The sequence below is a fragment of the Streptomyces sp. SJL17-4 genome (genome assembly GCF_036826855.1).
GTDB lineage: Bacteria > Actinomycetota > Actinomycetes > Streptomycetales > Streptomycetaceae > Streptomyces.
In genome coordinates this window covers 403,701-519,043 of the sequence record NZ_CP104578.1, presented here as the reverse complement: position 1 = coordinate 519,043, position 115,343 = coordinate 403,701, and the positions used below count along the sequence as shown (strand labels likewise).

General features: G+C 72.4%; 82 protein-coding genes and 2 pseudogenes (2 of these 84 cut by a window edge). 39 read left to right on the top strand and 45 right to left on the bottom strand.

Annotated features, from left to right (window positions below; genetic code table 11):
• Positions 1-3,070, bottom strand: the 5' portion of a protein-coding gene (locus tag N5875_RS02160) for a bifunctional nitrate reductase/sulfite reductase flavoprotein subunit alpha (protein WP_338491502.1). 1,184 nt of this gene lie to the left of the window's left edge; the window shows 3,070 of its 4,254 coding nt (coding positions 1-3,070); it begins with the start codon at positions 3,068-3,070; the stop codon falls past the left edge of the window.
• Between the two features lie 220 nt (positions 3,071-3,290).
• On the opposite strand from N5875_RS02160, the gene N5875_RS02155 reads away from it, so the two are divergent.
• Positions 3,291-3,743 carry an SRPBCC family protein gene (locus N5875_RS02155; protein WP_318210504.1) on the top strand — a complete coding sequence of 151 codons (453 nt, stop codon included), beginning with the start codon at positions 3,291-3,293 and terminating at the stop codon, positions 3,741-3,743.
• 123 nt (positions 3,744-3,866) lie between these two features.
• Here the strand turns inward: N5875_RS02155 and N5875_RS02150 are convergent, their stop codons facing one another.
• A complete protein-coding gene (locus tag N5875_RS02150) occupies positions 3,867-5,111 on the bottom strand; it encodes a serine hydrolase domain-containing protein (RefSeq protein ID WP_338491499.1) in 1,245 nt (414 codons plus the stop codon).
• 167 nt (positions 5,112-5,278) lie between these two features.
• Positions 5,279-5,527, bottom strand: a pseudogene (locus N5875_RS02145) (agmatine deiminase family protein); the annotation flags it as partial.
• Positions 5,528-5,530: 3 nt separating this feature from the next.
• Here N5875_RS02145 and N5875_RS02140 point away from each other — a divergent pair.
• The 5 genes and pseudogenes from N5875_RS02140 to N5875_RS02120 form a co-directional block, all read left to right on the top strand.
• Positions 5,531-5,653 (top strand): annotated as a pseudogene (locus N5875_RS02140) (TetR family transcriptional regulator); the annotation flags it as partial.
• A gap of 212 nt (positions 5,654-5,865) precedes the next feature.
• Positions 5,866-6,354: a DUF1269 domain-containing protein gene (locus N5875_RS02135; RefSeq protein ID WP_318210502.1), complete on the top strand. Its 489-nt coding sequence runs from the start codon at positions 5,866-5,868 to the stop codon at positions 6,352-6,354.
• 54 nt (positions 6,355-6,408) lie between these two features.
• A complete protein-coding gene (locus N5875_RS02130; RefSeq protein WP_338491498.1) occupies positions 6,409-7,503 on the top strand; it encodes a chemotaxis protein in 1,095 nt (364 codons plus the stop codon).
• Between the two features lie 150 nt (positions 7,504-7,653).
• Entirely contained in the window at positions 7,654-8,295 is a 642-nt protein-coding gene (locus tag N5875_RS02125) for a hypothetical protein (RefSeq protein ID WP_318210500.1), read from the top strand.
• Positions 8,296-8,312: 17 nt separating this feature from the next.
• Positions 8,313-8,816: a DUF1269 domain-containing protein gene (locus tag N5875_RS02120; RefSeq protein WP_318210499.1), complete on the top strand. Its 504-nt coding sequence runs from the start codon at positions 8,313-8,315 to the stop codon at positions 8,814-8,816.
• A gap of 67 nt (positions 8,817-8,883) precedes the next feature.
• Here N5875_RS02120 and arcA read toward each other — a convergent pair whose 3' ends face one another.
• The gene (gene arcA, locus N5875_RS02115) at positions 8,884-10,146 is read right to left on the bottom strand and encodes an arginine deiminase (protein ID WP_318210498.1); all 1,263 of its coding nucleotides are present in this window, start codon (positions 10,144-10,146) and stop codon (positions 8,884-8,886) included.
• A gap of 58 nt (positions 10,147-10,204) precedes the next feature.
• Positions 10,205-11,665, bottom strand: coding sequence for a basic amino acid/polyamine antiporter (locus N5875_RS02110; RefSeq protein WP_338491497.1), 1,461 nt, complete (start codon positions 11,663-11,665; stop codon positions 10,205-10,207).
• A gap of 574 nt (positions 11,666-12,239) precedes the next feature.
• On the opposite strand from N5875_RS02110, the gene N5875_RS02105 reads away from it, so the two are divergent.
• The 3 genes from N5875_RS02105 to N5875_RS02095 all read left to right on the top strand — a co-directional run bounded on the left by N5875_RS02105 (position 12,240) and on the right by N5875_RS02095 (position 16,237).
• Complete coding sequence (locus tag N5875_RS02105) at positions 12,240-13,649, top strand: family 2B encapsulin nanocompartment shell protein (RefSeq protein ID WP_318210496.1); 1,410 nt, start codon at positions 12,240-12,242, stop codon at positions 13,647-13,649.
• Positions 13,650-13,928: 279 nt separating this feature from the next.
• On the top strand, positions 13,929-15,338 hold the full coding sequence (locus N5875_RS02100) for a family 2 encapsulin nanocompartment cargo protein terpene cyclase (RefSeq protein ID WP_338491496.1): 1,410 nt from the start codon (positions 13,929-13,931) through the stop codon (positions 15,336-15,338).
• A gap of 14 nt (positions 15,339-15,352) precedes the next feature.
• Positions 15,353-16,237 carry a geranyl diphosphate 2-C-methyltransferase gene (locus N5875_RS02095; RefSeq protein ID WP_318210494.1) on the top strand — a complete coding sequence of 295 codons (885 nt, stop codon included), beginning with the start codon at positions 15,353-15,355 and terminating at the stop codon, positions 16,235-16,237.
• An 89-nt stretch (positions 16,238-16,326) separates the two neighbouring features.
• On the opposite strand, the gene N5875_RS02090 is transcribed toward N5875_RS02095, so the two are convergent.
• Entirely contained in the window at positions 16,327-17,235 is a 909-nt protein-coding gene (locus N5875_RS02090) for an adenosine kinase (RefSeq protein ID WP_318210493.1), read from the bottom strand.
• Positions 17,236-17,482: 247 nt separating this feature from the next.
• On the opposite strand from N5875_RS02090, the gene N5875_RS02085 reads away from it, so the two are divergent.
• The 6 genes from N5875_RS02085 to N5875_RS02060 all read left to right on the top strand — a co-directional run bounded on the left by N5875_RS02085 (position 17,483) and on the right by N5875_RS02060 (position 23,007).
• The gene (locus N5875_RS02085; protein WP_318210492.1) at positions 17,483-18,634 is read left to right on the top strand and encodes a S1 family peptidase; all 1,152 of its coding nucleotides are present in this window, start codon (positions 17,483-17,485) and stop codon (positions 18,632-18,634) included.
• 125 nt (positions 18,635-18,759) lie between these two features.
• The gene (locus tag N5875_RS02080) at positions 18,760-19,827 is read left to right on the top strand and encodes a chitinase (protein WP_338491495.1); all 1,068 of its coding nucleotides are present in this window, start codon (positions 18,760-18,762) and stop codon (positions 19,825-19,827) included.
• Positions 19,828-20,156: 329 nt separating this feature from the next.
• On the top strand, positions 20,157-21,020 hold the full coding sequence (locus N5875_RS02075; RefSeq protein WP_338491493.1) for a DUF1684 domain-containing protein: 864 nt from the start codon (positions 20,157-20,159) through the stop codon (positions 21,018-21,020).
• A gap of 131 nt (positions 21,021-21,151) precedes the next feature.
• Positions 21,152-21,628, top strand: a complete 477-nt coding sequence (locus N5875_RS02070) for a hypothetical protein (RefSeq protein WP_338491491.1) — start codon at positions 21,152-21,154, stop codon at positions 21,626-21,628.
• 79 nt (positions 21,629-21,707) lie between these two features.
• Positions 21,708-22,289, top strand: coding sequence for an RNA polymerase sigma factor (locus N5875_RS02065; RefSeq protein WP_318210488.1), 582 nt, complete (start codon positions 21,708-21,710; stop codon positions 22,287-22,289).
• Between the two features lie 4 nt (positions 22,290-22,293).
• Positions 22,294-23,007, top strand: a complete 714-nt coding sequence (locus tag N5875_RS02060; protein ID WP_338491489.1) for a hypothetical protein — start codon at positions 22,294-22,296, stop codon at positions 23,005-23,007.
• A 72-nt stretch (positions 23,008-23,079) separates the two neighbouring features.
• Here N5875_RS02060 and N5875_RS02055 read toward each other — a convergent pair whose 3' ends face one another.
• Positions 23,080-23,262, bottom strand: a complete 183-nt coding sequence (locus tag N5875_RS02055) for a hypothetical protein (RefSeq protein ID WP_338491487.1) — start codon at positions 23,260-23,262, stop codon at positions 23,080-23,082.
• 272 nt (positions 23,263-23,534) lie between these two features.
• On the opposite strand from N5875_RS02055, the gene N5875_RS02050 reads away from it, so the two are divergent.
• Complete coding sequence (locus tag N5875_RS02050; protein WP_338491485.1) at positions 23,535-24,746, top strand: MFS transporter; 1,212 nt, start codon at positions 23,535-23,537, stop codon at positions 24,744-24,746.
• Between the two features lie 73 nt (positions 24,747-24,819).
• On the opposite strand, the gene N5875_RS02045 is transcribed toward N5875_RS02050, so the two are convergent.
• The 4 genes from N5875_RS02045 to N5875_RS02030 form a co-directional block, all read right to left on the bottom strand.
• Positions 24,820-25,212 carry a hypothetical protein gene (locus N5875_RS02045; RefSeq protein ID WP_338491483.1) on the bottom strand — a complete coding sequence of 131 codons (393 nt, stop codon included), beginning with the start codon at positions 25,210-25,212 and terminating at the stop codon, positions 24,820-24,822.
• 149 nt (positions 25,213-25,361) lie between these two features.
• The gene (locus N5875_RS02040; protein ID WP_338491482.1) at positions 25,362-26,855 is read right to left on the bottom strand and encodes a diacylglycerol kinase family protein; all 1,494 of its coding nucleotides are present in this window, start codon (positions 26,853-26,855) and stop codon (positions 25,362-25,364) included.
• Positions 26,856-26,954: 99 nt separating this feature from the next.
• Positions 26,955-27,518, bottom strand: a complete 564-nt coding sequence (locus tag N5875_RS02035; protein ID WP_338491480.1) for a hypothetical protein — start codon at positions 27,516-27,518, stop codon at positions 26,955-26,957.
• Positions 27,515-27,889, bottom strand: a complete 375-nt coding sequence (locus N5875_RS02030; RefSeq protein WP_318210481.1) for a PadR family transcriptional regulator — start codon at positions 27,887-27,889, stop codon at positions 27,515-27,517. The genes N5875_RS02035 and N5875_RS02030 overlap by 4 nt, the downstream gene beginning before the upstream one ends.
• Positions 27,890-28,024: 135 nt before the next feature.
• Here N5875_RS02030 and N5875_RS02025 point away from each other — a divergent pair, with 135 nt between their 5' ends.
• Positions 28,025-29,824, top strand: a complete 1,800-nt coding sequence (locus N5875_RS02025; protein WP_338491478.1) for a SpoIIE family protein phosphatase — start codon at positions 28,025-28,027, stop codon at positions 29,822-29,824.
• 54 nt (positions 29,825-29,878) lie between these two features.
• On the opposite strand, the gene N5875_RS02020 is transcribed toward N5875_RS02025, so the two are convergent.
• Together N5875_RS02020 and N5875_RS02015 are read right to left on the bottom strand one after the other, a co-directional pair.
• Positions 29,879-32,047 carry a family 16 glycoside hydrolase gene (locus N5875_RS02020; protein ID WP_318210600.1) on the bottom strand — a complete coding sequence of 723 codons (2,169 nt, stop codon included), beginning with the start codon at positions 32,045-32,047 and terminating at the stop codon, positions 29,879-29,881.
• 53 nt (positions 32,048-32,100) lie between these two features.
• Complete coding sequence (locus N5875_RS02015) at positions 32,101-34,596, bottom strand: ThuA domain-containing protein (protein WP_338491476.1); 2,496 nt, start codon at positions 34,594-34,596, stop codon at positions 32,101-32,103.
• A 218-nt stretch (positions 34,597-34,814) separates the two neighbouring features.
• On the opposite strand from N5875_RS02015, the gene N5875_RS02010 reads away from it, so the two are divergent.
• The 3 genes from N5875_RS02010 (at position 34,815) to N5875_RS02000 (ending at position 38,988) form a co-directional block, all read left to right on the top strand.
• Positions 34,815-35,858 carry a multicopper oxidase domain-containing protein gene (locus N5875_RS02010; RefSeq protein ID WP_338491474.1) on the top strand — a complete coding sequence of 348 codons (1,044 nt, stop codon included), beginning with the start codon at positions 34,815-34,817 and terminating at the stop codon, positions 35,856-35,858.
• A 162-nt stretch (positions 35,859-36,020) separates the two neighbouring features.
• Entirely contained in the window at positions 36,021-37,934 is a 1,914-nt protein-coding gene (locus tag N5875_RS02005; protein ID WP_338491472.1) for a CAP domain-containing protein, read from the top strand.
• A gap of 163 nt (positions 37,935-38,097) precedes the next feature.
• Entirely contained in the window at positions 38,098-38,988 is an 891-nt protein-coding gene (locus N5875_RS02000; RefSeq protein ID WP_318210476.1) for an endo alpha-1,4 polygalactosaminidase, read from the top strand.
• A 100-nt stretch (positions 38,989-39,088) separates the two neighbouring features.
• Here the strand turns inward: N5875_RS02000 and N5875_RS01995 are convergent, their stop codons facing one another.
• A complete protein-coding gene (locus N5875_RS01995; protein WP_338491470.1) occupies positions 39,089-39,673 on the bottom strand; it encodes a hypothetical protein in 585 nt (194 codons plus the stop codon).
• A gap of 201 nt (positions 39,674-39,874) precedes the next feature.
• Here N5875_RS01995 and N5875_RS01990 point away from each other — a divergent pair, with 201 nt between their 5' ends.
• From N5875_RS01990 to N5875_RS01980, 3 genes are all read left to right on the top strand, one after another.
• Complete coding sequence (locus N5875_RS01990; RefSeq protein ID WP_318210474.1) at positions 39,875-42,214, top strand: LPXTG cell wall anchor domain-containing protein; 2,340 nt, start codon at positions 39,875-39,877, stop codon at positions 42,212-42,214.
• Between the two features lie 169 nt (positions 42,215-42,383).
• A complete protein-coding gene (locus N5875_RS01985) occupies positions 42,384-43,760 on the top strand; it encodes a GH1 family beta-glucosidase (protein ID WP_318210473.1) in 1,377 nt (458 codons plus the stop codon).
• The gene (locus N5875_RS01980; protein WP_318210472.1) at positions 43,757-45,022 is read left to right on the top strand and encodes an MFS transporter; all 1,266 of its coding nucleotides are present in this window, start codon (positions 43,757-43,759) and stop codon (positions 45,020-45,022) included. Before N5875_RS01985 ends, N5875_RS01980 begins: the two co-directional genes overlap by 4 nt.
• Positions 45,023-45,264: 242 nt before the next feature.
• Here N5875_RS01980 and N5875_RS01975 read toward each other — a convergent pair whose 3' ends face one another.
• A complete protein-coding gene (locus tag N5875_RS01975; protein ID WP_338491467.1) occupies positions 45,265-46,077 on the bottom strand; it encodes a dienelactone hydrolase family protein in 813 nt (270 codons plus the stop codon).
• Between the two features lie 113 nt (positions 46,078-46,190).
• On the opposite strand from N5875_RS01975, the gene N5875_RS01970 reads away from it, so the two are divergent.
• Positions 46,191-47,273: a helix-turn-helix domain-containing protein gene (locus tag N5875_RS01970; RefSeq protein WP_338491465.1), complete on the top strand. Its 1,083-nt coding sequence runs from the start codon at positions 46,191-46,193 to the stop codon at positions 47,271-47,273.
• A gap of 36 nt (positions 47,274-47,309) precedes the next feature.
• Here the strand turns inward: N5875_RS01970 and N5875_RS01965 are convergent, their stop codons facing one another.
• Complete coding sequence (locus N5875_RS01965; protein WP_338491463.1) at positions 47,310-47,858, bottom strand: GNAT family N-acetyltransferase; 549 nt, start codon at positions 47,856-47,858, stop codon at positions 47,310-47,312.
• Between the two features lie 720 nt (positions 47,859-48,578).
• Between N5875_RS01965 and N5875_RS01960 the strand changes: the two genes are divergently transcribed.
• The 9 genes from N5875_RS01960 (at position 48,579) to N5875_RS01920 (ending at position 70,487) form a co-directional block, all read left to right on the top strand.
• Positions 48,579-56,717: an amino acid adenylation domain-containing protein gene (locus N5875_RS01960; RefSeq protein ID WP_338491461.1), complete on the top strand. Its 8,139-nt coding sequence runs from the start codon at positions 48,579-48,581 to the stop codon at positions 56,715-56,717.
• The gene (locus N5875_RS01955; protein WP_318210467.1) at positions 56,714-58,429 is read left to right on the top strand and encodes a thioester reductase domain-containing protein; all 1,716 of its coding nucleotides are present in this window, start codon (positions 56,714-56,716) and stop codon (positions 58,427-58,429) included. Before N5875_RS01960 ends, N5875_RS01955 begins: the two co-directional genes overlap by 4 nt.
• Positions 58,429-59,622: a cytochrome P450 gene (locus tag N5875_RS01950; RefSeq protein WP_318210466.1), complete on the top strand. Its 1,194-nt coding sequence runs from the start codon at positions 58,429-58,431 to the stop codon at positions 59,620-59,622. The genes N5875_RS01955 and N5875_RS01950 overlap by 1 nt, the downstream gene beginning before the upstream one ends.
• A gap of 56 nt (positions 59,623-59,678) precedes the next feature.
• Positions 59,679-61,235, top strand: a complete 1,557-nt coding sequence (locus N5875_RS01945; protein ID WP_338491460.1) for an acyltransferase domain-containing protein — start codon at positions 59,679-59,681, stop codon at positions 61,233-61,235.
• A 20-nt stretch (positions 61,236-61,255) separates the two neighbouring features.
• The gene (locus N5875_RS01940; RefSeq protein WP_338491459.1) at positions 61,256-66,676 is read left to right on the top strand and encodes an SDR family oxidoreductase; all 5,421 of its coding nucleotides are present in this window, start codon (positions 61,256-61,258) and stop codon (positions 66,674-66,676) included.
• A gap of 74 nt (positions 66,677-66,750) precedes the next feature.
• On the top strand, positions 66,751-68,352 hold the full coding sequence (locus N5875_RS01935) for an MFS transporter (protein ID WP_338491457.1): 1,602 nt from the start codon (positions 66,751-66,753) through the stop codon (positions 68,350-68,352).
• A 42-nt stretch (positions 68,353-68,394) separates the two neighbouring features.
• Positions 68,395-69,066, top strand: coding sequence for an NAD(P)H-dependent oxidoreductase (locus N5875_RS01930; protein ID WP_338491456.1), 672 nt, complete (start codon positions 68,395-68,397; stop codon positions 69,064-69,066).
• Between the two features lie 8 nt (positions 69,067-69,074).
• Complete coding sequence (locus N5875_RS01925) at positions 69,075-69,926, top strand: alpha/beta fold hydrolase (RefSeq protein WP_338491454.1); 852 nt, start codon at positions 69,075-69,077, stop codon at positions 69,924-69,926.
• Positions 69,927-69,944: 18 nt separating this feature from the next.
• Positions 69,945-70,487: an NADPH-dependent FMN reductase gene (locus N5875_RS01920; RefSeq protein WP_318210460.1), complete on the top strand. Its 543-nt coding sequence runs from the start codon at positions 69,945-69,947 to the stop codon at positions 70,485-70,487.
• A 101-nt stretch (positions 70,488-70,588) separates the two neighbouring features.
• Here the strand turns inward: N5875_RS01920 and N5875_RS01915 are convergent, their stop codons facing one another.
• Complete coding sequence (locus N5875_RS01915; RefSeq protein WP_338491453.1) at positions 70,589-71,452, bottom strand: hypothetical protein; 864 nt, start codon at positions 71,450-71,452, stop codon at positions 70,589-70,591.
• Between the two features lie 171 nt (positions 71,453-71,623).
• On the opposite strand from N5875_RS01915, the gene N5875_RS01910 reads away from it, so the two are divergent.
• Positions 71,624-72,298 (top strand): phosphatase PAP2 family protein, encoded by a 675-nt coding sequence (locus N5875_RS01910; protein ID WP_318210458.1) that lies wholly within the window; start codon positions 71,624-71,626, stop codon positions 72,296-72,298.
• A gap of 21 nt (positions 72,299-72,319) precedes the next feature.
• On the opposite strand, the gene N5875_RS01905 is transcribed toward N5875_RS01910, so the two are convergent.
• From N5875_RS01905 to N5875_RS01800, 22 genes are all read right to left on the bottom strand, one after another.
• Positions 72,320-73,645 carry a glutamate-1-semialdehyde 2,1-aminomutase gene (locus N5875_RS01905; protein WP_318210457.1) on the bottom strand — a complete coding sequence of 442 codons (1,326 nt, stop codon included), beginning with the start codon at positions 73,643-73,645 and terminating at the stop codon, positions 72,320-72,322.
• Positions 73,646-73,652: 7 nt separating this feature from the next.
• The gene (locus N5875_RS01900; RefSeq protein WP_318210456.1) at positions 73,653-74,204 is read right to left on the bottom strand and encodes a dTDP-4-dehydrorhamnose 3,5-epimerase family protein; all 552 of its coding nucleotides are present in this window, start codon (positions 74,202-74,204) and stop codon (positions 73,653-73,655) included.
• The gene (locus N5875_RS01895) at positions 74,201-75,445 is read right to left on the bottom strand and encodes a polysaccharide pyruvyl transferase family protein (protein ID WP_338491450.1); all 1,245 of its coding nucleotides are present in this window, start codon (positions 75,443-75,445) and stop codon (positions 74,201-74,203) included. The genes N5875_RS01900 and N5875_RS01895 overlap by 4 nt, the downstream gene beginning before the upstream one ends.
• A complete protein-coding gene (locus N5875_RS01890; RefSeq protein WP_318210454.1) occupies positions 75,442-76,389 on the bottom strand; it encodes a glycosyltransferase family 2 protein in 948 nt (315 codons plus the stop codon). The genes N5875_RS01895 and N5875_RS01890 overlap by 4 nt, the downstream gene beginning before the upstream one ends.
• A 7-nt stretch (positions 76,390-76,396) precedes the next feature.
• Positions 76,397-77,707: a hypothetical protein gene (locus N5875_RS01885; RefSeq protein ID WP_338491448.1), complete on the bottom strand. Its 1,311-nt coding sequence runs from the start codon at positions 77,705-77,707 to the stop codon at positions 76,397-76,399.
• A 5-nt stretch (positions 77,708-77,712) separates the two neighbouring features.
• Positions 77,713-78,966 (bottom strand): DUF4910 domain-containing protein, encoded by a 1,254-nt coding sequence (locus N5875_RS01880; RefSeq protein ID WP_338499057.1) that lies wholly within the window; start codon positions 78,964-78,966, stop codon positions 77,713-77,715.
• Between the two features lie 41 nt (positions 78,967-79,007).
• Entirely contained in the window at positions 79,008-80,033 is a 1,026-nt protein-coding gene (locus N5875_RS01875; RefSeq protein ID WP_318210452.1) for an SDR family oxidoreductase, read from the bottom strand.
• A gap of 3 nt (positions 80,034-80,036) precedes the next feature.
• Positions 80,037-80,684 (bottom strand): PIG-L family deacetylase, encoded by a 648-nt coding sequence (locus N5875_RS01870; RefSeq protein WP_318210451.1) that lies wholly within the window; start codon positions 80,682-80,684, stop codon positions 80,037-80,039.
• Positions 80,681-81,490, bottom strand: a complete 810-nt coding sequence (locus N5875_RS01865; protein ID WP_318210450.1) for a glucose-1-phosphate cytidylyltransferase — start codon at positions 81,488-81,490, stop codon at positions 80,681-80,683. Before N5875_RS01865 ends, N5875_RS01870 begins: the two co-directional genes overlap by 4 nt.
• The gene (locus N5875_RS01860) at positions 81,487-82,722 is read right to left on the bottom strand and encodes a class I SAM-dependent methyltransferase (RefSeq protein WP_338491444.1); all 1,236 of its coding nucleotides are present in this window, start codon (positions 82,720-82,722) and stop codon (positions 81,487-81,489) included. The genes N5875_RS01865 and N5875_RS01860 overlap by 4 nt, the downstream gene beginning before the upstream one ends.
• Positions 82,719-83,999, bottom strand: a complete 1,281-nt coding sequence (locus N5875_RS01855; protein ID WP_338491442.1) for a glycosyltransferase — start codon at positions 83,997-83,999, stop codon at positions 82,719-82,721. Before N5875_RS01855 ends, N5875_RS01860 begins: the two co-directional genes overlap by 4 nt.
• 7 nt (positions 84,000-84,006) lie before the next feature.
• Entirely contained in the window at positions 84,007-85,242 is a 1,236-nt protein-coding gene (locus N5875_RS01850; RefSeq protein ID WP_338491440.1) for an O-antigen ligase domain-containing protein, read from the bottom strand.
• 1 nt (position 85,243) lies between these two features.
• Positions 85,244-86,629, bottom strand: coding sequence for a right-handed parallel beta-helix repeat-containing protein (locus N5875_RS01845; RefSeq protein WP_338499056.1), 1,386 nt, complete (start codon positions 86,627-86,629; stop codon positions 85,244-85,246).
• A 260-nt stretch (positions 86,630-86,889) separates the two neighbouring features.
• Complete coding sequence (locus N5875_RS01840) at positions 86,890-88,860, bottom strand: alginate lyase family protein (protein WP_338491439.1); 1,971 nt, start codon at positions 88,858-88,860, stop codon at positions 86,890-86,892.
• Complete coding sequence (locus N5875_RS01835) at positions 88,857-91,037, bottom strand: bi-domain-containing oxidoreductase (RefSeq protein WP_318210445.1); 2,181 nt, start codon at positions 91,035-91,037, stop codon at positions 88,857-88,859. The genes N5875_RS01840 and N5875_RS01835 overlap by 4 nt, the downstream gene beginning before the upstream one ends.
• Before the next feature lie 27 nt (positions 91,038-91,064).
• Positions 91,065-92,990, bottom strand: coding sequence for an asparagine synthase (glutamine-hydrolyzing) (gene asnB / locus N5875_RS01830; protein ID WP_338491438.1), 1,926 nt, complete (start codon positions 92,988-92,990; stop codon positions 91,065-91,067).
• A 3-nt stretch (positions 92,991-92,993) separates the two neighbouring features.
• Complete coding sequence (locus N5875_RS01825; RefSeq protein WP_338491437.1) at positions 92,994-94,538, bottom strand: Wzz/FepE/Etk N-terminal domain-containing protein; 1,545 nt, start codon at positions 94,536-94,538, stop codon at positions 92,994-92,996.
• A complete protein-coding gene (locus tag N5875_RS01820) occupies positions 94,535-95,932 on the bottom strand; it encodes a polysaccharide biosynthesis protein (RefSeq protein ID WP_318210442.1) in 1,398 nt (465 codons plus the stop codon). Before N5875_RS01820 ends, N5875_RS01825 begins: the two co-directional genes overlap by 4 nt.
• Positions 95,929-97,209, bottom strand: a complete 1,281-nt coding sequence (locus N5875_RS01815; RefSeq protein ID WP_338491436.1) for a glycosyltransferase family 4 protein — start codon at positions 97,207-97,209, stop codon at positions 95,929-95,931. Before N5875_RS01815 ends, N5875_RS01820 begins: the two co-directional genes overlap by 4 nt.
• Entirely contained in the window at positions 97,199-98,515 is a 1,317-nt protein-coding gene (locus N5875_RS01810; protein WP_338491435.1) for a nucleotide sugar dehydrogenase, read from the bottom strand. Before N5875_RS01810 ends, N5875_RS01815 begins: the two co-directional genes overlap by 11 nt.
• Positions 98,516-98,588: 73 nt before the next feature.
• The gene (locus tag N5875_RS01805; protein WP_318210439.1) at positions 98,589-100,067 is read right to left on the bottom strand and encodes a sugar transferase; all 1,479 of its coding nucleotides are present in this window, start codon (positions 100,065-100,067) and stop codon (positions 98,589-98,591) included.
• Between the two features lie 522 nt (positions 100,068-100,589).
• Positions 100,590-103,031 (bottom strand): polysaccharide lyase 8 family protein, encoded by a 2,442-nt coding sequence (locus tag N5875_RS01800; RefSeq protein WP_338491434.1) that lies wholly within the window; start codon positions 103,029-103,031, stop codon positions 100,590-100,592.
• Positions 103,032-103,241: 210 nt separating this feature from the next.
• Between N5875_RS01800 and N5875_RS01795 the strand changes: the two genes are divergently transcribed.
• Positions 103,242-104,306 carry a substrate-binding domain-containing protein gene (locus N5875_RS01795; protein WP_338491433.1) on the top strand — a complete coding sequence of 355 codons (1,065 nt, stop codon included), beginning with the start codon at positions 103,242-103,244 and terminating at the stop codon, positions 104,304-104,306.
• A gap of 72 nt (positions 104,307-104,378) precedes the next feature.
• Here N5875_RS01795 and N5875_RS01790 read toward each other — a convergent pair whose 3' ends face one another.
• From N5875_RS01790 to N5875_RS01775, 4 genes are all read right to left on the bottom strand, one after another.
• Complete coding sequence (locus N5875_RS01790; protein ID WP_318210436.1) at positions 104,379-106,472, bottom strand: SpoIIE family protein phosphatase; 2,094 nt, start codon at positions 106,470-106,472, stop codon at positions 104,379-104,381.
• A 121-nt stretch (positions 106,473-106,593) separates the two neighbouring features.
• Positions 106,594-107,415 (bottom strand): TIGR01458 family HAD-type hydrolase, encoded by an 822-nt coding sequence (locus N5875_RS01785; protein ID WP_318210435.1) that lies wholly within the window; start codon positions 107,413-107,415, stop codon positions 106,594-106,596.
• Between the two features lie 60 nt (positions 107,416-107,475).
• A complete protein-coding gene (locus N5875_RS01780) occupies positions 107,476-109,053 on the bottom strand; it encodes a glycerol-3-phosphate dehydrogenase/oxidase (RefSeq protein ID WP_338491430.1) in 1,578 nt (525 codons plus the stop codon).
• Positions 109,050-109,649, bottom strand: coding sequence for a helix-turn-helix domain-containing protein (locus N5875_RS01775; protein ID WP_338491428.1), 600 nt, complete (start codon positions 109,647-109,649; stop codon positions 109,050-109,052). Before N5875_RS01775 ends, N5875_RS01780 begins: the two co-directional genes overlap by 4 nt.
• 75 nt (positions 109,650-109,724) lie before the next feature.
• On the opposite strand from N5875_RS01775, the gene N5875_RS01770 reads away from it, so the two are divergent.
• The 3 genes from N5875_RS01770 (at position 109,725) to N5875_RS01760 (ending at position 114,021) form a co-directional block, all read left to right on the top strand.
• Positions 109,725-111,320 carry an FAD-binding oxidoreductase gene (locus tag N5875_RS01770; RefSeq protein WP_338491426.1) on the top strand — a complete coding sequence of 532 codons (1,596 nt, stop codon included), beginning with the start codon at positions 109,725-109,727 and terminating at the stop codon, positions 111,318-111,320.
• A 32-nt stretch (positions 111,321-111,352) separates the two neighbouring features.
• Positions 111,353-112,240, top strand: coding sequence for a YegS/Rv2252/BmrU family lipid kinase (locus N5875_RS01765; protein WP_318210431.1), 888 nt, complete (start codon positions 111,353-111,355; stop codon positions 112,238-112,240).
• 182 nt (positions 112,241-112,422) lie between these two features.
• The gene (locus N5875_RS01760; RefSeq protein ID WP_338491424.1) at positions 112,423-114,021 is read left to right on the top strand and encodes an alpha/beta hydrolase; all 1,599 of its coding nucleotides are present in this window, start codon (positions 112,423-112,425) and stop codon (positions 114,019-114,021) included.
• A gap of 58 nt (positions 114,022-114,079) precedes the next feature.
• On the opposite strand, the gene N5875_RS01755 is transcribed toward N5875_RS01760, so the two are convergent.
• On the bottom strand, positions 114,080-114,439 hold the full coding sequence (locus N5875_RS01755; protein ID WP_318210429.1) for a MerR family transcriptional regulator: 360 nt from the start codon (positions 114,437-114,439) through the stop codon (positions 114,080-114,082).
• Positions 114,440-114,511: 72 nt separating this feature from the next.
• Between N5875_RS01755 and N5875_RS01750 the strand changes: the two genes are divergently transcribed.
• Positions 114,512-115,135 carry an NAD(P)H-dependent oxidoreductase gene (locus N5875_RS01750; RefSeq protein WP_338491422.1) on the top strand — a complete coding sequence of 208 codons (624 nt, stop codon included), beginning with the start codon at positions 114,512-114,514 and terminating at the stop codon, positions 115,133-115,135.
• 52 nt (positions 115,136-115,187) lie between these two features.
• Here the strand turns inward: N5875_RS01750 and N5875_RS01745 are convergent, their stop codons facing one another.
• Positions 115,188-115,343 carry the 3' portion of a helix-turn-helix transcriptional regulator gene (locus N5875_RS01745; RefSeq protein WP_338491420.1) on the bottom strand. 168 nt of this gene lie beyond the right edge of the window, so only the last 156 of its 324 coding nucleotides appear in the window; its start codon lies beyond the right edge, outside the window; the stop codon is at positions 115,188-115,190.

Below are 115,343 nucleotides of genomic sequence, written 5' to 3'. Positions count from 1 at the left end.
CGGGCGCCTGGGCGGGGCGGGCGGGCGTGGGGGACAGCGCCGTCGGCTCGTCGGACAGCCCGGCCAGGACCTGGTCGAGCCAGGCGAGAGCGGAGGTCTCGTAGTCGGGTTCGCAGTCGGTACGGGGCGCCAGGCGGACGCCCCCGAGTTCGTCCAGGCGATGGTCCAGGCGCCGCCCGTGCCCGCAGAAGTCGCCGTACGAGGAGTCCCCGAGGGCGAGTACGGCATAGCGGCGACCGTCGAGGCGCGGGGTGTCGGGCGCGGCAAGGGCGTCCCAGAACCCGGAGCCGTTGTCCGGCGCGTCCCCGTCCCCGAACGTACTGGTGATCAGCAGCAGGTCGGCGGCGGGCGGCAGCGCCGTGAGGTCGGTCTGGTCCATGCCCGTGAGCGCGGCCCGGTGGCCGGCCGACAGGAGCCGCTCGGCGGTGGCGGCCGCGAACTCCTCGGCGTTGCCGGTCTGCGAGGCCCACAGCACGACGACCTCGCGGCCCGCCGTGCCCGCGCCGACAGCGGGGGCGGTCTGCGGCGCGCGGGAGTACAGACCGGCCAGGACCCCGTTCACCCACTGGGCGTGGTCCTCGCGGAACGGCGCGCCGGGCGGCAGGACGGGCACCCCGGGCGCGCCCGACTCCAGCCCGGCGAGGAAGCCGACGAGATACTGCCGCTCCTCGGCGGAGAGTACGGGCGGCGGGGTGGGTGCGAGACCGAAGGCCGCCGTGGCACCCGGCGGTGGGCCGCCGCCCGGAATGACCGCCTGCGGGACCACAGGGACCACAGGGACCACAGGGACCACGGGGACCCCGGGAAACACCGGGGCCTGCGCGGCCGGCGCCGGGACCGTCGCGTTCGTCGGCGCCGAGACCTCGGCGTTCGTCCGCGCCGGGACCGCCGCCTTCGTCAGCGCCACCGCGCACACCTTCAGCTCGGGCTGGAAGGAGAGCGGATCGACGGCGTCGTTGGTGACGGCGTTGACACACAGGTCGTCGCCGAAGAGGTCGTTCCAGTGGAACGGCGCGAAGCAACTCCCCGGCGCCACCCGGTCGGTGACCACGGCGGGCAGCACGGCCTTCCCGCGCCGCGAGGCGATCTCCACGGGGTCGCCCTCCGCGAGGCCGAGCCGCGAGGCGTCCTCGGGGTGCAGTTCGACGAACGGCGCCGGGTTGAGCTTGTTGAGCCTGGGGACCTTTCCGGTCTTGGTGAGGGTGTGCCACTGGTGCTGCAGACGCCCGGTGTTGAGGACGAACGGAAAGGCGTCGTCGGGCATTTCGGCGGGGTCGATGTGCGGTCGGGCGTGGAAGACGGCCCGGCCGCTCGCCGTCGGGAAGACGGGACCCGTCCTCTGCCCGTCGCCGTCCCCCGCCACGTACCGGATCGGGTTCCGTGCCGGACCTCCGCTCGCGGCCGGCCACTGGACGGGGGTGTCGCGCAGTCGCTCGTACGACACTCCGCTCAGGTCGTAGCCGGTCTTCGGGTTCCCGGCGCGCCTGATCTCCTCGAAGACCTCCTCGGCGCTGTCGTACGAGAACGCCTTCTCGTACCCCATCGCGCACGCGATGCGGGCGATGATCCGCCAGTCGGCGAGCGCCTCCCCGGGCGGGTCGACGGCCGGCCGGGTGAGGGTGAGGCTGCGCTCGCTGTTGATCAGTACGCCCTCGGTCTCCGTCCACAGGGCGGCGGGCAGCATGACGTCCGCGTACGCGTTGGTCTCGGTGTCGGCGAACGCGTCCTGGGTGACGACGAGTTCGGCGGCCCGCAGGCCCTCGACGACGGTGGCGCGGTTGCCGACGGAGGCGACCGGGTTGGTGCAGATGATCCAGCACGCCTTGATCTCGCCGTCCGCCATGCGCCGGAAGAGGTCGACGGTGCCCTGTCCGGAGCCGTCCTCGCGGATCGTGCCGGGCGGGAGGTCCCAGAGTTCCTCGGTGAAGGCCCGGTCCTCGGCCACCAGGACCGACCGCTGGCCGGGGAGGCCGGGGCCCATGTAGCCCATCTCGCGGCCGCCCATCGCGTTGGGCTGGCCGGTGAGGGAGAAGGGGCCCGAGCCGGGGCGGCAGATCGCGCCGGTCGCCAGGTGCAGGTTGACCAGGGCGTTGGTGTTCCAGGTGCCGTGGGTGGACTGGTTGAGGCCCATGGTCCAGCAGCTGGTCCATTCGCCTGCCGTGCCGATCCACTCGGCGGCCGTACGGATGTCCGCCTCGGGTATGCCGGTGATACGGGCGACGGAGGCGGGCGGATAGTCGGCGAGGAACGCGGGCATCGCCTCCCAGCCCTCGGTGTGCGCGGCGACGAAGCCGGGATCGGTGTGACCGTTCTCGTGCAGCAGGTGCAGGAGCCCGTTGAGCAGCGCGAGGTCCGTGCCGGGCTTGATGCGAAGGAAGAGGCCGGCCTTGTCGGCGGTGGCGGTGCGCCGGGGGTCGACGACGATCAGCTTCGCCCCGGCCTTGACCCGCTCCATCATGCGGAGGAACAGGATGGGGTGGCAGTCGGCCATGTTGGAGCCGATGACGAGGAAGACGTCGGCCCGGTCGAGGTCGTCGTACGAGCCGGGCGGGCCGTCGGCGCCGAGGGACAGCTTGTAGCCGGTGCCGGCGCTCGCCATGCAGAGCCGCGAGTTGGACTCGATCCGGTTCGTGCCGATGAAGCCCTTGGCGAGCTTGTTGGCGAGGTACTGGGCCTCCAGGCTCATCTGGCCCGAGACGTAGAGCGCGAAGGCGTCGGGCCCGTGCTCGTCGACGATCGCGCGCAGCCGGCGGGCGGTCTCGGTGAGGGTCCGGTCGGTGTCGGCCGGGACGGGATCGGCCCCGCGCTCCTCCCGTACCAGCGCGGTGGTCATCCGTCCGGGGGCGGCGAGCAGATCGGCGGTGGTGGCGCCCTTGGTGCACAGACGTCCCCGGTTGGCGGGGTGGTCCTTGTCGCCCGTCGCCTTGAGGACGGTGCGGCGCCCGTCGGGCCCGGCGCCGACGTCGAGGAGCATGCCGCACCCCACACCGCAGTACGAGCAGACGGTCCGCACCTGGTCGGGCGTACCGGCCGTACCGGCCCGGGGGGTCGGCGTGTCCTGTCGGGTCACCGGGGCGCCTCTCTGTGGAACCGTTCGAGCCCCGACCGTACGGAATGCCCGTTACACCTGTGTCAACCCGGCGGATCTTGGTCCGTAACACCGGTCACACAGCGGCACCGGACGCGGTGTGAGAATCCGGTGGGCCCGTCTCCGGCAGTGGCGGTGGCCCGGCACCCATGGGACGATTTGTATGAAGCACCAAGCCCACGTGGGGGATGAAGAGGGCGCCATGCCTGCCATCAAGGAATCCATCGACATTTCCCGCCCGCCCGCGGATGTCTTCTCCTACGTGACCGACCCGACGCATCTGCCCCAGTGGCAGGAGAGCGCGGTCTCGGTCCGTAAGCTCGGGAGCGATCCCATCGCGGTCGGCTCGAAGGTCGCCGTCACACGGCGGCTCGGGCGGCGGGAGTTCACCTCGACCATGCAGGTCATCGAGCTCGATCCGCCGCGCCACTGGCACGTGCACGGGATCGACGGACCCGTACGCGGCGACATCCAGGGCACGATCGAGCCACTGGACGACGGCGAACGCTCCCGTGTGACGCTTGCCCTCGACTTCGAGGGGCACGGCATCGGGAAGGCACTCGTCCCGCTCGTCATCCGTCCGCATGTGCGCAAGGAGATACCGAAGGACGAACGGACCCTGAAGGGCATCCTGGAGAGCGGCGCCGCCGTCTGACCCGGCGGGAGCGGCCGTCGTGCGCGCAGGTCTGTGGCCTGCGCCGGGAGGTTCCCGCCGTGAGGTTCCTCCGACGGAACCTCACGGCGGCGGAACCTCTGCCCGGATCGCCCGGTCCGGGGATCAGCTGATCGCGAGCGGGTCCCCCGGAGCGAGCGCGGCCGCGATCCGCTCGGCGACCACCTCGGCCTGGTTGCCGTCGGGCGTGGTGGCCGTCTTGGTCGCCGAGACCGCGATGGCGAGACGCTTGGACGGAAGGTACGCCTGGATGGCCGCGTACCCCGAGAACGACGGGTTCTGCAGGATCCAGCCGTTGACCACGATGACGCCGAGACCGAAGTGCTTCGCCTCGGTCTGCTTCAGACAGATCGTGGCGGGACACGTGTGGGTCCCGCCGCCGAGACCGACCGTCCCCGGGTTGACCAGGGTGCGGTACGAGCGGGGCGAGAGGAGCTCGCCGCTGCCGATGCCCTGCGCCGAGCGGGCCAGGTCACAGATGTGCGTGGTGATGACCGCGCCGGGCGCGGTGGTCCACGACGGGTTCCAGAACGTGGACTCCTCGTACACCCCGCGGTCCGAGGTGAACGCGTGCAGGACGGGGCGCGGGATGTCGGGCGTGAAGTTGTTCCGTGTGTTCCGCAGCTGCAGCGGCCCCGTGACCTTCTCCTTCACCAGTCGGTCGATCCGGACCCCGGTGATCTTCTCGAGCGCCTCGACCAGGTAGACGTAATTGGCGTGGGAGTAGCTCCAGCTCTTGCCCGGCTCGTACCAGAAGGAGTGGCGGAGCGGATACGCGACGAGCTGCTCGGGGGTCCACGCCCGGAACGGGTGGGCTCCCAGCTCCTTGCCGAACTCCGGGTCGGTGACGTAGTCGTGGAGGCCCGTGGTGTTGCTCGCCAGCATGCGCAGGGTGATCCGGTCCGCCTTGGGCAGGTCGGGCAGCCAGCGCTCCACGGTGTCGTCGAGTCGGACCCGTCTCTCCTCGACCAGCCTGAGGAGGGCCGTCGCGATATGGGCGAAGGCCACGGAGCCGGCGCGGAAGTGCATGTCCGGCTCGGCCGGGACGCCGGTCATGGACTCGCCCAGCGCGTCCGTGAGGACCTCGCGCCCGTCGATCGTGACCCGCACCTGCACGGCGTTCAGCCGGAGGTCCTTCTTGGCCTTTCGGGTGATGTCCTGGACCTCGCGGGCTCTGTCGTCGAGGTGGCCCTGGGTCCGCACGCAGTCGGATCCGCCGCGGCCGCCGGGCCCCTCGGCGAGCGCGGGCGCCACGGCCGTCGTCTGGACGGTGAGGGCGAGGAGAGCGGCGCAGAGCAGAGCCCTGCGGGACCGCGCACGCGTGCGCGGGGAGTGGGGGGTGTGCGTCATGCCCCGCACTATGTCCGGGCGGGCGGGCGACCCGGGGTGAACACTCCGTAGGGCCCTGTGAGACCCGCCCGTGCGGGGCAGACGACAGCGCCGTCCGGACGCGTCACGGTCCGGACGACGAGGACCCCGCGGAACCGGCTCCCGGGGGAAAGGGAGAGGGGGCGAGGGGTGATGTCCTCGCCGCGGACACCCGCCGGCCGGACCACCTTCTCGACGCCGAGGGTCTCGATCAGTTCGTCCTCGATCCGGTCCCGGGTCTTCCCGCGGTTGCGGTTGTCGTTGACGATCGAGCTCTCGGTGACGAGGAGGGTGCCCTCGCCGTCGGTCTCGAAGGAGCCGCCCTCGGCGACGAGGGAGGCCACCTCGCGGGGGATGCCGTACGTGCGGAGGAGCAGTCGGCCCACCTGGGAGTCGTTGGGCTCACCGCCCTCCTGGAGGGCCTGAGCATGCGCTGGCTGAGCGGCGGCATCGCGATCGACCACGCGCGGGCGCTGTTGCGCGAAGCCGTCGACGTGGAGCTGATCTCGCTGAACAGGCCGTAGCCCGGACGGGGTCGCACGGACGGCGCTGCCCGGACGGGGTCGCACGGACGGTGCTGCGCGGACGGGGCTGCGCGGACGGAGGCCGGCCGCCTGGTCGCGCGAGTGCGCGCCCGGGTGGTACCCGTGCGTCCATCGAGGGGAACACCGAGTCGCGAGGGCGGACATATCGGGACACGATGACACCTCATGGCCCCTTCTCCCGGGAGGCGGGAATGGCTGAGCTCATCGTCATCGGATACGACGACCCCCAGGTGGCCGAGCAGGCGTACGGCACGGTGCAGGAGCTGCAACGCGACTACGTCGTGCATCTCAACGGTCTCGCGATCGTCTCCGTCGACGCCGACGGCAGCACCCACGTCGACACCGACAGCCGCGTCGTCGGTGTCTCCGCCGCCTCCGGAGCCATGTGGGGAGCCATCTTCGGTCTCCTCTTCCTGCTCCCCGGCGTGGGCCTCCTGACCGGAGCAGCCCTCGGCGGCCTCGTCGGGAAGATCAGCAAGTCCGGTGTCGACGACCGGTTCCGCCAGCAGGTGGAGGACCTTCTCAAGCCCGGTTCGGCCGCCGTCGTGATCATGGCCTCGAAGGTCACCGACGACAAGTTCACCGTGGCCATGCGGCCGCACGGCGGCACCGTCCTCAAGACCTCGCTCAGCGACGAGGACGAGAAGGAACTGGCCGAGCAGCTCGCCGGCCCCGAGTAGCCGGCCGCCCCTGCCCCGCCCCGCAGACCCGGAATTCGCCAGGAAGGCTTCCTCATGGACCCCGAGCTCAGCAGCGACGTACTCGCGAAGCTGCGACAGCCCCGCCCGTACCCCGCTGTCTCCCTCGTGATGCCCACGCACCGCCGCGAGCCGGACAACGCCCAGGACCCCGTACGCCTGCGCAACCTCGTGGCCGCGGCGGAGAAGGCGATCCAGGACGACCCGGGCGTGACCCGCGAGCGGCGCGCCGACGTCATGGACCAGCTGAACCGTGCGGTGGCCGAGACCGACCTCGCGCATGCCGAGGACGGCCTGGTCATCTTCGTGGCCCCGGGGGAGCACTACGTGTGGACGGTGGCCCGGACGGTCCCCGAGCGCGTCGTCCTCGCCGACACCTTCCTCACCCGGAACCTCGTCGCCGCCCAGGCCGCCGAGCAGCCCTCCTGGGCGCTCGCGGTCTCGGCCGACCGCGTCTCGCTGTGGAGCGGCAGCCCCGAGCGGGTCACCGAGCACACCGGGGACGGCTTCCCGCTCACCCGCAGCCTCGAAGACCCGGACGCGGAGCGGAAGGAACGCATCGGCGACCTGCCCAGCACCTTCCAGGACGAGGCCACCCGCCAGTTCCTGCGCGAGGCGCACACGGCCCTGCGCGCCGTCCTCGCCTCCACGCCGCGCCCGCTGTACGTGATCGGTGAACCGGCCGCCCTCGCCCTCTTGGAGGACACCGGACCGTTCCAGCAGGGCGCGGCACCCATCCACCAGGGAGGGCTCGCGAAGGGGCCGGCCACCGCGGTCCAGGAGGCCGTCGAGCCCGCCCGCGTCGCTCGCGAGTCCGCCGCGGCGACCACCGTCCTGGCCGAACTCGACGCCGCCCGGGGACGCCGTGAGTTCGCCGGCGGCATCGACGAGGTGTGGCAGGCGGTGAAGGAGGGCCGGATCCGGCTGCTCGCCGTCGAGGACCACTACCGGACCGTCGTACGCGACGAGGGCGGCCATCTGGAACCCGCCGAGCCCTCCGAGCCCGGGTCACGGGACGACATGGTCGACGAGATCGTCGAGCGGGCCCTCGACACCGGCGCCGAGGTCCAGTTCGTCCGCGACGACGCCCTGCTCGACATGGGCCGCATCGCCGCAGTCCTGCGCTACTGACGACGGCCGCACCAGGACCGCACACCGACCGCGCGGGGACCGTACCAGGACCGCACCGACCGCGCCGGGACCGCACCACGACCGCACACCGACCCATCCGGACCGCACACCGACCGTACGACGAACGCAGACGAGAAGAGGACGCATCCTGTGAACCCCACATCGGCGCGCGCGAGACGGGCCGTCCGCGCACGGGCGGTGAGCGCGGCCGCGGCCGTCGTCGTCACGGCCCTCGGCGCGGTCGGTCTCGTGTCCTGCGACACCGGGAACGACGACACCGGCGGCCCCGCCTTCAGCGAACGCCCCACGGCCCCCGACACGGCCGGCTTCACGGGGGAACTACCCTCCTCCGTCGCCTCGTCGGGGGCGGCGGCGGTCGAATCCGCCCGCGCGTCCGCCTCCTCCGCGGCGGCCTCGGCCTCCGCGCGGGAGGCCGAGCGCAAGGCGTCCATCGGCGCGGAGATCGAGCGCACGCGCCGGGAGGCCGAGGACGAACTGAAGGACGTGAAGGCCCCGGGCAACGCGCGGAACGAGGTCGCGATGACCGGCAAGCCGCGCGCGGACACCGGCGGCGTGCTGACCGTCGTCCTGAACATCACCAACAAGACGGACGAGGAAGCCTCCTACGCCGTCCAGGTCGACTTCCTCGACCCCTCGGGCAAGGTCGTCGAGACGCAGTTCGTCGGAGCCGAGGACCTCGAACCGGGCGAACGCCAACAGCCGTTGGTCATCAGCAGGCAACCCCCCGAGCCGGTGCTGACCCCGAGGCTCACCAAGACACAGCGGTACTGACACAGGAGGAGAGCCGCATGTCCGAACTCATCGTCCTCGGCTACGACGATCGTGCCGTCGCGAACAAGGCCTTCGCCGCGGTACAGAAGCTCGGGGACAGCCATGTGGTCGAGCTGACCGGACTCGCCGTCGTCTCGGTGGACGCGGACGGCAAGACCCATGTGGACACCCCGGCCAGGAGGAAGGGGGAGGTCGCCCTTTCGGCCACCGCCGGCGCCCTCTGGGGCATGGTCTTCGGCATGATCATCCTCACGCCGGGAATCGGCGTGGTGGGCGCCGCCGTCGGCGGACTCATCGGCAAGCTGAACCAGATGGGCGTCGACAACACGTTCCGAGACAAGGTCCAGTCGCTGCTGGCACCCGGCTCGTCCGCCGTCGTGGTCATGGCATCGAAGATCACCGAGGACAAGTTCGCCGCGGCGCTCGACCAGTTCGGCGGCACCGTGCTCAAGACCTCGTTGCCGGAGGAGAGCGAGCGGGAGCTCGCCGAGCAGCTGGCGGGTCCGGACTCGGCCGGCTGACCGACCCGTCCGGACCATGCCGAACCGGCCACCCCTTCCCCGGGGTGGCCGGTTCGTTCACACCTCGTCAGAACTCGACCGCGTCCCGGATCAGCGGGCACGTCATGCAGTGCCCGCCGCCGCGGCCCCGGCCGAGCTCGGCGCCCACGATGGTGATGACCTCGACGCCCGCCTTGCGCAGCAGCGTGTTGGTCTGGGTGTTGCGGTCGTACGTGAAGACGACGCCGGGTTCGAGGGCGACGGCGTTGTTGCCGCTGTCCCACTGCTGCCGCTCGGAGGCGTACACGTCGCCGCCGGTCTCGATGACCTGGAGCTTCGGCAGCCCCAGGCCCTTGGCCACCACGTCCACGAACGGGGTGCCGCCCTCGTCGGTGATCTCCACCCCGGGCGCCTTGTCGCCGGGCCGCAGCGTGAAGGTGTGGACCGAGTCCATGATCTTCGGGTAGAGCGTGACGACGTCCCGGTCGGCGAAGGTGAAGACGGTGTCCAGGTGCATCGCGGCGCGCAGTTTCGGCATGCCCGCGACGATGACCCGGTCGGCCGCGCCGTTCTCGAACAGCGAGGCGGCGACCTGGGTGATGGCCTGCCGGGAGGTGCGTTCGCTCATGCCCATGAGGACGACGCCGTTGCCGACGGGCATGATGTCGCCGCCCTCGAAGGTGGCCTGGCCCCAGTCCCGTTCGGGGTCGCCCCACCAGACGGCGGCGTCCTTGTAGTCGGGGTGGAAGGAGTAGACCGCCTTCATGAGCAGGGTCTCGCCGTGCCGCGCCGGCCAGTACAGCGGGTTGAGGGTCACGCCGCCGTACAGCCAGCACGTGGTGTCGCGGGTGTAGAGCGTGTTCGGCAGCGGCGGCATCAGGTACTCGCGTACGCCTGTGGCCTCGCGGGCCAGGGAGACGTATCCCGAGCGGAACGCGTCGGGCAGGTCGGCCGTCGACAGGCCGCCGATCAGGTACTCGGCCAGGTCGCGCGGTGCGACGGACTCCAGGAAGGCGCGGGTGTCGTCGATCAGGCCGAGGCCGACCTCGTTGGCGATGATCTTCCGGTCGAGGAGCCAGGCCCGTGCCTCGGGGATCGCCATCGTCTCGGTGAGCAGATTGTGCAGCTCCACGACCTCGACGCCCCGCTGGGTCAGCTTGTTGACGAAGTCGGCGTGGTCGCGCTGCGCGTTCTCCACCCACATCACGTCGTCGAACAGCAGATCGTCCGAGTTGGTCGGGGTCAGCCGGCGGTGGGCGAGCCCCGGGGAGCAGACAAGGACCTTGCGGAGCCGTCCGACCTCGGAGTACACGCCGAGCGCGGGCTTGGCGGAAGCGTCGTTGCTGGTCATGCGGGGCCTTTCGGGTGCGGGTGACGAAGGGACGGGTCGGAGGACGACGAGGGCGGGCTCAGAGGCTGATCCAGCCGGCCGAGAGGGCCACGACGCCGATGACGGCGCCGGCGATCGAGACGCCGAGGATCACCAGCTCGCGCGGGGAGAAGAGCTGTCTGCCCTGCTCGCGCCGGGCCTTGACGAACAGGAACGTCGCGGGCGCGTAGAGGATGAAGGAGACCAGGACGAACTTGAGCCCGGCCGCGAACAGCAGGAACGCCGTGTACACCGTGGCGAGGACGGCCACGAGCAACTCACCCCGGGTGCCATGTCCCGCCCCCTTCTCCCGCTCGGGCCTCACCGCGATCTTCACCGCGAACGCGGCGGCGAGCAGGAACGGGATCAGGGTGAGCGCGCTGGTCAGGTCGAGCGCGAAGTTGAACGCGTCGTCGGAGAACGCCGTGACGACGAGGACGACCTGGCTGAGGGCCGTGGACATCAGCAGGGCGGGCACGGGGACGTCGTCGCCGCTGGTGCGCCCCAGGAAGCGCGGCATGTCCTCGTCCTTGGCAGCCACGAAGAGCACCTCGGCGGCCATCAGGGTCCAGGCGAGATAGGCGCCGAGGACGGAGACGATGAGCCCGACGCTGACGAAGACCTTGCCCCAGGTGCCGACGGCCTCCTCCAGGACCCCCGCCATGGAGGGCTGGCGCAGCTCGGCGATCTCGCTCATCGGCATGATCCCGTACGACACGATGGTCACCGAGGCGAAGACGGCGAAGACGCTGAGGAAGCCCAGGATCGTCGCCCTGCCCACGTCCTCGCGGCGCTTGGCGTGCCGGGAGTACACGCTGGCGCCCTCGACCCCGAGGAAGACGAAGACGGTGGCGAGCATGGTGCCGCGGACCTGGTTGAACAGCGAGCCGGCGTAGTCGGCACCGCCCCAGTTGTCGGCGAAGACGGAGGTGTCGAAGTAGAACAGGACGAGGATGACGAAGACGATGATGGGCACGACCTTGGCCACCGTCACGATCCGGTTGATCGCGGCGGCCTCCTTCACCCCGCGCCGGATGAGCAGGAAGAACCCCCACAGCCCGGCCGAGGACAGGATGATCGCGAGGGCCGTGTCGCCGTCGCCGAGCGCCGGCCAGATCGCGCCGATCGTCGACATGATGAGCACCCAGTAGGTCACATTGCCGACGCAGGCGCTCGCCCAGTAGCCGAACGCCGAGAAGAAGCCCAGGTACTCGCCGAAACCGGCCTTCGCGTACGCGTAGACACCGGCGTCCAGGTCCGGGCGGCGCACCGCGAGCGCCTGGAAGACGAAGGCGAGCATCAGCATGCCGAAGCCGGCGATCGCCCAGGCGATCAGCGCGCCCGCGACACCCGTCTCCTGAGCGAACCGCCGGGGCAGCGAGAAGACTCCGGCGCCGACCATGGAGCCGACGACCATCGCGGTGAGCGTGATGAAGGTCAGTTTGGCCGTGGGCGGGGACCCGGCGGTGGTGGCGTCTGTTCCGGTATCAGCGTGCGACATGACCTACCTCGAGGACGACTCGGTGGGGTCCCACCAGCGCGACCAGCGTGGCGGGCAGGAAGACGTCCGCGAGCGACGGTTCCCGTGGGGTCCGTTCGTCTTCGGCGGGTTCGCCGGCCTTCATGCCCACCCCTTGACGCGACGAGAGATGACTGGAAGCCGAATCTAGCCGGAGAGGGGCGTTTTGTCTCAGTAGGCAACTATTTGCACCCCTCGTGTGTGTGTGTGGAGGCCCCGACGGGGACGGGCCGAACGTTGACGCGGCTCTCGAACCGGAAATGGACGAATCGGCGGTTCGACCCATGGGCTCTCGGCCACGTGGCCCGAATGCCGCAGATCACCGGGTTAAACCTCGAACGGAACAAGATCGCCGCTTCGAGGTAATGCCCCCGAATCGATGGGGTGCACCGGGGTCACCGGCCGTTACTGTTCCCCCGGATCTGGACGGATTCCCAGATCTTCATCCCCCTTTCTCCCCTTTCACTGTTTCACCGCTTTCACGTCTTTCTCCTCTTTCACTGACCGGGGCACCCGTGTGCCGGTCACCACCCCCCTGCGAAGGAGAGCCCGCCCCATGACCGTTGACACGAGCCCGGACGCACAGCAGGACACCCCGAAGCAGTCCAGCCTCAGTACCGCCGCTGCCCGGAACCTCGCCACCACGACCAAGTCCGCCCCGCAGATGCAGGAGATCAGCTCCCGCTGGCTGCTGCGGATGCTCCCCTGGGTCGAGACCAAGGGCGGTGCCTACCGGGTCAACCGCCGGCTGAGCTACACCGTCGGGGACGGGCGCATCGAGTTCGTCCAGGACGGAGCCCACGTCCGGGTGATCCCCCGCGAGCTCGGCGAACTCGCCCTGCTGCGCGGCTTCGAGGACGAGGAGGTGCTGAACGCGCTGGCCGCCCGGTGCGTCCAGCGCGACTTCGGCGCCGGCGAGGTACTGGTCACCCGCGGTACCCCCGCCGAGGAGATCCACCTCGTCGCCCACGGACGCATCAGCCAGACCTCCCTCGGCAAGTACGACGACGAGGTGGCCGTGGCGGTCCTCGCCGACGGCGACCGCTTCGGCGAGAACGCCCTTCTGGACGCCGACGCCCGATGGGACTACACCGCCACCGCCGAGACCTCCGGCACCCTGCTCACCCTCTCCCGCGCCGAGTTCGCCGCGGTGCTCGCCTCGTCGTCGGCCCTCCAGGCCCACATCGAGGAGTTCAGCTCGCTCCCGCTGCAGCGCCAGAACCGGCACGGCGAGGCCGAGATCGCGATGTCGGCCGGCCACACCGGCGAGGTCGCGCTGCCCGGCGCCTTCGTCGACTACGAGCTCAAGCCGCGCGAGTACGAACTCTCCGTCGCCCAGACGGTCCTGCGGGTCCACACCAGGGTCGCCGACCTCTACAACGGGCCGATGAACCAGACCGAGGAGCAGCTCAGGCTCACCATCGAGGCGCTGCGCGAGCGCCAGGAGCACGAGCTGATCAACAACCGGGAGTTCGGTCTGCTCCACAACGCCGACTTCAAGCAGCGGATCCAGACCCACTCCGGCCCGCCCACCCCGGACGACCTCGACGAGCTCCTCTGCCGCCGCCGCGGCACCAAGCTCTTCCTCGCCCACCCCCGGACGATCGCCGCGATCGGCCGCGAGTGGAACGCCCGCGGCCTCAACCCGGGCACCGTCGACCTCGACGGCCAGCAGGTCCTGAGCTGGCGGGGAGTCCCGCTGCTGCCCTGCAACAAGATCCCGATCACCAAGGAGAACACCAGCTCGATCCTCGCCATGCGCCTCGGCGAGGACAACCAGGGCGTGATCGGCCTCCGCCAGACCGGTCTTCCGGAGGAGTACGAGCCCGGCCTCTCCGTGCGCTTCATGGGCATCAGCGAGCAGGCGATCATGTCGTACCTCGTCACCACGTACTACTCCGCCGCCATCCTCGTGCCGAACGCGCTGGGCGTGCTGGAGAACGTGGAGATCGCCCGCAGGCACTAGGGCCTGTCTGACGATTCCCGCCGGGTCCGGCCCGCCCGGCACGCACGCTCGCCGCACGGCCGAAACACCCACGTAGCTCCGCTACGAGGGCGTCCCGGCCGGCCGCACGCCGATCGCACGCACCGAACGACCCGGCCTGATCCGACGCTAATTGTCAGACAGGCCCTGGAGGAGCTGTCCCGCGGCCGCCACGACGGCCGCGACGGTCCGGAGCGTCCCGGGCCGGCCGACCGTGCCCGGGACCCCGGACAGCCCACCACCCTCACCAAGGAGCCACGGATGCCCGAACCCGGGCCTTCCCCTCTGCAGTCGAGCCTGCCCACCGCCGCCGCCCACTTCGGGATCCATGTCCTCGGACGGGCGGCAGATCCGACCGACACGGCCGGGGCGGCCGCTCTCACGGCCGTTGCCGCTGCCGCGACCGCTGTCGCCACCGCGCCAGGGGGCGCTCCCGTGCCCGTGGCCGCCACCGCGTCCGTGGTCGCCCCCGCCGTCGTGGCCGCTCCCGCGCCGCCGAACGGAACCGCCGTGACCGCGCCGTCGGCCGGCACCACGCCGTCGGCCGGCACCGCCGTGACCGCGCCGCCGGTCCCCGAGCCGGGATTCGTCCTGCCCGGGCCCACCGGGCTCGGCACGGCGGGACTGTCCCTGGCCCGGCGCGAGGCGGCGCCCGAGCCGCCCGCGCCCCCGGTGCCCGCGGCACCGGTGGAGGGCCGGCCGATCCCGGGCCTCTACTTCCACCCCGTACCCGAACCCGACCCCGTACGGGTGGACGAGGTCAGCCGCAGGATCAAGTCCTGGGCGCTCGACGAGGTGCAGCTCTACCCCGAGGACTGGGAGGGCGAGTTCGACGGATTCTCCGTCGGGCGCTACATGGTCGCGTGCCACCCCGACGCCCCGACCGTCGAGCACCTGATGCTCGCCACGCGCCTGATGGTCGCCGAGAACGCCGTCGACGACTGCTACTGCGAGGACCACGGCGGCTCGCCCATCGGCCTCGGCGGACGACTCCTCCTCGCGCACACCGCCCTGGACCCCCTCCACACGACGACGGAGTACCAGCCGCTCTGGGCGGAGTCGCTCCACGAGGACGCCCCGCGGCGCGCCTACCGCTCCGCCATGGAGTACTTCGTCAACCGGTCGACCCCCTCCCAGGCCGACCGGTTCCGGCACGACATGGCCCGGCTGCACATGGGGTACCTCGCCGAGGCCGCCTGGGCCGAGACGGGCCACATGCCGGAGGTGTGGGAGTACCTGGCGATGCGGCAGTTCAACAACTTCCGCCCCTGCCCCACCATCACCGACACCGTCGGCGGCTACGAACTCCCGGCGGACCTGCACGCCCAGCCGGCCATGCAGCGCGTCCTCGCGCTCGCCGGGAACGCGACCACCATCGTGAACGACCTGTACTCGTACATGAAGGAACTCGACAGCCCCGGCACCCACCTGAACCTGCCCGTGGTGATCGCCGAACGCGAAGGCGTCTCCGACCGCGAGGGCTATCTGAAGGCCGTCGAGGTCCACAACGACCTCATGCGTGACTTCGAGGCCGAGGCCGCCGCCCTCGCCGCCGCCTGCCCCGTCCCGACCGTGCAGCGCTTCCTGCGGGGCGTGGCCGTGTGGGTCGACGGCAACCACTACTGGCACCAGACCAACACCTATCGCTACAGCCTGCCCGATTTCTGGTAAGAAATGGATTATTCGTGACCAGCACCGAGTACACCACCGTCAACGGCACCTCCGCGTTCGTCCCGTCCCCGGCGACGCCGTACCAGGGTGACATCGCCCGTTACTGGAACAGCGAGGCCAGGCCCGTCAACCTGCGCCTGGGCGACGTCGACGGGCTCTACCACCACCACTACGGCATCGGCGCCGTCGACCACGCCGCCCTCGGGGACACCGAGGACAGCGAGTACGAGAAGAAGCTGATCACCGAACTGCACCGGCTGGAGTCCGCGCAGGCCGAGGTCCTCCTGGACAACCTCGGAGCCATCGGGCGGGAGGACACCCTCGTGGACGCCGGCTGTGGCCGCGGCGGTTCGAGCGTCATGGCCCACCAGCGCTTCGGCTGCAAGGTCGAGGGCGTCACCCTTTCCTCCACGCAGGCCGATTTCGGCAACAAGCGCGCGAAGGAGCTCGGCATCGACGACCACGTCCATGCCCAGGTCTGCAACATGCTGGACACCCCGTTCGAGAAGGGCAGCATCGCCGCCTCGTGGAACAACGAGTCGAGCATGTACGTCGACCTCGACGACCTCTTCGCCGAGCACTCCCGCTTCCTCAAGGTCGGCGGCCGCTACGTGACCATCACCGGCTGCTGGAACCCGCGGTACGGCCAGCCCTCGAAGTGGGTCTCCCAGATCAACGCGCACTTCGAGTGCAACATCCACTCCCGCCGCGAGTACCTGCGCGCGATGGCCGACAACCGTCTCGTCCCGCAGGCCGTCATCGACCTGACGCCGGACACCCTGCCCTACTGGGAGCTGCGCGCCACGTCGTCCCTGGTCACCGGCATCGAGGAGGCGTTCATCAACTCCTACAAGGACGGCTCCTTCCAGTACGTCCTGATCGCGGCCGACCGGGTCTGAGCCGGCCGGCCCCGTGTGTACCGAAGGGCCCGGTCCGTCGCACGACGGACCGGGCCCTTCCGGGCGTTCCCGCGCCGCGGCGTTCCCGCTCAGCCCCGCGCCGCGGCGACCTCGTCGAGCAGCCCCGCGCGGTCGATGGCCTCGCCCACGGTGGCCGGCACGGTGCACGCGTACGCGCCCGCCACCGCGCCGTAGAGGGCGCACCGGTCGAGGTCCTCGCCGGTCAGCCGGCCGAAGAGGAAGCCGGCGGCGAAGGCGTCGCCCGCGCCGTTGGAGTCGACCACCGGTTCGCGGGGCGTGACGGCCGGCACGTGGACGAGCCCGTCGGCGGTCAGCAGGTACGCGCCCTCGGCGCCGGCGGTGGCGATCACGACCTCCGCCCGGCCGCGCTCCAGGATCCGGCGCATGGTCCGCTCCTTGTCCGTGAGGGCCGTGGTCGAGACGAAGACGATGTCCGCGCCGTAGGCGAAGGGCTCGTGATACGGGTTCTCGCCGTCCCAGTTGTGCAGATCGGTCGAGAGGGTGACGCCCGCCTCGCGCAGCTGCGGCAGGGCGAAGGCGCAGGGGTACGTGATCGAGACATGGGCGTGGCGGCTCGCCGAGGCCAGGGAGCGGACCAGCTCCTCGGGCAGCCGGTCGGACTCCCGGGAACGGCTGTCGTCGTAGAGCGAGAGGCGGCGGCCGTCGGGTCCGACGAGGTTGACGGCCCGCTTCGTCCCACCGGGCAGGGGCACTTCGGTGAACCCGATGCCCCGGTCGCGGTGGAACGCCCGGACGAGGTCGCCGGAGGGGTCGTCGCCGATCATGTCGATGTGGTGCGTCCGCAGGCCGAGTGAGCTCAGGCCGAGGGCCACGAAGTCGCCGGTCTGCCCGGCGCGCGTCTCGATGCCCGGCCGGATCATGTAGCTGTCGGCGTACGGGAGGGGGAGCTCGGGCACGTACACGATCGTGTCGACGCCCGACCCGCCCAGGACGAGGACGTCGTACTGACTGCTCATCAATGTTCCTCTCGTGCACGCGGGACGGCTCAACTGGCCGTGGCCGCTGGTGAGTCAAGCAGTCCGTGACACCGGTCGGCAAGATCTTGCAGGCCTTTGCGGAAATGGATTGCGGAGATTCGGCCCTCGTCGCCCTCCGGTCGAATGTCCGGTCCTGGTATGGACCTGACAAGCGAAACGTCGCTACGGTGGCTTCCGCACTCGCTTGAGAGCGCTCTCAGTGCCTGCTCCCCACCAGGAGGCTCCTGTGAAACGTACGTCCGCCCTGCGCGCCGCCGCCGCGGCACTCCTGCTCACCGTCGGACTCGGCGCCGCCCAAGCCGTCCCCGCGAGCGCCGTCCCCACCGACACCGCCACCACCGCCCCCACCGCCTCGGTGGGACTCCTCGACGCCATGCGCGCGGACCTCGGGCTCACCGCGCGGCAGGCCGAGGAGAGACTGGCCGCCGAACGCACGGCGGCCCGCGTCGAGTCCGAGGCGAAGAAGGCCGCCGGTGGCTCATACGGGGGTTCCTGGTTCGACGCGGGCACCGGGCGACTCGTCGTCGCCCTCACCGACCGTGTGGGGGAGGCCGAGGTCAAGGCGCTCGGCGCCGACACCCGCCTCGTCCGGCACAGCGCCGGAGCGCTCGACCGGGCCAAGGCCCGCCTCGACGCCCGCCCCGCCCCGAGCGGTGTCGCCGGCTGGCACGTCGACCCCCGCTCCAACAGTGTCGTCGTCACCGTCGTCCGCGCCGACCGGGACGCCCCCGCCGTCCGGGCCTTCGTCGAGCGGGCCCGCGAGACCGGACCCGTCACCGTCGCCGAAACGGCCACCGCGCCCCGTACGTACGCCGCCGGAACCGTCGGCGGCGACCCCTACTACACCGGCAACGTCCGCTGTTCCATCGGCTTCTCCGTGCACGGCGGCTTCGTCACCGCCGGACACTGCGGCGGGGCCGGAGCCGCGGTCCGGGGCTGGGACGGATCCGCGATGGGCACCTTCCAGGGCTCCTCGTTCCCCGGGAACGACTACGCGTACGTGAGCATCCACAGCGGCTGGTGGACGGTGCCCGTGGTGCTCGGCTGGGGCGCGATACCGGACCGGCTCGTCAAGGGGTCCGCCGAGGCGCCGGTCGGCGCGTCGATCTGCCGCTCCGGCTCCACGACCAAGTGGCACTGCGGCAGTGTCCTGGCCAAGAACGAGACCGTGAACTACAGCCAGGGCGCGGTGCACCAGATGACGAAGACCAGCGTGTGCGCGGAGGGCGGTGACTCCGGCGGCGCGTTCATCAGCGGGGACCAGGCCCAGGGCGTCACGTCCGGCGGCTGGGGCAACTGCTCGACCGGCGGTCAGACCTGGTTCCAGCCCGTGAACGAGATCCTCGGCCGCTACGGCCTCACGCTGCACACGGCGTGACGGACTGAGGGGGAGCCTGTAACTCCCTTGCTCGCGAGGGTGGTTGACGAATGGTCTGGACCAACCTACGGTCTGCTGGAGCGCGCGCCATACCTAGGACCACCCCCACGTCCCAAGGAGCACGCATGCCAGCACCCCGGATCGCTCGACTCCTCGGAGCAGGTCTCGCCACCTTGCTCGCAGCCGCCACCCTCGCGGCTCCCGCCGCCGTGGCCGCCCCGTCCGCCCCCGCCGCGGACACCTGTGCCCTCAAGCAGAAGCCCGCCGGCAAGGTGCTCCAGGGCTACTGGGAGAACTGGGACGGGGCGGCCAACGGCGTCCACCCGCCCTTCGGCTGGGCACCCATCGACGACCCGCGCTTCGCGGCCCACGGCTACAACGTCATCAACGCCGCCTTCCCCGTGATCCGTTCGGACGGAACGGTGCTGTGGGAGGACGGCATGGACAACACCGTCCGGGTCTCCACCCCGGCGCAGATGTGCAACGCCAAGGCGGCGGGGGCGACACTCCTCATGTCCATCGGCGGCGCCGCCGCGGGCATCGACCTCAACTCCCGTGCCGTCGCGGACCGGTTCATCGCGACCATCGTGCCCATCCTGAAGACGTACAACTTCGACGGGATCGACATCGACATCGAGACCGGTCTGGTCGGCAGCGGCAGCATCGGCACGCTGTCCGCCTCGCAGGCCAACCTGGTGCACATCATCGACGGCGTCCTCGCCCGCATGCCCGCCGGGTTCGGACTGACGATGGCGCCGGAGACCGCGTACGTCACCGGTGGCAGCGTCGCCTACGGGTCGATCTGGGGCGCGTACCTGCCGATCGTCAAGAAGTACGCCGACAACGGGCGCCTGTGGTGGCTCAACATGCAGTACTACAACGGCAGCATGTACGGCTGCTCGGGCGACTCCTACGCGGCGGGCACCGTCGCCGGGTTCGTCGCGCAGACCGACTGTCTGAACCGGGGCCTGGTGATCCAGGGCACCACCATCCGGGTGCCGTACGACAAGCAGGTCCCCGGCCTCCCCGCCCAGCCGGGCGCGGGCGGTGGCCACATGGCGCCGTCACTGGTGGCGCAGGCGTGGAACCACTACGGCGGGGCGCTCAAGGGCCTCATGACCTGGTCGGCGAACTGGGACGGGTCGAAGGGCTGGACGTTCGGCGACAACGTGAAGGCCCTCCAGGGCCGTTAGACCCGGCGCGCCGCGCCCCCGGACCGGGGATCCAGAACCTGGGAACACTGGTCCGGGGCGCGGCAGTTGTGCTTTGCTGGCCGTATGACCCTGCTCGTGACGCGCCGACACGTGGACTACGTGCGCGTCACGACCACGTCCTGTTCCGGCTGACCCCGAGGCCCTCGTCCCGGCAGTCGGCCGTCGCCCGCGACGCGACCACCGTGCCCCTGTCACATCCCCGAGCGTCACCCTCCGGCGGCCCCTCCGGCCCCGTCGGCACGGGCGGGCGCGAGCGGCCTCCCGGTACAAGCCCCGCACGCGATGCGCAGACGACACCAGGAGGACCCATGACCGCCCGCAACGTCCCCGTTCCCACAATCGATGTCGACACCGACTCCGACTCCGGTGTGAAGGCCTTCACCGCCGAGTGGGAGGAGTGGCACCGCGACAAGGACGCCCGGCTCGCCGCCGAGCACGGCTTCCTCGCCATCACCGGCCTGCACTGGCTCACCGACGAGCCGCAGCGTTTCCCCGACGCCCCCGGGGTCTGGTCGACCGGATCCGACGGCGTCACCGTCGAGCTCGACGAGGAGTCCGAACTCGTCGTCGACGGCACCGTCGTCCGGGGACGGTACGACTTCGGCGTCATCCCGGAGCGCGGCGGCGTCGACGCCGTCTGGGGAGACACCGTGATCGAGGTCGCCAAGCGCGGCGGCCACGACATCGTCCGGCCGAGGCATCCCGGCCACCCCCTGCGGGCCGCGTTCGCCGGAACACCCGCGTACGCCCCCGATCCCCGCTGGGTCGTCACCGGCCGCTACGTCCCCTTCGCCGAGCCGCGACCGACCACCGTCGGCGCCTCCGTCGAGGGCCTGCGGCACGTCTACGACGCCCCGGGCAGGATCACCTTCCGGCTCGACGGCCGGGAGCTGAGCCTGACCGCCTTCAACGGACACACCCCCGGCGGCTTCACGGTGCTCTTCACGGACGCGACCTCGGGCGTCACCACGTACGCGGCCAACCGCAACCTGCGGGTCGACGCGCCCGGACCCGACGGCGACGTCGTGCTCGACTTCAACCGCGCCACCAATCTCCCCTGCGCGTACACCGACTTCGCGACCTGCCCGCTGCCGCCGGCCGAGAACCGGCTGCCCGTCGCGGTGGAGGCCGGGGAGAAGATCCCGCGCGAGCGAGGCCCGGTCACCCCGTAGGAGCTCGGCCCGGAATCCCCGCCCGGCGTCGTGTGATCAGCGTCACGCGCTTCCTCCGTGATGTTTCCGGACCGGCTTCCGCTTGATCATCCGGCGAATCGCGCCGCTTCGAAGGGGAAGGGTGATCACGCATGGACCGCGAGAACCTGACGCTGTCCGCTGCCGACATGGGGCGTCACGCGGGCGAGTTCGTGGGGCGTGCCACCGCCAGGGCCCGGCTTCCGCTGGACTACACCGCGGCGAGCCTGCGCGTCGTCGACCGGCTCATCGACGGACTCCGGCAGGGCGGCGCCGGGCGGGAGGACGTGGCCGGGCCGCTGATCGGCATCGGCGCCTACGTCGGCGAGGTGCTGGTGCGCGAGGCGGGGGCGGTCTGGGTCGACATCCCACCGGAACACCTGCTCCGGTCCGTCTTCGCCCACCCCGTCGGGTCGCGCATGCCCGACGGCCGGGTGTGGAATCCGCTCGGGCGGACCGTGAACCGCTTCGAGATCGGACCGCGGGAATCGCTCCAGACGTACTTCCTCACCCTGCACGGGCGGCGGCCGCCGCGCAGCCGCAGACGGCCGGTCCGCGCCCCCGACGGCCGGGCGGCGGGCCTGCGCTGACGGTCTGACAGGATGACTGTATTCCGGTAGGCCGGGGCAACCGGAGGTTCGTGGACGTACGGGTCGTGAAGAGGATCGGGTGGACGAGGGGACGGGGCACGCGCCCACCACGGCACGCGATTCCGAACTCGGCGCGGCCGTCGCCCGGGCGCAGGAGGGCGACGAGGAGGCCTTCGCCTACGCGTACCGGACCGTCTGTCCGGGGCTGCTCGGCTACCTGAGGGGCATCGTCGGCGAGGACGCCGAGGACGTGGCCTCCGAGGCCTGGCTGGAGATCGCCCGCGACCTCGGCCGGTTCCGCGGCGACGGTGCGGGCTTCCGCGGCTGGACCGCGACCATAGCCCGGCATCGGGCACTCGACCATCTGCGGCGGGTACGGTCCCGTCCCCGGCCGACCCTGCTCGAACAGGACGTGCTCGAACTGCCCGCCGCCGCCGACACGGCGGGGGACGTCCTGGAGGCCCTCTCCACGGAGCAGGCCCTCGCGCTGGTCATGGGCCTGCCGCGGGAGCAGGCCGAAGCCGTGCTGCTCCGGGTCGTCGTCGGCCTCGACGGGCCGACGGCCGCCCGGGTCCTGGGCAAACGCCCGGGTGCGGTACGGTCCGCCGCACACCGGGGATTGAAGCGGCTGGCGCGTGAACTCAGGGGAACAGGGAGGTGATGGGATGCCCGACGAGCATCGGTACGACGGCCTGGAACAGTCTCTGCGGTCCGCGCTGTGCGGCGACCGGGAAGCGACGGACACGGCCACCACGAGCGCGGTCGTGACGGGCGGCGGGACGACCGGGGAAGCAGCTGGTGAGGCCGAGGCGAGGGCCCGCGCTGCCTTCCGGGCCGCACGTGACTCCGGCTTGCACGTCCACGGCCGGACGCGCCGGACGCGCCGCCGCGACGACTGGACTCCCGGCGCCGCGCGGCGGCTTCGCCGACGCACCCTGAGAACGGCCCTCGCCGCGGCCCTCGCCAGCGTGACGCTGGGCGGGGCGGCCCTCGCCGCCGTGGACCTGACCGGCCCCTTCGCCGACGAGCCGGCGCCCGCCCCGACGACCCCCGCCCCCACGCTCGGCGGGAGCACCGCCCCGGGGGCCGGCGGGACGACCCCGCCCGGCGCGGCGTCCGCGCCCCTGCCCCAGAGCCCGGCCACACGGCCGACGACGCACCCGGGCCGGGGAAAGGGCGGGGAGCACGGGGAGAAGAACGGGTCGGGGAACGGAGCGGAGAACGGGCTGGGGAACGGTCCGGAGAAGGGCCCCGAGAACGGCCCGGAGAACGGCCTGGAGAACGGGCAGAGGAACGGGCACGTGGACGGGCAGGCCAACGGACACGGGAGCTCACCGGAAAAGGGGCCGAGGAACGACCAGGGCCGCGACAAGCCCTGACGTCCCGACGGCCCTCGCCCGGATGCCCGATGCCCGTCCCGGTGGCCCTGCTTCCCGGATGCCCCGGACCGCTCACGCCTCGCGGACGCGGGTGCGGCGGCGGTGGTAGGCGATCGCGAGAGCGATGATCGCGGGTCCCCACACGGCGGTGGGAGTGACGCACACCGTCGCGAGCGTCCGCCACGCGTCGTGGGTGTGGTCGACCGAGTCGGCGAGGCCGAACACGGTGAGCCGGAGGCCGTCCCCGATCGGCACGGCCGTGAACAGCGCGGTGAGGATCAGGCCGCCGAGGACGGCGGGCGCGGCGGCCGCCGACGGGCGGATGCGTCTGCCTCCGACGACCGGGATCCAGGCGGAGACCCCCGTCCTCCCGCGAGCCGTGCCGCGCGCGGCCTCGTCGACCGGGTGACGTCCACGCGATTGCCGCAGTTCGTGCCCCTCGGTCGGCGGCGGACGGGGATACGGTCCGCTGCATGGAAGGCGACCGGGGCGTGGAACGCGATCATGGTGTGGCAGACGATCGTGGCATGGAGGCTGCCCGTGGCAGGGAAGGTGACCGCCGGGGCTGGCTGCAGTGCCTGCTCGCCGGGGCCGTGTTCGTCGTGTGCATGGCCGGCACCACGCTGCCGACCCCGCTCTACCCCCTCTACCAGGAGGAGTTCGGGTTCTCCGAACTGACGGTGACCGTCGTCTACGCCGTGTACGCCTTCGGGGTCATCGGCGTGCTCCTCCTGGCGGGCAATGCCTCCGACACGGTCGGCCGACGGCCGACCCTGCTCTGCGGCCTGGGATTCGCGGCAGCGAGCGCGGTGTGTTTCCTGCTCGCCGACTCCCTGGGCTGGCTGTACGCGGGTCGGCTCCTCTCCGGTCTGTCGGCCGGTCTCTTCACCGGCGCCGCCACCGCGTACGTCATGGAGCTCGCCCCGCCCGGTGGTGGGTCCCGGGCGACGCTCGTGGCCACGGCCGCCAATATGGGCGGGCTCGGCTGCGGGCCGCTGCTCGCCGGACTGCTCGCGGAGTACGCCCCCGATCCCCTGGTCCTGCCGTTCGCGGTGCACCTCGGCCTGGTGGCGGTCTCCGTCGGCGTCCTGCTGTGGCTCCCCGAGACCGTACGGGAACGGCGTGGACCGGCCGCGGTACGGCCGCAGCGGCCCGCGCTGCCACCGCAGGTGCGGGCGGTGTTCGTGCCGGCGGCGATCGCTTCGTTCGTGGGGTTCGCCCTCTTCGGGGTGTTCACCTCGGTGAGCCCCGCGTTCCTCGCCCGCTACCTGCACGTCGACAATCACGCCGTGAGCGGCCTGGTGGTGGCACTCGCCTTCTTCGCCTCCACCGCCGGGCAACTCGCCGTCGACCGCGTCGGGGTGGCGCGCTCGCTGCCGCTGGGCTGCGTGGTGCTCTTCGCAGGTCTCGTCCTCCTCGGGGCGGCGCTGTACACGGACGTCCTGGCGCTGGTCGTCCTGTCCGCGGTGGTCGGCGGGGTGGGACAGGGCCTCGCCTTCCGTGCCGCCCTGGCATCCGTCGCCGCCGCGGCGCCGCCGGACCGGCGCGCCGCGGTGATCTCGACCCTGTTCGTGGTCGCGTACACCGGCATCTCGATTCCGGTGATCGGCGTGGGACTGCTGGCCGATCCGCTCGGCCTGGAGGGGGCGGGGCTGGTGTTCATCGCCTGCATGCTGGTGCTCGTCGCCTCCGCCGCCGCGTATCTGATCCGGCGACCGGTGCCGGAGAAGGGGCCGTGATCGGGTCGGTCGCCGTGACGCACGGGAGCCGGCCGGGACGAGCGTAGGCGTCAGGCGGCGGGGCACGAGGGCGTCAGAGGGCGACGAAGACGTCCCCGGCCGTGTCGCGGAGGACGAATCCGTTGTCGAGCCGGACGCGGACCCTCACCGGGATCTCCGCCTCCTGGTACGCGATCCACGCCGGTTCCAGGGCGCCGACCTGCTCCTCCAGCTGCGCCCTGCTCCCCGGCGGCATCTGGTGGCCGAAGTCGTCGAGGAGTGACTTGAGCCGCGCGTACTCGCGGACCTCCTTGCTCTCCTGGCGGTCGTCGTTCACCTCTTCGACGGTGCCCCGGGTGCCCACCGCCAGGGCCAGGAATCCCACGGCGGCGGCCGGTTCCGTCGGGGATTCCTCGGCCGGGGCGACCTGCCCCGTCAGGGCGAGTTCCACCGCCAGCTGTACGCGCAGGCCCACTGTCAGCGTCATCGTCCTTCGTCTCTCCGCTCGGCCGGGCCACGACCACGTACGTCCGTGGAACGGCCCGGGGGTGCCATTGTCGCGGGCCGTCCCGGTCCGGAGAGACAGGGGGTTCGCCGCCCCACCGCGCCCCCCGGCGGCCCGGCGTCGGGCCCGCTTCAGCCGTTCCGTCTCCGGGTGACCGGTACGGGACGGCCGAAGGCCAGGTCGACGAGCCGTCGCCAGTCCACGGGCGGGGCGGGGGCGACGACGCCGGGGCGGTCGCGCGGCACCAGGACCCGCAGTGCGCGCGGGCGCAGCGTGCAGACGACCGGCGTGGTCATGCGCAGGGCCTCACCGTCGACCGCCACGGGGATCTCGTCCGCCCGGGAGCCGCCCGTACCGGAGCCGCCTGCGCCCGAGCCGCCCGTGCCGGAGCCGCCTGCGCCCGAGCCGCCTGCGCCCGAGCCGCCCGTACCGGAGCCGCTCGTGTCGGCTTCGTCCGTCACGGAGGCGGTCACCTCGACCCGGCGGGCGGTCGTGACGGTCAGCCCGGTGGACTGCGAACCGCGCACGGCGAGGTCCGCGGCCTCGGCCGCGCCCTCCACCCGGATCCCCAGCACGCCCAGCTCGCCGTCGTCGAGGCTGGCCCGGCGGCCGGCGCTGCTCAGCACGTCGGGCGAGGCGTACGCGTTGTTGCTGACCAGGAGCGCCTGCTGGGACGCCACCGTCGTGTCGTCGATCCGCGCGTCGAGCCGGCGCACCCCTTCGCCGACCAGCAGGTCCGGCATCAGGGTCAGGGCCGTGCCCGCCTTGTCGTCGCGGTATTCGGGGCGCTGGACGACATCGGCGTAGACGCCGAAGGACACGGTGTTGACGAAGGCCCGGCCGTCGACGTCGCCGAGGTCGATCCGCAGCTCCTCGCCGTTGGTGAGCGCGTCGAGGCAGCGGGCCGGGTCGGAACGGTCGAGGCCGAGGTCCATCGCGAAGTGGTTGCGGGTGCCGGCCGAGATGACGAGGAACGGCAGATCGTGTTCGGCGGCGACCGCCGCGACCAGGGCCTGCGTGCCGTCGCCGCCGGCGACGCCGAGCAGGTCCGCGCCCTCGGCCACCGCCTCGCGGGCCAGGGCGGCCACGTCGGCCGGGGCGGAGGGATCGAGCACGGTCACCCGGGCGCCCAGGGCCTCCGCCCGGTCGACAAGATCGAAGCGGCCGACCTTCCCGCCGCCCGACTTCGGATTCATGATGAGGAACGCCCGCTGGGGCCGGGGGGCCGGGTGCGCGTGGCGCTTCCGGCGGGGGCGGGCCCTGCGCAGCGCGGCCCGCGCGCAGGCCAGTGCGAGGGCCCAGCACAGGACAAGGACCAGCGCCGTGCGCCAGAGACCGCCATGGGCGAAGAGCACCACGACGCCGACCGGCGCGGCGACCGCGACGAGCGCCCCGAGCAGGCGGACCGCTCCGCGGTGGGCCAGGAACCACCACACGCCCGCGGCGCAGACGATGAGCCCCAGCAGGCCGGCCAGGACGACCACGAGGCCGCCGTCGCCGACCGCGAGCCCCAGCACGACCAGGGAACCGACCGCCGCGAGCACCGCGAGCCGGGCCAGGAGCCGCGCGGCGGCACCCGCACCGGATCCCGTCGTCCGCGTCCCGCCCCTGCCGTCCTGGCTCATCCCGTGTCCCGCCTCTCGGCCCGGTCCGTGCCCCCAGCGTTCACGCTCCGGGACGGACGGGCATCCCTGCCGGGCCGTGCGGGTGAGACCGCGGCCGGCTCAGGACGCCACGGGGCGCGGGGCGCGCCGACGCCGTTCGGCGACGAGGTACGCGATGCCCGGCAGCGTCAGCAGGGCGGTGCCCCACAAGGGCAGCAGGAACAGTGTCTCCTCGCCGGCCAGCTTCTGCGTCAGGAAGAGGACCGGCAGTCCGACGACAAGCGCCACGATCCATCCCTTGCCGAAGCCGAGGGTGCCCCGTCGCAGTTCGAGGACCACGGTCACGGTGCCGATGCTCAGCCAGAAGGCGAGCCGCCCGGCGTCGATGTCCACGACCGTCGTCCAGTGGACGAGGTGCGACATCAGCAGCAGCGTGCCCACGACGAGCGGAACCAGCGCCGCCATCCTGAGGACCCGCCGGTGTAGCGGCATCCGCGCCCTGGCCCAGGACGCGGCGAAGGCCTTCACGTCCTGGCCGACGACGTCCTGCGGAGTGCGTCCGGCCGCCGCGGCGTCCTCCAGATGGGCGGTGAGCTCGGCGAGCATCTCGCGTACGGACGCGTCGTCGACGCCCCGGTACTCCCAGTTGCTGCGGCAGACCGCGAGTACGTGCTCGTTGGTCATGGTGTCGTTCCCCCGTGGGTCGTTCGTGTGAGGATCCGGTCGGCCTGGGCGGTGAACCCCTGCCACACGGCCCGGCCGTGCTCCAGCTCGGTTCGGCCGGCCTCGGACAGTCGGTAGTACTTGCGCGGCGCCCCGCCGCTGGACGACGGGGCGCGGAACGGCTCGACGAGCCCCGCCCGCTCCATCCTGGCCAGCAACGGGTAGATGCTGCCCTCGCCGACGAGTTCGAGCCCGCTCTCCGTGAGCGCCTCGATGAACTCGTAGCCGTACCGAGGCCGTTCGGCGATCAGTGAGAGCAGGCACAGGTCGAGCACACCGCGCAGAAGCTGACTGCGCCGCTGGTCACCGGCTGTCGGCAGCTCCTTTGTCATGCGGTGCATGATAGTCGGTCACTGTCTTGCGCCACAAGACAGTGACGGGAGGTGTCGCCCTGATCGGCCAGGAGGGGGAGGCAGGTGCATGATGTGCACCAACAGCGGACGAGTTTCTGTCTGGAGGCCGAAAGAGTGAACGATGGCAACGGGAGGCGGCGCCTTGCCCGCCGTGCCTCGGCCGGAAGGGGCGCCTCTGTCCTCCGCGCGGCCGGCGCCCGCGGACGGCTCGGCCGCAGCGACGGCGACGTCCCCCTCGACCGCGTCACCACACGCGGCCGGCTCGCCTGGCTGAACTCCGCGGGCTCCAGGATCGGCACCACCCTCGACCTGGAGCGCACCGCTCAGGAGCTGGCCGAGTTCATGGTGCCCACCTTGGCCGACGGGGCCGCCGTCGACATCCTGGAGAGCGTCCTGAGGGGCGGCGAGGGCTCGCGCTGGACGGGGACGGGCGTCCCGCTGCTGCGGGCCACCGCGCTGAGCGTCGTCGACGAGCTGGCCTCCCTGGAGCCCACCCCGGTCGGCGAGACCTTCGTCCGGACCGAGAAGACCCACGAGACCCTCCTCCACCGGTACTGCCTGCGGCAGGGCAGGCCCGTCCTGGTGAGCCGCATGCGGAACGACGACTTCAACAGGGTCGCGCCGACGGAGAGCGCCGCCGCGAAGATGCGTGCCGCCGGAGTCCACAGCTATCTCGCGGTGCCGCTGATCGCCCGCGGGCTCCTGCTCGGCAGCGCCGACTTCGTACGCGGTCCCGGAACGCCCCCGTTCTCCACCACGGACCTCGCGCTGGCCGAGCAGCTGGCCTCCCAGGCCGCCGTCTACATCGACAACGCCCGGCTGTACGGACGCGAGCGCGAGCACGTCGTCTCCCTGCAGCGCAGCCTGCTGCCCCGTGCGACCCCGGTGACCCCGGGGCTGCGCGTCAACGCCGAGTACACGCCGTCCACGGCCCACCACGGAGTGGGCGGCGACTGGTACGACGTGATGGCCCTCCCCGGCGGACGTACGGCCCTGATGGTGGGCGACGTCATGGGCCACGGACTGCCCGCCGCCGCCACCATGGGCCGCCTGCGGGCCGTCGCCCGTACCCTCATGACCCTCGACATGGCACCGGAGCGCGTCCTCGCCCGGCTCGACCTCGCCACCCGTGACCTGGAGGACGAGCAGGTCGCCACCTTCCTCTGCGCGGTCCACGACCCGGCCGACTCCACCTACACCCTGGCCAGCGCCGGTCATCTGCCCCCGCTGCTCGTCGACGGCGACGGCTCCGCCGTGTTCGTGGACGTACCGATCGGCGCGCCGCTCGGCGCGGGAGTGATCCCGTACGACCCGATCCGTGTGAAGGCCCCGGCGGGCGGCCATCTGGTCATGTACACCGACGGCCTCGTGAAGTCCCGGCACGCGGACCTCGACCACCAGCTGGAGCGGCTGCGGTCGGCGGCCCGCGGCCTCACCCCCGAGGCCCTCGAACACGGCGGACTCACCGACTGCGCTCCCACCGACGCCAGCCGCTTCGACGAGGCCGTGCTCCTCGTCGCGACGACCGCGGCGGGCACCCCGGACGAGCTGTGCGAGTGGCAGCTGCCGCAGGAGGGACGGGCCGCGTCCGTCGCCCGGCGCCTGGTCACCGACCAGCTCGACGCCTGGGACCTGGCGGAGCTCGCCGACGTCTGCGAACTCGTCGTCTCGGAGCTCGTGGGCAACGCCCTGCGCTACGGCAACGGTCCGGGCCGCCTCCGGCTGCTCCGCGGGGAACGCCTCGTCGTGGAGGTCTCGGACACGGGCCCCGACCTGCCCCAGATCCAGCACGCGGACCTCAGCGACGAGGGCGGCCGGGGCCTCCAGCTGATCAACATGCTGTGCCGCCGATGGGGCTCCTGCCGCACGGTCTCCGGCAAGGTGGTGTGGGCGGAGCAGAACCTGCCCACGTGAGACGAGCCGAAAGGGCCCCTCTCCCGCCGGGGGAGAGGGGCCCTTCACGGTCGTCTACAGCTCCTTCACCCGGATGTTGCGGTAGGAGATGACGTCGGTCGTGCCGTGGACCTGGAGCCCGACGTAGCCGGAGGCGTACCGCCGGCCGTCCGTGCCCGGGTCGTCGCCACGCGGCGGCTGGAAGACCTGACCACCGGTGTTGTCGAACTCGTTGATCAGCCTGCCGTTGCGGAAGACCGAGTAGTGCTGCCCCTCCACCCGGATCTCGTAGTCGTTCCAGGTGCCCTTGGGCGTCACCCCGGCGCCGGCGAGGCCGACGCGGTCGAAGCCGTAGAGCGAGCCCGTCTTGTACATGTCGCCGTCGGGCCGGTCGAGGACCTGGATCTCATGGCCGTACTTGATGGCGACCCACTCCGGACGGCTCTCCTCGGGGTTGTCGTGGACGTACGGGAAGCGCACGAAGACCCCGCCGTTGGCGTTGCCGGCGCCGGGGGCGTCGTCGCGCCACTGGAGCTTGAGCGAGAAGTCGCCGTACTGCCGCTGCGGGAACCACAGCATGCCCATGCCCGGCACCGTGGTGCTGCTGGTCATGGCGCCGTCCTCGGTCAGCCCGAACTTTCCGCCGCCGACGTGCTGCCACTTCGAGAAGCTCGCCGCGGTGCCGTCGAACAGGTCGCGGTACCCCTCGGTCTGACCCGGCCTGCCGATGCCCGACTGCTTGGCCGCGCGGTAGATCTTCCGGTGCTCGCGGGCGTCGATGACGCCCTCGGCGAGCAGCCGGTCGATCACCGTGTCGACGTGCTTGAGGAACAGCGCGTGCGAGGACCAGTCCTTCTCGTCCTCGATGAGTTCGTTGACGGTGCAGCGGCTGTTCGTCATCCGGTTCGGCACGCCGGTGTCGACTGTCCCGACGATGACCGTCAGCCGCTCGTCGAACTCGGGACAGTCGGGCGCGGGCACCCCGCCGCCCTCGGCGACCGTGAAGGCCGTGGTCCGGGCCGTGGAGGTGTTGCCCGCCTTGTCCGTCGCCCGGTACAGCACCGTGTGGTGGCCGACGCGGTCGACGATCACCGGGGTGGTGTACGCGAGGTACGGGCCGCCGTCGAGCGAGTACTCGATCCGCTCGACGCCCGAGTCCGCGTCGAACGCCGACAGCGTGACCGTGGCGCTGGTGATGTACGCGCCGTCGGAGTTGCGCACGCCCGCGACCGAGGCGGCGGCCTCGGGGGCGGTGGTGTCGGGATCGGGCTGGGTGACGACCGTGAAGGCGACCGACTTCACCGCGGCGGTGTTCCCCGCCTTGTCGCTCGCCCGGTAGCGGACGGTGTGCTCGCCCGCCTGGTGCACCATCACCGGAGCGGTGTACGGCTGCCAGGCGCCGTCGCCGAGCGCGTACTCGATGGTGTTGACGCCCGAACCGGTGTCGGACGCGGTGACCGTCACCGTGGCCATGTCGAGGTAGCGGCCCTGGTCGTCCCGCTCGCCCGAGACGGTCGCCGAGGTCTCCGGCGCCGTCGTGTCGTCGGTGGGCCGGGCGACGACCGTGAACGCGGCGGTCTTCTCCGCGGCCGTGTTGCCCGCCTTGTCGCTCGCCCGGTAGCGGATGGAGTGCGCCCCGACCTGGTCGACGACGACCGGGACCGTGTACGGCTGCCACGGGCCGGCCGCGCCGACCGCGTACTCGACCGTGTCCACGCCCGAACCGGCGTCCGTCGCGCCGAGCGTGACCGTCGCCTGGCCGACGTAGGCACCGTCGGCGTTCCGGTCGCCCTCGACCTTCGCGGTCGTCTCCGGCGCGGTGGTGTCCTCGCCGCCGCCCTCGGTGACCGTGAGGATGCCCTGCATCTGGCCGTGCCCGGGGATCGTGCACTTGAAGAGGTACCGGCCCGGGGTCAGCGTCACCTCGGCCGTGTGCCGGCCGCCGTTCGCGTCGCTCGGGTTGGCCAGGATGTTGAGCGGGACGTCGTTGTTGTACTCGGGGTCGGAGACGTCGAACGTCAGGGTGTGCGGCATGCCGGTCGTGTTGCCGGTGGCCGTACTGTTCTCGAAGACGATCGTCGTCGCGCCGGCCACCGCCGTCGTCGGGAACTCCAGATAGCGGTCGATCGGATCGCCCGCCTTCCAGGTCAGCACCTGCGCCGCGGCGCTCCGACGTCCGTCGTCGCCGCGTCGTGCGTCGTCCGCCCTGCCGTAGGCGGCCGCCGAGGTCAGGCCGACGACCATCGCCACGGCGGCCAGCAGGGCCGCCCACAGGCTCGCGCCTCCGCGTCTCGTGATCACTGCGCCGCCCTCCTTGCCAGCTGGTCGGCGGCCGGGGTGGGCCCGCCGCCCTTGTAGGTGACGCGCCAGAGCGCGGAGTCGGGGTGGGAGGTGAAGAAGCCCCGCCCGTAGTCGAGGACGTACAGCGAACCGTCCGGGGCGAACTTCCAGTCCATCAGGTTCCGGATGCCGCCCTGCCCGACCGGGATGATCTTCTTCAGGGACTCGGCGTGCACGGGCAGTCCGCCCCTGCCGACGGTCTTCGGGTCGGTGAGCACGGCGTGCCGTGGCTGCTCCCCGTCGTAGAAGTCGCCGACGAACCACTTGCCGTCCCAGTACGACGGCCACTTGACCGCCGAGTCGCTCGCCGCGTCGTAGCGGTAGAGCGGGCCGTTCATGGTCGCCTGCCCGCCGCCCTTGAGCCACGGCAGCAGCAGCTTCTGCTCCTCCTGCTTGTAGCTCGGGATGCCGTCGGCGTCCCTCGGGTAGTCCACGCCGCCGCCCTGGGGCGCGTACCAGATCGTGTTCCCGGTCACCGGCGGCAGGTTCACCAGACCGTCGTTGTTCGGCGACTCGTTCTTCGGCGCGTCGCAGTCGTACCAGCCGAGCGGCTTGCCCGGATCGAGCGGATCGCGGTCCCGGTAGGGCTGCTTGTTGCCCATGCAGTACGGCCAGCCGTGGTTGCCCGCCCTGGTGATCGCGGCGAACGTGTCGTACTTGGCCGGGCCCCACGTCGTCGACGGCGCTCCCGCGTCGGGGCCGACCCAGCCCGCGTAGAGGATGTCGGTCGCCTTGTCGACGGAGATGCGCGCGGGGTTGCGCACGCCCATCACGTAGATCTCGCCGCGGGTCTTGCCCCCGCCCTCGTCGCTCTCCTCGCCGGTGAAGAGATTGCCCGCGGGGAGCGTGTAGGTGCCGTCGGCCTCGGGATGGATCCGCAGGATCTTCCCGTTGAGGTTGTTGGTGTTGCCGGCGGTGCGGCGCGCGTCCGCGAAGGAGACGCCCCGGAAGTTCGGAGCGGGGTTGTTGCCCGAGTAACCGCCGCTGGAGCCGGACGAGTTGGTGTCTCCGGTGGCGATGTACAGATTGCCCTGGGAGTCCCAGGCCATCCCGCCGCCCGCGTGGCAGCAGCTGTGGATCTGCACCGGCCAGCTCAGCAGCACCTTCTCGCTCGCCAGGTCGAGCCTGTTCGTGGCGAGATCGAGGGTGAAGCGGGAGACCCGCCGCTCGCCCATGTGCTCGACACGGTCGATCCGGGAGTGCGGCGTGTAGTGGAGATAGACCCAGCCGTTGGTCATGAAGCCGGGGTCGAGCTCGATGCCGAGCAGCCCCTCCTCGTTCTTGATCAGCTCGTCGCCGCCGCCCTTGTTGCCGAAGACGGTGAGCGCGCCGGCCTTGGTGACCTGCTTGGTCTTGGGGTCGTAGACGTGGATCTCGCCGTTGCCCTTGCCGATGTCCGGGTCGTTCCAGTCGGTGACCACCGGGACACTGGAGTCCGCGCCGCCGCGGCCGATGTAGAGGACGCGGCCGTCGGGAGCGGCGACGAGGCCGTGGGGCTCGCCGATCTGGTCGTTCTGGCCGGGCTTGTTGGGCTGGGTGACGCGCTCGGCGGTGTAGTGGGCGTCGATGGTCGCCTTGCAGTCCGCCCGGGAGATCCGCGCGGTCCAGGCGATGGCTCCGCGCAGATGGTCGCGGAAGTCCGTCTCAGCGTAGCTGTCGACGGTGCCGCCCATGGCGGTGTAGAAGGACCTGCCGCCGTCGTAGTCACGACACCAGGACACCGGGTGGTCCCAGCCGTTGGGCTCGGCCGCGGGCTGGTACGAGGACTCCCGGACCCGCGCCACCGTGTGCACGGTGCCGGAGGGGTTGCGGTCCCAGTTGAACCACTTGTCGGGCCGCTTCCACTCCAGCGGAAGGGACTTCGTGGCCGGGTGCTGCCGGTCGCCGACCTCCACCACCGCGCGCTGCGTGCCGCTCGGGGCGCCGGTGGGCCGGGCGCCGATCAGGCCGGTGAACCAGCCGGAGTAGGGCTCGGTACGGGCGGCCTCGTGGACGCCGACGAATCCGCCGCCCGCCTCCATGTAGGCCTCCAGGCCCGCTTCCTGCTCGGGGTCGAGCACATCGCCGCCCCCGGTCAGGAACACCACGGCGTTGTACCTGCCGAGCCGCTTGGCGTCGGTGAAGACGGCCGGGTCGTCGGTGGCCTCGGTGCGGTAGCGGCCGGCGGCCGGGCCGGTGAGGCCGATGCTCTCGACGGCCGCGATGCCCGCGTCGACCGTCGGCGACTCGGCCGTCGCCGACCCGTGGAAGACGAGGACCCGTACGTTCGCGCCGCCCGGTGGCGAGGGCAGGGATAACGTTGTCGCAGCCCTGGCCGACGGCGGGCCCGGATCAGGCCTGGCGGAGGCGGGATCGCCGCCGAGCAGGGAGGCGGTCAGAGCGACGCCCGCCCCAAGTGCCGCCACGGTGAAGCCTGTTCTCGATCTCGACCGGTGATGTGGTGTGCGCTTCATGGGTCACCCATCCCTCTGAGGTCACAACGACAGCCGTTGAAGCTAGACCTCTTTGCGCGGTTCGCCAAGGGCTATGACCGCAACCGGACGAACTTTGTCCTGGCCGTGGATAAACAGCGGAAGCCCCGCTACCGTGTGGCCCGTCCCCAGGGGTCCGCCCGGGGGTCCGTCCGGACCTCCCGCCCCGTCAATCTCCTCTGCAGACCGGAGAGTTCGACATGGACAGACGCAGCTTCAACCGTCGCCTGCTCGCGGGCGGAGCCGTCGCCGCGACCGGCGTGACATCGTTGTCTCTCGCCTCCGCCTCCAGTGCCGCGCCCGAAGCGGCCGCCACGGCCGCCCCGCTGAGGACTGCCCCGGCCGGCGGACAGATACGCCATCTCAAGCTGTACGCCGAGAAGTTGGCCGACGGGCGCATGGGATACGGCCTGGAGAAGGGCAAGGCCACCGTGCCCGGCCCGCTGATCGAGCTCAACGAGGGCGACACCCTCCACATCGCGTTCGAGAACCTGATGGACGTCCCCGTGAGCCTCCATCCGCACGGCGTGGACTACGACATCGACAACGACGGCACGAGGATGAGCGGGAGCCATGTCGAGGCGGGCGCCACCCGCACGTACACCTGGCGCACCCACGCCCCCGGCCGCCGCCCCGACGGCACCTGGCGGCCCGGCAGCGCCGGGTACTGGCACTACCACGACCACGTCGTGGGCACCGACCACGGCACCGGCGGCATCCGCAAGGGCCTGTACGGCGGCCTGGTGGTCCGCCGCAAGGGCGACATCCTGCCGGACAAGCAGTTCACCATCGTCTTCAACGACATGACGATCAACAACCGGCCGGCCGCCGATCCGCCCGACTTCCTCGCCACCGTGGGCGACCGGGTGGAGATCATCATGATCACGCACGGCGAGTACTACCACACGTTCCATATGCACGGTCATCGCTGGGCCGACAACCGCACCGGTCTCCTCAGCGGTCCCGAGGACGTGAGCCGCGTCATCGACAACAAGATCACCGGACCCGCGGACTCGTTCGGATTCCAGATCATCGCGGGCGAGCACGTCGGAGCCGGCGCCTGGATGTACCACTGCCACGTCCAGAGCCACTCCGACATGGGCATGGCCGGTCTCTTCCTGGTGGCCAAGCCGGACGGCACCGTGCCGGGCCACGGAGACCACGGAGGCCATGGAACACACGGTGCGGCGACGGCGAAGGAGGAACCGGCCACGCGGAACTCCGGCGGGACCCACCACCACTGAGCTCCGCCGCGTCGGCCCGCCGGGTCTCGCGGCGGGGCACGGGCGGGCGGCGCGCCGGTCACGTGAGCCACATCACTTTCGCCGTCCCCCGGCTTTCCGTTATCCGCGCCCCGCTCCAGGCTCTCCCATGCGCAAACATCTCCAACGAACGGGACGGTCGGCGTGCGGCAGAGCACAGGAATCGAGCGGGACACGGAGCTGGTCCTCGCGGCGCGGAACGGTGACCCGTGGGCGCGGGACCAGCTGGTCACCGCCCACCTGCCCCTGATCCACACCACCGTGGCCCTCGCCCTGAACGGCCGCCACGGCCCCGAACACGTCGAGCACGTCGTACGGGAGACGATGCTGCGCGCCCTGGACGGCCTCGCCACCCTGACCGACCCCGGGGTCTTCCGGCCCTGGCTGGTCGCCATCGCCGTGGACGGGATCCGGCGGCACCGGCACCAGCAGCCGGCCGGGTACGGCCACGGGGACGGCGCGGCCGCCGCCCAGTGGCACGCGCACGAGGAGGCGTACGGGCAGGCGTACGGGCAGGCGTACGAGATCATCGAGGCGGCCCGCTGGCTGGACCCGGACGACGGAGAGCAACTGGCCCTGTGGTGGCTGGAGTGCGCGGGCGAGCTGACCCGGTACGAGATCGCGGCCGCACTGCGCCGTCCGGTCGAGGAGGCACCGGCCCGGATCGAGGCGGTACGGGCCCGGCTCGACGCCGCCCGCGTCGTCGTCGGCGCTCTGGCCGGGAACCCGGCCTGCCCCTTCCTGGGCCGCGAGGCGGCGGACTGGGACGGCCGGCCCTCCGCCCCGTGGCGCGACCACCTGGCCCACCACACGCTCACCTGCGGTCACTGCGCCCCGCGCCGGCACGCGCTGGTCCCGGCGGAGGTCCTGCTGGCGGCCACATCACCCTTCCTCGCGGCACAGGCGGGTGAGGCCCCGCGGGCACCGGCGACGCCGACCTCGATGTACGCCGCCACGCCCGACGGACACGGCATCGCGCCGGACCCGTACGCGGCCGGCGACGGCGACCCGTACCGTACGTCCGAACGGGCCGGCCAGTCCGCCGCGGCCCACCTCGGCGGCGAGGCCGGGTACGACCAGGCGGCGGACCTGACGGAGCCGTACATCCTGGCCGGTGCCGCAGGACACGCCCACCCCCCCATACACCGGTCCGCACCCGCCTCCTCCGCGCCCGGCCGGCACGGCACGCGCGCGGCTCTGCGGCGCCGTCGCCAGACACAGGAGCGGAGCCGGCGCCGTGCCGTCATCGCGGCCGGCGTGGTGGTCATGGCGGTCACCGGCGGGGCGTTCTCGTTGTACGGGGGCCGCGGCGGCGACGACGAGATCCTGGAGGCGAACCGCGTGACGGCCCCGGAGCTCGACCTGCCCCTCGACCAGGACCCTGCCACCCACTCCGGGACCCCGTCGGCGGCGGCCACGACCCCCACCACCTCGCCGTCCGCCACCGGACGCCCCTCCGCCTCGGCATCGCCCAGCGCGAAGCCCACCACCGCACCGCCCCGCCCGGTCCGCACCACCGAGCCCGCCCCGGTGAAGACGACCCCGCCGCGCACCGCGGCACCCACCCCGGACGCGCCGCCGACCAGGCCCGGCTCGGGCACGGGCAACGGCACGGGATCGGGCTCGGGTGACGAGGCCGGGAACGGGACGGGCGCGGGCCCGCAGAACGACCAGGGTCAGAGCTCGGAGGCCGACCAGGTCATCGCCCTGGTCAACGCGGAGCGCGCCAAGGCGGGCTGCGGCCCGCTGAGCGCGAACGCGACCCTGACCGAGGCGGCGCAGGGCCACTCCGACGACATGGCGGCCCGTGACTTCTTCGACCACACCAACCCCGACGGCGCCGGCCCGGGGGAGCGGGTGACGGCCGCCGGATACCCGTGGTCGACCTACGGCGAGAACATCGCCATGGGCCAGAGCACTCCGGAGCAGGTCATGGAGGCGTGGATGAACAGCCCGGGCCACCGCGCGAACATCCTCAACTGCGACTTCAAGGAGATAGGCGTCGGCATCCACTCCCAGGGCGGCCCGTACTGGACCCAGGTCTTCGGCGCCCGCTGACGGAAGGGGGCGGCGGGCGCGGGTATGTGACACCCGGTCGAACGGCGGCGGGCCGTTCGCGTGGCATCCGGCAGGCCGCTACGGCCCGAGCGGAAGGCGGCCGTACGGTGGGCCCGTGGGTGGCCGAGCCGCCCCGAGGAACCGACGACCAGGAGCCCGCACCGTGATCGCCCGCGAACCCCGCCCCCCGCACCGCGTGCGTCGGCGCCGCCACCGCCTGTCGGCCCTGACCCTGGCCGGCTTCCTCGCCGTCGCGGCAGCCGGATGCACCTCGCCCGGTGACGGGGGAGACGGCGACTCCGCCCCCTCCTCCCCGCCGCCCTCCTCCGCCCGCACGGTCGTCCCGCCCGAGCCCCACGTCGGATTCGACTACCAGATCGGCGGACCCTACGCACCGCCCCCCGGAGTGGGCGCCGTCTCCCGCGACCGTACGGCGAAGCCGGCGCAGGGGCTGTACAACATCTGCTACGTCAACGCCTTCCAGGCCCAGCCGGACGCCACCGACTGGTGGGAGGAGAACCACCCGGACCTCCTCCTCCGGAGCGCCGCGGGCGCTCTGGTCGTCGACCAGGACTGGGGCGAGGCCCTCTTCGACGTCTCCACACCGGCCAAGCGCGAGCGCCTCGCCGCGATCGTCGGTGAGTGGATCGACGGCTGCGCCGACGCCGGCTACCAGGCCGTCGAGGCGGACAACCTCGACTCGTACGAGCGGTCCCGGGGGCGTCTCACACCCGAACACGACCTCGCCTTCGCCCGGTTGCTCGTCGCCCGTGCCCACACGGCCGGACTCGCGATCGGGCAGAAGAACGCCCCCGATCTCGCGCAGCGGGGCCGCAAGCTCGGCTTCGACTTCGCGGTCGCCGAGGAATGCGGTCAGTACGACGAATGCGGCCCCTACGCGACCGCCTTCGACAACCGGGTGCTCGTCATCGAGTACGAGCGGAAGGGCCTGGCCCGCGCCTGCGCGCGCTGGGGCGGGACGCTCTCCGTCGTCCTGCGCGACACCGACGTCCGCCCCGCGGGCGAAGCAGGGTACGTCCGCGCGACCTGCTGACAGGGACGAGCGGCGACCACCTCGGCCATCCCGGTGGCTTCCGGGTCGGCCATGCGCCGCGCCCCGGGAAGGGCTTGATCGCGAATCCCGGCGCCTGGATCTACTCCTCGTCGGTGCCGGCGCCGGGGTCGTAGTCGTCCAGTTCGGCGCGCAGCGGGGCCGGGCCGGTCGTGGGGCCCTCGCGGAGGAGGGCGAGGAAGCTGCTCAGGGGGTGGTGCTGGGGACGGGCGTCGTAGTCGATGCCCTCGGGGTCCCGGTACTCGTCCAGCCGGGCGAAGGGCACGATGACGTAAGGGCGTCGGGACCAGGGGTGACTGTCTGCGGGGGCGGGGTCCATGCGCCACTGTGTGCCGCGGGTGCGGTTGTGGACCTCGCCGACGTACCAGCACGCGACCTGGATCAACGGGGTGTGTTCCCGGGCGAACAGATCGTCGGTGGAGGTGACATGCTCACGGATGAGAGCCTCCACGCGGTCGAGGGAGCGTTCGCCGAAGTCCCAGCCGCCGCCGTGGCGGCGGCTCCAGTCGGCGAAGCCGCCCCGCTGCTCGTCCAGCCAGGCGCGCAGGCGGGGGTTGTCGGCGTGCGCCGTGTCGATGCGCTCGGCGACGACGTGCTCGTCGGCCCCGTCGGCTCCGTTGTCGTCGTCGGTCCCGGCGGCCTCGTACTCCCAGATCTCATCGCTCACAGCAGCTAAGCCTAGTCCTCCATGTGAGGGTAAGGGTCGTGAATCTGCACGGATTTGACACATGCCGTGCCACCGAAAGCGCATTGCGGTGGCAAAGAGGACCCCTAGGATCGGACCGCTTGTGCGGCGCCCATTCGAGCATCGGGGGCCCTGGCGCCACACAACCCTGAATCGACCCGTGGGGCTCCCGGGGGAAGCACTGTGAAGCCAGCACGAATAACGCGCCGCTGGCGTGCGCTCAGGAACAGCCTGCTAGCACTCGCCTGTGCCACCGTCATCACGATCACCGGCCAGCCCGTCGGCGGCGTCGCCGAGGCCGCGCCCGCGCCGCCGAAGCTGAAGCCGGGCAAGCGCTGCGACGAGATGTACGGGGTGAAGAACGTGCCCACGGGCGGCCTGCCGCTGGGCGACGCCTCTCGTGCGGTGGACCGTTGGGACACGTACGACTACACCAACCCCGGTCTCCAGTTCGACGGCCTCAACCCCACCCGCGCCGAGCTCGACGCGGCGGGCACCGACTACAAGAAGTACGACCACAGCGACCCGAGGCGCATCTACGCCCGGTTCAACGCGCAGCGGCGGTGGACGTCCTTCGGCGACTACCTGTCGAAGGTCTACATCCCGAACCAGGGCTACGACGCCCGAGGCAAGGCCTTCATGGCCAAGGTCGTGCGCGAGATGGGCCTGACGGGCCCGGACTGGATCTGCGAGAAGGAGTTCTACTTCGTCGACCCGGACACCGGCGAGCGTCATGTCCGCCGCCTGGACGCCTACAACAAGCGGAGCCGGGAGATCGTCGAGGTCAAGTCCAACGGCAGCCCCGACGGCCGCGAGAAGCCCGCGGACCGGGCCTGGGCCAAGCACCAGGGCTGGCGTTCGTACAAGTACACCTATGTCTTCGCCGAGAACCAGACCCGCGACGCCAAGAACTTCATGAAGGAGCTCAAGGACACCGCGGGCAAGGACGCGCTCGGCCGCGACCGGGTCCGTACGTACGACTACCAGTCCCACCACAAGGGCGTGCCGCCCAAGGGCACCGAGAACGGCCCGTACCGTGCGAACAGCACGACGATGTCCCCGGGGAACGGCGCCTCCACCGGGTCCCGCGGCTCCGGCAACCAGGTCATCAACCAGTCCCCGGCGAACCCGAGGACCCTCAAGGAACAGCTCGACCGGCTCGGCAGGACAGGTGAGCGGGCCCTGATGAACCGCGGCCTCGGGGGCATCGACTTCACCACCCTCGACCTGCGCTACATCGGCAAGGGCAAGGGCGGCAAGGGGCTGGACTACGCCTTCTCCGCCAAGTCGGTCGAGGACGAGTACGCGGCCGGGTGGGGCGGCCAGGAGAAGGGCAACCTGATCTCCGACGCGTTCTTCACCTGGCTCGCCCTGGACCCGTCCACGTTCTGGGTGAACCTCAACCCGGACGAGCCGAACCGCATCATCGACCCCGGCTTCGGCAAGACCGACGCCGGACGGGTGCTCCTGGAGGCGGACCTGGAGCTGAAGCACGACATCTTCAAGGCGATGGACCCGGAGACGGACGCGGGCCGCGACTTCATGAACGCCCTGCCCAAACGCGACGGCTTCCCCTGCTGGGCCGGCTTCCGCTACTGGATCGAGCCGGAGACCGCGGTCGTGCGCGAGCAGGACGGCGGCATCCACATCCTCGACACCCCGCTGAAGCTGTCGACGGTGCCGCAGCAGACCACCACGCAGCCGCCCGGCGGGAAGGGCTGCGACCTCACCGAGGCGGAGACGCGGCAGTCCGACCGCGTCCTCGACCGCTACATCACCCCCCTCGTCGCGGAGAAGGTCAACAACGGCGACTACTACGCCGACCTGCGCCGCGTCTACACGGCCAGGGTGGCCGCCGAGTGGGTACGTCAGAACGCCGCCGACATGCCCGCCGAGTACCGCGGGATCATCAACAGCAACGACGTGAGCCGCTGGCCGCTGCGCGCCCCGCACCAGGACTGGACCGGCAAGCAGGTCTGGGACCGGTACTACAAGGCCTTCACCGAGGGCACGTTCACCTACAAGTGGTCGAACGGCGAGGAGGTCTCCGTCTACACCGTGGGCGGGGTCGACTTCTCCAAGCAGCCGAAGAGCAACATGAACCCGGTGCGCTTCCGCACCGAGCAGCGCTACAAGCCCCGCACGGTCGGCTACGCGGTCGACACGATCGCCGACGACCCGAACAAGGAGGGCTATCTGATGTTCGGCGGCAACAGCGCCGGACAGTCGGAGACCGGCACCCCCGGTCCCACCCCCACCCCGACCGGTACGGCGACTCCGACCGCGAGCCCGTCCCCGACGGGCACGGGCAAGCCGACGCCGACCCCGACGGATCCGGGACCGACGGCCAGTCAGTCGCCCGGGGCCACCACCCCGCCCGGTCCCAAGGACCCTGACGGCGACCTCGCCGACACCGGCAGCAGTACCCCCGTCGGTCTGATCGTCGGCATCGCGGCCGTCGCGATCGGCGCGGGCGGCGCGCTCGTCTGGTGGCGCCGCCGCCGGGCGCACACCGGAAGCTGACCGGTACCGCGGCTGTACGGAGGACGGGCCCTTCCCGCACGGGGGAAGGGCCCGTCCGCGTCGCGCGTCGATCGAACCTGAGAATTGTTCACTTTCCATTGACAGGGCGGACCCGGGGACCCGAAAGTGCCGTCAGCAACCCGCATGCCGCCGATCGAAGCGAGTCCTCATGACAGCGCCCGTACCCGAGTTCCCGGCCGGTTTCCTCTGGGGAGTCTCCGCCTCCGCGTTCCAGATCGAAGGCTCGCTCACGGCCGACGGCCGCGGCCCCTCCAGCTGGGACGCCTTCACCGGAGAACCCGGACGCGTCAAGGACGGCTCGCGCGCCGACGTGGCCACCGACCACTACCGGCGCTACCGCGAGGACGTCGCGCTGATGGCCGAACTCGGCGTCGGCGCCTACCGGTTCTCGGTCTCCTGGTCCCGCGTCCTGCCCGACGGCCACGGCCGCGTCAACGACAAGGGGCTGGACTTCTACGACCGGCTCGTCGACGAGCTGTGCGCCTCGGGGATCGCCCCGGTGCCCACGCTCTTCCACTGGGACACCCCGCTCGCCCTGGAGAAGGAAGGCGGCTGGCTCGACCGGGACACCGCGGAGCGGTTCGCGGCGTACGCCTCGGTGGTCGCGGAGCGGCTCGCCGACCGCGTACCCCGGTGGATCACCATCAACGAACCCGCCGAGGTCACCCTCCTCGGCTACGGCCTCGGCGAGCACGCCCCCGGCAGGCGGATGGTCTTCGACGCCCTGCCCGTGGCCCACCACCAACTCCTGGCCCACGGCCTCGGCGTACAGGCCCTGCGCGCCGCGGGCGCCCGCGAGATCGGCATCGCCGCCTCCCACAGCCCCGTCTGGACCGCCGGCGACAGCGACGACGACCGGGCCGCCGCCGAGCTGTACGACACCCTCACGAACCGCCTCTTCGCCGACCCCGTCCTGACCGGCACCTATCCGGCGGGCCTTGCCTCGCTCCTGCCCGGCCCCGTCGCCGAGGACCTCCGGACGATCGCGGAGCCGCTGGACTGGTACGGCATCAACTACTACAACCCGATGCTCGTCGGCGCCCCGCAGGCGACCGCCGCCCCCGACGGCTCGTCCTTCGGGGGCATCGAGATCCCCTCGGACCTCCCCTTCGCCATCCGGCAGATCGAGGGACGCGAACGCACCGACTTCGGCTGGCCGGTGGTACCGGACGGACTGCGCGAACTGCTCGCCACCATGCGGGAGCGCTACGGCGACCGGCTGCCGCCCGTGTACATCACCGAGAACGGCTGCTCGTACGGTGACGGGCCGGACCCCGCGACCGGGCGGATCGACGACACCCGCCGGATCGCGTACCACGACGGCCACGTGCGCGCCCTGCACGAGGCGATGGCCGAGGGCGCCGACGTCCGCGGCTACTTCATCTGGTCGATCCTCGACAACTTCGAATGGGCGGAGGGGTACCGGCAGCGGTTCGGGCTCGTCCACGTCGACTACGAGACGCTGGCGCGGACGCCCAAGGAGTCGTTCGCCTGGTACCGCGACCTGATCAAGAGCGGCAGATGACCGCCGAGGGGACGGCGGCGGAGGGAACCGCCGCCGGCCCGGCCCCCCGGCCCGGCGCCCCGGCCGACGGCCGGTGGGTGAGCGCGCTCTCCCTCGCCAACCTCGGGGTCTGGGTCGGCTGGTTCGGCCCGCTCCAACTGCTCCTGGCCCGCCAGGCCGAGCAGCTCACCCCCGACCACAAGGCGTCCACCCTCGCCCTGGTGACGGGAGTCGGAGCGGCGGTGTCGATGATCGCCAACCCCGTCTTCGGCGCGCTCTCCGACCGGACGACGGCGACCGTGGGCCGCCGCATCCCCTGGGTGGTCGGCGGAGTGGCGGGCGGCGCGGCCGGGCTGCTCGTCCTCGCCGCGGCGCAGAGCGTCGCGACCGTGATCGCGGGCTGGTGCCTGGTCCAGCTCGCCCTCAACGCGGCCTTCGCCGCGCTCACCGCGGCCGTCCCCGACCAGGTGCCGCCGCGGCAGCGCGGTCTGGTCGGCGGCTGGCTCGGCGTCTCCCAGGTCGTCGGCATCCTGGTGGGTACGGCGCTGGCCACGGTCGCGGGCGGGGTGGTCGGCGGATATCTGGCCTGCGCGGTCTTCACGGTGCTCGCGGCCGTTCCGTACGTCGTGATGCGGCGCGACACCCCGCTCTCCCCGGCCGCCCGTCCGGCCTTCCGGTGGCGGGCGTTCCTCGGGGGTTTCTGGATCGACCCGCGCCGCCATCCCGACTTCGGGTGGGCCTGGCTCACCCGGTTCCTGATGAACCTGTCGTACTCCATCAGCACGATGTACCTGCTCTACTACCTCACCGACGCCGTGCGTTACGAGGGCGACGCGGACAACGGCGTCCTGATCCTCACGGCGCTCAACGCGCTCACCCTGCTCTCCACCGTGGTGATCAGCGGCATCCGGTCGGACCGCACTGGCCGGCGGAAGTCCTACGTGATCCGGTCCGGCCTCGTCATCGCCGCGGCCACCCTGCTGCTCGCCGTCTGGCAGACCTGGACGGGCGCCATCGTCGCCTCGCTGGTGCTCGGCCTCGGCTTCGGCGTGTACACGGCCGTGGACTTCGCCCTCCTCACGGACGTGCTGCCGGCCGCGGAGGACCGGGGCAAGGACCTGGGTGTCATCAACATCGCCAACGCCCTTCCCCAGGTCCTCGCCCCCGTGATCGCGGCCCCGGTCGTCACCCACTTCGGTGGCTACACGGCCCTGTACGTCCTCGCGGGCGCCCTGGCCCTCGCGGGGTCGGTCCTGGTACGCCGTATCCGCTCCGTCCCCTGAGCCGACGGCACGCCACCCGGTGTCCCTACTCGGTGAGGTGGCCGGCCCAGGCGTGGGCGTCGCGCACCTGGGCGCCGCGCAGGGTGAGGATGTTGTGCGTGGTGTGGGCAGCGCGTCGAGAAGCGCCGCGTGCGTCCATTCCGGATCCCGCCGGCGCCGTCCCCGCGCGCCGGCGTCCGCACGTCCTGGGCCCTTCACGGCCTCTGTGTCGTTCACCGGCCCATGGTGGCAGAAGGGCGACGTCAGCCGGACGGGCGCAGACGGGCGGCCAGGAACGCGAGGATCTCGTCGCGGGCCCGGACCGTGGGGTGGCCGGCCTCGTCGACGAGATGGGCGGTCACGACGCTGTGCGGGGTGCCGACGAGTTCGGCGAAGAAGGGCGGCGGGCCCGGGTTGGCGGCGCTGTCCGGGAGGACGCGTCCGTCGAAGGCCTCGCCGAGGAGCGCGCGATAGGCGGCGAACCGCTGCCCTGTGCACCAGCGGTCGCCCTCGAAGCGGTAGGCGAGCACGCTGAGTCCGTCACGGGTGAGCCGGTCACGTATCGCGCGCGCGTCCGCCGCGTCGAGTTCGAGCCCGCCGGGGTCGTCGAGCGGCAGCGACGGGTGGTTGACCACGGGGGCGACGACCGCCGGCTCCAGCGCCATGGTGAGGGCGAAGTTGCCGGTGAAGCAGAGACCGATCGCGCCCACCCCGGGGCCGCCGCACTCCTCGTGTGCCTGGCGCGCGAGGCCGCGCAGCCACCGTGTCACCGGACTCGTGCCGCCGCCGGCGAAGGCACGGAACTCCGCGCTGACACAGGCGCGGCGGACGACCTCCCGGCCGCCCTCGACCGTGGGGAACGCGCCGTCCGTCCCGAACAGCGAGGGCACGTGGACGGTGAAGCCGGCGTCCCGCACCCATCGGGCGAGCCGCAGGACGTCGGGGCTGATGCCCGGCATCTCGGGCAGCACCACGACGGCGGGCCCGGTCCCGGCCACGTACACCGTCTTCTCCACCCCCTCCACGGCCACGCTCCGGCGGGTGAAATCGGTGATCGGATCATCGGTCTCGGTCATGGGGACAGCGTGGCCCGGCGTCCGCCGCTCGGTTGAGGGGCGGGATCGCCAAGGGCGGGGGTAATCTCGCCACGCGGTCCGCGGGGCGGGCATCGGACGAGGGGACCGGGACGATGACGGAAGCGACGCGACGGACGGCGGAAGAGCCTGACGACCCTGCCACCGGCCCTGGTGCCGGTGCGCTGCGGGTCGGGGTCCTCGCCTACCCGGGCTGCTTCGCGTCCGAAGTCTTCGGAGTCCCCGACCTGTTGACGATGGCCGCACACGTCGCCGGACCGGACGCGCCCGGCTACCGGGTCTCGATCGTCTCGCCCCGCCGCCGGGTCACCGCCTCGGGCGGCGCCGTCCTGGACGTGCGTCCGCTGCGTGAGGTCGACGTCCTCGTCGTCCCCGGTTTCGAACCGGCTCCGGCCCCGGCCACGGCCCGCGCAACGGACATCGGGGCACGCCTCGCCGGGCTGGCCCCCGAGACCGCGGCGATCCGCGCGAGCGCCGCCGCCGGCACCGCGGTCGTCTCCCTCTGCGTCGGCGCGTTCCTGCTCGCCGACGCCGGACTGCTCGACGGGCGCCGGGCCACCACGTCCTGGCTGTACGCCGGTGAACTGGCCAGGCGCTGCCCGGAGGCCGACGTCCGTCCCGAGCACCTGGTCGTCACCGACAGGGGCGTGACGACCACGGCCGCCTTCAGCGCCATGTACGACTTCGCGCTGGACCTGATCCGCCGGCACAGCGGCGCCCCGGTGGCGCGGACCACCGCGCGGATCGCGCTCGTCGACGACGTGCGGAGCTCCCAGAGCCCGTACGTCGACCCGCGGCTCCTGCCGCAGCCCGGCGGCGAGTTCTCCGAGCGGGTCATGAGACGGCTCGACCAGAACCTCGCCGCGCGCTACGAGCTCGGCGCGCTCGCGGAGGCCTTCCGCGTCAGCCCCCGCACGCTGCTGCGCCGCTTCGCCGAGGAGACCGGACGCAGCCCGCTGGCCCATCTGCAGGCGTCCCGGGTCCGGCGCGCCCGCCACCTCCTGGAGGCCACCGACCGCACGGTCGCCGCCGTCGCCGCGGCCGTCGGGTACCAGGACCCGGGCACCTTTGCCGCCCTCTTCGCCCGCCACACCGGCCACCGTCCGAGCGCCTACCGGGCCGCCTTCCGCCGTGCCGCACCGTCCGACGCGGACCTCGACCTCGGGCCTCGGACCTGAGAAGGACCTCAGGCCTCAGGCCTCAGACCTCGGACCTCAGACTTCGGGAAGGGACGGATCGGGTGTCCAGGGGTTCGGCGCGGTGATCGCCCAGCGTTCGTGGTCCCGCCAGCCCCCGTCGATGTAGAGGTAGGCCGGCGAGACCCCCTCGCAACGGAAGCCCAGCCGCTGGACCACGGCCAGGGAAGCCTTGTTCCCCGGCTGGATGTTGGCCTCCAGGCGGTGGAGCCGCAGCTCGGTGAACGCGTACTCCAGGGTGGCGGCGAGCCCCTCGGTCATGTAGCCGCGCCCCGCGGACGGGGCGAAGGCCGCGTAGCCGAGGGAGGCGCCCTGGTAGCGGCCCCGGATGATCGAGTTGATGTTGACCATGCCGGCGGCCGCGCCGGTCTCCCGGACGCGGATCAGATAGCCCCGGCTGCTGCCGTCGTCGAAGCGACGCATCCAGGTCCGGAACTCCTCCGCGGTGGTGGGCAGTTGCATCCAGGGCCCGTGCAGCTCGGTGCTGGCGCGTACGAGCGAGCAGAACTCGTCCTGGTCGGAGAGGGTGAGCGGGTGCAGCTCGATCCGTGACGGGGTGGTGAACATGGGGCCCACGTTATCCCCGCACCCCGGCGGTCAGCGGACCCTGCGCCGCGTGACCGCCCTCGCCTTCGCCGCCGTTTGACGCAACCTTTACTGTCACCTGCTGTGCCGACGCGCCCTGCCGAGGTGACCTTCCGCTGTCGTGCCTCTCGGCGTGGTCGATGTTTCGCAATGGAATGGCCAAGTCCCTTTGATGTCTGGGTAAACACCGCAGGGGGCCGGAGTCCGTTCGCGACCGCAACGGGTTGACACGTCTTGCCGACTGTGGCTGGCTGGGGACCGGTCGTGCGCCGGAACCGTTCGAACGGGCGGGTGTTCGCGTGCGATGTTCTGCCCGGCGTCTTGGGTGCCGGGTCAACGGGGAGTGCCACGATGTGGCACACACAGGGATATCGGGGGATATCTATGTTCACGCTCAGCCGGCCCGGTTCGGCGCCTTTCGCACGCCGCCGTATGTAGCGGCTCACCGAGCTCACGCGGCTCACCGAGCTCACGCGGCTCACCGAGCTCACGCGGCTCACCGAACGTGGCGGGGCCCCGGCTGGGTCCCCGGCTCGCGCCGCCGCTGTCTTCACAGGCTGCAAGCACTCAGTGCGCAGTACTCCTGCCCTGCCCTGCCCCGCCCTGCCGCATGGTGTCGTGCGGCGGGGCGGCAGGAGGCGTGCGCCTTCTCGGAACCGAATGATGGAGTGACTCGTGAAGAGTTTTGCCGGGCGCTTACCTGTGTCCACCGCGCAGCACGAAGTGTGGATCGCCCACCAGATGGACACCGGAGGTGCCCTCCACAATTGCGGGGGACACGTCGAGATCCGGGGGTGGCTGGACGAGGGGCACCTGGCCGAAGCGGTCCGGCGGGCCGTCGGCGAAACCGATGCCTTACGCGTTCGGTTCGTTGCTGATGAGAAGGGCCACCCCTGGCAGTGGCCGACCGATGTCGATGCCCCGCTCCACATCAGGGACTTCAGCGGGGAGAGCGATCCGGCAGGTGCCGCGAAGGAGTGGGCGCGGGCGGACCTGGCCACTCCGGTCGACCTCGCGAAGGACGCGTTGTTCACCCACACACTGCTCCGTCTGGCACCGGACCACTTCCTCTTCCACCTCCGTTACCACCACATCGTGCTGGACGGATACGGCCAGGTCCTCCACTGGCGCAGGCTCGCGCAGATCTACACCGCGCTCGAGCAGGGCACGCCGGTCCGCGAGAGGACCGCGGGCACACTCCGCGACCTCCTCGGCGAGGAAGCCGAGTACCAGGCATCGGCGGTCCAGGACAGCGACCGCGCCTACTGGCTGGGCCATGCGGCCGAGTGGCCCGAGCGGATCAGCCTGAGTGACCGAGGGGCCGGAACGTCCCGGCCGGCCGAGCGGTTCCGGCCCCCCGTGCGGGTCGAGCGGATCGACGAGATGGCCGCCACGTACGGGACGCCGTGGGCGGTCGTCGTACTGGCGGCGACCGCCGCGTATCTGCACCGGATCACCCAGCAGGACGAGATCGTCGTCGGACTGCCGGTACGGGCCCGGACCACGCGCACCGCGCTGACCACACCCGGCATGCTCGCCAACGTCCTTCCGCTGCGGCTGTCCGTACGCTCCGACATGCCGTTCCGTGAGCTCGTCCAGCAGGTCGCGGCACAGGCCGCCGAGGTGCTCGCGCACCAGCGGTTCCGTGGCGAGGTCCTCCAGCGGGAGCTCCGGCGGACCGGTGCCGCCGAGGAGTCCTCGGGCGTCGTCGTGAACGTGGTGTCGTTCGACGGGCGGCTCCGCTTCGCCGAACACCAGGGCACGGTCCGCCAGTTGTCCTCGGGACCCGTGCACGACCTCTCGATCGAGTTCTTCGGCGGCGCCGACGGCGCGGACCTCCACATGTCGTTCGACCCCAACCCGGAACTGCACGACGCCGCGACCGTGACCGCGCACCGTGACCGGTTCGCCGCCTTCCTGGACACCCTCGTACGGGCGGACGCGCAGGTGCCCGTGGGTGAGATCGAGCTCCTGACCGCGACCGAGCGCGCCCAGGTGGAGTCCGAAGACCGCGCCCACGCACGGGACTTCGATCTGACCCGGCCCCTCCACGAACTGATCGAGGACCAGGCCGAACGGACGCCGGACGCCGTCGCCGCCGAGACCGAGGACGGCTCGCTGACCTACCGCGAGCTCGTCGGCCGGGCCCGCGGCCTCGCCGCCCGTCTCCGCGCCGACGGGGTGGCGGCCGGCCAGGTGGTGGGCGTGTACGACGAGCGTTCGCTCGACCTGGTGGTGGAACTGCTCGCGGTGCTGATGTCCGGGGCTGCGTACCTGCCGCTGGACCCCGAACTCCCCCTCACGCGGGTGGAGTTCCAGATCGAGGACTCCGGGGCGCGGGTCGTCCTCACACGATCGGACCTCGCCGAGAGGCTCGCCGGTGCCGGTGGGAGCATCGCGACCACCGAGGTCATCGCCGTCGACACGCTGCTGCCCACGCTGCCCGCGTCCGGGCCGCTCCGGGCCACCGCCACCCCCGAGGACACCGCGTACGTCATCTACACCTCGGGTTCGACCGGCCGGCCCAAGGGCGTCGCCGTACCGCACCGCGGTGTGGTGAACCGGCTCCTGTGGATGCAGGAGGAGTACGGTCTCGGGGCGGACGACCGCGTCCTGCAGAAGACGCCCTTCACCTTCGACGTCTCGGTGTGGGAGTTCTTCTGGCCCCTGCTCACCGGCGCCGTGCTCCATCTGGCCGCCCCCGGCGCCCAGCGCGACCCGCGGGCGCTCGCCGACGTCATCCGCAGGCACCGGGTCACCACGGCGCACTTCGTCCCCTCGATGCTCGACCTCTTCCTGGCGGAGCCCGCGAGCCGGGACGTGCCCACCCTGCGCCGGGTCGTCTGCAGCGGCGAGGCCCTGCGCTCCGAGACCGTGGGCCGGTTCTTCGAGCGGTACGGCGCCGGCCCCGAACTGCACAACCTGTACGGGCCGACCGAGGCGTCCATCGACGTCACCCACTGGCGGTGCACCCCGGAGGACGCCCACCGGCCGGTGCCCATCGGGCGGCCGGTCGCCAACACCAGCCTGTACGTCCTGGACCGGGAGGGGCGTCCGCTGCCCCACGGCATCGCCGGCGAGCTGTACATCGGCGGTGTCCAGGTCGCCTCGGGGTACCTCAACCGCCCGGAACTCACCGCGGCGAGCTTCGTCGACAACCCCTTCGGCCCCGGCAGGCTCTACCGGACCGGAGACCTCGCCGTGCTCCGCGAGGACGGGGTCGTCCTCTACCGCGGCCGCCTCGACCATCAGGTGAAGGTGCACGGATTCCGCATCGAGCCCGGCGAGATCGAGTCCGCGCTGCTCGGCCACCCGGCCGTCGAGCAGGCGGTGGTCACGGCTCCCCTCGGTGACGACGGCGAGCGCCGGCTCATCGCCCATGTCGTGCCCGACGGCGCCGCGCCGGAACCGGCCGAGCTCCTGGAGTGGCTGCGGGAGCGCCTGCCCGCCTACATGGCCCCGGCGCACTTCGTCACCCTCGACGCCCTGCCGCTGCTGTCCAACGGCAAACTGGACCGCAAGGCGCTGCCGATGCCGGACACGCGGCCGGTCCGCACCGTGACGCCGCCGGAGACCGCCGAGGAGAGCCTGCTCCACCGGGCGTGGTGCACGGTCCTCGGCATCGACGAGATCGGCGTGGACGACTCGTTCTTCGTGCTCGGCGGCGACTCCATGCACGCCATCCGGGTCCGGGCGGAGGTCGAGCGGGAGGGCCGCACCTTCGAGGTCGCCGACCTGTTCCAGGGGCCTTCGATCCGTGAACTCGCCCGCGTCCTCAGGTCCTTGGAGGAACGGGAGGGCTCCGCCGACCGCGTACCCTTCGGGCTGCTGTCCGCGGCGGACCGGCTGCTGCTGCCGGACGGCCTCGACGACGCCTACCCGCTCAGTGCCATGCAGGCGGGCATGCTCTACCACGCGGCCTACGCCGAGGACTCCTCGGTGTACCGCGTGGTGACCAGCGCACGGGTGGCGACCCGCCTCGACCCGGACGCCCTGCGCGCCGCGATCGACGACACCGCCGCCCGGCACCCGTCCCTGCGCTGCTCCTTCGACCTGGCCCGCTTCTCCGAGCCGCTGCAACTGGTGCACGGCCACGTCGAGATCCCGCTGGAGACCGGCCTGGACCTCGGCGGCCTGGACGACGAGGCACGGTTGCGTGCCGTCACGGACTGGGTCGAGCAGGCCAAATACACCCGCTTCGACCCGGAGGTCGCGCCCCTGCTGAAGTTCGTGGCGCATCCCTGCGGCCCCGAGGCGTTCGAGCTGTCGGTGATCGAGCACCACGTCGTCCTCGACGGGTGGAGCGACATGCGCATGCTCGAAGAGGTGGTCGACCACTACCGGGCGCGGCTCGCCGGCGAGGAACTGCGCCTGCCGCCGGTCCGCTCGGCCTACCGGGACTTCGTCGCCGCCGAGCGCCGCGCCCTGGCGGACGAGCGCGCACGCGCGTACTGGACAGGACTGCTGCGCGGCGCCGAGCCCACCCGACTGGTGTCCCGCGGCACCACCGGACAGGAACGCCCCGACGGGGCACGGCCGGCCGCGAACCAGCGGTACGACGTGCCCGTCGACGACGGGGTGGCCGCGGAGCTGCGACTCCTCGGCGGGCGCGAGGGACTGCCGCTCAAGTCGCTCCTCGCCACCGCGCACCTCGCCGTGCTGCGGCTGGTCAGCGGGGACGACGAAGTGCTCACCGGCGTCGTGGCCAACGCCCGTCTCGAGGAGGAGGGCGGCGACGAGACGATCGGCGTCTTCCTGAACACGCTCCCGCTGCGCCTCGACGTGTCCTCCGCCACCCTCCTGGACACCGCGCGACGGGTCTTCGACCACGAGCGCCGGTCCGCGGCCCACCGCCGCTACCCCTTCGCGCAGATGCAGCACGACGTGGGCGAGGGCCTCCAGCTGGACAGCTACGTCAACTTCATGGACTTCCACCGCGACCGTCACCGGTCGGCGGACGGCCTCATGGCCGTCACCGTGGGCGTCGCGGAGACCAACTACCCGCTCGCCGTGAACTTCCTGATCGACCCCGAGCTGGGCCGCCTCCAGCTCTGGCTCGACTGCGACCTGGCCGTCCTGCCCGAGGAGTTCTGCTCGCGCCTCGCCGGCTACTACGAGCGCGCCCTGGCGGCCGTGGCCCGGCGCCCGGAGGAACGACTCACCGCCGTCGACCTCATGGCCCCGGCCGAGCACGCCCAGCTGGCCGAGTGGAACGACACCGCCGTCCCGTACGACCTCGACGCCACCGTGCACGGACAGTTCGAGCGTCAGGCGCTGACCCACCCGGACGCGATCGCGGTCGTGCACCGCTTCGACGAACTGAGCTACGCGGAGCTGGACTCCCGCGCCAACCGCCTCGCGCACCATCTGCGCGGCCAGGGCGTCGGACGGGGAGACCTGGTCGGCGTGAGCCTGCGCCGCGGTGCCGACCTCGTCGTCGCCCTTCTCGCGGTGCTCAAGAGCGGCGCCGCGTACGTGCCGATGGACCCGTCGTTCCCCACCGGACGGCTCGCGGACATCGCCGCCGATTCCGGCATCGGCTGCCTCGTCAAGGGACCGGGCACACCCGACGGGATCACCGCACCTCGGGTGGTGGACCTCGCCGCGGACGCGAAGACCATCGAGCGGGCCCCGGCCACATCGCCCGACGTCGAGGTCTCCGGCGACGACACGGCGTATGTGATCTACACATCCGGCTCGACCGGCAAGCCCAAGGGCACCGCCCTCCGGCACCGCAACGCCGTGAACTTCTTCGCCGGCATGGACGGGCGCGTCGGCTGCGACGACCAGGACGTCGTCCTCGCCGTCACCAGCGTCTCCTTCGACATCTCCGTCCTCGAACTGCTGTGGCCGCTCACCCACGGCGCCAAGGTGGTCGTCGCGGGAGAGCGGGTCATCACCCGTCTCGTACCGCAGTCGGAGTCGAGGGAGCGGCCCCTCGGGTTCAGCCTCTTCTTCTTCGCCGCGTCCGCGGGCGCCTCCCACCGCGAGGGCTACCAGCTGGTCCTCGACGCGGCCAGGTACGCCGACACCCACGGATTCGAGGCCGTGTGGACGCCCGAGCGGCACTTCCACGAGTTCGGCGGCCTCTACCCCAACCCCTCGGTGATGTCGGCCGCGCTGGCCACCATCACCGACCGCATCGCCCTGCGCTGCGGCAGCGTCGTCTCCCCGCTGCACGACGCGGTGCGCATCGCCGAGGAGTGGTCGCTCGTCGACAACCTCTCGGACGGCCGGGTCGGCCTGGCGTTCGCCGCGGGCTGGAACTCCAACGACTTCGTCCTGCGCCCCGAGAACTTCCCGGTGCGCAAGGAGCTGATGTCCGAACAGCTGGCGGAGTTCCGCACGTTGTGGCGCGGCGAGCCGGTGCAGCGGGTCGGCGGCAGCGGCGAACTCGTCGACGTACGGATCTTCCCCGCCCCCGTCCAGGACGAGCCGCCGGTCTGGCTCACCTCGGTCGGCGCCGTGCAGACCTTCGAGAAGGCCGGCGCCACCGGCGCGAACCTGCTCACCCACCTGTTCGGCCAGAGCCCCGACGACCTGGCGGAGAAGATCAAGGCGTACCGGCAGGCCCGCGAGGCCGCCGGGCACACCGGGCCCGGACAGGTCACCGTCATGGTGCACACCTTCATGTCGGACGACCCGGAGCGGGCGAGGGAGCAGGCGCGCGAGCCCTTCCGCGACTACCTCCGCAGCTCCACCGAGCTGTGGCGCACGCTCTTCGCCTCCACCGGCCAGGACCTCCCGGAGATGGGCGCCGAGGAGCAGATCGACGCGGTGATCGACATGGCGATCAACCGGTACTTCGAGACCTCCGGCCTGTTCGGTTCCCCGGACACCTGCGCCGACCTCGTCCGCGCGCTGGCCGCCGCCGGAGTCGACGAGATCGCGTGCCTGGTCGACTTCGGAGTCGAGGCGGAGGACGTCCTCAAGAGCCTCACCTGGGTCGACCGCCTCCGCGACAACCATGACACCGAGGTCGCCGAGGGCGCCCACTCCTTCGCCGAACTCTGCGAGCGGCACGGCGTCACCCTCGTCCAGGGCACCCCCTCGCTGCTCACCGCGGTGGCCGCGGAACCCGCCGCCCTGGAGTCGCTGCGGGGCCTGCGCGCCCTGCTGATCGGCGGCGAGGCCTTCCCCTCGGGACTCGCGCGGCGCCTGCTCGAAGCGCTGCCCGAGGTACGGATCCACAACATGTACGGCCCCACCGAGACGACCATCTGGTCGACGGTGCACGAACTGGACGCGAGCCGGGACACGACGGCCGACAGCATCTCCATCGGCCGGCCGATCGCCAACACCGAGGTGCGCGTGGTCGACGACCGCGGCCGGCCGCTCCCCGTCGGCGTCTCCGGCGAACTGTGGATCGGCGGGGACGGCGTCGCCGCGGGCTACATCGGGCGGCCCGAGCTGACCGCCGAGCGGTTCGTCACCGGCGTGGAGGGCACCGGCCTGTTCTACCGGACCGGTGACCGGGTGCGTCGGCGTGCCGACGGCAGCCTGGAGTTCCTGGGCCGGGTCGACCGGCAGGTGAAGATCCTCGGTCACCGCGTCGAACCCGACGAGGTGGAGAGCGTCCTCTCGCGCCATCCACGGCTCGACGCGGTCGCCGTCACCGCCGTCGACGGAGCCAACGGCACGGAACTCGTGGCCTATGTGTCTCCCGCGGACTCCCTGTCCGACGCCTCGGTGCAGGACGCGCACGTCCGCAGCTGGGGCGAGGTCTGGGAGAGCGCGTACACCGCGACCGACGGCGCCCCGGAGGACGGGAGCGAGTTCGCGGGCTGGCTCAGCAGCTACACCGGAGACCCCATCCCCGTCCCCGAGATGCGGGAGTGGCTGGGGCACACCGTCGACCGGATCCGCGCGCTGCGCCCCACCGCGCTCGCCGACATCGGCGTCGGCGTCGGTCTCGTCCTGCGGAACCTGGCCGACCGGGTCGGCGAGTACCACGGCGTGGACCTCTCGCCCGCCGCGCTCACCGTCGCGGCCGCCTCCCTGGGACGACCGCTCCCCGCCCACGTACACCTGGAGCAGTCCGGTCCCGAGTACCTGGCGCGCCTCGCGCCCGGAAGCCTGGACACGGTGGTGATCAACTCGGTGGCGCAGTACTTCCCCGGGACCGACTACCTGCGCACCGTCCTCACCGACGCGGTGCGCGCCGTACGGCCCGGCGGCGCGGTCTTCGTCGGCGACGTCCGCTCGGTCGAGATGCTGCCCGAGTTCCACACCGCCGTGGCGCTGCACCGGGCCGGACCGCTCCAGACGGTCGAGGAGATCCGGTCCTCGGTCTCCCGCCGCCTCCAGGAGGAACGGGAACTGTGTCTGTCCCCGGCCTTCTTCCACCGGCTCGCCGCCGACCTCGACGGCGTCGGCGAGGTCCGGGTCGAGCTGAAGCGGGGCACGGCCGACAACGAGCTCTCCCTCTTCCGCTACGACGTGACCCTGCTGATCGGCGACCGGCCGGCGCCCGCCGCGACCGAGCCCCGTCTCACCTGGGACGCGCTCGACGGCGGCCTCGACGGCCTGCGGCGGCGACTGGCCGGCGGCGCCGAGGGCCTGGTGGTGACGGGCATCCCCAACCGGAGGCTGCTGCGGACCACGGCCGCGGTCCGCGCACTGGAGGACACCGACGGCACGGCCACCGGCTGGGACCTGGAACGGCTGCTGTGGGATCTGGACGACGAGGCGGGCGCCCACCCGGAGGAGTTGTTCGACCTGGCCGCCGAGCAAGGACGCCGGCTCCGGGCCCTGGTGCCACCGGACGGCCGACTCGACACGTTCGACGCGGTGTTCGGTACACCGGTCCCCGCCCACGACGACGCTGAGGACACGGCATGAGCGCCACCCGACCACTCGCCAACGACCCGCTCACCTCGGCCTGGGCGGCGGGACTGCGTTCCTCCCTCCGCGCCTACGCGAGGACGCACCTCCCCGACGCCATGGTCCCGGCGCACTTCGTGGTGCTGCCGGAACTGCCGAAGCTGCCCAACGGCAAGGTGGACCGGGGGAGTCTGCCTCCGCTGACGGCCGAGGAGACGCCCGAGACCGCCTTCGTCGCCCCCCGCACACCGGTGGAGACACAACTCGCCCGGATCTGGCAGGACCTCCTCGGCCTGCCGAAGGTCGGCGTGGAGACCAGCTTCTTCGACCTGGGCGGCGACTCCCTGACGGTCCTGCAGATGACCGCCCAGGTACGGGAGATCTACGACGTGCGCCTCGACCTCCGCAGGATGTTCGAGGACCCCACCGTCGCCCAGCTGGCGCGGATGGTCAGCTCCCAGGCGGACCCCGCGGTGACCGGGGCCGGCAACCCCCGGGGCGTCACGAGCGAGGCCATGGCGGCCGACGCCGTGCTGCCCGCCGACATCGTGCCCGAGGAAGGGGCCGCACCTCCGTCGACGGGCCCGTACCGCACGGTCCTGCTCACCGGCGGCACCGGATACACCGGGGCCTTCCTGCTCCGCGAACTGCTCGACCGCTCGGCCGCCACGGTGCACGTCCTGGTCCGCGCCGACGGGCCGGACCGGGCGGGCGAGCGGGTCCTTGGAAACCTCGCCGAGTACGGGCTGCTGCGGGACGACGACGCGGAACGCGTCATCGGCGTCCCGGGCGACACCGGGCGCCCCTATCTCGGCCTGACCCGGGCGACCTACAACGAGCTGGCCGCCGAGGTGGAACTGATCATCCACAACGCGGCGATCTCCAGCTGGATCGTCCCCTACGCCAAGATCAAGCCGGTCAACGTCTTCGGCGCCCTGGAAGTGCTGCGGCTCGCCTGCCGCACACGGGTCAAGGCCGTGCACTTCGTCTCCACCATCGGCGTGTACCCGGGCCACGAAGGAGAGCGCAGCTGGGCGGAGACCCGGCTCACCGAGGCCGACCACGTCGTCGGCGGCTACCGCCAGTCGAAGTGGGTCGCGGACAGCCTGATGCTCCAGGCCCGCGACCGCGGCGTGCCGGCCCATGTGTACCGCCTCGGCGCCATCACGGGATCGCAGACCACCGGAGCCTGTTCGTCCGACACCTTCATCAACCACCTGATCAAGGGCTGCGTCCAGCTGGGCGCCTACCTGGACCACGATCTGCTCCTGGATCTCGTGCCGGTGGACTTCTGCGCGGCCACGGTGGTGCACACCGCGCTCTCCGGAGGCCACGCGGAAGCCGTCCTCAACGTGCCGAGCGCCCGGTCCGTCAGCATGAACGAGATCTTCGAGCTGATCGTCGGCTACGGCTATCCGCTGCGCCGCCTCGACTACCCGAGTTGGTACCGCGAACTCGCCGCCGCCGTGGAACGCGGCGAGGAGAACGAACTCGCCCTGTACCTGCCGCTGTTCGGCGCCGAGCAGCCCGCCGAGGAGGTCGGCTACCCGGGCAGCAGGCCGCAGTTCCGCACCGACAACCTGCGGGCAGCGCTCCACGGTTCGGACATCGCGTGCAAGCCGGTCGACCGCGAACTGTTCGACCTCTACCTCGACTACTTCGTCTCGTCGGGCTTCCTGCCCGCCCCTCCCGGTGGCACCGCCCGCCCCCAGACCCAGTGGAGTTCGTGATGACCGCTCCTGTCATACCCGCCTTCCCGATGCCCCGCCGGCACCCGCTGGACCCGCCGCCCCAGTACGGCGAACTCAGCGCCGAGCAGCCGGTCTTCCAGGTACGGACCCCGCGCGGCGAGGACGTCTGGGTGGTCACCCGCCACGCGGACGCACGCGCCGTGCTCACCGACACCCGGTTCAGCTCCGACCCGAAGACACCCGGCTACCCCTCCTACATCTCGGGAGACACCCCGCTCCCGCCCGGCTTCTTCCTCAACCAGGACGCACCGGACCACACCCGGCTGCGCCGCCTGGTGACCCGCGAGTTCCTGATCACCCAGATGGAGGCGAAGCGGCCGAGGATGCGGGCCATCCTCGACAAACTGCTCGACGACCTGGTGCGACAGGGGAATTCCGCCGACCTCGTGACGCAGCTGGCGCTCCCGATGGCCGCCACCGTGATGTGCGAACTCCTCGACGTCCCGTACGAGGACCACCGGATCTTCGTGACCCTCACGGACACCATCCTCGACCGCAGCAGCACCCCCGAGCAGGCCGAGGGCGCCGCCCGCGAGCTCATGGCGTACTTCGACGAGGTCGTCACGGCCCGGGAGCAGAAGCCGACCGACGACATGCTCGGCCGTCTCGTGGCGCAGGAGGAGGCGGGCCGGATCAGCCACGACGAGTTCGTCGGGCTCGCCGCGCTCCTCATGCTCTCCGGCTACGACACCATGGCGCAGATGATCGGCCTGGGCACGGCCACCCTCCTGGAGCACCCCGACCAGCTGGACGCCCTCAAGGCCGACCCGTCGCTGTACCCGCAGGCCATCGAGGAACTGCTCCGCTACCTCTCCATCAACCACGCGGGCCTGCCCCGCGCCGCCACCGAGGACCTCACCGTCGGCGGTCAGGAGATCCGGGCGGGGGAGGGCGTCCTGGTGATGATCAACGCCGCCAATCGCGACGCGACGGTCTTCGACGAGCCCGACACCTTCGACATCCACCGCAAGGACCCGCAGGCGCACGTCGCGTTCGGCCACGGCTTCCACAAGTGCATCGGGCTGACGCTCGCCCGCGTCGAGCTGAGCACCGTGTTCGCGGGCCTCTTCGGGCGCCTGCCCACGCTCGCGCTCGGCCGACCGCTGGAGGACCTGCCGTTCCGGCACGACATGGTGCTGTACGGAGTCCGCGGACTGCCCGTCACCTGGTGACGCCTCCCGGTGCAGCCAGGCCATGCCACTCATCTCACGAAGGAAGCAAAGGACGCATGATGGCGGTTGAAACGGTCTTCCTCCTGCCCGGCCAAGGGGGTTACACCCCGGGGCTGTTCGCCGGTGACGGCTCGCCCGAGGTCGCTGAGGTCCTCGACACGGTCGACCGGATCGCGGCCGAGTTCGGACGCGGCGGAGTCTCCCCCCTGCTCCGGCACGCCGACGGGCCCTCCGCGGCGGACCTGGTGCGCGCGGACTCCTTCGCCCTGCAGCTCGCCGTGTTCGCCGCGGCCGTCGGCAGCTTCCGTATCGCGGAGCGCGAGGACGCGCCGGACGTCGTGGTCGGGCACAGCATGGGTGAGATCGCCGCGCTGACCGTCGCCGGAGCGTTCACCCCGGCCGACGGGGCACGCCTGGTGTGCCACCGCTCGGAGGCCCTCCTGGCGCACTGCCCGTCGGACGGCGGCATGGTGGCCCTGGAACTGCCGGCCGCCCGTGCGGCCCACCTGGTCGGCGCCGTCGCCGATCGGGGACTGGCCGTCGCCGTCTCCAACGCGCCGCGCCAGACGGTGGTGTCGGGACCCGACGAGGCGGTGGACGTCGTCGCGCGGCTCGCCGGCGCGCTGGGCGTCCAGGCCACCCGGCTGAACGCTCCGTTCCCCTTCCACAGCCCGATGCTCGGGGTCGCCGCACACGTCTTCGGCGAAGCGATCACCGGCATCCGGCAGCACCCCCTGCGCGCCGCGGTGTACTCGCCGGTGGCCGGCGGCTACGTCCAGGACGACACCGACCTCAAGGCACTGCTCGTCCGGCAGCTCACCACGCCGGTGCGGTTCATGGCCGCCGTGCGCGAGCTCCACGCCGACGGCGCGCGGCGTTTCGTCGAGTGCGGCCGGGCAGGCCTTTCGGGGCTCGTCCGGCGCAGCGTCCCGGAGGTCGACACCACGAGCACGGTCGGGGCCTCCCGAAGCGCCGTCGCCGCCGCCCCGGTGGCCACGCGCACGGAGCCCGCACCGGCCGAGACCGCTCCGGTGGTTGCACCCGCGCCGCCGGCCGAACGCGCTCCGGTGGCCGAACCCGCGCCGCCGGTCCTCGACGAGCTGCGGGAGCTGTACGCGTCGGCGCTCGGATATCCGGTGGAGGTGATCACGGGGGATGCGGATCTGGAGGCCGATCTGGGGATCGATTCGCTGAAGCGGGCGGAGATGTTGGGGAAGGTGTCGGCGCATTTCGGTCTGGGGGAGTCGGCCGTGGACGGCCGTTTCGTCGCCCAGCCCACCCTGGCCGACCTGGCCGATCTCATCACCGCGGTACGGGGCACGGTCCCCGCCGCCGAGACGGCACCGACTCCTGTCCCTGTCCCCGTGGTGGTGCTCGACGAGTTGCGGGAGCTGTACGCGTCGGCGCTCGGTTATCCGGTGGAGGTGATCACGGGGGATGCGGATCTGGAGGCGGATCTGGGGATCGATTCGCTGAAGCGGGCGGAGATGTTGGGGAAGGTGTCGGCGCATTTCGGTCTGGGGGAGTCGGCCGTGGACGGCCGTTTCGTCGCCCAGCCCACCCTCGCCGACCTGGCCGACCTCATCACCGCCGTACGGCCGTCCGCGCGCTGATCTACGAATCGGGAGCCAGCATGTCCCACGATCTCTCCGGCCGCACCGTCCTCGTCGCCGGTGCAGGCCGGCCGCTCGGCACGTCCGTGACACGACGGCTCACCCAGCTCGGCGCGCACGTCGTGACCTGTGACGGGTACGACGAGCCCCGGATACGGGCCGCGCTCGGCCCGGCCGACGGCCGACCCGGCCGTATCGACGCGCTCGTGAACGTCGTCACCGGGGACGGAGGACCGCGCGACGCCCGGACGGCGACCGCCGCGGCCCTCGACCTCATCGCGCCGCGGGGGCACGGTGCGATCGTGCACGCGGTCACGGCCCCGCCCGCGCCGGAAGCGGTCGCCGAGCTCGTGCGCGATCCCGGTGCCGGCCCGCGGGACGGCATCCGCGTCAACGCCGTGATCGTGCAGGAGCACGCGGAAGGGCCGGCGGCGGAGGGCGTCGCCCAACTCGTCGGGTTCCTGGTGTCCGACGACGCGTCGTCCGTCGACGGCAGGACGCTGGTCCTCAGCGGGGCACCGGCCGAGTCCACGCCCGCCGACGACGCGGTCGTCGTCGTGGGCATGGGACTCGCCCTGCCGGGAGCCGGCTCGCCCGAGCAGTTCTGGGAGCTGCTGAAGAACGGCGAGCCGGTGTTCGGTGAACCCGGGGACAGGCTGGACCTGGACTCCATCTGGTCGGCGGACACCACCGCCGAGGACAAGACGTACGCGCGCGTGTCCGGCTTCATGACCGGATTCGAACCGCATCCGCGACTGCGGGACGAACTGGAATCGGGCGCCTTCGACAGCGAGGAGTACACGGCACTGTGGCTCCGGCACTCGCTGCTCAGCGCCACCGAGAAGGTCACCGTCCGGCCCGATGACCGGCAGCTGTTCGCGGTCGGCCTCACCCCCGACGGCAGCCACCACCTGGAGCACAGCCTGGTCTCGGCCGGGGTGCGGGGGATCCTCGCCGAAGCGGGGGAGAAGGTGCCCGACGGCTTCGACACGCTCTACCCGCTGGCCTCCGCGTCCCCGGAGGACGTACTGCCGTACCGGATCGCCCGCATGGCCGCCCCCGACCTCCCCGAGTCCGCCGAGATCGTCGTGGTGGACACCGCGTGTTCCTCCTCCCTCTACACCGTCGACCTGGGCGTCCGGGCACTGCGCGCGGGGGAGACGGACGTGGCCCTGTGCGGCGGGGCCTTCGCCCTGAGCGCCCAGAACCTGGTGCTGTTCTCCAAGCTCCGCGGCCTGTCCCGGTCCGGCCGGGTCCGGTCCCTGGACCGGGACGCCGACGGCGTGCTGTTCAGCGACGGCGCGGCGATGCTCGTCCTGAAGACGTACGCCAGGGCGATCGCCGACGGCGACCCCGTCCTCGGGTTCGTCGCCGGGTTCGGCGGATCGTCCGACGGGCGGGGCAAGGCGATCTACGCCCCCAACGCCGCCGGCCAGAAGATCGCCCTCGACCGGGCCTGGCGCTCCGCCGGTGTCACCTCGGAGGACGTGGACTGGATCGTCGCGCACGCCACCGGTACGCCGACCGGTGACCGTACCGAGATGAGCGCGCTCACCCAGAGCGCGGGCCCGGCCAAGACATGGACCATGACCTCCAACAAGTCGCTGGTCGGACATGCCGGCTGGGCGGCGGGAGCGGTCTCGGCGATCCACGCGCTGCTGGCCATGCGGCACGAGGTCATCCCGGCGCAGCGGCAGTTCGGCGAGCTGCCCGAGGGCGTGGGGACGGCCGTGCACGTCCCGGTCGACGACGTGCCGTGGATCGCCGAGCCCGGACGCCCCCGCACCGTCGGGGTGTCGGCCATGGGCTTCGGCGGCACGAACGGCCATCTCGTCCTCACGGACCGGCCCCCGGCCGCCGTGGCACCCGCCGCCGCGCGGCCGACGGGCACGGAGGACGACCCGGTCGTCGTGGTCGCCGAGGCCACGCACCTCCCCGGCGACCCGGACGAGCGGCGCATCGCCCGCTGGGTCTCGGGCGCGGCCGCCGACTGGCCGCCGTCCTTCGGCGACGCCTACCCGCTGCCCTCTCCCGTGGAACTCCGCCTGGCGCCCTCGGCGATCGCGGCCATGGACCGCAGTCAGCTGATGGCCGTGCGGTGCGCCGACCTCCTCGCCGGGGACTGGGTGAAGAACGAAGCCCTGGCGGCGCGTACGGGAGTCCTCGTCGGCCACACCGGCCCGACCAGGGCCGCCCTCGGCGCGGACCTGCGCTGCTACCGCGATGCCCTGCTCGGCAGACTGACCGGCCCTGCCGGGATAGCGCACCAGACGCTGGACGACGCGATACGCGCCGTGTCCCGCCCGGTCAACGAGGACGCCTATCCGGGACTGATGCCCAACGTCATCGCGGCCCGGGTGGTGCAACGGCTGGACCTGCACGGTCCGAACATGACGCTCGACGCGGGCCGCGACTCCACCCACTCGGCCGTGGCCACCGCCATCCGCTCCCTGCGGGACGGTGAGATGGACCTGGCCGTGGTCATCGGGGTCAACGCCACGACGGACCACGTCCCCACCCATGGAAGCAAGGAGAACGCGGAAGCCGCCGTCGGCTTCCTCCTGACCCGGCTGAGCGTCGCCCGGCAACACGGCATGACCGTCCTCGGCCGGGTGGAGCTCGCGACGGGGGGCACCCGTGGCGCCGTCGACGCTCAGGACGCCGAGCAGGTACGGGAACGCAACTACCGCGGCGCCGAGGGCGCCGTGGCGATCCTGCACGCCCTGCACGGTTCGCGGGAGCGGACGGTCGTCCGGCCCCGGGAGGACGACCACACGCCCGCCATCCTGGTGACACCGCAGGGGTGGGCCGAGGCTCCCGAGAAAGACGCCGACGCCCCCGGCTCCGCCGCCGACACCTCCGCCCTCGCCCCCGACGCCACCGGGCCGGACCGGGCCGAGGCCGCCGGCTCCCTGAGCGGTCACCTCGCCCGGCACGCGCTCGCGCTGCGCCCGGTCCCCGCCCGGAACGTCCGCCCCGGCATCGCGGCGATCCCCGCCGGAAGCCTCGTCCTGACCGACGAGCCGGGGGCGCTGCGGGACGCCGACCTACCGGTGGACTGCCTGATCGTCGCTCCCCGGACCGCACCGCACGACGCCACGCTGCCGTTCCCGGTGACCCGCCTCGACGAGCCGGAGGAACTGGAACGGCTGCTCGCCACGGACGGCCGGACGTTCGCCCAGGTCCGCGTCGTCGTCGCCGGGGCACGTGCCGCCGCGTCCGGCTGGGACGTGCCGCGGCGGGTCCTCGACCTCCACGACCTGGCCTTCCTGGCGGCCAAGCACAACGCCGAGCCGCTCGACGGCGGCGGCTGCCTCGCGGTCCTCGCGCTGAACGCCGTCGACGGTACGACGCCCCTCCCCGCCGTGGGCCTCTTCGGCGGTCTTGTCCGCAGCCTGTCCCAGGAGCTGTCCGGCTGCCTGGTGTTCGCGCTGGTCGTCGATGGCGAGGACGTACGGGCCGGCCTGACGCGGCTGGCCGGGGAAACGGCCGCGCACCACTACATCCCGGTCGCCTACGACTCCGGCGGCGTGCGGCACGAGCTGATGCTGCTGCCCGTCGAGGCGCCGCCGGCCGACACGGGGCTCGGTCTGCCGGACGACCCGGTGATCGTGGCCACCGGCGGCGCCCGCGGACTCACCGCCCACCTGGTGCACGAGATGGTGGCCGACGGCACGCCGCGCGGCGTCTGGCTGCTCGGCACGGGACCCGCGCCCGACCCGTCCGCGTCGGCCCTGGCCCGACTGCCGCGCGCAGACGCCCTGCGGCAGCTGATGGCGCTCCACCCGTCCGAGACCCCCGCGGCCCTCAGCCGCCGCTACGACCGTGCCGTCCAGGACCTCGAACGCGCGGGCACGCTCCAGGAGCTGGAACGCTCCTGCGGCGCCGCACGCGTCCACTACCGGCAGTGCGACGTCCTGGACCAGGACGCCGTGCGCACGGTGATCGACGAGATCCTGGCCGTGGAGGGCCGGGTGGACGTGCTGGTGCACGGCGCCGGCCTGGCCCGCTCCGCGGGCGTCACCCGCAAGAAGCTCGCCGACTTCCGGGCCGTACGGGACGTGAAGGTACGCGGCTACGCGCATCTGCGCGCCGCCCTCGGGGACCGGCGCCCCGCCCTGTGGTGCAGCGTCGGCTCCGTCTCCGCGTTCACCGGCCTGCGCGGTGAGCCCGACTACGGCGCGGCCAACGAGTTCCTGCTGCTCGCCGCCGCGCACGCGCGGGCGACCGAGGGCGTGGACGAGGTCGCGCCGGCCTCCGGGCTGTGGGTCGAATCGGGCATGGCGTCGGCGGACACGCCGGGCGGTGCCTTCCTGGCCCGACAGGGAGAGATCGGCCAGATGACCGACGTCCAGGGCCGGGAGTTCTTCCGCACCGAACTCCGCGGCCGCGGCAGCCACGGACTGGCGACCACCTGGATCGGCGACGCGGACTGGGCGACCCTGCAGCGCCGGGCACCCGGCTTCCGCGAGGCCTGCGAGCAGGCGGCCAGGACCGCGCCGGAGCGACGGCGCACCCCGGCGCCGACCGCGCGGCGGGCGTTCCTGACCGGCCCCCGCCGGGACGACGGCACGTCGGCGCTCTGGACGTTCGAGGTCGGCCTCGACGCGCACCCGTACCTCCTGGAGCACCGGGTCGACGGCCGGCCGACCGTTCCGGGGACCTTCATCCTGGAGATGGCGGCCGAAGCCGCGGCCGAGCTGGCCCCGGGCCTGTTCCCGACGCGCATCACCGATGTCGTCCTGTCCCAGTTCATCCGGGCCGCCGAGCACCGCTGGCCGCGGACCCTGTGCGTGGCGGCCGTCCGCGACGGCGACCGGGTACGCGTACGGATCACGTCACCCGCGGCCGGCCCGGTGCCGGAGCGCGAGCACTCCCGGATGGTGGTGCACCTGGGCCGGGCGCTCCCCGACGGCCCGTGGTGTCCGCCCGCCCCCGCCGGCGGCCAGGCCGCCCCCAACACCTACGAACTCCCGGGTACCCCCGTCGAGTTGAGCGGGGTGTTCGGAGCGCTGCGCGGCCCGCGCCTGACCTCCGACGGCGGTTCCGCGGAGCTGCGCCTCGCCCTTCCGCCGGGCGGTGGCGTCCATTCCCGCTTCCTCCTGCCGAGCGTCGCCCTCGACTGCCTGCTGCGTACCTCCGTACTCGACGGCAGGCGGCCCGGAGCCGTACCGGTGATCGTCCCCACGGCGCTCGCCTCCGTGGACCTGTACACCCCGGCCAACGACCCGGAGCTGGCGGCCGACTGGCCGGACGGGCTCGTCCTGCGCCACTGGTACGACCCCGCTTCCGGCGAGGAGCACCTGGCCGTGGTCGGACCGGACGGCCGTGCCCTCGTCCGGGTGACCGGCGTACAGGGGGCGGAGAAGGGCGCGTACGACCCGGACACCGGGACGTGGCGCCCCGGGCCCGCACCGAGCCACACGCGTGAGCCCCGGTGACCGGGACGCGTTCGCGTGCGCAAGAGACCGACAACAGCGGCACCGAGATGCCGCGGAGCAATGAGGAGAACGTGATGTCAGCCGAAGCAGCCGTCGAAAGTCAGGCGGAGAACGGGCCGGCGGCCGGCCGCGCCCGATCGTGGACCCTGGCGCTGGCCTCCGTCGCGATGTTCATGCTGATGCTCGACGTGACCGTCGTCAACGTCGCCCTTCAGGACCTGCGGACCTCACTCGGGGCGGACTTCTCCGACCTGCAGTGGGTGATCGACTCGTACACCCTGACCCTCGCGGCCTTCCTCCTCACCGGCGGCTCGCTCGCCGACCGGCTGGGCCGCAAGCGGGTCTTCAACGCGGGCCTGGTGCTCTTCACCCTCTCCTCGCTCGCCGCCGGTCTGGCGCAGGACGTCCTCACGCTCAACATCGCCCGTGGCGTCCAGGGCGTCGGTGCCGCGGTCCTGTTCTCCGTCGGGCCCGCCCTGATCGGGTACGAGTACCGGGGCGCCGACCGGGGGAAGGCGTTCGGCGTCTTCGGCGGCGTCGCGGGTCTCGCCCTGGCCTTCGGGCCGCTGGTCGGCGGATTCCTCACCGACGCCCTCAGCTGGCGCTGGATCTTCCTCATCAACGTGCCGATCGGTGTCGTGGCCCTGATCGTCGGCGCCCTGCGCCTGAGGGAGTCGCGGGAACCGGCGGCGCACGGCATCGACTGGCCGGGCATGCTGACCTTCGGCCTCGGCCTCACCCTGCTCGTGCTCGGCTTCCTGCGGGCGGAGTCCTCCGGCTGGACCAGCGCTCCGATCCTCGGGGCGTTCGCGGGCGGCCTCGCCCTGCTCGTGGCCTTCGTCGTCATCGAGCGGGCGCGCGGCGAACGGGCCATGTTCGACCTCTCCCTGATGCGCACGCCCACCTTCACCGGAGTCTGCCTGGCCACGCTGCTGTCCAACGCGACCAGCCTCGCCGCCGTCTTCCTGCAGATCTCCTACGTACAGAACGTCCTCGGGTACTCGCCCTGGGAGACCGGGCTGCGCTTCATGCCGATGATGATCACTCTCTTCCTCGTCGCCGCGGTCACCGGCGGTCTGCTGGCCAAGGTGGCCCCCGGCGTACTGATCGGCCTGTCCATCGGCCTCATCGCGGTCGGCATGGGCCTGATGGTGCTCGTCGGACCCGGCGACTCGTGGACGGCGATGCTGCCCAGCATGATCGTCACGGGCATCGGCATGGGCCTCTTCAACCCGCCGCGCGCCGCCGTCACCATCGGCGTGGTGCGGCCCGAGAAGGCCGGCATGGCCTCGGGCATGGGGGAGACCTTCCAGCAGGTCGGCGTCGCGGTCGGCATCGCCGCCTTCGGCGCGCTCTTCCACCACAAGGTGGTCGACGCCTTCGTCGGCTCGGCCGCCGGCACGGAGCTGGCCGGACAGGCCGAGGCCGTCGGACAGCAGGTCGCCACCGGCGGCACCTCCGGACTGGCCGACACCGTGGCCCCGTCCCTGCTGAACGAGGTGACGGCGACGGCCCGCTCCGTCTTCGTCGACTCCCTGACCGACGTCATGGTCGTCTGCGCCGTGATCGCCGCCGTGGGCGCCGCCATCGCCTTCGTCCTCATCCGCCGCCGCGACCTGCACGAGAGCGCGCAGAGCGAGCCCCTGGCACCGACGCCGACGACGGCCACCGCCTGACCGGGGCGTTCCCGGCACATGCCCGAATTCAGGAGACAGAAAGTGGGGCGAATCCCTGTGCAGCACACCGTGAGGGTGGTCGGAATCGGGGGTTCGCCCCGGCCGGACTCGACAGCCGAACGGGCACTCCGCGCCGTCCTGGCCGCAGCGGAGCGACAAGGAGCCGAGGTCACCTGCATCGGCGGCACCGAACTGGTGATGCCGCTCTACGACCCACGGGAAGGGCTCCGCTCGGCGCGGGCGCTCCGACTGGTGTCCGAGATAGCCGCCGCCGACGGGCTCGTGCTCGCGAGCCCGGCCTACCACGGGAGCATCTCGGGCCTCGTGAAGAACGCGCTCGACCATGTCGAGGAGCTGCGCGACGACGCCCGCCCGTACTTCAGCGGGCGGGCCGTCGCCGCCCTCGCCGTCGCCCAGGGCTGGCAGGGCGGCGTGTCCACGCTGGCCGCGCTCCGCGACGTGACCCATGCCCTGCGCGGCTGGCCCACTCCCCTCGGCGTCGTGGTGAACACCGCGACGGCGGGGTTCGGGCCGGACGGCACGTGCACCGACCCTCATGTGCAGCGCCAGCTGGAGACCATGGCGACGCACGTGGTGGACTTCGCCCGGATGAACGTCCTCGCGTCGGCGGCGCGGGACGCCGCCGAGGCGGAGTCCCTGCCGGCGGCGCGGGACGCCGCCGGCACCGAGGCCATGTCGTCGGCGGGGAAGTGAGGACGCCCGTGGTGACCCACCTGGCCACCCGGCCGCCCCGACGCCCGCTGACCCACGGAGCCGTGACCTGCCCACGGCCCGTGCCGGGGGCAGCGCTGCGGCTGTTCCTCTTCCACCACGCCGGTGGATCGCATCTTCTCTACCAGGGCTGGGAGCGCGAGCTCCCGGCCGACTGGGAAGTGTGCCTGCTCGACGCTCCCGGCCGGGGACGGCTGGCCGACACCCCCTTCATCGACGACTGCGACGAACTGGTCGCCTTCTTCGCCACCGAGCTCCGGCCGTGGACGGACCGCCCCTTCGCCTTCTTCGGGCACAGCATGGGTTCCCTCGTCGCGTACGAACTGACCCGGCGTCTGGAGGCCGAGGAACGCCCGCTTCCGCTCTGGCTCGGCATGTCCTCCTGCGGCGCGCCGCAGCCCGACCGAGACCGGGGGACACCGAAGGGGCGCCACCTGTTCACCGACGACGAGCTGCGGGACTGGCTCCGGTCGGTGGGCGGCACCCCCGACGCGCTGCTGGACGACGAAGCGGCGTGGAGCCTCTTCGGTCCCCGGTTCCGCAACGACTTCGCCCTCGTCGACACCTGGCGGCCGGCGGCGCGTACCGAACCACTGCCCATCCCCGTCTCCGCGTTCGGAGGTGACGACGACCCCGTGGTCGGGCGGGAGCGCCTCGCCGCCTGGGCGGGCCGGACGGAGCACTTCCTGGGCCTGAACATGTTCGACGGCGGCCACTTCTATCTCGCGGGCCGGCGACGGGCGGTCGCCCGGCGCATCACCGCGGCGGTGGCCGCCGCACGTCGCGCTTCCGGACACGCGGGGACAACCCCCGATCCATGCGCGATGCTGGGGACGTCTTGAAAGCAGGAAAGGAACCAGATGAAATTCGTCGCCTTATCCGGGAGCCTGAGGGCCAAGTCGATCAACACCGCGGTGGTGCGCACAGCCGCCGAACTCTGTCTGCCACCGGTGTCGATGACGGTCTACGAGGGTCTCGGGGAGCTGCCGTTCTTCAACCACGACGTGGAGACCGAGGGCCCGCCGCCCGAGGTCATGGCCTTCCGTGCACTCCTCGAGTCCGCCGACGCGGTGCTCATCTCCAGCCCGGAGTACGCGCACGGCACCTCGGGCGTGCTGAAGAACGGCCTCGAGTGGGTGGTCGGCGGCGGAGAGCTGGTGGACAAGCCCGTCGCGGTGGTCACCGCGTCGCCGTCGATGACCGGCGGCGACCGGGCGCAGGCCTGGGTCAAGGAGACCCTGGAGGTCATGGGCGCGCACATCCTCCCGGAATCGCTCCCCATTCCGCTCGCGACGGCCAAGGTCGCGGACGGCCGGGTCCACGACGAGGAGACCCTGAGCGCCCTGAGGGACGTGCTCGCGGCGATGGCCAGGGCGGCGAAGGAGCGTGGCACCGAGGAGTGACCGGTGCCCGGCCGGGCGTCGCAACGTCCGGCCGGAAGTCGCCCCGCCCGGCCGGGCGTCGCCGCGCCCGGCCGGGCGGAAGAAGTCCCTTCGGACCGCCTTCAGCGCTTGCCGATGTTCCTGAGCGGCAGCCCGCCGCCCCCGAGGACCACCTTGGAGAAGGCGCCCGCCAGCTCGGTGAGCCGCCGGGTGCCCTCCGCCCCCAGCTGCTCGTAGGGGGCCACATCGAGGCGGTCGGTCTCGGCCTCGACGGCACGGCGCAACTCGGCCCCTTCGCCGGTCAGTTCGCCGTCGGCGTCGAGGATCCCGCGTTCCACCAGCCGTTCCCGCGCCGCCGCCCACTCCTCCGGCGACCAGCCCCGCGCCGACTGCAGATAGGCGGGCCGCCAGTTCGTCCCGGTGGCGGTGTGGGACACGAGGGCCTCAAGCCCGTCGAGACCTGCCTGGGACAGCGCGATGACGTGACCGTCCCCGCGGTGTTCACGCAGCAGGGTCGCGGCATGCCACAGCGCGAGATGCGGCGCCTCGGGCACCGGCAGGTCGGCGTTGGCCGAGTACAGCGTCCGACCCGGCCGCCGGCAGCCCTCGGCCGCCCGGAGCGCCAGTCCGGCCGCCTCCGCCATCTCGGGGGAGCCGAGCGCCTCGCGCCCCAACAACCGGGTGAGATAGGCGTCCGTGATCCGCAGCCTGGCCTCCAGGACGGCGGCGGGGGAGGCGACCTCCCAGGCCCGCGGAAGGTGCCGTGCCACGAGATCCGGGTGGAAGTTGTAGAAGGCCGCCGTGACCACACCGGAGCCGACCGCCCCGAAGGGCGCGGCCCGCCCGGCCAGGTACGCCATGGGCCCGCCCTCCAGACCGAGCTCCGTGTAGGCGTCGTCGTGCTCGGACACGAAGTAGTACGCCGCATGGACGGGATGGTGGGCGTTGTAGCAACGCCGCGCCTCGCGCGGGGATATGGCCGTCATGGCAGCCACGCTACGGGGCGCACGCCCCGCACGGGGGCTTCTCGGGCGCCCGGCCACCGGCCCCACCCCGGGATAGGCTCGCTGGAGGGTGGTCCGGCCACGAGGGCAGGCCACGACGCTCGGCCACGACGCTCGGCCACGACGCCCGGACACGACGAGGGGGCTCTCTCAGTGGAACGCCTGGCCGAAGGGGACCGGTCCGCGCCCGCGGTACTGCCCCCGCCGCTGCGCTCATGGCTCGGGCTGCCGGCGGCCGTCGCCGCCCTGGCGGTCGTCGTGCTCGGGGTCCGGTACGCCGACGCCGGCGGGCCCGGCGGCGTGGACGCGCGGTTCCTGGCCGCGGTCGAGGGAGTGGGGCCGCGCGCGCGGCACATCGCTCTGGCCACGGACTTCCTGGGCGAGCCCATGGGCGCGGCGGCGCTGGTCGTGGCCGTCGTCACGGGCTGCCTGCTGCTTCGGCGTCCTCGCGCCGCGGTGCTCGTCGTCGCCGGGACCGGCCTCGCCGTGGTGACGACGAGACTGCTCAAGCACCTGGTGGGACGCACCATCCACGGCGACGAGAACCTCTCGTACCCGAGCGGGCACACCGCCTTCCTCACCGCACTCGCCCTCGTCGTGGCGCTGCTCGCGACCGGCCGGTTCAACCTCGGCAGGACGGCCGGCACCTCACTCGTGCTCCTCGCGGCGCTCATCGCCGGCGCCGCCATGGGCTGGGCGCAGGTCGTCCTGGGCGCGCACTACCCGACCGACGCCCTCGGCGGCTGGTTCACCGCCCTCGCGGTGATACCGGCCACCGCATGGGCGGTCGATCGGGTGGCCGACTCCCCGCGCAGGCAGCGGCGCTGACGTCACGTCACATCGGGCCCCTCACACCGAGCGCCGGAAGACGGGCTTCACCGCCCGCCCGGCCAGCCACGGGGTGGGATCGCCGGCGTCCAGCGCCTTCCGGTACACCGCACACGCCTGGGCCACCACGTCGACCGTGCGGTCGATGTCGGCCTCGTCGAGCGCGCTGCTCACCACGAACGACGGGGCGAGCACCCCGCCCGTGAGGAGCCGGCGCAGGAACAGGGTGCGGTACTCCTGCGACGGCCGCCGGTGCTCGTCGAGGGTGGCGAAGACCAGGTTGCTGGCCCGGCCCCGGACGACGAGGTGCTCGCCGACGCCCATGCCGGCCGCTGCCTCTCGGACACCGGCGGCCAACCGCTCGCCGAGGGCGTGCAGGCGCGCGGTGATGCCCTCCTCGACGTAGGTGGTCTGCACCGCCGTCGCCGCGGCCAGCGAGTGCGTCTCCGCGCCGTGCGTGGTGGACAGCAGGAACACCCGGTCGCCGGAGTGACGCAGTCCGCCCCACTCCATCAGTTCGCGGCGCCCGGCGAGCGCGGAGACGGCGAAGCCGTTGCCCAGCGCCTTGCCGAACGTGGAGAGGTCGGGGACGACGCCGTACAGACCCTGCGCGCCCGCCTCGGACCAGCGCAGACCGGTGATCATCTCGTCGAAGACCAGCACGCAGCCGTGCCGGTCGGCCAGCTCGCGCAGGCCGGCCAGATATCCGGGCGGGGGTTCGGTGTGCCCGGCCGGTTCGAGGATCAGGCAGGCGACCTCGTCCCGGTACCGGGTGAGCAGTTCCTCCGTGGCGGCCAGGTCCCCGTAGGGGAACGCCACGGTGAGCTCGGTGGTGGCCGCCGGGATGCCGGCGGACATCGGCGTGGTGCCGATGAACCAGTCGTCGACGGAGAAGAACGGATGGTCACCGCAGACGGCCACCCGCGGGCGGCCGGTGACGGCGCGGGCGAGGCGTACCGCGGCGGTGGTGACGTCGGAGCCGTTCTTCGCGAACTTGACCATCTCGGCCGTCGGCACCGTGGCCAGGAAGCGTTCCGCGGCCTCGACCTCCACGATGGACGGCCGGACGAAGTTGCTGCCCCGGTCGATCTCCCGCCGCACCGCTTCGACCACGCGCGGGTGGGCGTGGCCGAGGCTGACCGACCGCAGGCCGGAGCCGTACTCGATGTAGCGGTTGCCGTCGACGTCCCACACATGGGCGCCATGGCCGTGGCTGATGACCGGGGCGAGGTTCTCGGGGTACTGGTCGTCGCCCTTGGCGTAGGTGTGCGCGCCCCCGGGGATCAGGGCGTGCAGCCGTTCGTTCGCCCGTCGCGACCGGGGCAGGAGGAACTCTTCGGTGTCCACGTCGACTTCACCTCTCCTCGTGCGTCAGGGCCTCGGCGAGGCTCGGCGCCTCTCGGTCCCGCGCGGACATCGACACGGGCGGCAGCGGCCAGGGGATGGCGAGTTCCGGGTCGTCGAAGGCGATCGTCACGTCCTCGGCGGGGTCGTGCGGGCGGTCGATCCGGTACGAGGTGTCGGCGGTCTCGGTCAGCGCCTGGAAGCCGTGCGCGCAGCCCGCCGGGATGTAGAGGGTCGTCTGCGTCTCGCCGGACAGCTCGAAGAAAGCCCGGTTGCGGTAGGTCGGCGAGTCCGGCCGAAGGTCCACGACGACGTCGAAGATCCTGCCGTACGAGCACCGCACCAGCTTGGCCTCGCCGGCGCCGGAGCGCAGGTGCATGCCGCGCAGCACGCCCCGGACCGAGCGGGACACGCTGTCCTGGACGAAGGCGTCCGGGTCGAGGCCCACCGAGCGGACCACGTCGGCGTCGAACGTGCGGCAGAAGAAGCCGCGTTCGTCGGCGTACGGCGTCGGCACGAACAGATACGCGCCGTCGATCTCCGGGACGTCGATCGCTTTCATGGGGTCTCCCGCAGGGCATGGGCATGGGCATGGGCATGGCCGGTTTTCGGGAACACGGCCGCGGTCAGGGCTGTGAACTGCTCATCGAGCTGCCGGGCGACGGTCAGGTTCCGCTCGGCGAGGGTCCGCCGCAGCTCCGACGCTCGCCGCTCCAGCTCCCGGAACTGGTCGAGCAGCCGGTCGGTGTCGACCTCGCGAGCGGGGTGGCAGTACGCGGCGAGGCCCATCCGGTCCATGAGGGCGTCGCTCTTCGCCGCGTAGCTGAGCGCGAGCGTCGGCACGCCGACCTTCAGCGCGCAGACCAGGTTGTGGTACCGGGTCGCCACCACCGCGTCGGCAGCGGCCATCTCCCTCATCACGTCGTCGAGCGAGACCGTCTCGGCGGCGGTGACCAACGGGGAGTCCACCGCGTCGAGGATCGCGGCGACCACCTCCCCGTCGACCGCGTCGCCGGTGAGCAGCCGGACCGGCCTGCCGGCCTCGACCAGCGCGCGGACGAAGCGGGTCGTCCCGTCGAGGTAGCGCCGGTGGATCTCCTCGGCCCGGTCGCGGTCGTCGTCGCCGCCGTGGAAGGCCATGACGCCGACGCACACCCGGCCCGGCGCCCCCGAGGGAGCGCTCGACGGCGGTGTCGGCAGGGCGAAGGCGAGATCCGGGTGGACCTCGTCGCGCACGGTGTCCACGCCCATCGCCCGCAGGGCGTCGCGGGACTGCTCGTCCCGGTACGACCGGTACGTGGCGAGCCGCGCCGACCGGCGGACCAGGGCCCGGGTCGCCCGGTTGCCGATCGGTCCGGCGCCGACGCCGACCAGCGCGACCCGGGTGCCGAACAGCCGGCCGGACGCGCAGAGCAGGAACAGCGCGTAAGGGAAGCCCCACGGCCGCAGCGGCAGCGTGGCCTCCAGCACGCCCATGCCCGGCACGATCACCACGTCGTGCCGGCGCACCCAGGCGGCGGTGCGGACGGCGTCGACGACTTTCCCGAGCGCCTTCCCCGCGATCGCGCCCGCCCGCGACGCGGTCCGGTACTCCCCGCGGTACCAGTGCAGCCGCGTCGCCGGGAGCCGGTTGCCAAGCCGTACGACCTCGGGACCGCCGCACATCGCGTCCACGATCGCTTCCCGGTGGTCCCTGCGGAGGTACGCGAGCACGGCCTCCATCGACCCGTCGTTGCCGAGGTTGCCGGAGCCGAGCAGACCGAACAGCCCGACGCGCACCGGAGGCCCCGTCGGGGGCCTCATGCCCGCCTGCCTTCCCGGCCGGCCACGATGGCGTCGAGGGAGACGCCGAGCCGGTCCGGGTCGACCGGGGCGCGGTCCTCGACCCGCTCACCGGCGCCCGGCCGGGCCCGGCTGGCCGCCCAGGAGGCGAGGTGCCCGTAGCACGCCCGCCGGTCGGCCGGCGACAACGGCGCCCGCCGGATCGCCGCGACGAAGCCCCAGACGTACTCGGCGAGCAGCCGCGGCGTCGGATGCAGCGGCCCGGCCCGGCGCGGGTCCAGGTTGACGCAGCGGGAGCGCTTGGAGGGGTTGGCCCGTTCGGCGCGGGTGGGGTGGTCCCGGCGGAAGTACAGCAGCTCCGGCACCTGATGGAACGGCCCGTGCAGGCCGATCTCGGAGACGAACGTGCGGTCCGCGTGGTGGTAGCTGTCGTGCGGCCTGACCCGGCGCAGCACGTCGGCCCGCATCACCCCGTAGAAGTCGTCCCCACCGGGCTCGAAGAGCATGCTGCGGAAGCGCTCCGGCGCGCGCGGCGAGTCGGTGGCGAGCGTGTATGCGTACGGGACCTTCACCCGGCCTTCGCCGTCGATGACGGCCTGGTCGGCGTGGGCGAGGATCACGTCCGGCCGCTCGTCCAGCGCGTCCACACAGCGCCGCAGCAGATCCCGGGCGTACAGGTCGTCGTGCGAGGCCCACTTGAACAGCTCGCCCCTGCACTGGGTGAACACGTAGTTGTGGTTCGGTGCGGCGCCGATGTTCCGGGTCAGCCGGATGTAGCGGATGCGCGCGTCCCGCGCCGCGTACGTCCGGCAGATCTCCTGGGTGCCGTCGGTCGAGGCGTTGTCGGAGATGACCAGCTCGAAGTCCTCGTAGGTCTGACCGAGCAGGGCGTCGAGCGCCTCGGCGAGGTACTCCTCGCCGTTGTACACGGGCAGGCCGATGCCGAGCCGGGGAGGGGCGGTCATGGTGTCCTCACTTCGGGAAGGGGTTCTGGTGGTGCTCGCGCTTCGGGAACGGGTTCCGGTGGTGCTCGCGCAGGGCGGACCGCAGCTCCAGCCACCACACGGCAGAGCTGCCGAGCGTCGCGGCGGCGACGCCCCAGGCCGAGCCGACCGTGCCGGCGACGACCGCCCCGCCGAGCCCGCCGCCGACATAGAGGGTGGAGGCGATCAGCTGGCAGCGCAGGCTCCGCCGGGCCGCGGCGAGCGCGCGGAGACCGGCCGCCGCGCCAGTGCCGAGGCTCGCCGCCGCGACGCCGAGCGTGGCCGGCACGATGAGCTCCGAGGCGGCCTGCCAGACGCCGCCGAGCACGAGCTCACCGAGCCGGTCCGGTACGAGCAGCAGTGCCGCGCCCCAGAGCAGCGCGGCGGCGGCCTGCCCGCCGCCGAGCAGGAGACAGAACGCGCGCAGGCGGTGCGGGGCCTGCCGCAGCACCCGTGCCGCCTCCGCGACGGTCACCAGCGACAGGCCCATCAGGACGGCGAGGAACGGGCCGAGGAGGAGCTCGGCGCCCCTGACCACCCCGACCGCGCTGACGCCGACGATCGCGCCGAGCCCGTACGCCCGCAGCTGGCCCGCGCCGCTGACGCCGACGTTCTCGACGAGGTACCGGTAGCCGAGGTCGCGCTGCTCGCGCGTCCAGGCGCGCGCCCCGGCCGGCCGGGGCCGGATGCCCGACTGGAGGTGGCCGTAGCCGGCGGCGACCGCGGCGGCCGCGCCCCAGGCGAGCACGAAGGCGGGGACGCTGCCCACGCGGGCCGCCACGACCATGGCCGGGACCAGCACGACGCCCATCACGAGGTCGTTGACGAACGCCTTGCGCCCGGCACCCGCGGCGAAGAAGGAGAACCGCCACGCGTCCTGGAGCAGCAGCCCCGGAAGGACGACTCCGAGGCAGGCGAACGCGGACCCCACGGGCCCGCCGAGCCCGAGTCCGAGGGCCAGGCACACCGCGCCGAGGGTGACGCCGACGCCGAGGGCGGTACCCGACGACCGGGCCACCGCCCCCCGCCAGGACGCCTCCGGCACGCCGCTGAAGCGCACCATGAGCGGGTCCGTGGCCAGCCCGCGGGAGACGCCGAGCACCACGCCGAAGGTCACCCAGGCCAGGCTGAACACGCCGAACGCGGCCGGCCCGAGCGAGCGCGCCACGTAGATGCCCACCACGAAGTTGGTCGCGCTGGACGCCGCCTGGTCGGCGAGACCCCAGGACAGCCGGCCGGCGATCGCCCGCCGGGCCGACCCGGCGGACCCCGTCGTCTTCTCCCCCTCGGTGGTGGTCATCGGGGTCACTCCTTGATCAGCCCGGCGCCGCGCAGGGCGTCGGCCGCTCCTGCGACCGAGTCGAACGGCAGCCCGGACCGCTCGGCGACGTCGAGCAGGCCGTGCTCTCCGTCGGAGAGGCTGAGCACCCACAGCATGGCCATCTGGGCCTGCTTCGCGTCGCTGCGGCCGCCGAGCGAGTCGTACAGCCCACGCCGTCCCAACTGCGGTTCGCCGTAGGGGCTGAGATTGACGTACCGCCGGTTGCGGTCGAGCACGGCGAACGCCTCGCGGCATACGGCCAGCGTGTCCTCCATCGCCTCCGGGGAGACGAAGTCCGGGTTGTCCGCCGAGGTGTGGTACTCCGGGTACCCGGCGTACGGGGTCCGGCTGAGCGAGCCCACTCCGAGATCGAACCCGGGTGAGCAGTACTGCCGCTCGTCGTAGCCGTACGGGGTGAACTCGGCGACGTGGTGCGGGCGTTCGGAGGCGGCCAGGACATACGACATCACCCGGTCGATCTCCGCGTCCCCGCGCCTGCTCCGCTTGTACGTCAGCCGGCCCGAGTCGCCGGCACAGGCCAGCACCAGCCCGTGCTTGACCCGCTCGATCCGCTCCGCGTTACGGGCCAGCCAGGTGATCGCCCCGATGGTGCCGGGCGCGTAGATGAACCGGTAGGTGTAGTACGGCGTCTCCTCGGCGAGCGCCCTGGCCAGGAACGTCGCCACCGCGATGCCGGCCAGGTTGTCGTTGGCCAGCGACGGGTGGCAGACATGGCAGGAGACGATCACCTCGTCCGGGACCTGCCCCGGGACCACGTGCTCGGCGTAGGTGAGGTGGCCGTCCGTGAGCGTGGAGTCGACGCGGACCTCGTACGCGCCGTCCGGCAGCGCGTCCAAGGTCTCCTGGGCCAGGCAGAACCCCCATTCCGGCGTGTAGTAGCTCGTGCGGTACGGCACCCACGTCGGATGGTCCGGCAGGGTGTGCAGGTGTTCCCGCAGCTCGGCCAGCGGCATGGTCCGCGACACCGGCACGCTGTAGCCCAGCACGTGCAGGCTGGACGCGGCGAAGTCGATGACCCGGTTGCCCGCGGAGTCGGCGACGTACGCGTCCCGGATGTTCCACTCCTGCGGCACCGTCCAGTCGAGCACCTGCGTCCCGGTCGGCACCTCGTGCACCTCCAGCGGAACGTACTCGCCGATGATGTCCAGCGTGGCGCGCACCCCGTCGCCGGTGATGCTCCGGCACAGCGGGTACAGCCGCTCCACCAGCGCGTGCATCCGCTCGCCGGCCGAGGCCGCCGACTCCTCTCCGGCCGCGGTCACCGGCGCCACCGCAGGGTGTCGTCGACGGCGCCGGTGTCGGACGCCGCGCGCAGCACGGCGAGCCGGGTGAAGCGACGCTCGAAGCCCTCCCGCGTCAGGCCGAACTCGCGGTAGGCATCCGCGAGTTCGAGCGCCCCCCGCTTCACCGTCCACTCACAGTCGAAGCCGGGCAGCGCGGCCCGGAACCGGGAGAAGTCCACCCGGTACGACCGCGGATCGGCACCGGTCTCCCCGGTGATCACCACCTTCGAGCCGGACACCGCCTCGGCGACCTGCTCGGCGATCTCGGCGACCGTGACGTTGTTGGTCTCGCTGCCGATGTTGAACGCCCGGTCGTGCACCGCCTCGCGCGGTGCGGTCAGCGCGGCGGCGAAGGCCCGTGCGATGTCGGCGGCATGCACCAGCGGACGCCACGGCGTGCCGTCGGACATCACGAGCACCTCGCCGGACAGGAGCGCGTGGCCCACCAGGTTGTTCAGCACGATGTCGGCGCGCAGCCGCGGCGAGAAGCCGAAGGCGGTGGCGTTGCGCATGTACACCGGGCTGAAGTCGCCGTCGGCGAGCGCGTGCAGATCGTCCTCCACCCGCACCTTGGACTCCGCGTACGGCGTCACCGGGCGCAACGGGGCGTCCTCCGCCACCAGCTCGTCACCGCCGGCGGCGCCGTAGACCGAGCAGGTGGACGCGTACAGGAAACGCCGTACCCCGGCGTCCTTGGCCAGCCGGGCGAGCCGTACGGAGGCGTGGTGGTTGATGTCGTAGGTGAGGTCCGGCGCCAGCGACCCCAGCGGGTCGTTGGAGAGCGCGGCCAGATGGATCACGGCGTCCACCCCGGCCACGTGCTCGGCCGTGACGTCGCGCAGGTCCACCCGATGCCCGGACGGGTCGGCGGGCGTCGGGCCGAGCACGCAGTCCGCGAACAGGCCGGAGTCGAGACCGACGACCTCGTGCCCGGCGGCCGCGAGGACCGGGGCCATCACGGTGCCCAGGTAGCCCTGGTGTCCGGTCAGCAGTACGCGCACGGTTCATTCCCCCAGATCGAGAGTGAGTTTGGTGACGGCGAACGCCTCGGCGTACCGCGCGTGGCATTCGATACCGCGGATCCGGGCCAGGCCGAGGAAGGCCTCCCGGTCGTACCAGGGACGGTGCCGCTGAGAGGGGTAGTGCTCCTGCAGCAGCCGCACCTTCTCCTCGGCGACCTCCGGCGACAGCGGCTGGTACGCCGACGGACGGCCGAGGTCGCCGTCCCATTTGACGATCTCGTAGCCGAGCACGAGATGGTCGCGGAACGCGGTGGGAAGCAGCCGCGCCAGACCGCGATGGTCCTGGTGCGCGTCATCGGTACGCGGCGCGAGGACCACATCGGGCTCGGTCCGGGCGCGCAGCTCCTCGACCGCGGACTTGGCCTCCTCCCAGTGCGCGGGCAGCCGGCCGTCCGGCAGCTTGAGCACGGTCAGCCGCAGGTCGGCCCCCGGGCAGAACGCGGCGAGCGCGGCCCGCTCCTCCTCCTCGCGCTCACCGCCGCCGCCGGAGAGCACAAGCGCGTCGACCCGGGTGCCCGGCCGCGCGCGGCACATCGTCAGAAGCGTGCCGCCGGCGCCGATGGCGATGTCGTCGCAGTGCGCCCCCACCGCGACGATCCGGTCCAGGCGCCCGGAGCCGAGCCGGATCACGCGGTCCTCACCGGCGCGCTCGTGCTCACGCCGTCCCGTTCCCACACGGCCCACGGGCGGTCGCCCCGGGTGTAGGCGGCGTCGAGCGCGGCCCGCTCCTTCACCGTGTCGGTCGGCTTCCAGAAGCCGCGGTGCTGGTACGCCACCAGCCGTCCGCGCTTGGCCAGTTGGGCACAGCCGTCGGCGACCAGGTCACCGTTCTCCGGTATGTGGTCGAAGACCTCCTGGCGGAGCACGAAGTAGCCGCCGTTCTCCCACAGCGGCATGTCGCTCACCGCCGTGATGCCGCCCACCAGGCCGTCCTCGCCCAGCTCCACGCAGTGGAACGAGGACTGCGGCGGCACCACCATCATCGACGCGCCGGCGTCGCGCCGGGCGAACCGGTCGATCATCTCCGGCAGCGGGGCGTCGGTGAGCACGTCGGCGTAGTTGGCGAGGAACATCTCGTCGCCGTCCAGATGGTGCCGCACCCGGCGCAGCCGCTCCCCGATCGGCGACTCGATGCCGGTCTGCGCGAACGTGATCGTCCAGTCGGCGATGTCGGTGGAGAGCAGCTCGGTCCTCCCGCCCCGCAGCACGAAGTCGTTGGACGTCGTCTCCTCGTAGGTGAGGAAGAAGTCCTTGATGTGGTGCGCCCCGTACCCGAGGCACAGGATGAACTCGGTGTGCCCGAAGGACGCGTAGTAGCGCATGACGTGCCAGATCAGCGGGCGGGGGCCGACCATCGCCATCGGCTTGGGGATGTCGTCGGAGGCTCCGCTGCGCATCCGCAGTCCATAACCGCCGCAGAACAGTACGACCTTCACGGCTTCACCTCGACAATGCTCAGTTCCGGGATGGGGAAGACCAGCCGGCCGCCCCACTCGTGCACGAAGGACAGCTGCTCGACCAGCTCGTCCCGCAGGTTCCACGGGAGGACGAGGACGTAGTCCGGCCGGTCGGCGGCTATCCGCTCGGGCGGCAGGATCGGGATGCGGGTGCCCGGCGTGAACCGGCCGTGCTTGTAGGGGTTGCGGTCGACCGTGTAAGGGAGCAGGTCGGGCCGGATGCCGCAGTGGTTGAGCAGGGTGTTGCCCTTGCCCGGGGCGCCGTAGCCGACGACCGTCTCGCCGCGCTCGGCCACGTCGATGAGGAACCGCAGGAGGTCCCGGCGCACCGTGGCCACCCGGGCGGAGAACTCCGCGTACCCGGACAGCTCCTGGAGGCCGGCGGCCTTCTCCCGGTCGAGCACCTCGGCCACCTGACGGCTCGGCTCGCCGGCCACCCCGGACGGCCGTGCCCACAGCCGGATGGAGCCGCCGTGCGTGGGCAGCAGCTCGACATCCACCAGCGTGAGTCCACCGCTCGCGAGCGCCCGGGCCGCGGACGCCACCGTGTAGTACTGGAAGTGCTCGTGGTAGATCGTGTCGTACTGGTTCTCCTCGATCAGGGTCAGCAGGTGCTGCACCTCGATGGAGACCCAGCCGTCGTCGGCGACCAGGGCGCGCAGGCCCTCGGTGAACCCGACCACGTCGGGGATGTGCGCGTACACGTTGTTCGCGACGACCAGGTCCGCCGGGCCGTGCTCGGCGCGGGCGGCCGCTCCGGTCTCCGGGGTCAGGAAGGCCGTGAGCGTCGGCACGCCCGCGTCCCGCGCCGCGGCACCGACGTTCACCGACGGCTCGATGCCGAGGCAGCGGATCCCCCGGTCCACCACGTGCTTCAGCAGGTACCCGTCGTTGCTCGCGACCTCGACCACGAAGGCGTCGGGGCCGAGCCCCACCCGCCGCACGGCGTCGGCGACGAACGTGCGCGCGTGCTCCACCCAGGAGGTGGAGAAGGAGGAGAAGTACGCGTACTCGCTGAACGTCTCCTCCGGCGTGATCAGCGGCGGGATCTGCGCGAGCCAGCAGTCGGTGCAGACCCGCAGGTGCAGCGGGTACGCGGGCTCCGGCAGGTCCAGTCGGTCCGCGGCGAGAAAGCTCTCGCACGGCGGAGTCGCCCCCAGATCGACGACGCTGGCCAGCGCCGCCGATCCGCAGAGTCGGCATCGTGTCATTTCTCCTGCCCCCCATCTCCGCTCGCGCGGGTGCCCCGCGACGAGCCGGCTTTTTCGTTCCCCACCGGCGGCGCGCTGTTCCCGCCGCCCGACCGCACCGCGATCGCGGTGCGGTACTCCTCCAGGAGGCGCTCGAGCCCGACAGCCGGGCTGAACCCCTTCTCGTATCGGCGCCGGGCCGCCTCGCCCATCTCCCGGTTGCGGTCCGGCTCCGCCGTGATCCGGCGGATACGGGACACGAGCGAGGCGGGGTCGCCCGGTGTGTGCAGCAGGCCGGTCACCCCGTCCTCGACGAGCTCGACGAAGGCGCCGTGACCGGCGGCGACGGCCGGCACCCCGGCCGCCATCGCCTCCGCGACCACCAGGCCGAACGTCTCCATGGCCAGCGAGGGAGCCACCACGGCCACCGACCGCGCGACGGCCCGCCGGCACTCCGCCGGGTCCCACAGGCCGGCGTACCGCACGTCGTCCCGGCCCGCCGCCCAGGCGGTCACCTCGCGCTCCAGCGGCCCCGCCCCCGCGATCACGAGCGGCACGCCCACACCGCCGGCCGCGGCGATCTCGTCCCACGTGGCCATGAGCAGCCGGATGCCCTTGGCCTCCGCGAGGCGGCCGAGGAAGAGCAGCTGCTCGCCGGCGCCCGTCCGTACGGTTCCCGGGTCGGGTACGAAGTTGTGCTTCACCGCGAGCCGCTCGGGCGGCATGCCGGACCGCACCAGGACGTCGCGCTGCGCCGCGGAGATGCAGAGGAACCGCTCGACGCCGGTCCACCAGCGCCGCCGGTTGACCGACAGGCTGACCGCGAGCGGAACGGTCGCGAGCCGGGAGCCGCGGTAGCAGCCGTGCCGGACGGCGGGCAGCGGCAGCGCCGGCCCGACGCACTCGGTGCACTGCCGGCCGTCCCGGTGCAGCGTGCCGGGCGGGCAGACCTGGGTGTAGTTGTGCAGCGTGGCGACGACGGGCACACCCACGTCCGCGCAGGCGGCGAGGACCGCCGGCGACAGGAGCGGGAACACGTTGTGGACGTGCACCACGTCCGGCCGGTCGGCGCGGAGCCGGGCGGTGAGCTCCGCGCGGGCCGCCGGATTCCACGGCACCAGCAGCGGCACCGCGACCTTGCCCAGCAGGGAGCGGCCGGCGATGTCGTCGCTGCGCCGCTCGAACACGTCGACCCGGTGGCCGGCCGCGCGCAGCAGCCCCACCTCTTCGTCGACGACCCTGTTCTCCCCGCTCGGCTGCGCCGATGAGTAGCGGTTGTGGACCACGAGGACATGCATGCTCAGGTCACCTCCTGGCCCGGAGCGGGCTGCGTCGTCGGGGGATGTCGTGTGTCGGGAGGGGCGCGGCCGGGGCGGGGAGCGCGAGGAGCGAGGCGGCCAGGGCCAGATGGAGCAGATACGCCGAGGCGTCGCCGAGGCCCACCTCGGTGTACGACGAGATCCCGCAGTAGCTGATCAGGAAGATCGCGCAGGCCCTCGGCAGCGACGGTGGCCGCAGCAAGGCGACACCGCCGAGCACGATGACGATCGCCGCCACGAGGGTGACGCCGATCAGCCCCTGCTCGTCGTAGACGGCCAGCCAGCTGTTGTCGATCGGCAGCCCGTCGAACGACTTGTCGCCCAGGCCCGTGCCGAACACCTTCTCCCCGGTCGTCCGGGGGGCCGCGAGGAGGGCGTCCCAGACCTTGGCCCGGCCGGTGAGGTTGGCGAAGTTCTCCTGGCTCTGCCCGCGCAGGAACCACGTCCGCAGCGCGGAACTGAACACCACCGCGGCCACCGTGGCGCACAGCACCGCCCAGGCGAAGAACCGGCGGGCGGCGCCGCTGGTCAGGACGAGAGAGCCGATCGCGAGCACGAGACCGATGAGCAGGCCGAGCGTGGCCGTCCGGGTGTGGGTCATCGCGAGCAGGGCGAGGGACGGCACGATGACCACCGCGGCGCCGGACCCGGTGGTCCGGCGGCCGAGCAGGAGCAGCACGGCGAGCCCGATGACCACCGCGGCGTACTGTCCGATCTGCGGCGGAGTGAGCGGCCACAGCGCGCCGACCAGACGCCCGCCGTAGTACTCGGGCATGGCCGTGGCCGGTGAGACGGCCAGGCCCGCGGCCACCAGGACCAGGACCGCGAAGTACATCCGGATGTGGTGGCGGACGAACGTCAGGCCGCCGTCCCACCAGCGGCTGAGCAGCCACAGGGTGCCGACGAAGAGGGCCAGCCGGGCGCAGCGGAACAACGCGCCGAACCCGACCTCCAGCTGCACGCTGGCGATCACGCTCGGCACGAGCAGCAGCGTGAGCAGGAACAGGAAGGCGCTGGGCCGGATGCGCAGCCGGGCGTTGAGCGCGAGCGCCAGCGCGAACGCCGCGACCAGCGCGCCCATGGTGGCCATCTGGATGAGGGAGCGGGGGATCGCGACGACGGTCTTCGCCCCGGCGGAGCCGAGCGTGTTGAGGCCGAGGAGTGCCCAGACGATCCCGACGGCCTTCGGCGTACGCCGGTCCCGGCTCAGGTCCTCGTCCATCTCAACCACCGGCCCGGGGGCCGAAGCTGCTGCCCGCGTCCTGTCGGTACGGCGTGCCCTGCCACTGCCGGGAGTCCAGCGTCCGGCTCCGGTCGCCGGCGACGAAGCTCCACGGTCCGCGGTAGACGTTGCCGTGCCAGCTGTTCCGCTGGTGGTGGGTGATCGCCTCGGCCACCCGCCCGCCCTTGTACGGCGACCAGTCCGGGGAGGTGCCGTCGTCGGCGAACACCGCCATGCGCCCGCACTCCGTCGTACAGCCGACGACGGACGGGTCGAGGACGAAGCGGTTGCCGTGGATGTCGACCCGCTGCGTCTTCCACCGGCAGTCGTCGTAGAGCGGTGCGACGGCGATCGCCGGCCGCGCGCAGCGGCCGGTGTCCTTCACCAGCAAGGTGCAGTAGCCGGTCGACGTGTTGGCCGGGCTGTTGCAGAACCGGTCGGCGTTCTCCCACAGGGTGATCCCGTTCCAGTTGTTCTCCAGGACGTTCCCGTGGATCTCGATCCTGTCCGTACGGGCCGGGATCCGTGGTTCACCGCCGGCCTCGGACACATAGACGGTCGCGTACGGGAAGTCGTCGCCGTCCTCGGCGTACGCGCGGCCCTCGACCCAGTTGTTCCGTCGGATCGTGTTGTTCCGGATGACCGCGTTGTAGCTGGTCTCGTACATCAGCGCGGCACCGTCGTTGGACTCCAGCAGGTTGTCCTCGAAACGGAAGTCGTTGTTGTTGTTGTCGGCCCACAAGCCGGTCCCGCGGTTGTCGTGCACCCAGTTGCCCCGTACGTCGGCGCCGTCGACGGCCCAGAACTTGATGCCGCCGGTGCAGCCGCAGCCGGGTTGCCGCCGCTCCCAGTCGTCGGTGTTGTTGCCCACGATCTCGTTGCCCTCGACCACCAGGCCGCGGATCGAGTCGCCGGTCTTGTACGCGTTCATGCCGTACTGGCCGTTGTCGCGCAGGCAGCTGGCGCGGAGCCGCTGGCGAGCACCGGCCATCAGCCCGGCGCCGGAGTTGTACTGGATGGTCGCGTGCTCGATCACCCACCCGTCGGCCATGTCGTGGTTGACGACGCCCTCGTTGTGCGGCGCGACGAAGCGCTCCACCGTCAGGTGGCGGATGGTGACGTCGCGGGCTGTGCCGCCGAACGCGTACTGGTTGACCTTCCGGCCGTCCAGCACCGCGCCCGGCGCGCCGAGGTAGCGGTTCCCCTCCTTGGCCATGACCTGGGCGTAGGGGTCGGGCTCCAGTCGGTGCTTGCCCGGCCGAAGCCAGAACGTGGTGTGCGGGGGGCTGTTCTCGGTCTTCGCGGCCAGGTCGCCGACGACCGCGGGGTCGACCGTCACCGCGCCCGCCGGAGCCTGCACCGGCCCGGCCGCGGGCCGGTCGCACACCCGGGCCGGGGACGCGGAGGGCGCTCCGGGGGCGTCGGGGGAGGCGGTCGCCCCCGACCCGGCGGTCGCCCCCGACCCGGTGGGCGTACCGGACCCGGCGCTCGCCCCCGACCCGGTGGGCGTACCGGACCCGGCGGCCGTACCGGCCGCCTTCGTCGGGGCGTCCGGCGTGCTCGTGCAGCCGGTCGCCACCAGCAGGACCACCGTCAGCGGTGCCACCGCCCACGCCCCGTACCACCCCCTGATCCCCACGCGCCCCCCTAGCCGCGGAATCCGAGCACGGTGGTGAACCCGGACACGCCGTCGGCGAAGCCGGTGCCGACCAGCGTGGTGGCGGGTTCCTTGCGCCCGAAGCCCGCGGAGTACCAGCCCAGCGGCGGGTGGGTCTCGCCGCGATGCGCCCGCCAGGACAGCTCCCCGGGCAGGTCGAGCACCGCGGAGCGGTCCTCGCCGTCCCGGGTCCAGGCGAGCACCGCCCGGTTCCCCGTCAGGTCCGCGGAGATCGCAGGACCGAGGTGGAACGCCAGACGCACGGGCCCGCGGTCGCCGCGGACCTCGTCCACCACGCGCAGCTCCCGGCTCGCGGCGGTCAGCTCCACCCGGCGGCGGTGCACGGTGCCCCGGTAGCCGTCGTGCTCGGCGCACCAGCGGGCCGTTCCCCCGGCGGGGCCGTGCGACGGGTCCGCGACCAGGACGCGGGTGCGGGCGTGCCGGGTCCACAGGAACGGGCCACCGGAGACGGACTGGTCATCGCCGTCCCACTGCAGGGTGTTGTGGCCGAGCGTCGACCGGAAGTACTGCCGCCACTCGGGCTGCCCGTGGTAGCAGAACGTCCCCGGGTCGGCGAGCACGTCGACCCCGTCGTGCCGCACCTCCACGGAGAGCGCGTCCGCGTGGGCATGGGCGGCGATGGAGAGGAAGCCGTGCGGGCCGCCGTCGCAGCGGCACCAGATCTCCTCGGGACCGCGCAGGATCGTCATGCCCGCGTCGGCGAAGTGGGCCGGCCGGCGCGCCGGGCGGGTCGCCCCCTGGCCCGTCTTCGCGTACGGCCGGACGAGCGCGGCGAGCAGCGGGGTGCGCACATCGGTGCCGGTCACCTCCGGCCACCAGTCGAGCCGGCCGAACACGGCGTCCCCGGTGGCGAGGAGCGAGGCCCAGCGGTCGGTGCCCGCGCCGTCCACGATCAGACCGTGCCCGTCGTCCGCGTCCCCCTGACGTGGTGGGCGTAACCGGCCGTCGACGATCGCAGCGAGCGCGTCGGTCATCCGCAGCAGCACCAGACGGACCGTCGGCGGGACCGCCACGCCGGCGGCATCCGCCTCGGCCACCGCGGCCAGGCCCAGTTCGAGGACGAGTCCGTGGTACTCGGTGGCCAGCTCGCGGTTGAGCCCGGAGCCGAAGGTGTTGCTCCGCAGATGCCGTTCGAGGGACCGCATCGCGTCCGCCCGCCAACGCGCCGAGGAGGGGAACCAGCCGAACGCGCAGGCCGCGGCGAACTGCCCGGCGGCCTCGGCGATGACGTGGTTGTTCGCCGAGGACCCCCGGCTGGGGAAGGCGGCCAGCCAACGCTGGTGGTACCAGATCTGCTTCCGCGCCACCGGGTTGTCCTCGAACAGCGCGGCCGCGCCCGGCCAGCCGTCGAGCAGCCGCCGGACCCACACCCAGGACAGCAGCCGGATCCCCAGCTCGATGCCGCTGATCCAGTGCACTCCGCGCAGCGGCGCGTTGGCCGCCCACCACAACCGCAGGTGCCCGGCCACCCGCTCGGCGTACCGCTCGTCCCCGGTGACCGCGTAGGCGGCGGCGAGCACGGTGAGGTACTGGTGCCGGGACAGCTCCCAGATCTGCTTGATGTCCCCGACCGCCTCCTCGCTCCGGTACGGCACGTCGAAGGCGTACCCCCACGGAGCCCGGCGCCCGGTCTTCGGGTCGTACCACCAGTCCGGGTCGGTCAGGTCGTCGCGGCGCACCCCGAAGTACTCGGCGTGCCCGGCCATCAGCCGGTCCGCCTCGGCCACGAGGCGCTTCGCGGCGTCCGGCGGCACCGAGGCGAGGGCCCCGGCGGGCAGCACGGCGGTGAACCGGGCACCGGTCACGCTCGGGCAGTCCGGCAGCGCCGACCGCCAGCGCCGCCTGCGCACCGCGTCGCCCACCCGGCCGCCGACCTCCCGCGGCCCCATCGCGGACAACCGCCGGACGTACCAGCCCGCACTCCCCGAGCTCACCGTCATCGAGCCCCCGCCAACGTCACCGGCGCGCCGCCGGCCAGACCGGTCCGTACGGCGAGGGTGGCCGCCGTGGTGGCCACGAGCGACTCCAGCGGCACCGGCATCGGTCCGCCCGTCCGCACCGCCCTGACGAACGCGGCCAGCTCGGCGTTCTGGCCCTTGTTCCGGGCCTGCGGCAGCCGCGAGCTGACCCAGCGCCTGGTCCCGTAGACCGAGGCGCGGACGAAGTCGTCGAGCCGCAGCACCTTGCCGTCCGCGACGAGGTCCAGCGTCTCCTTGGGGAAGCTCGACGGGCCGGTGGTGACGTAGCTGATGGTGGCGGTGGACCCGTCCGGGTAGCGCAGCACGACCTGCAGGTCGTCGGTGCCGGACGTGGCGACCGCGTACACCGAGACCGGGTCGGCTCCGAGCAGCCAGCTCGCCGTGTCGATGAAGTGTCCGCCCTCGCCGGCGAAACGCGAGCCCTCGGTGCCCTGTTGGAGGTACCAGCTGCCGTGCTGCAGCCGGCCCGCGTTGACCAGATAGCGGAGGCTCGCCGGACCGGTCCGGGCGCCGAAGCGCTGCTTCGCCTCCTGGAGCAGCGGTGCGAACCGGCGGTTGAAGCCGACCTGGAGCCGGTCGTTCCCGGACTCCTCCACCGCCGCCAGTACACCGGCCAGCTCGTCCTCGGTGAGGGCCAGCGGCTTCTCCACGAACACCGTCTTGCCTGCGAGGAGCGCCCTGCGGGTCAGTTCGGCGTGCGAGCTGTGCCGGGTGACGACGAACACCGCGTCGATGGACGGGTCGCCGAGCACGGCGTCGAGATCGGTGGTCGCCTCGGCGAAGCCGAACTTCCGCTGCGCGTTGGCCGCGGACAGGGCCGTCGTGGTGACGACGGTGGACAGCTCGACACCGTCGCGCCGGGCCAGGTGCGGCAGCAGCATCGACGTCGCGTAGTTCCCGGCGCCGACGAACGCGAGGCGCACCGGCGTCTTCGCCGGCCGGGCCGGGACGGGCACTCCGCCGCCGCGTCGAACGACAGGCACGGCGACCGCCGGCGCCGGAGCCTCCCCCCGGACCTCGGGATACCGGAACAGCACGGCCACGGCCTTCAGATCGCCGTCCTTCAGCCCTTGGTACGTCTCGACGGCGTCGTCGAAGTCGGCGACGTGGGACACCAGGGGCTCCACGTCGACACTGCCCCGGGCCACGAGATCGAGGAAGCACGCCAGGTTGCGGCGCTCGGTCCACCGCACGTAGCCGATCGGATAGTCCCGCCCTTCGAGCTCGTACTCCGGGTCGTACCGCCCGGGGCCGTACGAGCGGGAGAACCGGACGTCCAGCTCCTTCTCGTAGTACGCGTTCCACGGCAGGTCCAGGCGGCACTTGCCGATGTCGACGACCCGGCCGCGGTCCCGGCACAGCCGGGCGGCCAGCTCGACGGGCTGGTTGCTGCCGCCGCCGGCGGCCAGATACACCTGGTCCACGCCGTGACCGTCGGTGAGTTCGGCGACGGCGGCCTCCACGGCCGTGGACGCGGGATCGCCGCAGGCCGCGGCGCCCAGGCGCTCGGCGAGCTCGCAGCGCGCCGGGTCCGGGTCGGCCCCGACGACGCGGACCCCCGAAGCGGCGAGGAGCTGCACCACCAGCTGTCCGATCAGCCCGAGGCCGATGACCAGGGCCACCTCGCCGAGCTGGGGCTCGCCGCGGCGGACGCCCTGCATCGCGATCGACCCGACGGTGCCGAAGGCCGCGTGCCGCGGCGCGAGACCGTCCGGCACCTTGGCGTAGAGGTTCTTCGGCACCCAGTTCAGCTCGGCGTGCAGGGCGTGTTCGTTTCCGGCGCAGGCCACGACGTCGCCGACCTTCACGTCGTCGATCCCCGGGCCGACCTGCTCGACCACCCCGCACAGCGAATAGCCCAGCGGAGTGTACGAGTCCAGCTTGCCCATCACCTTCTGGTAGGTGGCGGGAATCCCGTTGGTGGCCACGCTCTGCATGACCTTGGCCACCTGGTCCGGCCGGGAACGGGCCTTGCCCAGCATCGACATGCCGGCCTCGGAGACCTTCATGAGCTCGGTCCCGGTCGATATCAGCGAGTAGGAGGTGCGGACCAGCACACCGCCCGGCTTGCATCCCGGCACCGGCACGTCGAGCACCGCGAGCTCGCCGCTCTTGTAGTTCTGTACAACCTGTTTCACCGAAGTCCCCTTGTTTTTCTCGGCCTTCTAGTACGTGTCCCGGCCGGACCCGGAGGTCGCGCCGCGATACCAGTACTCGAGGGTCAGCACATGCCAGAGATGCTTGGAGAAGTCCCGCTGCCCGGCGGCGTCCTCGGCGACCATGCGCGCCAGCGCGTCGCGGCGCAGGAAACCGTTCCGGACGAGCACGCCGTCGTTCACCACCTCGCGCACCAGCGGTGCCAGGTCCCGGCTCATCCAGGCGCGCAGCGGGGCGCTGAACAGGCCCTTGGGCCGGTACACGATCTCCCGGGGCAGGACCGAGGTGGCCGCCTCCTTGAGAACGGCCTTGCCCTGCCGTCCGACGATCTTGCGGTCGCCGGGCACCGCGAACGCCGCCCTGACCACCTCGACGTCCACGTACGGCACCCGCACCTCGGTCGACGCGGCCATGCTCGACCGGTCCGTGTACGCGAGGTTCAGGCCCGGCAGGAACATCCGGGCGTCGCCCAGGCACATGCGGTTGACGAAGTCGTCGAGGTCGTTGTCCTCGTAGACGTCCGCGTGCTCGGTCAGCACGTCCCCGACCGTCCCGGCCAGGTCCGGATCGACCAGGGCGAGCAGCTCCTCCTGGTCGTACATGGTGTAGCTGCGCCGGAACGCGGTCTCCTCCGGCAGGTCCGCGAAGGAGAGGAACCGCTTCGCGAAGCGCACCGACCGGTACCCCCGGCGTGCCGTGGCGACCGGCAGCCGGTCCACCGCCGCGGACAGGCCGCGCCGCAGCGGGCCCGGGACGCGCTGGTAGCGCAGCGCGATCAGGTTGGCCAGGTGCTTGCGGTAACCGGCGAACAGCTCGTCGGCGCCCATCCCCGAGAGCATCACCTTGACTCCGGCCTCCCGGGCGGCCGAGCAGATCAGGAACGTGTTGATCGCGGCGGGGTCGCCGATCGGCTCGTCCAGGTGGTACGTCATCCGCGGCAGCAGATCGAGCACGTCCGGGGCGATCTCGATCTCGTGCAGGTCCACGCCGAACCGCTCGGCCACCTGACGGGCGTACCGGAGGTCGTCCGGCATCGCCTCGAACTTGGCGTCCTCGGCGCGGAACCCGATCGTGTAGGCGGAGATCCCGGGCAGGTCGCGGGCCGCGAGCGCGGTCAGATAGCTGGAGTCGAGACCGCCGGAGAGGAACGTCGCCACGGGCACGTCGGAGATCAGATGGCGCCGGGTCGACTCCTCGACGACGGCGGCCACGTCCGGTAGCTCGCCGCTGCGGGCACGCTCACGGCCCTCGGCGGCGACGTCCTTCAGGTTCCAGTACCGGCCGCGCTCCACCCGGCCGTCGGGCCGGACGCGCAGCCAGGTCCCCGGCGGCAGCTTCTCCGTCTCGCGGAACGCGCACCGCGAGTCCGGCACCCAGTAGTACAGCAGCGAGGCCACCAGCGCCGCGTCGTCCACCTGAAGCGATCCGCCGGTGGCGGCGGCCAGCGCCTTCAGCTCCGAGGCGAACACCAGGCCCTCACCGCGCCGGAGCAGGAACAGCGGCTTGATGCCGAGCTGGTCGCGGGCGAGGACCAGCTCGCCGGTGCGCTCGTCGAAGATCCCGAACGCGAACATGCCGCGCAGCCGGGGCAGACAGTCCGTGCCCCAGCGCCGCCAGGCCTCCAGGAGCACCTCGGTGTCGGACGTACCGCGGAAGCGCACCCCGCCGGCCGCCAGTTCGGCCCGCAGCTCGGGCGCGTTGTACAGCTCGCCGTTGTACGTCAGGACGAGCCCGTCCGAGACCATCGGCTGGGCGCCGGTCTCCGACAGGTCGACGATGGCCAGCCGACGGTGCCCGAGGTGCACCTCGCCGTCACCGGCCCGATGGCTGTACCGGCCCGCCCCGTCCGGACCACGGTGGGCGAGGGTGTCGGTGAGCCGGTCGGTCACGACCTTCCCGTCCGGCCATCGGTACGTACCCGCGATGCCACACATGTCCTACCGCCCGTCCTGGTCGTCGCTGTCGGAGACCCGTGCCGCCCACATCGGCCGCCGCCGGCCCTCCCGCACCGCCTGAACGGCGTGGGAGGTACCCCCGCCGTTCCGCCGGGCCGGCCGCTCGCCCTCGACGCGTGGCGCGGCGTACGGCCCGTCCCACAGCGTGCCGTCGGTCCGGTCGCCCGGATCGGGGTCGACCAGCACCACACCGATCACCGCGATGCGCTGGTCGGCGAGGTGCCGCGCCACGGTGTGCAGCCACGCGGCGCTGCCGTGCCCGGCGCGTACGACGAGGACGGTCCGGGTGCCGAGGTGCTGGAGGTCGGTCCACGCCGTACCCGGTGCCACCGAGCCGACACCGAGCCGGCGCTGCTGATGCGGGACGGACGAGGCCCGCTCGGCGCCGACCACGGTGGGGTCTCCCGGCTTCGGGCGGCGGTGGGCGAGCGGGAGGCCGGGCAGGCCGTCGATGACGGCCACGGGCCCGTCCGCCGCCAGCGCCGCGGCCAGGTCCAGGGCGAGCCCGCTCGTGGCGCCGGCGGAGCCCAGTTCGAGCAGGGACACCGGCTCGGCGGAGCCGCGCACGGTGCGTGCCAGGGACGCGGTGAGCCGTGTCCGGGCCGCCCGGACCCGTCGGCGCTGCCACCACCGGGGTGACCGGCGGGGCAGTTCGGCGATCACGGAGGCGCCGAGGTGCGCCGCGATCTCCCGGCGCAGCACGGGGCGGTCCGCCACGACCGCGCCGACCGCGGCCACCGCGAGACCGAGCGCGAGTCCCAGGGCGAGCCCGATCGCCGCGTTGGTGGCGGCGGCCTTGGGCAGGGAGTGCCGCACCGCACGCGGTGCGTCCACGATCTGTGTGCCGGCGACGAGCCGGGGCGTGCCGATCCGCGCCTCCGCGGCGCGTCGGCCGAAGTCGGAGATCTGCGAGGTGAGTTCGGCCCGGCGGGCGAAGAGGGATTCCATGTTCGCCGACACCTTCGGCCCGGTCTCCGACGATCCCTCCCCGATCGCCCTGTCGACCTGGGCGAGGTCGTCCCGCAGTCGGTCGCGCTGGTCGAGCAGGGCTTTGGACTCGGCGTTCGCCGCTTCCCGTATCCGCCTGACGTGGTCGGCGACGAACGCGTCGGCCAGCGCCTGGGCGCGGGCCACGGCTTCGGCGTCGCTGTCACCCGCCACATCGATCCGCAGCAGGTTGTTGGTCAGACCGACACCCTCGTAGTCCTCCATGAAGTCCTCGGGCTTCTCCCGGGAGCCGAGGGACCGGAGTGCCCGGTCGGCGATCCGGGTGGTCCGCAGCAGCGCGGCGTCGGTCCGGATCAGCGTCCCGGGGTCGTTCGGCTGGTCCTCCTGATGGGCGACCAGGAGTTTGGTCGTCGCGGTCGGCGGTGGTGGCAGCAGCACGGCGACGGCCACGCCGAGGAGCAGTCCGAGGAGGGTCAGGGAGCCCCAGAGGCGGCGTCGTCTGCGGACCGCCACCACCAGGACCTGGAGGTCGAGCAGGGGAGCGGTGGCCGACGTCTCCGCCGTCGTACGTGCCGTCACCGTTCACCTCCCGTCGCGTCGCCGCCCGCCACGGGTGCCGGTGTGGCGGTGCGGCGAGGTCGGTGGGGGGAACGCGCCGGACGGGCCCAGACCGTACCGGCGAGGACGGTGCCGACGACCTCGTGCCCGGCGTCGGCACACGCCTCGGCGATCCCGGCGAGCTCCGCCGCGGTCCAGCTGCCCGCGCTGACCACGACCAGGGCACCGGACTCGGTGCCGCGGTCCGGCACCATCGGCCGGGACACCGAAACCCCCACGACGTGCAGCGTGAGGAGACCGCCGCTCGAAGAGTCCGGGGAGGAGTCGTTCCCCGCCTCGGCGACGAGCTGCGCGGCGGCCCGACGGGCGGTCTCGTCGCCGTCCGGGACCACCACGAACAGCCGCCGGGGGGCCGGCAGCCGGTCCCGGAGGCGGGCGCACACCCGCCGGTAGCGGATCTGCCTGCTCTCGTCGTCGCCGGAGGCCCCCGGGGACGGCAGGTCCCAGCGGACGTCGATGCCGAGGAGGCGTCGGAACAGGGCCCGCGGGCCGCCGCCCTTCGGCCGGTCCGCGGCCCGTTCACCCGGTACGTCGACGGCGCCGAGCAGTGTCGAACCCAGGGCCGCGGTGATGTCCGCCCCGGTGCGCAGCCGGCGGCCCACCCGCGCGGCGGCGAGATGACCGATGACCGCGAGCAGGACGAACAGCAGCGCTCCGGCGACGACGAGCTGCACCCTCGTCGGCGGGGCCTCGCCGGCGGGCCGGGCCGCCGGGCCCATGACGACCATGTCGGGACGGTCGGTCGCCGGGTCGGCCTGATCCAGCTTGTCCACGGCCTCCTGCAGCGCGGTACGCAGCTTCGCGAGCTCGGTACGGGTCTGCACGCTCTCCACGGTCCGGCCAGGACCGGCCTCATCGGCCAGCTCGTTGATACGGCGGGTGGTCTTCACCACCAGCTGCCGCAGCGCCTCGGGCTGCGCCGCCGCCTCGGGGTCGGTGTCGTCGCCCACGACCTGCGCGGCGAAGGTGACGAACTCCTCGGCGACCGTGTCGGACAGCCGCTGTGCGCGCGCCGGGGTGTCGGCCGTCCCCGAGATCTTGATGATGTTCCCGTCGGCGGCCTCGGCACTCACCCGGTCCCGCAGTTCGATTCCATCGACGCCGGGCCAGCCGAGCGCGGCGGCCACGCGGTCGACCACCACCGAACTGGTCGCGATCTCCGCCTGGGTCAGCAGCTCGCGCTCCTCCCACGCCCCGGGCAGCAGCACCGACGCCGACGTCGTGTAGCGCGGCGGAATCAGCAGGGAGGTGCCGTGGCCGACGAGCGCGCCCACCACGGCCAGGATGGTGAGGAGCCGCCCACGCCGACGGAAGATCCTTCCGATCGTGACCAGACGTATGGTGTCATCGCTCAACGGCGCGGCCTTCTCCCCGTCCGGACCGGGCCGTTCACCGACACGGGGGTCTCGTCACGGCAGGCGGCGGCGTAGGCGGCCAGCAGCGACCGCTGCGAGTGCCGCCAGGCGAGCTGCCCGCCGATCCGTTCCTGGCCGATCCTGCCCATCCGGGCGCGCTCCTCCGGATCGTCGAGGAGCTGTGCGACGAGCCCGGCGAACGCGGCTTCGTCGTTGGCGGGCGCGTACACGGCGGCGTCACCGGCGGAGACCCGCGCCTCCCGGAGGTCGAACGAGACGATCGGCCGGCCCATCACCATGTACTCGAGGACCTTGTTCATGGTCGACACGTCGTTGAGCGGATTGCGCGGATCGGGGGAGAGACACACGTCCGCGGTGGACAGGTACCGCACGAGGTCGGCGTCCGGGATCCGGCCCGTGAACTGCACCTGCTCCGAGAGTCCGAGCCGCCGGGACAGCTCGACCATCGCGTCGAAGGCGTCTCCGGCGCCGACGAACACCGCGTGCCAGTCGGTCCGCCCGAGCTCGTCGCGCAGCTTCGCGAGGGCGCGCAGGGCGTAGTCGACGCCGTCCTGCGGGCCCATGACGCCGAGGTAGCACAGCAGATGGGGCTTGCCGCGCTTCAGTTCCGGCTCGGGCGGCACCGGGTGGAAGCGGTCGATGTCGGGCGCGCTGCGCACCACGAAGACGTCCTCCGGCCGCCGGCCCCCACGGCGCAGCGCGACATCCCGGTAACTCTCGTTCGTGGCGAGCACGACGTCCGCGGCCCGGTAGGTCATCCGTTCCAGCGCGCACACGGCGCGGTAGAGCAGGTCCTCGCCGCGGTCGAACCGGGAGAGGTACAGCTCGGGGACGAGGTCGTGCTGGTCGAAGACGAACCGCGCCCCGCGGCGCTTCAGCCACCGGGCCGGCAGGAACAGCAGGTCCGGCGGATTGCACGCGTGGACGACGTCGACCGGGCCGACCTCGCGGGCCAGCCGGATCGTGTGCCACAGGGCCGTCCCGTACTCCCGCAGGTAGCCGGCCGGCCCGCCGGTGGCGGCGCGCAACGGGTAGCGGTGGATCCGCACCCCGTCGATCACCGCCTCCGGCTCCGTGTCCCGCTTCTCCCCCCGGGGGCAGATGACGTGCACCTCCCAGCCCGCGTCGCGCAGCGTCGTGCACTCCTGCCACACCCGGCGGTCGAACGGCACCGACAGGTTCTCCACCAGGATCAGCGCGCGTCGAGCCGGCCCGTCGCCCCTGGCCGTGTCATCGAACGAAGTGTCACCAAGCAAGGCCCACGTACCCCGGTTCGGCCCGGCGCGCGTCGGCGTCGGGAAGGTGGATGAGATCGACGATCACCGGGGCGTCGCCATGGGGCAGCGCCGACAGGACGGCCGGGTCCCCGGTCCCGACCAGGCACACCTCGGCATGGTCGAGCACCTCGTCGACCGAGTCCGCGAGCAGCTGCGCGAGATGCGGCAGCCGGGTCTCGATGTACTCGCGGTTCGCGCCGAGGAGCCGGGAGAGGTTCACGTTGGGGTCGTAGATCCGCAGGTCGTACCCCTTGCCGAAGAGCCGCTCCGCCAGCTCGACGAGCGGACTCTCGCGGAGGTCGTCGGTGCCGGGTTTGAAGGAGAGACCGAACATGCCCACCCGGCGCTTCCCGGTGCGCTCGACCAGCTCCACCGCGCGCTGCAGATGGTCGGCGTTGGAGGGCAGCACATGGGCGAGGATGGGCACCGAGACGTCGTGCCGGCGCGCCGCGTGGACCAGGCTGCGCAGGTCCTTGGGCAGGCAGGAGCCACCGAAGGCGAAGCCGGGCCGCAGGTAGGCGGGGCTGATGTTCAGCTTGCGGTCGGCCAGGAACACGTCGATCACCTGGTGCGAGTCGACCCCGAGCGCCCGGCACACCGCGCCCAGTTCGTTCGCGAAGCCGATCTTGAGGCCGTGGAACGCGTTGTCCGCGTACTTGATCGCCTCGGCCGTCGGGATCGGCACCCGGAACACCTCGCCGGGCAGTCCGTCGTACAGCGCCGCCACCATGTCGCCGCTCGCCCGGTCGAGTTCGCCGATGACGGTCTTGGGCGGGTCGAAGAAGTCCCGCACGCTGGTGCCCTCGCGCAGGAACTCCGGGTTGACCGCGACCCCGAAGTCCACCCCGGCCGTGCCGCCGGCGAACTTCTCCAGGATCGGGACCAGCAGGTCGAGGCAGGTGCCCGGGAGCATGGTGCTGCGGAACACGACGGTCTGCCGCCCGCCCCGCTCGGCCACCGCGGCACCGATCTCCTCGGTGACCCGCTCCAAGTAGGTGGTGCACAGGCTGCCGTTGGGCTCCGACGGCGTGCCCACACAGACCAGCGACACATCGCTGGCCGTGATCGCCTCGTGGACGTCCCGGGTGGCGCGTAACGCACCGGCCCGCACGACGTCGGCGACGAGCTCGCCGATCCGCTCCTCGACCACCGGGGCCCTGCCGTCGTTGACCAGGTCGACCTTCACCTGGTTCACGTCCACTCCGATGACCTCGTGACCGAGGCTCGCGAGACACGCGGCCGACACACAGCCCACGTAACCGAGCCCGAAAACGCTGACTCTCATGCCCTGTTCCTCCCCCCGGGCAGGCCCTCGCGGCCTGCCGTCCCCGAGCCGACCGGACGACGTCCCCCGCGCATCAGTAGGCCCCCTGCCCATGGATCACCGCACGCAGCGTCTTCCACAAGATCACCGTGTCCAGGGCGAGCGACCAGTCCTCCACGTACCGCAGATCCAGCCGGACCGCCTCCTCCCACGACAGGTCGCTGCGTCCGCTGATCTGCCACAGGCCGGTGAGTCCCGGCTTGACGAGGAGACGCCGCCGGATGTCCGGCCCGTACGCGGCGGACTCCTCCGGCAACGGCGGCCGTGGGCCGACCAGCGACATGGAGCCGGTGAGCACGTTGAAGAGCTGCGGCAGTTCGTCGAGCGAGTACCGGCGCAGCACCGTTCCCACCCGGGTCACCCGTGGATCGCGGCGGAGCTTGAACAGCAGGCCTGCGCCCTCGTTGCGGTGGGCGAGTTCGGCGCGTGCCGCGTCGGCGCCGACGACCATGGTGCGGAACTTGAGGATGGTGAACTCGCGGCCGTCCTTGCCGACCCTGCGCTGCCGGTAGACCGCGCCACCCCGGCTGTCCACCAGCACGAGCAGGGCGACGACCAGCATCAGCGGTGCCAGCAGCATCAGCAGGATCGCCGCGCCCAGCCGGTCGACGACCTCCTTGACCGCCCGGCGGCCCCCGGTGAAGGTCGGCATGCTGACCCGCAGCAGCGGGATCCCCAGCACCGCGTCGACGTGCAGCCGCGGCCCCGCCACCTCCATGAGCACGGGCGCCACGACCATCTCGGCATCGCTGCCCTCGAGGTTCCAGGCCAGCCGCTGCAGCCGGTCCGGAGACCAGTGCGGGTCCGGTGTGACCGCGACGACCCGGTAGCCGTTGCGGCGTACATGGCCCGCCACGTCGGCCAGTTCACCGACGACCGGCACCCCGTCCACCTGGTCGACGTCGAGCCCGGGACGGTCCGCCGTGCACACCGCCTCCACCCGCCAGCCGAGGTGCGGGAACTTCCGGGTCCGGGAGATCAGATCGCGCACGGTGGCCGGGCTCCCGGCAGCGAGCACCGGGCGCAGACACCGTCCCTCTTTCCGTTGTTTGTGCAGCCAGAGGCGGAGCAGATACCGCTCGGTCATGGTGACGAGTGCGATCACCGGTATCGCGACGAAGATCCAGAGCTTGATGTTGCGCGAGGTCAGGGCGATCCCGACCAGCGCCAGGAGGACGGCCGCCGCGCAGAGCGAGCGTCCGAGCCGGCGGAACTCCTCGGCGCCCTGGCCGAGTACGGCGGGGGACCAGGACCGGCTCACCGCGAGCGCCGCCAGGACGAGCAGTTCGGTGGCGAAGGCGAGAATTCTCCACTTCTCGTGCCAGTCGGCCGCGTCCCGGACCCCGAAGAAGCCGCCGATCGCCGCCACCACGAAGGCGGTGGCCACGGTGTCGCTGGTGATGACGGCCCGGCGGTAGCGCTGCTCCCAGTCGGTGGTGGTCCGGCTGATCGGTCCGTTCTCCAGCCGTCCGCGCGCCGATGGGAACGGACTGACTAACTCACCCTGCTGCACAGACCCCCCCAGGGCGTCAGTGGGCTCGACGTGTTGGCTCCACACGGTTCCTCCCCCCGGGAGGCCCCCGCCCCCCGCGCCGCTCCTCCCCTCGGGAGGCCCCCGCCTCCCGCGCCGCGCTGTTCCTCTCGTCAGGGGGGGCCCCGCCCACCCCGCGCATGACGCACCGGTGTTGCAGCGTTACGTGAACACGCTCATTCAGGCGACAGGGGACGCGACTACGGGCTGTCCCTGGCGCTGGACCGAAAGATCATCATTTGTCGCCTGGTGTCCGAGCTGTGAAGCATGGTCAATCTAGAGCATCGAAGCCCGTCTGGAGAGGGGATGTATGCAAAATGTGCTGAACCTTTGAAGGTGGAATGACCGGCGGGTGACGGTCCTCCGCCGCGTTGACGGCGGAGGCGTGCCGGGTGACCTGTGACGACGGCATGTCCCCGGGTCACCGGCGCCGCCGATTCCGAGCCGTTCCGGACGCGCCGACCGGGTCATGCTTGGCTTGTTCTTTAGCCTTTCGCCTCGGTGTCAGCCGAGGCGGACGGTGATCTTCTGGGGCGCGCCGGCCTGGCCGGTGAGATCGCCGAAGGTGAGCTTCAGCGACGAACCGGTCGTGGCGGCGGTGACCGTGGCGGGCTTGGAGAGCACCGTGCTCACCCTGCGGTTCCAGACGATCTCCAGGGACGTGGCCTGCCGCGCGGGGTCCGAGACGACGAGGGTCGCCGTGCCGTTGCGGTGCTCCCGTACGAGTACGGAGGCGGGGGCGCTCGCGCGCAGCCTCTCGACGGTGCCCGCGCTCCAGAAGTTCACGGCGGTGAGGGCCAGCTTCGGCACGCGGACGCCTTGCTGGGCACCGGAGTTGGCGAGGATCCGCAGCCATCCACGGTCGTGGGCGCGCTGCGCGGTGGTGCTGGCGCTCGCTCCCGGCAGCAGGACATAGGCGTAGTCGCCGCCGGTCGGATCGATGCCGTGGTCGGTGACGAGGGTCAGGTAGCGGCGGGTGATCGGGTCGGGGGAGCCGCCGGTGTTGATGTCCCGCCAGGAGCCGGTGCGCTCCTCGCGTACCGCGCCGAGCTTGGCGCCGCCGGGGAAGACGTACCCCGCCTGTCCGGCGATGTGGGCCCACTCGGCGTCGTCGAAGGTGCCCGTCCAGCCCTGGGCGACCGGCTGCGGCCGGCCGTCGATCGTGAGGACGGGGGCGCCCGTCGCGCCGAGGGCGCGGTTGTCGACGGTCGTCTCGACGGCATGGCCGTCCGTGGCGGTGATGCCGGCGCCGAGGCAGACGATCGAGTCGTCGAGGCAGAACCAGGACTTCTTGGCGTCCAGGGTGCTGGAGAGGCCCTTGAGGTGCTGGCCGATGGCGGCGTACTCGCCGTCGGTGGTGCCGCCGACCCAGGCCGCGTCCGGCATGGGCTGCCCCCAGTTGCCGCCCTCGCCGTCGGCGAGCGGCTTGCGCGAGGCGGTGATGCCGGGCAGGCGGTAGGGGTCGACGGTGGGCCAGTAGGCGTCCGAGTACTGCTCCAGACCGAAGTCGCGGCCCCACCAGGAGAGCCACCCGGCGCCGGTGTGGTAGCCGCGGGCGTGCTCGCCGTTGCCGAACTCGTAGTGGGCGATGCGGTTCGAGGCCATGGAGAAGGAGGCCGCCCAGTCGCGGCGCCGGTGGGTGGCCCGTGCCATGTTGGGGAACAGCCGGTGCTCGACGGGCTCGGGTGCGGCCTGCACGGAGGCGTCGTCCTGGAGCGCCTGCAGGAGCGAGGCCCTGATCAGGCTGAGGCCGGGGTTCTTGAGCGCCGGGTAGTAGTAGTCGCGTCGCAGCCAGCCCTTGACCATCGCCCGCCAGCGGGCGTTCTCCTCGGGGCTCGCCCCCTGGCCGACCAGCAGGATGGTCGCCATCAGGCCGTGGGCGCGCTGGTGTTCGTTGGTGCCGATGCGGCTGATGCCCCGGCTGCTGACGTTGTCCATGATCAGACCGTTGTAGATGAACGGCGCGACGGCCTTCTCGATCGTGTCGAGGAACAGCTGTGTGCCCGGTCCCGTCACCTCCCAGCTCGACCCGCGCAGCAGCGCGAGCAGCCGGCCCACACCGTCGTGCAGCACCGCGCCGTAACCGCCGATGTAGGGGACGTTGCGGTGCTGGACGAACGACCCGTCGGCGTAGAAGCCGTCGCCCGAGGTGACGTAGGGGAAGACCGGGGCCAGCGCCCGGGACGCCAGCGTGATCTTGGCCGGGTCCTTGCCGACGATGCCGCGCAGGACGACTCCGCGGCACAGGTCGACCCGGTTGGCTCCGGTACTGGTCCCGGTGTACGAGGCGAAGACCGATTCCGGCACGAACGCGTCCACGGCCCGGCAGTAGGCGGAGATCTGCGCCGCCGACAGGTGCTCGTACATCAGCACACAGGTGTCCATCAGCGCCTGCGGGGCGCCGATCTGCCAGTTGTACCAGTTGCCGTACCGCGTCGTGTGCTCGTTGTAGACCTCGGAGTAGAGGTGGTCGAGCCCGGTGAGGACGGCGTCCCGCAGTCCGGTGTCCCCGGTCAGTCCGGTGCCCGGCTGGGAGTACGCCTCGGCCATGGTGCGCAGCCGGTTGTAGCTGTCGTTCATGGCCGCCGAGAAGGCGTACGACTCGGCGTCGAGATCGGGCTCCGGGTCGGCCCAGGAGCGGCCGGGCCAGAGCGAACCGCTTGCCGGGGCCATCGTCGCCCGGTAGCCGGCCGCGGTCGTGCCGAGGGTGCCGAGGATGGTCCGGAACGGCTCCGCGGTCGGGCTGAAGCCCGTACCGAGGACGAGGTCGCGCCACCTGCCGCGCAGCGCGTCGTACTCCGCGTCGGACGCGGCGGTGAACGTCCCCGCGGCGTCGAGGACTTCGGAGGCGCCGGCGGGGTGCGCGAGAGTCCCGGTGAGTCCGACGGCGAGCGCGCCCCCACCGGCGGCGTGGAGGAAGGTGCGGCGAGGCCAGGGAGATGGCATGGGAGACGACCTTTACGGGAGGAGCGCGTCGTTGCCTCGGCGCTGTCGCTGGCTCGTGAGCGTGGGGTTTCTAACACGCAGAAAAGCAAGAGAGCAACGGTTTGAACAGGAACAGCCATGCAATGTCCATTCGACAGAGAACAGACAGAATCGATCGCAAGGTGGCTACACTGCTTCTGAACTGGGCCGTCGTTCGAGGGGAGCGGGTACGTGCACGCGGAACACAGGCATCAGGCGATCCTGCGCAGGCTGCGCGAAGAGGGCTCCCTCCGGGTCAGCGACTTCGCCGCCGAGCTGGGAGTCTCCCCGGTCACGATCCGCCGGGACGTGGAGGTACTCGCCGACCGCGGCCTGGTCGCCCGGGTGCACGGCGGGGCCATGCTGCCCGAGACCTGGGCGGAGACCGCACCCGCGGACACCGACCCCGCCGCACCGGCCCGCGGCCGGGAGCGCGTCATCGGCCTGATCGTGCCGTCCGCCGACTACTACTACCCCGAGGTGATCAAGGGTGCGCGCGAGGCCGCCGCCGCCCGGAACGCCCGGCTGGTGCTCGACATCTCGGGGTACGACGCGGACGAGGAGCGCGCGCAGGTCGAGAGGATGATCGGCGACGGCGTCGACGGGCTGCTCGTCGTCCCGACCGGGCCCCGCGGCTGGTACGAGCACCTGCCCGTCCCCGTCGTGATCGTGGAGCGCCGCCCCGAGACGGACGAGATGGCCGGCATCGACCATGTGGTGTCGGACCACGTCCACGGGGCACGCCTGGCCGTGCGGCATCTCGCGGAGGCGGGCCGCACGCGCCTCGCCCTGCTCGTACGCGGCACCAGCCCGACCGCGCAGTGGATCATCGAGGGCTTCGAGGCCGGGGTACGCGCGGCCGGGCTCGGAGCCCCTCTTCCGGCGTCCGTCCTGGACACCGGCGACGCGGGCCCCGGGAGCCCGGAGTACGACGACCCGGTCGAGGAACTGCTGGACGCCGTGGCGGCCGGCCGGGTCGACGCCGTCATCGCCCATCCCGACAACCACGCGCTCGCGCTGCTCAGGAAGGCGCGCGCGCGATCCGTCCGGGTCCCCGGCGACGTCGCGATCGTGGCGTACGACGACGAGGTGGCGGGACTCGCCGACATCCCGCTGAGCGCCATCGCCCCCGCGAAGCATGAAGTCGGCGCGTCCGCCGTGGAGTTGCTGGTGCGCAGGATCGAGCAGCCGGACGCTCCCCGGCACCGGCTGTTCGTCCTTCCCCGCCTGCGGGTGCGCTCGTCCAGCGGCGGCTGAGCGGAGCCGGGGGCACTGCCGGGGGGTGTCTCGGAGATCAGGCCGAGGCACCGCCAGGGGGTGTCCCGGCGATCAGGCCGAGGCGCCCCCGGGGCCTTCGCGCCGGATCCGGGCGAGCACGATCACGGCGTCGTCGGTGGGTGCCTCGGGCAGCAGCCGAGCCAGGATGCCGTCCGCCGTCTCCTCCAACGTGCCGGTCGCGCCTTCGAGTTGAGACCGCAACGCGGCCATGCCCTCACCGATGTCGAGGCCGCGCGCCTCGACCAGGCCGTCCGTGTACAAGGCGAGGGTGTCGCCGTCGTGGAGCTCGGTCTCGGTCGTACGGAAGGGCACGCCGCCCACCCCCAGCGGCACCCCCAGCACCTCGTCGATCGACTCGACCGTGCCGTTCGGCCGGCGCCGCAGCGGCGGCAGATGACCCGCGTTGGCGATGCGGGCCAGGCCCGTCCCCGGGTCGTAGCGGATGTAGAGGCAGGTCGCGTACGCGATGCCGGCGTCCTGGGCGCAGGCGTCGAGCTCCGCGAGGAGCCGGTCGGGTTCCAGGTTCTGGCGGGCCAGCGCCTTGGTGGTGATGCGCAGACGGCCCATCGCCGCCGCCGCGGGCACGCCGTGTCCCATCACGTCGCCGACCACCAGGGCCACCCGGCCGCCGGGCAGATCGATCACGTCGTACCAGTCGCCGCCGACCTCGGTGACGTGGCTGCCCGGCAGGTAGCGGTGGGCGACGAGCACGGACGGGCTGCTCGCGAGGGCGGTGGGCAGCAGCGCGCGCTGGAGGGTGAGCGCGATGTCCTGGACCCGGCTGTAGAGCCGCGCGTTGTCCAGACACAGCGCGGCCCGCGAGGCGAGCTCTCCCGCCAGGCGGAGGTCCTCCTCGGTGAAGTCCGGCCGGCCGCCGGAGCGGCCGAACATGATGATGCCCTGCACCGTGCCCCGCGCGATGAGCGGAGCGATGAGCAGCGACGTCAGACCGCTGTCGACCAGGAGCTGGGCGCGGGCCTGGTGGATGACCGTCCGGGTCATGAAGTCGCTGTTCACGGGGACGCAGACGGGACGGCCCGTCGTGAGGGCCTGGTGGATGGTCGAGCCCGGCGGATACGTCACCCGCTCCAGGCCGCCGACCAGCTCCTGGGCGGGCGGCGGCAGGCAGGTGTCGGCCGCGATCCGGCGGGTGACCAGCACCGACTCCGGATCGAACACCTCGCGCTCGTCCTTCCACTCCACGACCTCCACCACGGAGGCGTCGCAGAACTCGGGAACGACCGCCTCGACCAGCTCGCGGGCCGTGACGTTCACGTCCAGCGTGGTGCCGATGCGGGCCGCGGCCCGGTCGAGGAGTGCCAGCCGCTCCCGCCCGGCGGCCGCCTCCAGGAGGGCCTGCTCACGGTCGGTGACGTCGACGAGGAGTCCTCCCACGCCGGGCCGTGAGCCGACGGCCTGACTGAGCGGGAAGAAGCTCACGGAACGCACCTGCTCCCGATCGGGACGGCCCGGCGTACGGAGCACGACCAGCGTGCTCACGACGGTCCGGCCCTCGTCGGCGACGGCCCGGAGCATGCGCTGGTACGCGCCCCCGTCGGACGTGATCATGAACTCCGCCATGGTGCGGCCGATGTGGTCCTCGATCGGGGCCCCGTCCATGTCCGCAAGCGCCTGGTTGAGGTGGACGTACCGCAGGTTCTCGTCGAGCATCACCAGGCCGATCGGGCAGGTCGCGAACAGCGCGTCGAGGAAGGCGAGGTTGGTCTTCACCCGGTCGAGGCCCGCACTCTCGCTCGCCAGCCCGAGAATGACGGAGCGGCCCTCGGCGCCGGTCACCGGGAAGACCCGGAACCCGCAGTCGAACACCCTGCCGTCCCGGTGCAGCGTCGGTACACGTGCCCGCCAGTACCCCAGGGTGCGACCGCGCTCCGCGAGGCGCTCCGCCGCACCGGCCCCGTCGAGGGGCGCGGCGGGAAAGAGGACGGCGGCCGGCCGGGACAGGACGTCCGCGGCCCGATGGCCGAAGAGCCGCTGCGCACCGGGCCCCCAGTAGCAGATCCGGCCGTCCTCGTCGATGCCGAGCACGGCCACCGCCACGTGCTCGAGCAGCGTCCCGGGCTCCGACCAGAGCGGCCCGGGAGCCTGCTCGTCTCCCGGCCGACCCCCCGGTCGAGGCGAGGACACAGGGCCCCCTTTCCGGGCACGGACGAACGGCGAGCGCGCTGCTCACCGACGGAGCGGGACTCCCACGTCAATTCTGCCCGCGCTCGCTGGATCGGACATCACGGAGACCGGGAAGGGCTTCTCACCCCGGGGACACGCGCCCGGTTCCGCCATGGCCGGCGGCGAGCGCGGAGAGCAGGGCGGGCAGGTCGGCGAAGGAGTCGAGGACGTGGTCGGGCGTGCCGGAGGCGGCGCGGTGTGTCTCGGGGAGGTACTTGCCCGTCCTCACCAGGACGCCGGTGATGCCGGACCGTTGGGCGGCCAGCACGTCGGACTCGATGTCGTCGCCGATCATCAGCGCCTCCGAGGCGTCGGCGTCGAGATGGGCGAGGGCGCTCGCGAAGAAGGCCGGCGCCGGCTTGCCCGTCACCTCCGCCTCGGTACGGGCGGCCTTCTCCAGCCCTTCGAGGAAGGCCCCGGTGTCCAGGTCGAGGCCGCCCTCGGTTCGCCAGTACAGATTGCGGTGCATCGACACCAGCCGGGCCCCGCGCCGCAGGTGCCGGAAGACCCGGTTGAGGGCTTCGTAGCCGAACTCGGTCCCGGCCCCGCCGAGCACGACGACGTCGGCGTCGGCATCCTCCTCGACCAGCGTGACGCCCGGCAGGTCCTCCCGTACGTCCCCGCTGTTGAGCAGGAGGCAGCGCGCGCCGGGGAAGTGCTCGCGCAGATACGCCGCCGTGGCCGCCGGGGCGGTCAGCACGTCCTCCGCCTCGACGGGGAAGCCGAGGCCGGCCAGCCGTGTGGCGATGGCGGCCCTGGTGCGGGAGGTGTTGTTGGTGACCAGCGCGACGCGGAGCCCCGCGCCGCGCAGCTGCTCCATGGCCGGGACCGCTCCCGGCAGGGCCTTCCAGGAGACGGTGAGCACGCCGTCGATGTCGACCAGGACCGCTCGGATTCGTTCCATGGAGCCGACGGTAGCCGCGGTGCCGGGGCCCCGCGCCTCACCCGCGCCGCCCCTCGCATGTCACCGCGGCTGGGCGGTGTGCGCGAGGGCGTCCCGGGCCGCGTCCTCGGCCGCGGCGCGGTCTTCCGGGACCAGGCCGATGCGGGTGCGGCGGTCGAGGAGGTCGGAGGTGTCGAGGGCGCCTTCGTGGCGGACCGCCCACACCAGCTCGGCGCCCGTGACCGGGTGGCCGGGGACGACGGGCCGCGCGAGGGCGGGGTCTTCGAGGCCGAGCGCGTGCACGGCGGGTGCTTCGGAGCCGTAGCGGTACACGAGACGGGCCGGGACGTCGAGCCCGGCGAGGACCTGCGGCCGGGCGGCGCCGACGAGGGGGACGGACGCGGTACGGCACGGCCCGGCGGTCAGACCGCCGGAGGCCACCGCGGCGTCCACGGCGTCCTGGGCCATGCGGCGGTACGTGGTCAGCTTGCCGCCGACGACGGTCACGACGCCGGAGGGAGAGGTGAGCACGGCGTGCTTGCGCGAGATGTCGGCGGTACGGCCGGCCGCGTCCCGGGTGTCGAGCAGCGGCCGCAGCCCCGCGAAGGCCCCGACCACGTCGGCGCGGTGGACGGTGACGTCCAGCGCGGAGCCGAGGACGTCGAGGAGGAAGCCGATGTCGGTCTCGGGGACCTCCGGCACGTCCGGGATGTCGCCGTCGACGGGCTCGTCGGTGAGACCGACGTACACACGTCCGTCGCCCTGGGGCAGGACCAGGACGAAGCGGTTCGTCTCGCCGGGGATCGGGATGTGCAGGCCCGCGGAGAGCCGGCCGAGGTCCTCGGAGCGCAGGACGAGATGGGTGCCGCGCGAGGGCCGCAGGCGTACGTCGTCGACGAGGCCGCCCGCCCAGACGCCGGCCGCGTTGATCACCGTGCGCGCGCGGATCCGCAGCTCCTGGCCGGTGGTCTCGTCGCGCACCAGCGCACCGTCGCGGTGGAGTTCCAGGGCCCGGGTGCGGGTGAGGACACGGGCGCCGTACGCGGCGGCGGTGCGGGCGATCGCGGTCACCAGGCGTGCGTCGTCGGAGAGCCGGCCGTCCCAGGAGAGCAGCCCGCCGCGCAGCCCGGTGGGGCGCAGGGCGGGGGCGAGGTGGCGGGTCTCGACGGCGGACAGCGTGCGCGGCTGGGGCAGGGTGCTCCGCGCGGTGCGGGCGCCGACGCGCAGCAGGTCGCCGGCGAGGAAGCCGGCCCGGGCGAGGGCGGCCTGGCCGCGGCTGACGAGCGGGGTGAGGGGAAGGACGAAGGGCTGTGCGCGTACGAGGTGGGGGGCGGTGCGTTCCATGAGGATGCCGCGTTCGACCGCGCTCTCGTGGGCGACGTCGAGCTGCCCCGACGCGAGGTAGCGCAGTCCGCCGTGGATCAGCTTGGAGCTCCAGCGGGACGTGCCGAAGGCGAGGTCGTGGGCGTCGATCGCGGCGACGGTGAGCCCGCGGGTGGCCGCGTCGAGCGCGGCCCCGGCCCCGGTGGCACCGAGCCCGACGACCAGGACGTCGACCACGCCGTCGGCGGCGCCGTCGGCGAGCCGGCCCAGTTCGCGCAGGCGCCGCCGGGCGTTGAGGGAGGAGCCGGGCAGGGCGGGGCTGCTCGTGGGGTTCATGGGGCGATGGTCCTCTCCAGCAGGGTGCGCAGCTCGTCGAGGAAGGCGGCTTCGCTCAGTTCGGGATCGGTCTCGTCGGTCATGGTGCGCAGCGAGAGCGTGAAGGACTGGACGACGAGCAGCAGGGAGCGGGCCTGCAGGTCCGTCCGGACGCGGCGCACCGAGCCGTCCTCGTGGCCGTACTCGAGTGCCGAGTGGAGGAGCCCGAGCAGGGCGTCCTGGCTGGCGCCCCGGCGGTCGAGGATGTACGGCAGCAACAGCTCGGGGTCGACGTCGAGGATCTTGTGGAAGAGCGGGTGGGCCCGGAACGCCGCGGCTCCCGCGACGAGTCCGTCGACGATCCGCTCCCGCTCGGGCCGGTCCTCGTCGGGGGGCGGCATGGCACCGGCGGCGACGGCGATCCACTCACGGGTCATCAGGTCACCCACCAGGCTGCGCACATCGGGCCAGCGCCGGTAGATCGTCATCCGGGACACGCCCGCGCGCCGGGCGATGTCGGTGAGGGTGGTTCGCCGTACGCCGACGGCGAGCACACAGTCGCGTGCGGCGTCGAGCACGGGATCTGCGTCTTCATGGTTGTGACGAATGGGCGTCATCTGTCACAGTGTAATGCCAGCGTCGGCCGAGTGGCAGCGCCATCCGTGAAACAGACCGTAAGGAACCCTTTCGAAGTGGACATGTTGTGGAGCGGTTGGGGCGACCCGGCCAAGGCGGCACCCCTGCCCGACTCGGTCACCGGCCTGCTGCGTGACCTGCTCGGCGTCACCCCGCGCGAGAGCGGCCCGGCCGACCTCACCGCCATCGAACCGCCCGCCCCGGCGCTGACCGACGAGGCCCGCACCGCGCTGCGGGCGGCCCTCGGCGCGCCCGACGGACTGCGGGAGGACGCCGAGAGCCGCATCCGGCACACCCGCGGAAAGTCGACCCCCGACCTGCTGCGCATCCGCGCCGGCGAAGTCGACGACATCCCCGCCGCGGTCGTGCTGCCGGGCGACCACGACGAGGTCCTCGCCGTGCTGCGGGCCTGCGCCGGACACGGCGTCGCCGCCGTGCCCTTCGGCGGCGGCACCTCCGTCGTCGGCGGACTCGCGCCCACCACGAAGCGGCCGTTCGTCGCGCTCGACCTGCGGCGGCTCGACCAGCTGCTCGCCGTCGACGAGGTGTCCCGCACCGCGACACTCCAGCCCGGTCTGCGCGGCCCGCAGTGCGAGGCACTGCTCAACGAGCGGGGCTGGACCCTCGGACACTTCCCGCAGTCCTTCGAATGGGCGACCGTCGGCGGCTTCGCCGCGGCCCGCTCCAGCGGCCAGGCGTCGGCCGGATACGGCCGCTTCGACGAGATGGTCCTCGGCCTGACGGTCGCCACCCCCGAAGGCACCCTGGAGACCGGCCGCGCCCCGCGCTCGGCGGCCGGCCCCGACCTGCGCCAGCTGGTCCTCGGCTCCGAGGGCGCCCTCGGCGTGATCACGGCGGTGACCGTGCGCATCCGTCCGCTCCCCGCGAAGCGGATCTACGAGGGCTGGCGCTTCGCCTCCTTCGAGGACGGCACGGCGGCACTGCGCCGACTGGCCCAGGACGGCCCGCGGCCCACGGTGCTGCGGCTCTCGGACGAGTCGGAGACCTTCATCGGCCTCGCGCAGCCGGACGCCATCGGCAGCGCCGAACTCCCGCAGAACCCGGGCTGCATGGCCATCGTCGGCTACGAGGGCAGCGCCGAGGAGACGATGGCCCGCCGGGCCGTCGCCCGTGAGGTCCTCCTCGCCTGCGACGGCGAGCTCATCGGTGAGGAGCCCGGCGACAAGTGGGAGCACGGCCGGTACAACGCGCCCTATCTGCGGGACGCGCTGCTCGACGCCGGCGCCTTCGCCGAGACACTGGAGACGGCGGCCTTCTGGTCGGCCGTCCCCGGCCTCTACACGGCCGTGCGGGACGCGCTGACGAGCACCCTCACCGAGGCCGGCACGCCGCCGCTCGTCATGTGCCACATCTCGCACACGTACGAGAACGGCGCCTCCCTGTACTTCACCGTCGTCTCGGCGCAGGGGGAGGACGCCGTCGCGCACTGGGAACCGGCGAAGCGGGCGGCCAACGACGCGATCCTGGCCGCGGGCGGCACCATCAGCCACCACCACGGCGTCGGCACCGACCACCGCGACTGGTACGCCCGGGAGATCGGCCCCCTCGGCATCCGTATGCTGCAGGCCGTCAAGGCCGAGGTCGACCCCTCCGGTGTGCTCAGTCCCGGAGTCCTCATCCCCGTCCGCTGAACCCCTACTTCTGCCGCCCGGAGGCCAGACCCATGCGACAGTTCACCGCCGTCGTCAACCCCACCGCAGGGGGCTCCAGCGGCACGGCGGGTCTGCTCCCGCTGGCCCGTCTGCTGCGAGAGGCGGGTGCGAGGCTCGACACCGTCTACAGCCGCAGCCTGGAGCACGCACGAGAGCTCGCCCAGGAGGCCGGAGCACGCGGGCACGTCGTGCTCGCCGTCGGCGGTGACGGGATGGCCGGCTGCGTCGGCGGTGCGCTCAGCGGTACGGACACGGTCTTCGGCCTGGTCCCCGCGGGTCGCGGCAACGACTTCGCGCGCGCCCTTGGCCTCCCCACGGACGCGCCGCGGCTCGTCGAGATACTGCTCCACGGCGAGCCGCGGGCCGTCGACACGATCGAGGTGGAGTCCGCCGTGCACGCGCGGACCTGCGTCCTCGGCAGTGTGTACGCGGGCGTCGACGCGGTGGCCAACCGCCACGCCAACGCCTCCCGCGTGCTGCGCGGCGCGGCCTCGTACTACGCGGGCGGTCTGCGGGCGGTCCTCGCCTGGAAGCCCGCCACGTACCGCGTCACCGTCGACGGGGTGCGGCACGAGCGCACCGGCTACACCGTGGTCGTGGCGAACTCGGGCTTCTACGGCTTCGGCAGGAACGTCGCACCGGGCGCGCGGATCGACGACGGGCTGCTCGACGTCGTGGTCATCAAGAAGGCACCCAAGCGCCTCTTCTTCGCCATGATGAACGAGCTCAAGACGGGCGCGCACGTGAACCGGCCCGAGGTCGAGATCCTGCGTGGCAAGGAGATCCGCATCGAAGCGGACCGCCCCCTCCCGTACGGCGCGGACGGCGAGGTCGACGCGGCCCTGCCGGTGACCCTCCGGGTGCGGCCCGCCGCTCTGAACGTCCTGGCCCGACCGTAGGAGAGCGCCAGGGCCGGACGGAAAAACCGCGGGTCGCGTTCTCCGCCTCGGGAACCATTCATCGGGGCGCGCTCCTCCTGTGGGCGGACGCGGGGGTGACCGGGGGAAGGATTCGCACAACTGCCCGTTGCGCGAGGGTGCATGAGACGCATCATCCACCTCCCGCAAGGATCTGACTCACTGTGCGAAGCACACGCATAGCACCCCTCGTGGCCATCAGCGCGGTCGCGACCCTCGTGCCCGCTCTCACGCCCGCCGTCGCGTCCGCGGCCGCCCCGGCCCCCCGACGGGCGGTCTCCATCGACCTCTTGAAGCAGTACACCCAGCAGACCCCGCGCTGGAAGCGCTGCGAGGCCGAGGCACCGGCGAACCACCAGTGCGCGACGCTCAAGGTGCCGCTCGACTACGCCCGTCCTGGCGGCAGGAAGCTCGACGTCGCCGTGTCCCGGATCAAGGCGACGAGCCCTCAGAAGCGGCGTGGTGTCCTGCTCCTCAACCCCGGCGGCCCCGGCGGGCCGGGCCTGGACATGCCCCTGTACATGAGCTCGGAACTGCCGGCCGCGGTGAAGGAGCGGTACGACCTGATCGGCTTCGACCCCCGCGGCGTCGGCCAGAGCTCGCCCGTGAGCTGCGGTCTGAACGAGGACGAGCTGAACTGGCAGCGCCCGTACAAGGCCGCGACGTTCGACAAGGACGTCCGGTGGGCGCGGACCGTCGCCGAGAAGTGCCGGGCGAAGGGCGGTGACGTCCTGCCCCACCTCACCACCCGCAACACCGCACGGGACACGGACGTCATCCGCGCCGTGCTCGGCGAGAAGAAGATCTCGTACGTCGGGTACTCCTACGGCACCTACCTGGGCGCCGTCTACACGCAGATGTTCCCGAAGCGCTCCGACCGGTTCGTGCTGGACAGCGCCGTCGACCCGCAGCGGATCTGGCGCGGCATGATCCAGGTGTGGGCGGAGGGCGCGGAACCGGCGTTCCAGCGCTGGAGCGCGTGGACCGCCGAGCGGCACGCGACGTACGGCCTCGGCGACACCCCGGCCGAGGTCGGGAAGACCTACTGGGACCTGGTCGCCCGAGCCGACCGCGAGCCGATCGACGTGCAGGGCACCCTCCTGACCGGCGACGACATCCGCGGCGGACGGGCCATGTTCTTCGACGTGAAGGGCGCGGCCGAGGCGATCGCCGAACTCAAGAAGGCCGCCGAAGGGGCTCCCGCCCCGGCGCCGTCGCGGCGGAGCGCGGCGCCCCGCCACGTACCGCCGTCGTTCGCCCGCGCCGTCCCCTCGGACAACTCGGACGCGGCCTTCTGGGCCGTGGCGTGCGCCGACACCCGCTCGTGGCCGCGCGACCCGGAGCAGTACCGCCGCGACGCGATCCGCGACAAGGTCCGGTACCCGCTGTACGGCGACTTCGCGTCGAACATCAAGCCGTGCGCGTTCTGGAAGAACGGGTCCGAGCCCGCCACCAAGGTGAACAACTCCGTCGGAGCGCTCATCCTCCAGAACGAGTGGGACTCCCAGACGCCGCTGGTCAGCGGAGTGGGACTGCGCCGCACCATGAAGGGCTCCCGGATGGTCACCGTCCTCGGCGGTGAGGGCCACGGCATCTACGGTTCCAAGTCCTGCGCCGACAAGACCGCCACCGCCTATCTGACGACGGGCCGACTGCCGGCCGCGGACGTGACCTGCCGGGCCACGCCGGCCCAGGCGCAGAACCGCCTGGACCTCCCGCTCCCGACGCCCCCGGGCCTCCCGGGGCTGCGGCACCGCTCCTGACCGACCCGGAGAACAGTCCATGACGGGGGCCCTCACGCCATGAGGGCCCCTTGTCGGATCACGAGATGGCGGATCGCGAGCCGTCCAGGTAACCGGCGAGGGTGGTGCGACGGCGGTGGAGGTCGTCGATACGGGCGTCGGTGGACGCCAGCTCACGGAGCATCAGATCCCGGATGTCGGCACACCAGTCGAACGCCGTCCCGTCCTCGCCGGTGCAGGGCAGGACGACCCGGATCACCTCGGTGGGCAGCCCGCCGGCCAGCAGGGCGCGGACCTTGCGGACGGTGGCCACCGCGTCCTCGTCGTACGCGCGATAGCCGTTCGGGCCGCGCCGTGCCTCCAGGAGCCCCTGCGCCTCGTAGTAGCGCAGCAGCCGGGCGCTCACCCCGGTGCGCCGCGACAACTCCCCGATCAGCATGCCCGCTCCGCCTTCCGCCCCGTCCGGGATCGACTTGACCTTGACATCAGTGTCAATCGTTAGCGTCGAGCCATGATCATTCATTCCCCGCGTTCCGCGGACCGCTCCTTCCTGTTCGTGCTCGGCAGCTCCCGCGCCGACGGCAACACCGAGATACTCGCCAGGGCCGCCGCCGAGGCCCTGCCCACCGACATCCCGCAGCGGTGGATCGACCTGAACGGGCTGCCGTTGCCGGACTTCCAGGACGGACGCCACGAGGACGGCGACTGGCCGGTGTCGGAGGCCGAACGGACCCTGCAGGAGGCCACCCTGGAGGCCACCGACATCGTGATCGCCTCCCCGCTGTACTGGTACACCCTCTCCGCCCAGACCAAGCGCTACCTCGACTACTGGTCGGGCTGGCTCGGCGTTCCCGGCCTGGACTTCAAGAAGCGGATGGCGGGACGGACGCTGTGGGCGGTGGCGGCCCTGTCCGACGAGGACGAGGCCGTCGCCGACGGCATGGCCACCACCCTCAACAACACGGCGGCGTACCTCCGGATGCGGTTCGGCGGAGTCCTCCTCGGCAACGGTTCCCGACCGGGCCAGGTACGCGCCGACGAACGGGCGTTGGCCCGGGCGAAGACGTACTTCGAGGGGGAGGCCCCGCCGGCGCTGTTCCCGTACGAGACGCACGAGGAGAGCGCACCGGTGTGACGTATGAGCCGGCGGAGAGGCGCCTGACGGGCAGCGGTCCCCGCCGGGCGCCTCAGCTCCGTCGTGTGTGGCGTGCTCCGTTCAGTACGGAGTCCAGCAGGCCGGGGAACAGCGTGTCCAGGTCGTTTCGGCGCAGCCGTACCAGTCGTGATCGTCCCTGGACGGTGGTCCAGGTGACGCCCGCCTCGCGGAGTACGCGGTAGTGGTG

Coding starts and splice junctions, on each gene's coding strand:
- N5875_RS02120 (WP_318210499.1), top strand. CDS start 8,313: ATGTCCGAACTCATCGTCCTCGGCTACGACGATCGTGCCGTCGCGAAC.
- N5875_RS02130 (WP_338491498.1), top strand. CDS start 6,409: ATGGACCCCGAGCTCAGCAGCGACGTACTCGCGAAGCTGCGACAGCCC.
- N5875_RS01985 (WP_318210473.1), top strand. CDS start 42,384: ATGACAGCGCCCGTACCCGAGTTCCCGGCCGGTTTCCTCTGGGGAGTC.
- arcA (WP_318210498.1), bottom strand. CDS start 10,146: ATGACCAGCAACGACGCTTCCGCCAAGCCCGCGCTCGGCGTGTACTCC.
- N5875_RS02110 (WP_338491497.1), bottom strand. CDS start 11,665: ATGTCGCACGCTGATACCGGAACAGACGCCACCACCGCCGGGTCCCCG.
- N5875_RS02045 (WP_338491483.1), bottom strand. CDS start 25,212: ATGACGCTGACAGTGGGCCTGCGCGTACAGCTGGCGGTGGAACTCGCC.
- N5875_RS02010 (WP_338491474.1), top strand. CDS start 34,815: ATGGACAGACGCAGCTTCAACCGTCGCCTGCTCGCGGGCGGAGCCGTC.
- N5875_RS01955 (WP_318210467.1), top strand. CDS start 56,714: ATGAGCGCCACCCGACCACTCGCCAACGACCCGCTCACCTCGGCCTGG.
- N5875_RS01935 (WP_338491457.1), top strand. CDS start 66,751: ATGTCAGCCGAAGCAGCCGTCGAAAGTCAGGCGGAGAACGGGCCGGCG.
- N5875_RS01970 (WP_338491465.1), top strand. CDS start 46,191: ATGACGGAAGCGACGCGACGGACGGCGGAAGAGCCTGACGACCCTGCC.
- N5875_RS02090 (WP_318210493.1), bottom strand. CDS start 17,235: ATGAGCAGTCAGTACGACGTCCTCGTCCTGGGCGGGTCGGGCGTCGAC.
- N5875_RS01860 (WP_338491444.1), bottom strand. CDS start 82,722: ATGACACGATGCCGACTCTGCGGATCGGCGGCGCTGGCCAGCGTCGTC.
- N5875_RS01980 (WP_318210472.1), top strand. CDS start 43,757: ATGACCGCCGAGGGGACGGCGGCGGAGGGAACCGCCGCCGGCCCGGCC.
- N5875_RS01950 (WP_318210466.1), top strand. CDS start 58,429: ATGACCGCTCCTGTCATACCCGCCTTCCCGATGCCCCGCCGGCACCCG.
- N5875_RS01920 (WP_318210460.1), top strand. CDS start 69,945: ATGAAATTCGTCGCCTTATCCGGGAGCCTGAGGGCCAAGTCGATCAAC.
- N5875_RS02015 (WP_338491476.1), bottom strand. CDS start 34,596: ATGAAGCGCACACCACATCACCGGTCGAGATCGAGAACAGGCTTCACC.
- N5875_RS02075 (WP_338491493.1), top strand. CDS start 20,157: ATGACCGCCCGCAACGTCCCCGTTCCCACAATCGATGTCGACACCGAC.
- N5875_RS01810 (WP_338491435.1), bottom strand. CDS start 98,515: ATGAGAGTCAGCGTTTTCGGGCTCGGTTACGTGGGCTGTGTGTCGGCC.
- N5875_RS02155 (WP_318210504.1), top strand. CDS start 3,291: ATGCCTGCCATCAAGGAATCCATCGACATTTCCCGCCCGCCCGCGGAT.
- N5875_RS01900 (WP_318210456.1), bottom strand. CDS start 74,204: ATGAAAGCGATCGACGTCCCGGAGATCGACGGCGCGTATCTGTTCGTG.
- N5875_RS01765 (WP_318210431.1), top strand. CDS start 111,353: ATGCGACAGTTCACCGCCGTCGTCAACCCCACCGCAGGGGGCTCCAGC.
- N5875_RS01885 (WP_338491448.1), bottom strand. CDS start 77,707: ATGACCACCACCGAGGGGGAGAAGACGACGGGGTCCGCCGGGTCGGCC.
- N5875_RS01975 (WP_338491467.1), bottom strand. CDS start 46,077: ATGACCGAGACCGATGATCCGATCACCGATTTCACCCGCCGGAGCGTG.
- N5875_RS01880 (WP_338499057.1), bottom strand. CDS start 78,966: ATGCACGCGCTGGTGGAGCGGCTGTACCCGCTGTGCCGGAGCATCACC.
- N5875_RS02105 (WP_318210496.1), top strand. CDS start 12,240: ATGACCGTTGACACGAGCCCGGACGCACAGCAGGACACCCCGAAGCAG.
- N5875_RS02035 (WP_338491480.1), bottom strand. CDS start 27,518: ATGACCAACGAGCACGTACTCGCGGTCTGCCGCAGCAACTGGGAGTAC.
- N5875_RS01850 (WP_338491440.1), bottom strand. CDS start 85,242: ATGGACGAGGACCTGAGCCGGGACCGGCGTACGCCGAAGGCCGTCGGG.
- N5875_RS01800 (WP_338491434.1), bottom strand. CDS start 103,031: ATGCCATCTCCCTGGCCTCGCCGCACCTTCCTCCACGCCGCCGGTGGG.
- N5875_RS01965 (WP_338491463.1), bottom strand. CDS start 47,858: ATGTTCACCACCCCGTCACGGATCGAGCTGCACCCGCTCACCCTCTCC.
- N5875_RS02030 (WP_318210481.1), bottom strand. CDS start 27,889: ATGACAAAGGAGCTGCCGACAGCCGGTGACCAGCGGCGCAGTCAGCTT.
- N5875_RS02040 (WP_338491482.1), bottom strand. CDS start 26,855: ATGAGCCAGGACGGCAGGGGCGGGACGCGGACGACGGGATCCGGTGCG.
- N5875_RS01775 (WP_338491428.1), bottom strand. CDS start 109,649: ATGACGCCCATTCGTCACAACCATGAAGACGCAGATCCCGTGCTCGAC.
- N5875_RS02070 (WP_338491491.1), top strand. CDS start 21,152: ATGGACCGCGAGAACCTGACGCTGTCCGCTGCCGACATGGGGCGTCAC.
- N5875_RS01785 (WP_318210435.1), bottom strand. CDS start 107,415: ATGGAACGAATCCGAGCGGTCCTGGTCGACATCGACGGCGTGCTCACC.
- N5875_RS01855 (WP_338491442.1), bottom strand. CDS start 83,999: ATGCATGTCCTCGTGGTCCACAACCGCTACTCATCGGCGCAGCCGAGC.
- N5875_RS01945 (WP_338491460.1), top strand. CDS start 59,679: ATGATGGCGGTTGAAACGGTCTTCCTCCTGCCCGGCCAAGGGGGTTAC.
- N5875_RS02060 (WP_338491489.1), top strand. CDS start 22,294: ATGCCCGACGAGCATCGGTACGACGGCCTGGAACAGTCTCTGCGGTCC.
- N5875_RS02050 (WP_338491485.1), top strand. CDS start 23,535: ATGGAGGCTGCCCGTGGCAGGGAAGGTGACCGCCGGGGCTGGCTGCAG.
- asnB (WP_338491438.1), bottom strand. CDS start 92,990: ATGTGTGGCATCGCGGGTACGTACCGATGGCCGGACGGGAAGGTCGTG.
- N5875_RS01780 (WP_338491430.1), bottom strand. CDS start 109,053: ATGAACCCCACGAGCAGCCCCGCCCTGCCCGGCTCCTCCCTCAACGCC.
- N5875_RS02020 (WP_318210600.1), bottom strand. CDS start 32,047: ATGGTCGTCGGCCTGACCTCGGCGGCCGCCTACGGCAGGGCGGACGAC.
- N5875_RS02135 (WP_318210502.1), top strand. CDS start 5,866: ATGGCTGAGCTCATCGTCATCGGATACGACGACCCCCAGGTGGCCGAG.
- N5875_RS01940 (WP_338491459.1), top strand. CDS start 61,256: ATGTCCCACGATCTCTCCGGCCGCACCGTCCTCGTCGCCGGTGCAGGC.
- N5875_RS01755 (WP_318210429.1), bottom strand. CDS start 114,439: ATGCTGATCGGGGAGTTGTCGCGGCGCACCGGGGTGAGCGCCCGGCTG.
- N5875_RS02100 (WP_338491496.1), top strand. CDS start 13,929: ATGCCCGAACCCGGGCCTTCCCCTCTGCAGTCGAGCCTGCCCACCGCC.
- N5875_RS01890 (WP_318210454.1), bottom strand. CDS start 76,389: ATGACCGCCCCTCCCCGGCTCGGCATCGGCCTGCCCGTGTACAACGGC.
- N5875_RS01750 (WP_338491422.1), top strand. CDS start 114,512: ATGATCATTCATTCCCCGCGTTCCGCGGACCGCTCCTTCCTGTTCGTG.
- N5875_RS01840 (WP_338491439.1), bottom strand. CDS start 88,860: ATGACGGTGAGCTCGGGGAGTGCGGGCTGGTACGTCCGGCGGTTGTCC.
- N5875_RS01895 (WP_338491450.1), bottom strand. CDS start 75,445: ATGAGGCCCCCGACGGGGCCTCCGGTGCGCGTCGGGCTGTTCGGTCTG.
- N5875_RS01915 (WP_338491453.1), bottom strand. CDS start 71,452: ATGACGGCCATATCCCCGCGCGAGGCGCGGCGTTGCTACAACGCCCAC.
- N5875_RS02150 (WP_338491499.1), bottom strand. CDS start 5,111: ATGACGCACACCCCCCACTCCCCGCGCACGCGTGCGCGGTCCCGCAGG.
- N5875_RS02080 (WP_338491495.1), top strand. CDS start 18,760: ATGCCAGCACCCCGGATCGCTCGACTCCTCGGAGCAGGTCTCGCCACC.